This window comes from Novosphingobium sp. Leaf2, from assembly GCF_001421325.1.
Lineage (GTDB): Bacteria > Pseudomonadota > Alphaproteobacteria > Sphingomonadales > Sphingomonadaceae > Novosphingobium.
Map to the genome: position 1 here is coordinate 1 of NZ_LMJY01000022.1, position 112,259 is coordinate 112,259.

The 112,259-nt window shown below is 63.7% G+C and carries 111 protein-coding genes and 4 tRNA genes (1 of these 115 running past the window's edge); 50 read left to right on the forward strand and 65 right to left on the reverse strand.

Translation table 11 applies throughout. From position 1 onward, the window contains the following. Positions 1–260, reverse strand: a 260-nt coding sequence (locus tag ASE49_RS18985) for a helix-turn-helix domain-containing protein (RefSeq protein WP_156370370.1), incomplete at its 3' end; no start/stop codon positions are given. A gap of 92 nt (positions 261–352) precedes the next feature. On the opposite strand from ASE49_RS18985, the gene ASE49_RS16880 reads away from it, so the two are divergent. Together ASE49_RS16880 and ASE49_RS16885 are read left to right on the forward strand one after the other, a co-directional pair. Continuing rightward, on the forward strand, positions 353–1,225 hold the full coding sequence (locus ASE49_RS16880) for a hypothetical protein (protein ID WP_056775305.1): 873 nt from the start codon (positions 353–355) through the stop codon (positions 1,223–1,225). Positions 1,226–1,264: 39 nt separating this feature from the next. After that, positions 1,265–1,663, forward strand: coding sequence for a hypothetical protein (locus ASE49_RS16885; RefSeq protein WP_056775308.1), 399 nt, complete (start codon positions 1,265–1,267; stop codon positions 1,661–1,663). A gap of 140 nt (positions 1,664–1,803) precedes the next feature. On the opposite strand, the gene ASE49_RS16890 is transcribed toward ASE49_RS16885, so the two are convergent. The 3 genes from ASE49_RS16890 to ASE49_RS16900 all read right to left on the reverse strand — a co-directional run bounded on the left by ASE49_RS16890 (position 1,804) and on the right by ASE49_RS16900 (position 3,635). Beyond that, the gene (locus ASE49_RS16890; protein ID WP_056775311.1) at positions 1,804–2,139 is read right to left on the reverse strand and encodes a hypothetical protein; all 336 of its coding nucleotides are present in this window, start codon (positions 2,137–2,139) and stop codon (positions 1,804–1,806) included. Next, entirely contained in the window at positions 2,136–2,885 is a 750-nt protein-coding gene (locus ASE49_RS16895; RefSeq protein ID WP_156370371.1) for a hypothetical protein, read from the reverse strand. Before ASE49_RS16895 ends, ASE49_RS16890 begins: the two co-directional genes overlap by 4 nt. A gap of 288 nt (positions 2,886–3,173) precedes the next feature. Beyond that, complete coding sequence (locus ASE49_RS16900; RefSeq protein WP_056775317.1) at positions 3,174–3,635, reverse strand: hypothetical protein; 462 nt, start codon at positions 3,633–3,635, stop codon at positions 3,174–3,176. Between the two features lie 111 nt (positions 3,636–3,746). Here ASE49_RS16900 and ASE49_RS18405 point away from each other — a divergent pair, with 111 nt between their 5' ends. Together ASE49_RS18405 and ASE49_RS16910 are read left to right on the forward strand one after the other, a co-directional pair. Continuing rightward, a complete protein-coding gene (locus tag ASE49_RS18405) occupies positions 3,747–4,163 on the forward strand; it encodes a hypothetical protein (protein WP_156370372.1) in 417 nt (138 codons plus the stop codon). A 193-nt stretch (positions 4,164–4,356) separates the two neighbouring features. Continuing rightward, positions 4,357–4,887 (forward strand): hypothetical protein, encoded by a 531-nt coding sequence (locus ASE49_RS16910; RefSeq protein ID WP_056775324.1) that lies wholly within the window; start codon positions 4,357–4,359, stop codon positions 4,885–4,887. Here the strand turns inward: ASE49_RS16910 and ASE49_RS16915 are convergent. Further along, positions 4,884–5,441, reverse strand: coding sequence for a hypothetical protein (locus ASE49_RS16915; RefSeq protein ID WP_162234271.1), 558 nt, complete (start codon positions 5,439–5,441; stop codon positions 4,884–4,886). The two genes, ASE49_RS16910 and ASE49_RS16915, sit on opposite strands and share 4 nt — an antisense overlap. 96 nt (positions 5,442–5,537) lie before the next feature. Further along, positions 5,538–5,909, reverse strand: a complete 372-nt coding sequence (locus tag ASE49_RS16920; protein WP_156370373.1) for a hypothetical protein — start codon at positions 5,907–5,909, stop codon at positions 5,538–5,540. A 221-nt stretch (positions 5,910–6,130) separates the two neighbouring features. On the opposite strand from ASE49_RS16920, the gene ASE49_RS16925 reads away from it, so the two are divergent. Continuing rightward, a tRNA-Ile gene (locus ASE49_RS16925) sits at positions 6,131–6,220 on the forward strand. Positions 6,221–6,549: 329 nt separating this feature from the next. On the opposite strand, the gene ASE49_RS16930 is transcribed toward ASE49_RS16925, so the two are convergent. The 4 genes from ASE49_RS16930 to ASE49_RS16945 all read right to left on the reverse strand — a co-directional run bounded on the left by ASE49_RS16930 (position 6,550) and on the right by ASE49_RS16945 (position 10,888). Continuing rightward, complete coding sequence (locus tag ASE49_RS16930) at positions 6,550–8,946, reverse strand: bifunctional DNA primase/polymerase (protein WP_056775332.1); 2,397 nt, start codon at positions 8,944–8,946, stop codon at positions 6,550–6,552. Positions 8,947–9,020: 74 nt separating this feature from the next. Beyond that, positions 9,021–9,224: a helix-turn-helix domain-containing protein gene (locus ASE49_RS16935; protein ID WP_156370374.1), complete on the reverse strand. Its 204-nt coding sequence runs from the start codon at positions 9,222–9,224 to the stop codon at positions 9,021–9,023. A gap of 136 nt (positions 9,225–9,360) precedes the next feature. Next, entirely contained in the window at positions 9,361–9,588 is a 228-nt protein-coding gene (locus ASE49_RS16940; protein ID WP_056775337.1) for a helix-turn-helix domain-containing protein, read from the reverse strand. 106 nt (positions 9,589–9,694) lie between these two features. Then, positions 9,695–10,888, reverse strand: a complete 1,194-nt coding sequence (locus ASE49_RS16945; protein ID WP_056775339.1) for a tyrosine-type recombinase/integrase — start codon at positions 10,886–10,888, stop codon at positions 9,695–9,697. Positions 10,889–11,729: 841 nt separating this feature from the next. Between ASE49_RS16945 and ASE49_RS16950 the strand changes: the two genes are divergently transcribed. The 12 genes from ASE49_RS16950 to ASE49_RS17005 all read left to right on the forward strand — a co-directional run bounded on the left by ASE49_RS16950 (position 11,730) and on the right by ASE49_RS17005 (position 22,020). Next, a complete protein-coding gene (locus ASE49_RS16950; RefSeq protein WP_056775342.1) occupies positions 11,730–12,830 on the forward strand; it encodes a glycosyltransferase in 1,101 nt (366 codons plus the stop codon). Further along, a complete protein-coding gene (locus ASE49_RS16955; protein WP_235523041.1) occupies positions 12,823–13,779 on the forward strand; it encodes a glycosyltransferase in 957 nt (318 codons plus the stop codon). Before ASE49_RS16950 ends, ASE49_RS16955 begins: the two co-directional genes overlap by 8 nt. Then, positions 13,776–14,819: a hypothetical protein gene (locus ASE49_RS16960; protein WP_056775349.1), complete on the forward strand. Its 1,044-nt coding sequence runs from the start codon at positions 13,776–13,778 to the stop codon at positions 14,817–14,819. The genes ASE49_RS16955 and ASE49_RS16960 overlap by 4 nt, the downstream gene beginning before the upstream one ends. Beyond that, positions 14,816–15,949 (forward strand): acyl-CoA dehydrogenase family protein, encoded by a 1,134-nt coding sequence (locus ASE49_RS16965; protein WP_056775354.1) that lies wholly within the window; start codon positions 14,816–14,818, stop codon positions 15,947–15,949. The genes ASE49_RS16960 and ASE49_RS16965 overlap by 4 nt, the downstream gene beginning before the upstream one ends. After that, positions 15,943–16,614 carry a PIG-L deacetylase family protein gene (locus tag ASE49_RS16970; RefSeq protein ID WP_082456551.1) on the forward strand — a complete coding sequence of 224 codons (672 nt, stop codon included), beginning with the start codon at positions 15,943–15,945 and terminating at the stop codon, positions 16,612–16,614. Before ASE49_RS16965 ends, ASE49_RS16970 begins: the two co-directional genes overlap by 7 nt. Beyond that, entirely contained in the window at positions 16,611–17,198 is a 588-nt protein-coding gene (locus ASE49_RS16975; protein ID WP_056775356.1) for a class I SAM-dependent DNA methyltransferase, read from the forward strand. The genes ASE49_RS16970 and ASE49_RS16975 overlap by 4 nt, the downstream gene beginning before the upstream one ends. Next, entirely contained in the window at positions 17,195–18,031 is an 837-nt protein-coding gene (locus ASE49_RS16980) for a glycosyltransferase family 2 protein (RefSeq protein ID WP_200922082.1), read from the forward strand. The genes ASE49_RS16975 and ASE49_RS16980 overlap by 4 nt, the downstream gene beginning before the upstream one ends. A 72-nt stretch (positions 18,032–18,103) precedes the next feature. Continuing rightward, complete coding sequence (locus ASE49_RS16985) at positions 18,104–18,949, forward strand: oxygenase MpaB family protein (RefSeq protein WP_056775362.1); 846 nt, start codon at positions 18,104–18,106, stop codon at positions 18,947–18,949. Positions 18,950–19,076: 127 nt separating this feature from the next. Further along, positions 19,077–19,256 carry a hypothetical protein gene (locus ASE49_RS16990; RefSeq protein WP_056775365.1) on the forward strand — a complete coding sequence of 60 codons (180 nt, stop codon included), beginning with the start codon at positions 19,077–19,079 and terminating at the stop codon, positions 19,254–19,256. Positions 19,257–19,435: 179 nt separating this feature from the next. Beyond that, entirely contained in the window at positions 19,436–20,011 is a 576-nt protein-coding gene (locus ASE49_RS16995) for an SRPBCC family protein (RefSeq protein WP_056775368.1), read from the forward strand. Next, positions 20,011–21,210: a zinc-dependent alcohol dehydrogenase gene (locus ASE49_RS17000; protein ID WP_056775371.1), complete on the forward strand. Its 1,200-nt coding sequence runs from the start codon at positions 20,011–20,013 to the stop codon at positions 21,208–21,210. Before ASE49_RS16995 ends, ASE49_RS17000 begins: the two co-directional genes overlap by 1 nt. A gap of 9 nt (positions 21,211–21,219) precedes the next feature. After that, complete coding sequence (locus tag ASE49_RS17005) at positions 21,220–22,020, forward strand: SDR family NAD(P)-dependent oxidoreductase (protein ID WP_056775374.1); 801 nt, start codon at positions 21,220–21,222, stop codon at positions 22,018–22,020. Between the two features lie 385 nt (positions 22,021–22,405). On the opposite strand, the gene ASE49_RS18410 is transcribed toward ASE49_RS17005, so the two are convergent. From ASE49_RS18410 to infA, 9 genes are all read right to left on the reverse strand, one after another. Continuing rightward, a complete protein-coding gene (locus ASE49_RS18410; protein WP_156370375.1) occupies positions 22,406–22,861 on the reverse strand; it encodes a hypothetical protein in 456 nt (151 codons plus the stop codon). Positions 22,862–22,904: 43 nt separating this feature from the next. Continuing rightward, complete coding sequence (locus ASE49_RS17010) at positions 22,905–24,323, reverse strand: efflux transporter outer membrane subunit (RefSeq protein WP_056775376.1); 1,419 nt, start codon at positions 24,321–24,323, stop codon at positions 22,905–22,907. Next, entirely contained in the window at positions 24,320–27,532 is a 3,213-nt protein-coding gene (locus tag ASE49_RS17015; protein WP_056775378.1) for an efflux RND transporter permease subunit, read from the reverse strand. Before ASE49_RS17015 ends, ASE49_RS17010 begins: the two co-directional genes overlap by 4 nt. Positions 27,533–27,538: 6 nt before the next feature. Beyond that, positions 27,539–28,711, reverse strand: a complete 1,173-nt coding sequence (locus ASE49_RS17020) for an efflux RND transporter periplasmic adaptor subunit (RefSeq protein ID WP_056775380.1) — start codon at positions 28,709–28,711, stop codon at positions 27,539–27,541. A 383-nt stretch (positions 28,712–29,094) separates the two neighbouring features. Beyond that, a tRNA-Phe gene (locus ASE49_RS17025) sits at positions 29,095–29,170 on the reverse strand. Between the two features lie 99 nt (positions 29,171–29,269). Beyond that, positions 29,270–29,446, reverse strand: coding sequence for a DNA gyrase inhibitor YacG (locus tag ASE49_RS17955; RefSeq protein ID WP_082456552.1), 177 nt, complete (start codon positions 29,444–29,446; stop codon positions 29,270–29,272). Between the two features lie 11 nt (positions 29,447–29,457). Then, positions 29,458–30,381, reverse strand: a complete 924-nt coding sequence (locus tag ASE49_RS17030) for a ribonuclease E/G (protein WP_056775624.1) — start codon at positions 30,379–30,381, stop codon at positions 29,458–29,460. Between the two features lie 55 nt (positions 30,382–30,436). Next, complete coding sequence (locus ASE49_RS17035; RefSeq protein WP_200922083.1) at positions 30,437–31,021, reverse strand: Maf family protein; 585 nt, start codon at positions 31,019–31,021, stop codon at positions 30,437–30,439. Positions 31,022–31,036: 15 nt separating this feature from the next. Continuing rightward, the gene (infA, locus tag ASE49_RS17040) at positions 31,037–31,282 is read right to left on the reverse strand and encodes a translation initiation factor IF-1 (protein WP_056775382.1); all 246 of its coding nucleotides are present in this window, start codon (positions 31,280–31,282) and stop codon (positions 31,037–31,039) included. Between the two features lie 213 nt (positions 31,283–31,495). On the opposite strand from infA, the gene ASE49_RS17045 reads away from it, so the two are divergent. Further along, positions 31,496–34,633, forward strand: a complete 3,138-nt coding sequence (locus ASE49_RS17045; RefSeq protein ID WP_056775385.1) for a TonB-dependent receptor plug domain-containing protein — start codon at positions 31,496–31,498, stop codon at positions 34,631–34,633. Between the two features lie 85 nt (positions 34,634–34,718). After that, positions 34,719–36,656 (forward strand): excinuclease ABC subunit UvrC, encoded by a 1,938-nt coding sequence (uvrC, locus tag ASE49_RS17050; RefSeq protein WP_056775387.1) that lies wholly within the window; start codon positions 34,719–34,721, stop codon positions 36,654–36,656. 15 nt (positions 36,657–36,671) lie between these two features. Here the strand turns inward: uvrC and ASE49_RS17055 are convergent, their stop codons facing one another. The 8 genes from ASE49_RS17055 to ASE49_RS17090 form a co-directional block, all read right to left on the reverse strand. Next, a complete protein-coding gene (locus ASE49_RS17055; protein WP_056775389.1) occupies positions 36,672–37,538 on the reverse strand; it encodes a transcriptional regulator in 867 nt (288 codons plus the stop codon). Then, positions 37,535–38,599: a GNAT family N-acetyltransferase gene (locus ASE49_RS17060; RefSeq protein WP_082456558.1), complete on the reverse strand. Its 1,065-nt coding sequence runs from the start codon at positions 38,597–38,599 to the stop codon at positions 37,535–37,537. The genes ASE49_RS17055 and ASE49_RS17060 overlap by 4 nt, the downstream gene beginning before the upstream one ends. A 210-nt stretch (positions 38,600–38,809) precedes the next feature. Continuing rightward, the gene (locus ASE49_RS17065; protein WP_056775391.1) at positions 38,810–40,903 is read right to left on the reverse strand and encodes a sodium-translocating pyrophosphatase; all 2,094 of its coding nucleotides are present in this window, start codon (positions 40,901–40,903) and stop codon (positions 38,810–38,812) included. Positions 40,904–41,087: 184 nt separating this feature from the next. Continuing rightward, the gene (thiL, locus tag ASE49_RS17070) at positions 41,088–42,047 is read right to left on the reverse strand and encodes a thiamine-phosphate kinase (RefSeq protein WP_056775395.1); all 960 of its coding nucleotides are present in this window, start codon (positions 42,045–42,047) and stop codon (positions 41,088–41,090) included. Between the two features lie 16 nt (positions 42,048–42,063). Beyond that, a complete protein-coding gene (nusB, locus tag ASE49_RS17075; RefSeq protein WP_056775398.1) occupies positions 42,064–42,507 on the reverse strand; it encodes a transcription antitermination factor NusB in 444 nt (147 codons plus the stop codon). Then, on the reverse strand, positions 42,507–43,796 hold the full coding sequence (gene hisD, locus ASE49_RS17080; protein ID WP_056775399.1) for a histidinol dehydrogenase: 1,290 nt from the start codon (positions 43,794–43,796) through the stop codon (positions 42,507–42,509). Before hisD ends, nusB begins: the two co-directional genes overlap by 1 nt. Further along, complete coding sequence (hisG, locus tag ASE49_RS17085) at positions 43,796–44,452, reverse strand: ATP phosphoribosyltransferase (RefSeq protein WP_056775402.1); 657 nt, start codon at positions 44,450–44,452, stop codon at positions 43,796–43,798. Before hisG ends, hisD begins: the two co-directional genes overlap by 1 nt. A 98-nt stretch (positions 44,453–44,550) precedes the next feature. Further along, positions 44,551–44,823, reverse strand: a complete 273-nt coding sequence (locus ASE49_RS17090) for a BolA family protein (protein WP_200922084.1) — start codon at positions 44,821–44,823, stop codon at positions 44,551–44,553. A gap of 39 nt (positions 44,824–44,862) precedes the next feature. Between ASE49_RS17090 and ASE49_RS17095 the strand changes: the two genes are divergently transcribed. Beyond that, positions 44,863–45,453 (forward strand): DnaJ domain-containing protein, encoded by a 591-nt coding sequence (locus ASE49_RS17095; RefSeq protein WP_056775406.1) that lies wholly within the window; start codon positions 44,863–44,865, stop codon positions 45,451–45,453. A 147-nt stretch (positions 45,454–45,600) separates the two neighbouring features. Here the strand turns inward: ASE49_RS17095 and lexA are convergent, their stop codons facing one another. The 9 genes from lexA to ASE49_RS17140 form a co-directional block, all read right to left on the reverse strand. Beyond that, positions 45,601–46,290 carry a transcriptional repressor LexA gene (gene lexA / locus ASE49_RS17100; protein WP_056775410.1) on the reverse strand — a complete coding sequence of 230 codons (690 nt, stop codon included), beginning with the start codon at positions 46,288–46,290 and terminating at the stop codon, positions 45,601–45,603. Positions 46,291–46,371: 81 nt separating this feature from the next. Then, on the reverse strand, positions 46,372–47,601 hold the full coding sequence (locus tag ASE49_RS17105; protein ID WP_235523044.1) for a molybdopterin molybdotransferase MoeA: 1,230 nt from the start codon (positions 47,599–47,601) through the stop codon (positions 46,372–46,374). Continuing rightward, entirely contained in the window at positions 47,601–48,086 is a 486-nt protein-coding gene (gene moaC / locus ASE49_RS17110) for a cyclic pyranopterin monophosphate synthase MoaC (RefSeq protein ID WP_056775411.1), read from the reverse strand. The genes ASE49_RS17105 and moaC overlap by 1 nt, the downstream gene beginning before the upstream one ends. Positions 48,087–48,109: 23 nt before the next feature. Beyond that, entirely contained in the window at positions 48,110–48,901 is a 792-nt protein-coding gene (gene trpC, locus ASE49_RS17115; protein WP_056775635.1) for an indole-3-glycerol phosphate synthase TrpC, read from the reverse strand. A 10-nt stretch (positions 48,902–48,911) separates the two neighbouring features. Further along, positions 48,912–49,904, reverse strand: a complete 993-nt coding sequence (gene trpD, locus ASE49_RS17120) for an anthranilate phosphoribosyltransferase (RefSeq protein ID WP_056775413.1) — start codon at positions 49,902–49,904, stop codon at positions 48,912–48,914. Beyond that, positions 49,901–50,497: an anthranilate synthase component II gene (locus tag ASE49_RS17125; protein WP_056775415.1), complete on the reverse strand. Its 597-nt coding sequence runs from the start codon at positions 50,495–50,497 to the stop codon at positions 49,901–49,903. Before ASE49_RS17125 ends, trpD begins: the two co-directional genes overlap by 4 nt. Beyond that, positions 50,494–51,303 carry a phosphodiester glycosidase family protein gene (locus ASE49_RS17130; RefSeq protein WP_056775428.1) on the reverse strand — a complete coding sequence of 270 codons (810 nt, stop codon included), beginning with the start codon at positions 51,301–51,303 and terminating at the stop codon, positions 50,494–50,496. Before ASE49_RS17130 ends, ASE49_RS17125 begins: the two co-directional genes overlap by 4 nt. Then, complete coding sequence (locus ASE49_RS17135; RefSeq protein ID WP_056775430.1) at positions 51,300–52,811, reverse strand: anthranilate synthase component I family protein; 1,512 nt, start codon at positions 52,809–52,811, stop codon at positions 51,300–51,302. Before ASE49_RS17135 ends, ASE49_RS17130 begins: the two co-directional genes overlap by 4 nt. Positions 52,812–52,831: 20 nt before the next feature. Then, complete coding sequence (locus tag ASE49_RS17140) at positions 52,832–54,781, reverse strand: peptidylprolyl isomerase (protein ID WP_056775432.1); 1,950 nt, start codon at positions 54,779–54,781, stop codon at positions 52,832–52,834. Positions 54,782–55,105: 324 nt separating this feature from the next. Between ASE49_RS17140 and tpiA the strand changes: the two genes are divergently transcribed. The 3 genes from tpiA to ASE49_RS17155 all read left to right on the forward strand — a co-directional run bounded on the left by tpiA (position 55,106) and on the right by ASE49_RS17155 (position 58,161). After that, on the forward strand, positions 55,106–55,861 hold the full coding sequence (gene tpiA / locus ASE49_RS17145; protein ID WP_056775436.1) for a triose-phosphate isomerase: 756 nt from the start codon (positions 55,106–55,108) through the stop codon (positions 55,859–55,861). Between the two features lie 119 nt (positions 55,862–55,980). Beyond that, the gene (secG, locus tag ASE49_RS17150) at positions 55,981–56,385 is read left to right on the forward strand and encodes a preprotein translocase subunit SecG (RefSeq protein WP_056775438.1); all 405 of its coding nucleotides are present in this window, start codon (positions 55,981–55,983) and stop codon (positions 56,383–56,385) included. A gap of 141 nt (positions 56,386–56,526) precedes the next feature. Next, positions 56,527–58,161, forward strand: coding sequence for a CTP synthase (locus tag ASE49_RS17155; protein WP_056775442.1), 1,635 nt, complete (start codon positions 56,527–56,529; stop codon positions 58,159–58,161). Positions 58,162–58,251: 90 nt separating this feature from the next. On the opposite strand, the gene ASE49_RS17160 is transcribed toward ASE49_RS17155, so the two are convergent. Then, positions 58,252–58,725, reverse strand: a complete 474-nt coding sequence (locus ASE49_RS17160) for an Hsp20 family protein (protein WP_056775445.1) — start codon at positions 58,723–58,725, stop codon at positions 58,252–58,254. Between the two features lie 169 nt (positions 58,726–58,894). On the opposite strand from ASE49_RS17160, the gene grxC reads away from it, so the two are divergent. The 6 genes from grxC (at position 58,895) to ASE49_RS17185 (ending at position 63,134) form a co-directional block, all read left to right on the forward strand. Next, a complete protein-coding gene (gene grxC, locus ASE49_RS17165; protein WP_056775449.1) occupies positions 58,895–59,158 on the forward strand; it encodes a glutaredoxin 3 in 264 nt (87 codons plus the stop codon). A 13-nt stretch (positions 59,159–59,171) separates the two neighbouring features. After that, complete coding sequence (locus ASE49_RS17170) at positions 59,172–59,999, forward strand: carbon-nitrogen hydrolase family protein (RefSeq protein ID WP_056775451.1); 828 nt, start codon at positions 59,172–59,174, stop codon at positions 59,997–59,999. A gap of 7 nt (positions 60,000–60,006) precedes the next feature. Beyond that, entirely contained in the window at positions 60,007–60,516 is a 510-nt protein-coding gene (locus ASE49_RS17175) for a DUF1178 family protein (protein WP_056775455.1), read from the forward strand. Between the two features lie 54 nt (positions 60,517–60,570). Then, positions 60,571–60,647 (forward strand) — tRNA-Arg (locus ASE49_RS17180). Positions 60,648–60,887: 240 nt separating this feature from the next. Further along, complete coding sequence (locus tag ASE49_RS17960) at positions 60,888–61,103, forward strand: hypothetical protein (protein WP_082456553.1); 216 nt, start codon at positions 60,888–60,890, stop codon at positions 61,101–61,103. Between the two features lie 192 nt (positions 61,104–61,295). Next, positions 61,296–63,134 (forward strand): DEAD/DEAH box helicase, encoded by a 1,839-nt coding sequence (locus ASE49_RS17185; RefSeq protein ID WP_056775457.1) that lies wholly within the window; start codon positions 61,296–61,298, stop codon positions 63,132–63,134. 55 nt (positions 63,135–63,189) lie between these two features. Here the strand turns inward: ASE49_RS17185 and ASE49_RS17190 are convergent, their stop codons facing one another. Both ASE49_RS17190 and ASE49_RS17195 read right to left on the reverse strand, forming a co-directional pair. Continuing rightward, complete coding sequence (locus tag ASE49_RS17190) at positions 63,190–63,651, reverse strand: GreA/GreB family elongation factor (RefSeq protein WP_056775460.1); 462 nt, start codon at positions 63,649–63,651, stop codon at positions 63,190–63,192. Then, positions 63,648–65,528 (reverse strand): ABC-F family ATP-binding cassette domain-containing protein, encoded by a 1,881-nt coding sequence (locus tag ASE49_RS17195; protein WP_056775461.1) that lies wholly within the window; start codon positions 65,526–65,528, stop codon positions 63,648–63,650. Before ASE49_RS17195 ends, ASE49_RS17190 begins: the two co-directional genes overlap by 4 nt. 241 nt (positions 65,529–65,769) lie before the next feature. On the opposite strand from ASE49_RS17195, the gene ASE49_RS17200 reads away from it, so the two are divergent. The 5 genes from ASE49_RS17200 to ASE49_RS17220 all read left to right on the forward strand — a co-directional run bounded on the left by ASE49_RS17200 (position 65,770) and on the right by ASE49_RS17220 (position 70,006). Next, positions 65,770–66,054, forward strand: a complete 285-nt coding sequence (locus tag ASE49_RS17200; RefSeq protein WP_235523045.1) for an FtsB family cell division protein — start codon at positions 65,770–65,772, stop codon at positions 66,052–66,054. Positions 66,055–66,211: 157 nt separating this feature from the next. Next, positions 66,212–67,294, forward strand: coding sequence for a pyruvate dehydrogenase (acetyl-transferring) E1 component subunit alpha (pdhA, locus tag ASE49_RS17205; RefSeq protein WP_056775468.1), 1,083 nt, complete (start codon positions 66,212–66,214; stop codon positions 67,292–67,294). 1 nt (position 67,295) lies between these two features. Further along, complete coding sequence (locus ASE49_RS17210) at positions 67,296–68,696, forward strand: pyruvate dehydrogenase complex E1 component subunit beta (RefSeq protein WP_056775470.1); 1,401 nt, start codon at positions 67,296–67,298, stop codon at positions 68,694–68,696. Positions 68,697–68,789: 93 nt separating this feature from the next. Continuing rightward, positions 68,790–69,500: a hypothetical protein gene (locus tag ASE49_RS17215; protein WP_056775473.1), complete on the forward strand. Its 711-nt coding sequence runs from the start codon at positions 68,790–68,792 to the stop codon at positions 69,498–69,500. A 53-nt stretch (positions 69,501–69,553) separates the two neighbouring features. Then, complete coding sequence (locus tag ASE49_RS17220; RefSeq protein ID WP_056775475.1) at positions 69,554–70,006, forward strand: EF-hand domain-containing protein; 453 nt, start codon at positions 69,554–69,556, stop codon at positions 70,004–70,006. Positions 70,007–70,011: 5 nt separating this feature from the next. Here the strand turns inward: ASE49_RS17220 and trmFO are convergent, their stop codons facing one another. Then, positions 70,012–71,337 carry a methylenetetrahydrofolate--tRNA-(uracil(54)-C(5))-methyltransferase (FADH(2)-oxidizing) TrmFO gene (trmFO, locus tag ASE49_RS17225; RefSeq protein WP_056775478.1) on the reverse strand — a complete coding sequence of 442 codons (1,326 nt, stop codon included), beginning with the start codon at positions 71,335–71,337 and terminating at the stop codon, positions 70,012–70,014. Positions 71,338–71,419: 82 nt separating this feature from the next. On the opposite strand from trmFO, the gene ASE49_RS17230 reads away from it, so the two are divergent. Continuing rightward, on the forward strand, positions 71,420–72,070 hold the full coding sequence (locus ASE49_RS17230; RefSeq protein WP_056775481.1) for a hypothetical protein: 651 nt from the start codon (positions 71,420–71,422) through the stop codon (positions 72,068–72,070). An 18-nt stretch (positions 72,071–72,088) separates the two neighbouring features. On the opposite strand, the gene ASE49_RS17235 is transcribed toward ASE49_RS17230, so the two are convergent. Then, the gene (locus ASE49_RS17235) at positions 72,089–72,442 is read right to left on the reverse strand and encodes a DUF952 domain-containing protein (protein WP_056775483.1); all 354 of its coding nucleotides are present in this window, start codon (positions 72,440–72,442) and stop codon (positions 72,089–72,091) included. Then, positions 72,439–75,192 carry a DNA gyrase subunit A gene (gyrA, locus tag ASE49_RS17240; RefSeq protein ID WP_056775486.1) on the reverse strand — a complete coding sequence of 918 codons (2,754 nt, stop codon included), beginning with the start codon at positions 75,190–75,192 and terminating at the stop codon, positions 72,439–72,441. The genes ASE49_RS17235 and gyrA overlap by 4 nt, the downstream gene beginning before the upstream one ends. Before the next feature lie 309 nt (positions 75,193–75,501). Between gyrA and ASE49_RS17245 the strand changes: the two genes are divergently transcribed. Further along, positions 75,502–76,845, forward strand: coding sequence for a hypothetical protein (locus ASE49_RS17245; RefSeq protein WP_056775491.1), 1,344 nt, complete (start codon positions 75,502–75,504; stop codon positions 76,843–76,845). 71 nt (positions 76,846–76,916) lie between these two features. Here ASE49_RS17245 and ASE49_RS17250 read toward each other — a convergent pair whose 3' ends face one another. Next, on the reverse strand, positions 76,917–77,558 hold the full coding sequence (locus ASE49_RS17250) for a carbonic anhydrase (protein WP_056775493.1): 642 nt from the start codon (positions 77,556–77,558) through the stop codon (positions 76,917–76,919). Positions 77,559–77,649: 91 nt separating this feature from the next. Here ASE49_RS17250 and lipA point away from each other — a divergent pair, with 91 nt between their 5' ends. Both lipA and ASE49_RS17260 read left to right on the forward strand, forming a co-directional pair. After that, positions 77,650–78,597 carry a lipoyl synthase gene (gene lipA / locus ASE49_RS17255; protein ID WP_056775496.1) on the forward strand — a complete coding sequence of 316 codons (948 nt, stop codon included), beginning with the start codon at positions 77,650–77,652 and terminating at the stop codon, positions 78,595–78,597. A 1-nt stretch (position 78,598) separates the two neighbouring features. Continuing rightward, positions 78,599–79,045, forward strand: a complete 447-nt coding sequence (locus ASE49_RS17260) for a type II toxin-antitoxin system RatA family toxin (protein ID WP_056775499.1) — start codon at positions 78,599–78,601, stop codon at positions 79,043–79,045. Between the two features lie 20 nt (positions 79,046–79,065). Here ASE49_RS17260 and ASE49_RS17265 read toward each other — a convergent pair whose 3' ends face one another. Genes ASE49_RS17265 through ASE49_RS17275 form a run of 3 tightly spaced genes read right to left on the reverse strand, consistent with a single transcriptional unit; the run spans position 79,066 to position 81,283 of the window. Next, positions 79,066–79,566 (reverse strand): CinA family protein, encoded by a 501-nt coding sequence (locus ASE49_RS17265; protein ID WP_056775502.1) that lies wholly within the window; start codon positions 79,564–79,566, stop codon positions 79,066–79,068. 8 nt (positions 79,567–79,574) lie between these two features. Then, entirely contained in the window at positions 79,575–80,102 is a 528-nt protein-coding gene (locus ASE49_RS17270) for a hypothetical protein (RefSeq protein ID WP_056775504.1), read from the reverse strand. A 26-nt stretch (positions 80,103–80,128) separates the two neighbouring features. Continuing rightward, complete coding sequence (locus ASE49_RS17275) at positions 80,129–81,283, reverse strand: bifunctional 2-C-methyl-D-erythritol 4-phosphate cytidylyltransferase/2-C-methyl-D-erythritol 2,4-cyclodiphosphate synthase (RefSeq protein ID WP_056775506.1); 1,155 nt, start codon at positions 81,281–81,283, stop codon at positions 80,129–80,131. 80 nt (positions 81,284–81,363) lie between these two features. Between ASE49_RS17275 and dusB the strand changes: the two genes are divergently transcribed. From dusB to hflX, 7 genes are all read left to right on the forward strand, one after another. Continuing rightward, positions 81,364–82,395 (forward strand): tRNA dihydrouridine synthase DusB, encoded by a 1,032-nt coding sequence (gene dusB, locus ASE49_RS17280; protein WP_056775510.1) that lies wholly within the window; start codon positions 81,364–81,366, stop codon positions 82,393–82,395. Then, positions 82,392–83,513, forward strand: coding sequence for a two-component system sensor histidine kinase NtrB (locus tag ASE49_RS17285; RefSeq protein ID WP_056775513.1), 1,122 nt, complete (start codon positions 82,392–82,394; stop codon positions 83,511–83,513). Before dusB ends, ASE49_RS17285 begins: the two co-directional genes overlap by 4 nt. Beyond that, a complete protein-coding gene (locus ASE49_RS17290; protein ID WP_056775515.1) occupies positions 83,510–84,922 on the forward strand; it encodes a sigma-54-dependent transcriptional regulator in 1,413 nt (470 codons plus the stop codon). The genes ASE49_RS17285 and ASE49_RS17290 overlap by 4 nt, the downstream gene beginning before the upstream one ends. A 111-nt stretch (positions 84,923–85,033) precedes the next feature. Further along, positions 85,034–87,232, forward strand: coding sequence for a sensor histidine kinase (locus ASE49_RS17295; RefSeq protein WP_056775517.1), 2,199 nt, complete (start codon positions 85,034–85,036; stop codon positions 87,230–87,232). A gap of 49 nt (positions 87,233–87,281) precedes the next feature. Next, positions 87,282–88,682 carry a nitrogen assimilation response regulator NtrX gene (gene ntrX, locus ASE49_RS17300; protein WP_056775520.1) on the forward strand — a complete coding sequence of 467 codons (1,401 nt, stop codon included), beginning with the start codon at positions 87,282–87,284 and terminating at the stop codon, positions 88,680–88,682. 147 nt (positions 88,683–88,829) lie between these two features. Then, positions 88,830–89,408, forward strand: coding sequence for an RNA chaperone Hfq (hfq, locus tag ASE49_RS17305; RefSeq protein WP_056775523.1), 579 nt, complete (start codon positions 88,830–88,832; stop codon positions 89,406–89,408). 18 nt (positions 89,409–89,426) lie between these two features. Beyond that, a complete protein-coding gene (gene hflX, locus ASE49_RS17310; protein WP_056775525.1) occupies positions 89,427–90,773 on the forward strand; it encodes a GTPase HflX in 1,347 nt (448 codons plus the stop codon). A 22-nt stretch (positions 90,774–90,795) separates the two neighbouring features. Here hflX and mazG read toward each other — a convergent pair whose 3' ends face one another. The 10 genes from mazG to ASE49_RS17360 all read right to left on the reverse strand — a co-directional run bounded on the left by mazG (position 90,796) and on the right by ASE49_RS17360 (position 99,873). After that, positions 90,796–91,584 (reverse strand): nucleoside triphosphate pyrophosphohydrolase, encoded by a 789-nt coding sequence (gene mazG / locus ASE49_RS17315; RefSeq protein ID WP_056775528.1) that lies wholly within the window; start codon positions 91,582–91,584, stop codon positions 90,796–90,798. 61 nt (positions 91,585–91,645) lie between these two features. Further along, positions 91,646–91,816, reverse strand: a complete 171-nt coding sequence (locus tag ASE49_RS17320; RefSeq protein WP_235523046.1) for a hypothetical protein — start codon at positions 91,814–91,816, stop codon at positions 91,646–91,648. A 14-nt stretch (positions 91,817–91,830) separates the two neighbouring features. Then, on the reverse strand, positions 91,831–92,613 hold the full coding sequence (locus ASE49_RS17325; protein ID WP_056775530.1) for an MBL fold metallo-hydrolase: 783 nt from the start codon (positions 92,611–92,613) through the stop codon (positions 91,831–91,833). Further along, positions 92,610–93,389: a TatD family hydrolase gene (locus tag ASE49_RS17330; protein WP_056775531.1), complete on the reverse strand. Its 780-nt coding sequence runs from the start codon at positions 93,387–93,389 to the stop codon at positions 92,610–92,612. Before ASE49_RS17330 ends, ASE49_RS17325 begins: the two co-directional genes overlap by 4 nt. After that, positions 93,389–94,960, reverse strand: a complete 1,572-nt coding sequence (metG, locus tag ASE49_RS17335; RefSeq protein ID WP_056775535.1) for a methionine--tRNA ligase — start codon at positions 94,958–94,960, stop codon at positions 93,389–93,391. Before metG ends, ASE49_RS17330 begins: the two co-directional genes overlap by 1 nt. A 35-nt stretch (positions 94,961–94,995) precedes the next feature. Continuing rightward, a complete protein-coding gene (locus tag ASE49_RS17340; protein ID WP_056775537.1) occupies positions 94,996–95,970 on the reverse strand; it encodes a DNA polymerase III subunit delta' in 975 nt (324 codons plus the stop codon). Then, complete coding sequence (tmk, locus tag ASE49_RS17345) at positions 95,967–96,608, reverse strand: dTMP kinase (RefSeq protein WP_056775541.1); 642 nt, start codon at positions 96,606–96,608, stop codon at positions 95,967–95,969. The genes ASE49_RS17340 and tmk overlap by 4 nt, the downstream gene beginning before the upstream one ends. Continuing rightward, positions 96,605–97,780 (reverse strand): D-alanyl-D-alanine carboxypeptidase family protein, encoded by a 1,176-nt coding sequence (locus ASE49_RS17350; RefSeq protein WP_056775544.1) that lies wholly within the window; start codon positions 97,778–97,780, stop codon positions 96,605–96,607. Before ASE49_RS17350 ends, tmk begins: the two co-directional genes overlap by 4 nt. A 55-nt stretch (positions 97,781–97,835) precedes the next feature. Then, positions 97,836–98,855 (reverse strand): SPOR domain-containing protein, encoded by a 1,020-nt coding sequence (locus ASE49_RS17355; RefSeq protein WP_056775546.1) that lies wholly within the window; start codon positions 98,853–98,855, stop codon positions 97,836–97,838. Then, the gene (locus tag ASE49_RS17360) at positions 98,839–99,873 is read right to left on the reverse strand and encodes a lytic murein transglycosylase (RefSeq protein ID WP_056775550.1); all 1,035 of its coding nucleotides are present in this window, start codon (positions 99,871–99,873) and stop codon (positions 98,839–98,841) included. Before ASE49_RS17360 ends, ASE49_RS17355 begins: the two co-directional genes overlap by 17 nt. Before the next feature lie 154 nt (positions 99,874–100,027). On the opposite strand from ASE49_RS17360, the gene ASE49_RS17365 reads away from it, so the two are divergent. Next, positions 100,028–100,117: transfer RNA gene (locus ASE49_RS17365), tRNA-Ser, on the forward strand. 51 nt (positions 100,118–100,168) lie between these two features. Further along, positions 100,169–100,741, forward strand: coding sequence for a DUF805 domain-containing protein (locus tag ASE49_RS17370; protein WP_162234272.1), 573 nt, complete (start codon positions 100,169–100,171; stop codon positions 100,739–100,741). On the opposite strand, the gene ASE49_RS17375 is transcribed toward ASE49_RS17370, so the two are convergent. Next, on the reverse strand, positions 100,742–102,316 hold the full coding sequence (locus ASE49_RS17375; protein WP_235523047.1) for a DHA2 family efflux MFS transporter permease subunit: 1,575 nt from the start codon (positions 102,314–102,316) through the stop codon (positions 100,742–100,744). A 115-nt stretch (positions 102,317–102,431) separates the two neighbouring features. On the opposite strand from ASE49_RS17375, the gene ASE49_RS17380 reads away from it, so the two are divergent. Further along, entirely contained in the window at positions 102,432–103,481 is a 1,050-nt protein-coding gene (locus ASE49_RS17380; protein WP_056775552.1) for a type III polyketide synthase, read from the forward strand. Beyond that, positions 103,478–103,984, forward strand: coding sequence for an isoprenylcysteine carboxyl methyltransferase family protein (locus ASE49_RS17385; RefSeq protein ID WP_056775555.1), 507 nt, complete (start codon positions 103,478–103,480; stop codon positions 103,982–103,984). The genes ASE49_RS17380 and ASE49_RS17385 overlap by 4 nt, the downstream gene beginning before the upstream one ends. Here ASE49_RS17385 and ASE49_RS17390 read toward each other — a convergent pair. Next, positions 103,974–104,228: a hypothetical protein gene (locus tag ASE49_RS17390; protein WP_235523048.1), complete on the reverse strand. Its 255-nt coding sequence runs from the start codon at positions 104,226–104,228 to the stop codon at positions 103,974–103,976. The two genes, ASE49_RS17385 and ASE49_RS17390, sit on opposite strands and share 11 nt — an antisense overlap. A 77-nt stretch (positions 104,229–104,305) precedes the next feature. Continuing rightward, on the reverse strand, positions 104,306–104,947 hold the full coding sequence (thiE, locus tag ASE49_RS17395; protein WP_056775562.1) for a thiamine phosphate synthase: 642 nt from the start codon (positions 104,945–104,947) through the stop codon (positions 104,306–104,308). 63 nt (positions 104,948–105,010) lie between these two features. On the opposite strand from thiE, the gene ASE49_RS17400 reads away from it, so the two are divergent. Then, on the forward strand, positions 105,011–105,517 hold the full coding sequence (locus ASE49_RS17400; RefSeq protein ID WP_235523049.1) for a hypothetical protein: 507 nt from the start codon (positions 105,011–105,013) through the stop codon (positions 105,515–105,517). Between the two features lie 66 nt (positions 105,518–105,583). Here the strand turns inward: ASE49_RS17400 and ASE49_RS17405 are convergent, their stop codons facing one another. The 6 genes from ASE49_RS17405 to tkt all read right to left on the reverse strand — a co-directional run. After that, positions 105,584–106,489, reverse strand: coding sequence for a fructose bisphosphate aldolase (locus ASE49_RS17405; RefSeq protein ID WP_056775567.1), 906 nt, complete (start codon positions 106,487–106,489; stop codon positions 105,584–105,586). Positions 106,490–106,564: 75 nt separating this feature from the next. Next, a complete protein-coding gene (locus ASE49_RS17410) occupies positions 106,565–107,644 on the reverse strand; it encodes an acyltransferase family protein (protein WP_056775569.1) in 1,080 nt (359 codons plus the stop codon). A gap of 47 nt (positions 107,645–107,691) precedes the next feature. Beyond that, positions 107,692–108,891, reverse strand: coding sequence for a phosphoglycerate kinase (locus ASE49_RS17415; protein WP_056775571.1), 1,200 nt, complete (start codon positions 108,889–108,891; stop codon positions 107,692–107,694). Then, positions 108,888–109,319 carry an MOSC domain-containing protein gene (locus tag ASE49_RS17420; protein ID WP_082456563.1) on the reverse strand — a complete coding sequence of 144 codons (432 nt, stop codon included), beginning with the start codon at positions 109,317–109,319 and terminating at the stop codon, positions 108,888–108,890. The genes ASE49_RS17415 and ASE49_RS17420 overlap by 4 nt, the downstream gene beginning before the upstream one ends. A gap of 59 nt (positions 109,320–109,378) precedes the next feature. Continuing rightward, positions 109,379–110,386, reverse strand: coding sequence for a type I glyceraldehyde-3-phosphate dehydrogenase (gene gap / locus ASE49_RS17425; RefSeq protein WP_056775577.1), 1,008 nt, complete (start codon positions 110,384–110,386; stop codon positions 109,379–109,381). A 14-nt stretch (positions 110,387–110,400) separates the two neighbouring features. Then, positions 110,401–112,259, reverse strand: the 3' portion of a protein-coding gene (gene tkt / locus ASE49_RS17430; RefSeq protein ID WP_056775579.1) for a transketolase. It continues 130 nt past the right edge of the window; only the last 1,859 of its 1,989 coding nucleotides appear in the window; its start codon lies beyond the right edge, outside the window; the stop codon is at positions 110,401–110,403.

Genomic DNA, 112,259 nt, shown 5'->3' on the forward strand with positions numbered 1-112,259 from the left:
CCAGAAGAAATCCGCCATCCGCCATACCTCCTTGCTGGAGGATGGTGAATCATATCCCGGCGCTGCTGGGAATCCTGTTTATGGGTCCGGACCCTAGCCAAACGGCCAATTACTGCGACCGATGGATTTCGCCGACTGGCCTCGATCCCACGCAGGTAGGTGACATCGATATCTGAATCGTGCGCGAGCTGCTCTTGGGTGAGGTCGCACGCCACCCGCAGCCTCCGCACGTTTGCTCCGACGATCGCGTTCCAGTCCATCGACCAGGTTGGAGCCCGGCGGGACTATAATCTCTAGGGACTATAGTCCCTATTCAGATTGACACCGTGGATTGTGTGCGCAACGTCGCAGCATGTTCCATCTGTGGGCCCCTGAGCACTCGGTGCTGCGCGAGAAGGTGATCGAGCACGCGTTCCTCGCCGAGCTCTCACGCAGCCTTCTGCTCGAACTAGCCATGCCCTTCGAGGTCCTGCGGTCCGAGTTCGACGCGTTCGGCTACGACATCGTGATCGACGCGAATGGCGTCCTGCGCCATGTCCAACTCAAGGCGTCCACTACCGGTGGCGCCCGTGCTCACGTTGACGTCCAGCTTGCACTCGCGGCCAAGCCCGGAGGCTGCGTCGTGTGGGTCTTCGTAGACCCGAAGACGCTGCGGCTCGGACCGTTCCTCTGGTTCGGCGGGGCACCGGGCGAGCCGCTGCCGTCGCTCGGTGACAGGGCGGTACGCCACACTCGCGGCGATAGCGAGGGGACGAAGAAGGTACGGGCGGGGCTGCGGCGACTGCCGAAGGGATCGTTTGTCCGCTTCGAGGAGATCGGCAATCTTGCCAAGGCCATGTTCGGACCCGGCGAAAATGACCACGCGGCCCTGCTCGCCGCACATCTAGCCTCGCGCGCGGCTGAGGTGGATTGGCCTGCGCTGCGCGGCGGGCTGACCTGGGTAGCGTCCGAGCGAATGGCGTACGTCATCGACGGGTTCGAACTGGCGCGAAAGGCAGGGCTGGGCGATCCGTTCGCCTTCGCTGACCGGATGCGGGCGACGGCCATGCGGTGCGGAGAGTGGAGCGGCACGGCGTTGGAGCTTTGGGTGGCACTGTTCATGGAGCACCGTCGAGCTCGCGTCCAAAGCCAGGGCCTCATCGGGCTCGACGCCGTGGTGCCGGAACTGCCAATGCTCGACGAACTCTGCGATGCGCTGACGAGCGCGCTGACGGCGGGCTGCTAGTCCGCTCTGCCGGTTCAGCGATCGGAACAAGCAGGTTCTATGGCCCGCATGAAAGAACTTTCAGCAGCAGTTACCGGCATCAGGAAAGACCGCGATGTCATGGTCCGTTATGAGGTCCACCGGATGCGTGAGCCCGGTCAGAAAGGCGCAGCGCGTCCACCTCTGGTCGAGGAGTTCTACGGTCTCGACAGGGCGCGTCTCGCCGCTCTCGGATACGGGCTCGAAGGTCCGACGGGCATCGGCGACCGCTTCACAGGTTTGATCCAGATAGTGCAGGTCCTCTACACGTCTGGCATTCGCTGCCGGTCGAAGATAGTCGATGAGGTGGACGAGCGCGTGGCGTCGCGCCTGCTGAACGAGGTCAGGTTTCCCCGTGCGAGCGAACTGGCAGTGCGGGTAGCGAATCTGCAAGCCGAAATCGATGCATTGATCCCGTAGTCCGGTGCCTCATCCAGTGCCCGATGTGGAGCTCCGGCCACCAAGCCCTTCTTCCCGAATGGGATTGGGGCAACCGGACAACTGATCCCACATCAGAAGGCAAAGCCCCCAAGCCGCAAGTAGCGACTTGGGGGCTTCGATCATTCCGTGAGCCAGTCTTCCAGGTCTGGGTCGGGCAGCAGTGCGATGCCCGCATACGGCTTCGCCAGGTTTTCGTCCTCGGGCCAGTACTCATCCCGATACCACCAGGCCATCGTGTGGGCGTGGGAGTAGGGGCGCCTTCTGAGCCGACGGCTATAACCGAGCGCCTCCAGGTCAGCCGTGATGACGATCTGGTCTTCAATGCCCAGACCGTTCGGATCAAAGCCGAGCAAACCGTAGGCCATGGCAGGGAACACGATCTGTCGAGCCGCGAGGAGGTGCCGGAGTTCGCGGCGCCTTGCGTCGACTGACGCTGGCTCGCTGGATAGCCTCATTCTGCGACCTCCTCGTCGTCTTCAACGCCGTGGTCGGGCGCGTATGCGCCGATCTCCCGCTCGTGCTTCTTCAGCATTGCGATCTCCAGCGACCTCTGGGCGTTGCCCTTGCCGGTCGTGGCGATCTGCTCATCTTCCAGGGCCTCTAGGACGCGGCGCTCCGCCTCGACCATGGCCTGTGACAGCTCCCGGTGAAGCTCGCCGCACATCACGTCGGCCAGTTCACCCGCAGAGAAAGGGCGCTCGGCGCGAGGGAGGTCGGCCACGCGACCGCAGAGGGCGGCGCCGAGATCCTTGTCCTTCTGCGCGGCGGCGTACTCGGCGAGGCTGGCGAGCTCGGCGGGGCCAGAGCCCGCGATCTGCTGCATGATGCGGCTGCGCCGCTCCGAGCCCAGGGTCTCACGGGTGAGCATCTGGACCGGCGAGCGGTAGTGAGTGGAAGCGGATTGGACCGACTGGCGAAGCTGCTCCAGCTCTCGGGTGAGCAGCTTACGGGGCTCGGCGGTCTCCCGGATCAGGTCGGCGCGGTGGCCGCTCACCGACTTGTTGATTACCGACGTGCGATCCCTGGCGTCGAGGCCGCGGAGGGAGCGCTCCACGCTTGCCCTGTGCGACTCGACCTGCTCGCCGATCCTGGTCAGAATGCTGGCGTGCCTGGTGCGGTTCTGCTGGATGCGGGTGATCGTCGATCGGATGTCGGTGGGGCTCAGCCAGTTCGAGCCAAGCTTGGCGCGCGGTGCGGGCATGGTATTCTCCTCAAGGTTCAAAGCATCTCGCCTGAAGCTCGTGGACTCGACCATGCCCGGGCGCAGCCCAGAACGTCCGCCATCGCGGACTAAGGCCGAGGCGCACGAGCCCCGGTGGAAGACACGAGTTTTAGTTGGGCTAAGGTGGCGGCGATCTGGACCAACGTTGCGGCCCCGAGTGATCCCGGATGACCAGTGCCGGTGCGTGGCGCGGTGCTCCTAGACAAGCGACCGGGCTAAGGCGCTGGGTCGGATGGACTTCTGCCCCTCCGACCAGCCAATCTTCGGTTAGGTGAGAGCTGCCTTGCTGTTGAGTTGGCTCAGGGTGTTCTGAGCGAGCGACTTCAGTGCGTCGAGGTCGCCCACTGCAGAGAATAGTGCATCGACACCGCCCGTCGCATCGGCCCGAAGCATCCTGCGGAAGCGTCGAAGAGCAAACTCGTCGAGGTACTGGTCAAGCCCGGTCGTCTCCAGCCGCTTGAGGCGGTGGGCGTCGTCCATTGGCAGGTTGTCCTCGACCGTGCAAAGGAGCCCGCAAAGCAGCCTCAGCTCCTCCTCGCTGCGCCCCTCCTCGGTCAGCCACGCCTCAAGGTGCGGCGCGCCGTCGTCCATGATCGGCCGCAGGAGGCGGTAGGCCGAGGCGAACGCCTCGACCGGCACGGTCACCACCACGTTCACCGAGCCGCCCTCAAGAGCGGCACGCCCCAGCGCGTCAGGGTCTGCCAGTCGTGCGATTGCATCGTAGGTCATTTGGTCTTCCCTTCTCTGTCCAAGATCGGACGACCAGCTCCAATAAGGGCAAAAGCCCACTCGGCTACAACTACTTGACTACCAGCAGGCACTGATGATCAAAAGTGTCCAATGGACCAAGGAAGAGACGACTACCCGGAATGGCTGAGAAAACAGCGAGGTGTCAGATACCGGGGACAAGTCCAGATTCCATCAGGTTTCTGGAACCGCACCACGCTTATCAGAAATTACGCAAACGATCTCATTGCAGCTGGCCAGCCCGTCACACTTGAGGTGATTCGGAAAATGCTTCGATATGTCGACCGGGGATACAGCCTGAAGGCAGACCAGATCAGTCGAGCACTGCGCAATCGCTATGCCGATGAGACGGTCCCCAGATACACCAATTCCACTACCGTGGTCATCGAAGGCCAGCAGCACCGCAGCATCCGCGCCGCAGCAGAAGTTCATGACGTCTCGCCCCAGACTGTCATCAACCGGATCAAGTCCAAAGATGCGAAATGGAAAGGGTGGCGGCGAGCCGAATGAGGGGAGTTTCGGTGCCCGGACCAGTGCCCAATTGCATGCTTGGCCGCTAAGCCACTGCTTTTGAAACCTTTCGGGTGATCCTACCCATCAATCACCGATCAGAGGACCGAATCGGAAACGTCTGAATCATTTGAGTTTGACCTTGTGATCTAAATGATCCAGAAGGCGATTGCCTGATACTGGAGATTGCCCCATGACCATGCCTGCCCTGATCGACACACGCGAGGAGCTTCGAGATAACACGTTCCGGTTCGCGAAAGATGCACCCGGTCTCGCGACCAAGCAGTCGACCATACGCGACGCCATTGGGAACGGCTGCTCGCACGCCGTAGAGTGGGTCGCATTCCAGGATGACCCTGGGGACTGGAAGGTCGCGTTCTGCAAGTTCGCCGGCTACAACGGCCTTACCTTCAAGACTTACGACCAACTCCGGCAGACCAATCTCACCGGCACTGACACCAAGCGCCGCGTCGAAAAGCTCGGCGGTACTTACTACGGCGTCGGCGCTGATGCAGGCGTTCCTTCGAACCACCCGGCCGTTGGCGCGGTGAAGGCGATGTGCAGCCTCTTCGGGAAGGCGCCGAAGCGCACCGCTAAGGTCAGGGTCTTCCCGGTCGATGCGCGCCCGGCGGCGATGGATATCCTAGCCGCCGCCATCCGCGCCGCCAAGCTCAGCGACGTAGAGCTGACGCGCCTATTCGCAGAGGTGAAGGCGGTCGCCTAGCTCGGCAGGTCGCCCGGAAATAGTCGCTGCATAGCCATCCCGTCGCCAAGGTCGGTACGGGTGCGCATCTCGCGTTCTACGGGCCCCTCGGCGGGCCGCTCTCGATAGATTGACTGCTGAGCCGCCGCGGCGGCCTCCCACTGGTCGAGGGTCGTAGCGGCGGGCAGCAGCAGGACGCCGCCACCCGGGCTCTCGACCTTGAGCCTCGCGTCGTCGCGGTCACGCCAGCCGTGGCGTGCCTTCGCCAGGAAGATCGCGGCGACCGTGTCGCCCTTGCGGGCCAGCTCCATCAGGATGTCTCGGAGCTCGGTCTCCTCGAATGACCGCTGCGCCTCGACCTCGGCCTGGAGGTCAGGATCGTCCGCCATGAGCCGCTTGAGGGTCGGCACGGAAACCGACAGGGCGCGGGCGATCGCGGCCAGTGGGTAGCCGTCCAGAAGGGCGACCTGCACCAGGGCCCGGTTCTCCGCGGACAGCTTCGCCTTGTTGTGCGGCTCCATGGTCAGCGCGGGCCTCTCCGGCGCCACGGATTTGCCGAAGCCGGGTTCGTCCAAGGGGTCAAGCCCAAGGCGCTTCGCTCGTTTTTTCGGTGATCCAGCCATGGCTCACACATGCGCTGCTCGCCCGCGCGGGCAAAACCAGCGCTGTCCTCAGAGCTTGCGTAAGTGCTCCTTCAGACGGGAGTTTAATTCAAGCTTCGCTATCGGCAGCTTGGCGCGAACATCGCCGATTTGGGTATCGTCGATGGCGTATTCCACATACTTGGGGCGCTCAGGGATTGGATATCTAGGCACATGCACCCTGTAGACATTGCGCCATGCAATGGATTTCCAAGCCGCGTCGGGTCCGATATCGTCAGGATCAAACGGTCGCCATACTGCGACGGTCCCGTAGTCTACGCTCACCGTCCCGAATTGCACAAGCTGCTCTGGGATGCGACGCACTGAGTAGACAACCCGCAGCTTTGCTGATGGAGAGCCATCCAGGCAAACCGGTTGAGTGTTGTCGATGTCTCCTCGCAACCATCCCTCCATCTCATAACATCGGGTGATTGCAGACGCTCTGTCCGGTGTCCAGTGAGGTGTTTGATGCTCATTGTTCCGAAAGAGCGCCGCATTCACAAGTGCTTAGAGGACCGCCCCATCGAACATGCAATCAGTAGGCCGACAAAACGCAGGCTATTGATCTCTCGGTCGGCTGTGCCTACAATCTGGTTTCCCCACAGTAGCGATACTGCGGATATGGAGGGTTGGCTGAGTTGGTTTAAGGCACCCGATTGATACTCGGACGTGCGCCTCGCGGCGTACCGCGGGTTCGAACCCCGCACCCTATTCTAGAAGCCCGCTCCAGCTTATTTTGCTGTTGAGCGGGCTTCTTCAATTTAGGCCCTACGCGCGCGGGCGCGTTTTCGGGACGGACACAGAGGAAGTCAGCTTAGTCTGCGAGGACTGGAAGTCCCTTCGCCGAGCCGCCCTGTCTCGACCAGGGTCGGTCAAGACAGGGTCCGAAATGGCAATACGACAGGGGGGGCTCATACATTGCTCAGATTTCATGTTTTCTAATACGTTCTATTCGGCTTTCAGCAGCGTAACAGGGCTTTGGCTATAAGAAAGCATTAGGCAACGCTATATCCGATAGACGTAGTTAGAAGCCCCGTCTTGCCTAGCAGTCAGGCCCCGTCTTGTTTGCGAGATAGGCTTTCTCTCGTTCGGCAGGCTTCCGCACGGACCATTCGTCAGTGGGTGGCGAGTAGATCGTGAAGCCCGCTCCGTTCGTATTGCGGGTGCGTTTGAAACCTTCCGCCTTGAGCCACTTGCTGACGGCGTCGACGAGCTTCCCGTCCTTGGCATCGAACTGGTCGAGGCCATTCGTCCTAACGAGCGCCAGGACATCCGACGAGGTAAAGAGCGAGCCGAGATCCCCGATGACCCGCGACAGGCCACTGAAATTCACGGGGGCGCCGTGGTCGGCCTCCAATCCCTCTCGGATTATGCTCCGCTTTGCATCCGTCATCGGCGGGTCGCTGTCGTAGCTGACGTGACCTACGCCAGCCAGATCGATGCCCTCTTCCTCGTAGACCCGTCTGTCTGCGGACCATACGTTGATTAGCCACCAAGCTACTGCGGCCATGTCCTCCTTGCTGGAGTAATGCCGTTTCAGTCGCTGGAAGATAGGCCCTTTCTCGTCGATCGTAGCTGGCGTCGGACGCAGGTAGCAGATGCGCCGCTCGTCGTCGTCGTCACCGCCCGCCGGAATGTAGAACTTCATGTCAGGATTGCGATTGACGATGTAGTTCGTGCCATTAGGCACCTTGAGTTCGCTTTCGCCGTTCATGGGCCTAATTGCTATGTAGTCGTCGGTGATCGCGGTCTTCATGCTCTCGTATGCTTCCTTAGCATCGGACCACTTGTTGAAGCCAATCTCTTCCCCGAACAGGTTCGCAGCGCCGACCTTCCAGCGGTCAAACTTGTCCTTCATCTGCGTGATCCCGAAAACGCCGCAGTTGCCCCATCCAAACAGGGTTTCAAATCCGCCCTTGAGCTGGCCCTTGCCCACGCCCTGCACGCTCTCGATGACTAGGGCATGCCTGATTTTCCTGCCTGGCTCGATGACCCTCAGCGCCAGTTCGTCGAGCAGGATTTCCTGCTGACGCTCATCGTCGGGAAACCACCTGCGCACCTCCTCTCGGAACCAAGCATGGTCGCCCTCCTGAGGCGCGAGCGTCGTGTCGTACCAGGTGTTGAGCATGTCGGCGCTGTGACCGCTTCCCAGTTCCGCTTTCACGATCCGAGGCTTTCCGGGGAACGCCGCAGCCATGTAGACGTCGGGGATTTCGATGCCGCTCTTGCCCCTGGATATAGCCTGCACCAGAGAGCCGCGACCGCCAGACCGCGCCCACCCTGGCCCATGCACGACCTCCATGTTACCGGCAAAATACCGCTCGCCGGATTCCACGTTGAACCACTTGCTGTCGGCCAGGCTGTAGACGAAAGAGCCGTTCAGGAACCGTGCGTACGCGTCTGCGTCTGCTGCCTGTCTCAGCTTGCGCTGCGCCCCTTTCTCGGCCTTCGCCTGCCTGGCCTTCGCGGCATTCGCCTGACGCTTAGCCTTCACTGCGTCCACTTGCATGGGCAGGCAAACGGTCATTTCCTCGGCGCCGTCGGGAAAGTCGAGCAGAGCGCTCAGTCTAGCGGCCTCTACATCGTGCCCGTGCTTCCGCAGCTCGACGGCAAGCGTGCCCGCGGTGATACGGCCACCCTTGCTGTCGGAGCGGAAGCTACGCCACCTTGCCGCGTTCTTTTCCCGATCACCTAGGTAGCGGAAATCACCGTTCGACCAGTCGTCGAATTCAGCCTGCGCTTGGCCCCCGGTTGCATGGTGAGATGCCATGGCGACACGCAGCCAGTCCTCGTTGCTCGCGTAGTCTTCGATTGGGAGGCAATTGAGCACTACTGCAAGCTCCTCCGGCGTTAGAACGCCAAGCTCAGACCCCTCGTGGTCAACCGAGCGCGTCAGGAGCTTCAGGAGGGCGTCGGGGATCATCGGTGCCTCGCGGCCGAGAGGAACGCCGAGAGGATCCCACTCGTACGTCAGGCCGGTCTCAGGATGTATAGACCCCGGTGCCACGACGTATCCGCCGTGCTTCTTTACGTCCATGCCAGGGTAGCCGTGCACGACGCCTGTAACCTGCGCGCCTTCGGGTAACCGCATGTAGATGTGGTAACCTCCAGCGCCAGTGAGCACCGTGGGAAAATTCGCCAGGTCGATCCCAAGATCATTCTGAAGGAGTTGCAGTCTGTTCGGTCCCTCGAAGTTACGGGGGTCTACGTCTAGGACCACGTCATTCGCACCGAGCCTTACTCCGACATTGCCTGCCGCGCCCTCTAGACGCAGCTTAGCCCCATCGCCGCTCATCGGCTGCTGCTTCCGCCAATAGCCGGTGGGCAGTTTGCCATTGAGCGGGATCAGTTCGAACCCCGCATCGATTAGAGGCTCTAGCTGGAGGAATACTGGCGGCGAAGAACTCACTTCAAGCGTATTCGCTATATTGTCAGACACACTCAATTCCTAGTGCAATGGGTTGATACGCTGTCTGTCATTTCGGGCGGTCCCAATCCCATTCCCAAGCCCACTCAGGGGCGCATCCGAGTCGTGCCGGATGCGCCCCTTTCCTTTTCTTTGAGATAGGCACCGATCTCCGAACGCGCGTACAGGACGAACTTGCCCTTCTTCGCGTAAGCCGGACCCTTGCCCTTGCACCGCATCCACCGAAGGGTGCCTTCTGTCTTGTCTAGGAGTATGGCCGTCTCCGCGGCCGTCAGGAATTCATCGAGCATAGGTGCTGCGTCCCGTAGTCGTGCCGCGCTTGGCGGGACCACCAAGACGCCTGTATGGGTATGGCGTAGCATGCCCTTCTGAACGCGAAGTTGAGGACCAGCGGACAGCTAGAAAAAAGTTTGCCTGCGGGCTGAGTCAGCCGCGGACGAAGTCGTCGAGATTGTCGACGTGGTAACGGATCAGCCGATCTTGCACGACATGGTAGCGCGGGCCTTTGCCCGATGCCCGCCAGTTCTTTAGGGTTCCTGCGGTCGAGCCCAGGTACGCTGCTGCCGCATCGGAGTCCAACCAGGGACTGGCCGGGCGAGACAGCTCCTCGCGGATAACCGCACGAAGGGCTTCGAGGTCGATCGATGTGGACACTTGGAGGCTCCTGAGCGCAAAAAGAAAGGCCGGACGCGCGCGCGCACCCGACCTTCAGGTGGGACTTCAGTCCCCGATTAGCTCTGGATTGCCGCCGTCTGGCCCATCAGTCCGGCGCAGCCTTGACCAAGACAAAGCCCATCGGGTCCACTGCCTGCCCGTTTGGCAATTCGGTGAAGGTAGCTTGAGCGGCGAAGACAAGGTCCTCCAAGGACTGCGCGTGCGGGCGAAGCTGCTCGACGAGGTGCTCGGCGTGGACGTATCCACCGGAAGCGCCCGGCAGCTTCTGACCGAGGAGCAGGGCGCTCTCCGCGTATGGGACGCCCGCGGCGATGTAGAGCGTCCGCGCGTGATGGCGGTATTCATGTGGGCTCGGAAGGCCATCCTCACGAGGCTCCATGACGTGGCCGGTCTTGCTACCTGCCGACGGCCATAGCCATTCGCTGCCGAGCGGTCGATCAGCCTCCATTCGCGCTGCAAGGACCGCCGCCAGTTCCGTCCCGATAGGGACGTGCATGGCCTCGTCGCTCGTCTTCATGTGGGTCAGGGTAAGGATGCCCGCCTTGAGATCGACGTCTCGCCGCCGCACGTTGAGGATCGATGACCGGCGAGCGCCGGTCAGCAGCATGGCCAGATGCAGGTCCCGGCGCATTGGACTTATCTGGTCCACGTCCGTCCACCACGCCGCCAGGTCGAGCGGCGCTACCTTACGGCGCTTCGTCGAAGGAACGTGCAGCGCGGCAACCGGATTGCTGCCGAGAGTCTCATCGATCCTCATGGCCGTATTCACGACCGCCCGCAGTGTCCGCATCACGCTCGCCGCAGTGGTCTCCCCGTGCTTGCGCTTCAGGTCGGCATAGAGGTCCCGAACCATCTGGCGCGATATGTCCGCCACGGCCCGCTTCCGCCAGTGCTTGAGATAGTGATCCAGGTGGTACCGATAGCCCTCCTCCGTACGCGGGCGATGGGGCTTCTCTTCGAGGTGGGCGTTAAGTGCCCGCTCCAGGGTGATCCCCGTCTCGGCTGGGCCCTCCGTCGGATCGATGCCCGACTGGATCTGAGACATCAGCGACTTCGCCTTGTTGCGCGCCTCGCGCAGTCCGATCCGATCGCACCGATCGATCTTTGCCCGCACCGTCCTAATGTGGCGGCCGTTCCGGCGGACATCGCCTTGGACGGCGTAGGAGCGAGTGGTCTTGTGGCAGATCACCATCAGACCCTTCACCTGCTCGTCCCGGTGGATACCGGAACCAAGGGGTAGATCTCTGATCCTGGCTTCTGTAAGATTGAGTACGGCCAAACGACATCTCCTGTAAGCACCGCGTCGAGCACCGTACGGTCGCTATCCTCTGCAACCGCTGATTGACGCTGAATGACTAGATGTCGCGGTTTTACGTGGCCGGGAGCCGCTTGATTACCCTGATTGGCTCAGAATTACTCAATTGCGCTGAACTTTTAATCAGTAGGTCGCTGGTTCGAACCCAGCAGGGCTCACCATAATAATTATTATAAATCATGAACTTAAACACAACTAAAGGCTGAGGGAAACGCCTGAGGAAGTATCGCGTGCCGAATAGGCACCGAATTTCAGCGGCTGGGCTTTCCCTTCGGACCTTCGTAACGGAAAGATTGACCGCTAGGCATCCCTAGATGGGGTGGGCACGAATGCGATGACGCTACAATGTCAATGCGTGCACGTGCGTTGATTTGGAAAACACAATATAACATCTCGCGGGCGGTGCGTCGGTGGGATGTGGTATGTACTCCAACCAAACCGACGACCGGGCATGCGACAAACTGCCATGAATAAATCGTTCTGACGCAGGTTAACGGGTTGACGATCCGACGCAACACGAACGAGCCGGCCAAGTTCCTCGACTGATCAGTACACGAGGATGCGCATGGCAAAAACGCCAACCGGATTTACGTCGCGAACGGCCAGGCCTGCGGGTGGCGTGGCTACCGACTTCATAAAATTCGATAGTGGTGCACTAGCGCCGCTTATGGCGCGAGTCGTGCCGCGCGAAGACGATCTTCCTTTTGCGTGCCAGGCGGTTCACCGTGGCAGCGCCTTGAGCAGAAGTGTGTATCCGGGTGCCGGCACCGGATTGCCTTCGGTGCGTTCGTCAGGCTCGCACGCTTTGCGGATCGGCATCATCGCGCATCTCAAATATCCGATCGCCCAGCCGTTCGCGGGCGGTTTGGAAATGCATACGCATCTGCTGGCGCGAAGCTTGCGGGAGCGCGGCCACGAGGTAACGGTATTCGCCTCTTCGTTATCGGAAAAGACGCTTGGCGTGGAGCCGATCTGCGAGGCGACGGCATTGGCCAAGGTGGGTTTGGCCGAAGCGCATGACGCTGCCTTCTTCAAGGAGCATCACGCTTACCTGACGTTGATGAAGGGTCTGCGTAGTCGAGACTTCGACGTGATCCATAACAACTCGCTGCATTATCTACCTGTGTCCATGGCCGACACTCTGCCGATGCCGATGGTCACCACCTTGCACACGCCGCCGTTCTGCTGGCTGGAAAGCGGTGTGCGCTTATGTTCGGCCCCGAACCACAGCTTCGCCGCAGTCTCCCGCTCCGTTGCCGACCTGTGGGCTCACGTCGCATCCGTAGACCAGGTGATCCTCAACGGGATCGATCTGAACCAGTTCGCTTTTCACCCTGAGCCTGACATCGACCCCTATCTGGTCTGGTATGGCCGGATCGTACCCGAAAAAGGCCTTCACCTGGCGCTTGAGGCGGCGCGGTTGATAGGCATGCCACTGCGCATTGCCGGACCGATCCTTGACCATGACTATTTTCAGTCCTGCATCCAGCCCCATCTTGGCAGCGATGCCATCCATGTCGGCCATCTCGATCATGGCGATCTCGCGCGGCTGGTCGGTGGGGCGCGCGCCTTTTTGTGCACCCCGATGTGGGATGAGCCCTATGGCCTTGTCGTTGCAGAGGCGTTGGCCTGCGGGGTGCCGGTGGCGGCGTTTGCGCGTGGTGCGATCCCGGAAATTCTGGATGACAGTTGCGGCGTCCTTGCCATTCCTGATGACGCCGCCTCGCTGGCGGCGGGGGGGCTGGCGGCGGTGTCTTTAAACCGATGGGATTGCCGTCTCCGAGCGGAAGCCGCGTGTGATGCGCAGCGCATGATCGATGGTTACGAGGCGCTGTATCACCGCCAGATCGCGACGAATGCCGATCTGGCTGACACCGCCCTGGCGGTGACGGCGCTGCATGGCTGAGGGGCACTTCGCAGCAACGTCGCCGGTCGTCATGGATATATGCGTGTGCATTCCCGCCCGCGACGAGGCGCAGCGCCTGCCGGTGCTGCTGGCGGCACTTGCGCAACAATCTGTGCCAGGCACGATCCCGGTGGCAATCGCGCTCAACAATACCACGGACGACAGCCGTGCAGTAATCATCGAGGCGCGTTCGGCATACTCGGGTCGCCTGGATATCCGTGTCAGCGATGTCACGTTTCCGCCTGCGCTTGCGCATGCCGGATCGGCGCGACGGTTAGCCATGGACGCCGGGCTAGCCGTTCTGGGGTCAGCTGCAACCGGAGTCCTCGTCAGCACCGATGCCGATACGCGTCCGCCCACGCAGTGGCTTGAGGCTATCGGCCGCGCCTTTGCGCGGGGCGCTGATCTTGTTGGCGGGCGCATTGTGATCGATCGCAGCGAACCTGTTCCGGACACCGTCACCGCCTTGTGCAGAACCTGGGACGCCTACTGGCAAGCCGTTCGCGCTATCGAGGATGATCTCGACCCGGTGCCCTGGAACCCGCCACCGCGCCACGGCGATCATACCGGCGCATCCCTTGCGATCCGCGCCAGCCTTTACCGGCAATGCGGTGGGGTGCCGCTGCGACGGACGGGCGAGGATCGCGCGCTGGTGGCTGCTGCCGTCGCGTGCGGGGGCAGGCTGGCGCATCCTGTGGACGTATTCACGCATGTGTCGCCGCGCCGCGAAGGGCGGGCGGACGGGGGGATGGCGGCGGCCATGCAGGAGATGCACGAACTAGCCGATAAGGGCACCGCTCCTTGCGCGCCGAGCTATGAGCATTGGCGGGAGCGGGCCATCTGGCGCCGGCGGCTGCGAAGTCAGCCCGATGGACAAGCCAGAATTGCCCGCGAGGAACCTCTGCTGCCTGCGATGCCGTGTGACATGGTGCTGGAGGAGAAGCGGTGAGCGGCAGGCCCATCGGCTACTATGTCCATCATCACGGCGCGGGCCATCGCAGGCGGGCAAATGCAATTGCGGCGGCGAGCGATCGCCGTATCGTGCTGCTGGGCACCAACATCGGCGATGCCGGGATCGATCTTGCCGACGACCGACCGGCTTCCGGCGCGTTTGACGGCATAGACTGCACATCCTCCCGGCCCAACGCGCTGCATTATGCGCCGGTGGACCATGACGGTGTGCGTTCACGCGTAGCGCGCATCGCCGGTTGGATCGCGCAGGAACGCCCCGCGCTGATGGTGGTCGATGTTTCCGCCGAAGTAGCGATGCTGGCACGGCTTGCATCGGTGCCCACGGTCTATGTGCGCCTTGCCGGGGAACGGGGGGATGTGGCGCATGGCGAGGCATTTCGCGGCGCAACCGGGCTGCTGGCGCCGTTCCATCCTGCCTTCGAAACTGAGAGCACGCCTGACTGGGTGCGCGAAAAAACACTGTACGCTCAGGGCATTGCCTGCGCGCCCCCGGTGAGCAAACCGGCCGAGCGATCTGTTCTCGTCGTATTTGGGCGCGGTGGTCGTGGGGGTGACGGGGCGCGGATCGCGGAGGCGGCGCGGGCCTGTCCCGCTTGGACGTGGCGCGTGATCGGGCCCGCTACCGCGCCAGCAGATATACCGTCCAACCTTGTGTTCGCAGGATGGGTGCCGGCGCCCGAAGCAGACATTGCCGGCGCCGCCATCGTGATCGGCGCGGCAGGCGATGGTCTGGTCAATGCGGTGATGGCGGGCGACCGGCCGTTCGTGTGCATACCGGAAGAGCGCCCTTTTGGTGAGCAGCATGCTACCGCGTGTGGCCTTAAGGCGCTGAACGCTGCCATCGTGCTTCCCGAGTGGCCCGCCGGGGTGTTCTGGAACCGCATTCTCGACGACGCGCTGGCCTTGCCGCCTGCAGCCCGTCGCCCGCTGCAGGACCGCGACGCAGCAGGCAAGGTCGCGCGGTGGCTGGCGCTGCTCGTGAGCAACCCCGCACCACCACGGAAGCATTGCGCATGAGCCTGTCTCCACTTTCTCATCGCCATCATCCGCAAAGTTCGGTCGCGCGCGCGGCAGCCATTGCTGATCGTCTGACAGAGCTTGGCGCGCGCTACGACGCCGCGCCGGTATTTCCGCAGGAGAGCATGCGCTGCCTGGCCGCAGCCGGCCTCCATCGTGATTTCGCCGCACCGGCCAGTGGCGGTATGGCATTTGCCGATGCCGCGCAGCGTTGCCAAGCGCTGATGGACGTGTTGCGGATCATCGGGCGCGCGGATCTGAGCGTGGGCCGGCTGTTCGAGGGCCACGTCAACGCGTTGGCGCTGTTCGCGTGGTATGGTTCGCCGGCACAAGCGGCGCAGCTTGCCGGCGAGCTGGATGCCGGTGCCTTTTACGGCGTATGGGCCACCGAGCCGGCGCCCGGCGTTTCGATAGACGTCAAACTGGGTGGGGGCCACGCGCTGAGGGGCGCAAAGAGTTTTGCCAGTGGCGCGGGGGGGCTGGCACGCGCGATCGTCACCGCCAGGCCGGCGGCTGGTGATCGCCAGCTGGTCCTGGTGGACGCCAACGATGCCGCCCGCGCCGACCTGTCAGGCTGGCGGGTCCGGGGCATGCGGGCAAGCATCAGCGGGGTGTATGATCTGACCGGAGTGGACGTTCGCGCCGATGATCTTCTGGGACATCCCGGAGACTACGATCGCGAACCGCGCTTCACCACCGGGGCGTGGCGCTTTGCGGCTGTGCAACTGGGCGGCATCGAAGCGCTGCTTACCGAGACGCGGGCAGCCATGTCCGAGGTGGCGCGCACCGATCCGTTGCAGAGGGCCAAATTCGCCAAGTGCGTCGTCGCTGCGCGCACGGCGTACTTGTGGGTGCGCGAATGTGCGGCGCGCGCGGCGAATGATTCCATCGACGGGCCTGCGTTCGCCCGCCTGACGCGCGGCGTGGTGGAGCGAGCGGGGCTGGACGTCATGGAACTGGCCGCGCGCATGATCGGGACACGCAGTGCCATGGACGGCCAGCGTATTGACAAGATCATCCGCGATTTGTCGCTCTATCTGCGGCAGAGTGGGCCGGACTATTCGCGGGATCAGGCCGCCCTGACCTGGCTGGATCACGACGCCTGGGGCGAAGGCGATCTTTTATGGTAGCGGCTTTGCTCACCGCGCGCCCTTGGCGTTTCCTCCGCTGGCTGGTGCTGGCGCCGCACCCGGACGACGAAACGCTGGGCGCAGGTGCGCTTATCGCGCAGAGCGCAGCCAACGGGTGCCTGGCTGCGGTGGTGTACCTCACGGACGGGTCAGGCTCGCACGACAAACCGGCGGGCCACATTATCGCCGTGCGCCATCGCGAAGCTGCCTGTGCCGTGTTCCGCCTGACCGGTAGCCGCAAACATCGCCCGCTTCACCTGGGATGGAAGGACGCAGCGCCCTTCGTACCGGGCAGTTTCGATTTTGGGCGCGCCGTGGCAAAGCTGGCGGCGCTGTGTCGTCGTCTGCGCGTCGACGTGATCGCCGTCACCGCCTTGCACGAACCGCACTGCGATCATGCCGTAGCGGCCCAGCTGGCCTACGCCGTGCAGGGTTGCGCCAGGCGGCGTGTGAAGGTGGCGGAATTCTGCGTGTGGGCACACATGCCGCTCGCCCGCCGGTTTCGCGCGGTGCGATCCCGCAGCATGCCTGCTGGCAAACGCCGCCATGCCTTGCGCGCGCATCGCAGCCAGTTGACGGCGTCGCATGGTCCCGGTTTTCGCCTTTCGGCCGAACAACAGCGGATGCCGGCGCACGACACCGTGTATGTGCGGCGGTTTCCATGAGCCGTAGTCGATCCAGCCTGCCACCGGACTATTTCGAGGCCATGTTCCAAGGTACCCCGGATCCTTGGGATCTGGAAACCAGTCCTTACGAGCAAGCCAAGTATGCGCATACCGTGCAGGTGCTGAATGACCGGACATACACCGCCGGCTTCGAAGTCGGCTGTGCCAAGGGCACACTTACCGCCAGACTGGCCCCGTTGTGCGCCTCGCTTTGGGCCATCGATGTCAGCGGCACGGCCCTGCGCGCGGCGCGCCGTCGCTGCGTCCATATACCGCATGTTGCGTTTGCAAACATGCGGTTTCCGGCGAGCGCACCGGATCGCATGTTCGATCTCATCGTGCTGTCCGAAGTGGCGTATTACTGGGCGGACCTTGATATCAAAGCCGCTGCTACATGGATCAAGGGTCATTTGGTCCCTGGCGGCCGCATTGTGCTGGTGCATTGGACGGGCAAGACGGATTATCCGCAAAGCGGGGATGAGGCCGTCTCGAAGCTGCATTCGGCTTTGAGCCCTACGGTCACTGTGGACATCATGGAGCGCCGCCCGCGCTATCGCCTCGATCTGTGGCGCCGGACCGCGTGAGCGTCAGCGTTCTCACAATCGTGCGCAACCGGGCCGGGCATCTTGCGCAATTGGTCGAAGGCCTGCGACGAAGCCGTATCGCGCCGCGAGAGCTGATCGTGGTGGACATGGGCAGCGATCCGCCCATCCATATCGAGAGCCTGCCGTTTCCGTTTCAAATCGTGCAAATGGCGGCTGCGGGGTTACCTTTGGCCGCTGCCCGTAACGCTGCTGCGCGCCGGGCGACGGGCGACATGCTGCTGTTTCTGGATGTCGATTGCATTCCGATGCGCGGTCTGGTGGGCGCCATCGGGGCGGCGCTTGAGGCTGAGGATGCGTTGATCTGTGCGCAGGTTCTCTATCTCGGACCAGACGATGCGCGCGGTGACTGGCGAGAGGCTGATCTGCTGGCGCGATCCTCGGGCCATCCGGCACGGCGTTTTCCAACCGAGGGTTTGCGCCGGGAAGCCAATGCCGGCCTGTTCTGGTCGCTGGTGTTCGCCATACGCCGCCAGCGTTACCACGTCCTTGGCGGTTTCGACGAGGCGTTCACGGGGTACGGCGCCGAAGATACCGATTTCGGTTTTCGGGCGCGGGAAACGGGGCTGCCCCTGTTGTTCATGGGCGGGCCGGGGGCATTTCACCAGCACCACGAAACATTCGACCCCCCCTTGCAGCATTTTGAAGACATCTTGCGCAATGCCCGCAAGTTTCAGGAAAAGTGGGGCATTTGGCCGATGGAAGGGTGGCTCCACGGCTTTGCCGATCGCGGCTTAATCGCGTGGGACAACTTGAGCCTGAGGCGGGTGCGCGCGCCGTTCGAAAAAGAGATCCAAGCCGCGCGCATCGGATAGTTGCCGCGCTAACACCTATCCGCCAGTAACACCCGCGCAGGAGCCATCGCGATGGCGGCACGTTGAAGCCGCATGAGCGAAAGAAGCACGACAGCAAACCCGCTAAAGCGCGCGATTCGCCAGCATGTCGTAGACATGTTTAACGCGCGCGAGCGGGGCGAGGCGCCGGTCGTCAGAAGCGGCGATGCCATGTTCGCGCCAACATCGGTCGCCTGGCGGGTTCATGGCGATGTCACCGCAATGATGGCCGGCGGCATAGCCAGCCTGTTGATGCAGATGCTCCATCCAAGGGTATTGGCCGGCGTGTGGGACCATTCCAATTTCCGAGCCGACATGCATGGCCGGCTGCGGCGAACCGCGCGTTTCATCGCTACCACCACCTACGCAGACCGGGTGGAAGCTGAGGCTTTGATCGCACGCGTACGGTCGGTTCATGATCGCGTTCATGGGCGGCTGCCGGATAGCACGCCGTATGCCGCGAACGACCCGGCGCTGCTGGCGTGGGTGCACGTCACCGAAGTGCGTAGCTTCCTGGCGGCCTGGATCCGCTATGGCGAGCCTTGGATGTCGCGCGCCGACCAGGACCGGTACATCGCGGAAATGGCAGCGATAGGCGGCGCCTTGGGTGCACAGCCGCTGCCGCGCACGGTGAGGGAGGCGGATCGCCTGATCGCGACGATGCGCCCGGCGTTAAGCGTGGATGCGCGCACGCGCGAGGTTGCCGACATGATCTTGCGTCCTCCCGTATCCGATCGCTTCGCTGCCATCCCAGGCAGGCTTGCAGGGGAGGCCGGGGTGGATCTGCTGCCGCGCTGGGCGCGCGACCTGCATGGCCTTTCGTCCTCACCCATGCGCGCCTCTTTGGTGCGGGCGGGCACCCTCGGCGTCGCGGGCACGCTGCGCTGGGCATTTCGATAAGGGATACCGGGAGGGTCGGAAAGTTACCTTCGATTGCCTTCACGGAACGCACACCGTTGCCGGAAGATTCCTTGATGTGAACGCGGCGCCATGCGCGTCCCGGTTTGTCCAAATCAAGGAAACAGCCATGTCGAACAGCGATCCTGAAACCCCCCGCGGCCCGATGGGTGACGCGCGCCCGGACTCATTCGACCCGCACAAGCAAAACGAAAGCGCGCAAAAGCCGGCAAAACTGAAGGATCGCGCGTTGGGCAGCACGGTTACGCCGGAAGATTATCCTGAGGAGCAGCGCGCCAAGGGCGCGTGAGATGCCCGCCTCGGGTGGTAGCTTTGGCGGTACATGGCAAAAGGTAACCGCCAGTCTTCAGTAGAGTTAACTTGCGATATTCACCGGCGACGGCTTGATGTCTGGGGTGTTCCCCCTTCCTATAAATTGCCGTCTTGTAAATACAGACCCGGTAATTATCCAATACATGGAGAGCATTAATGGCAACCGTTAAAGACGATTCGCCAATCATTACGGATAAATCGCAAGCGACACGTGACGCCGATAATGGTACAGGGGAGCAAATAAAGGGGGAAACGCTGATCGGTAGAACTGTAACGATCAACCGCCCCCGTGCAGAGCTTTACGCCTATTGGCGTGACTTCGCACAATTACCCACCTTCATGGATAATGTTGAGCGGGTCGACGTCCTTTCGCCTACACGGTCGCATTGGGTGGTCAAGGGGCCCGCCGGCACCTCCGTCGAATGGGATGCCGACATTATCGAAGAGCGGGAGGGCGAACTCATCGCCTGGGCATCTGCGGAAAATGCGGATGTGCCCAACAGTGGCCGCATCGCGTTTCGAGACGCCGGGGACCGCGGCACGATAGTTACCGCCACGATCGTGTATGATCCGCCCGCAGGCCTGGTCGGCAAGCTGATCGCCAAAATGTTTCAGCGCGAGCCCGCCATCCAGGCCCGCCGCGACCTTCGGCGTTTCAAGCAACTGATGGAAGCGGGTGAAATCGCGACCTCGTCGCGAACCCGCAAGCAACTTGAAGAGGAAAAAGCCTGATGCGCGCTCTTACCTGGCACGGCAAGCACGACGTGCGCGTCGATACCGTCGATGATCCCGAAATCCTCAATCCACGCGACGCGATCATCAAGATCACGGCAACCGCCATCTGCGGCTCCGACTTGCACCTCTACGACGGCTATATTCCGACCATGAAAGCGGGCGACATCTTGGGCCATGAGTTCATGGGTGAAGTTGTTGAGACCGGCGCGCAATCTACGCTCGCCAAGGGGCAGAGGGTGGTCGTGCCGTTCACCATTGCGTGCGGCAGTTGCTACCATTGTGGCAAACACCAGTATTCCGCCTGTGACAACGGCAATCCGGCCGACAACCAGGACATCGGTATGGAGCTGTATGGTCAGCCGATGTCCGGGCTGTTCGGCTACAGTCATCTGACCGGCGGGTATGCCGGCGGCCAGGCGGAATACGTGCGCGTGCCGTTCTCCGACGTGGGGCCCATTGTTATTCCAGATGGGCTCGACGACGAAGAAGTTCTGTTTCTGTCTGATATTCTTCCCACTGGCTGGCAGGCTGCCGAGAATGCGGATATCGAGCCTGGGGACACGGTCGCGGTCTGGGGCTGCGGACCGGTCGGACTGTTTGCGGTACAATCGGCGTTCCTGATGGGAGCCGCACGCGTGATTGCGATCGACCATTTCCCGCACCGGTTGGAACTGGCCAAAAGGTTTGGGGCCGAGACGATCAATTTCGAAGAGACCAAAACGTATGAAGCGCTGGTGGAGATGACTGGCGGGATCGGGCCCGATGCAGTGATCGACGCAGTTGGCCTCGAAGCGCACGGCTTTTTCGTGGATAACGTGGTGGACCAGATCAAGGCGTCCCTGATGCTGGGGACGGATCGCATCCATTCGATCCGTCAGGCCATAGTCGCGTGTCGGAAGGGTGGCCGCGTATCGATGCCCGCTGTCTACGGCGGGATAGTCGACAAGTTCCCGCTAGGGGCTTTCATGGAGAAGGGTCTGACGCTCAAGACCGGACAGACCAGCGTGCAGCATTATATGCCGGCCTTGCTCAATGCGATCGTCGAAGGGAAGATCGACACGACATTCCTGATCTCGCACCGGATGGGCCTGGAAGATGCGCCCAAGGGCTACAAGATGTTCCACGATAACCAGAACGAAGTCACCAAGGTCGTACTCAAGCCTGGCTTCACCGATACCGCCATTGCAGCTGAATAGGAGGGCGGCGTGAACAACCCATTTGCGATTGTAACCGGTGCCTCCACCGGCATCGGCTTCGAACTGGCCAGCATTGCTGCGGAAAATGGCTATGACCTTCTCGTCGTTGCCGACGAAGACCTGATCGAGGCAGCGGCGCAGGACTTTCGGCGTCACGGCGTAGCGGTCGATACGTTGCAGGCCGATCTGTCGACGCTGCAGGGCGTTGATGCCCTGTTTGCCGCTGCTGGCGGGCGTTGCGTAGATGTGCTCTGCGCGAATGCCGGGCGAGGGTTGGGGCATGGCTTTCTGGAACAGGACGTGGCGGATTGGCGCCGGGTCATCGATACCAACATCACCGGTACGTTGTATCTGTTGCAGGGCGTGCTCAACGACATGGTGGCACGCAATGACGGTAAAGTACTGATCACCGGGTCTATCGCCGGCTTCATCCCCGGGAGCTTCCAGGCTGTCTACAATGGCACCAAAGCGTTCGTTGACAGCTTTGCCGATGCGCTACGCGATGAGATAAGGCAGGCCAAGGGTGTAACCATCACTACGCTTATGCCCGGCCCGGTCGAGACCGAGTTCTTCGATCGCGCGCACATGCTCGATACCAGCGTGGGGGCGGCTGACAACAAAAGCGATCCCGCCGACGTCGCCAGAAACGGTTGGAGCGCGATGATGAAAGGCGACGCTCATATTGTTTCCGGGTGGAAGAACAAGATCCAGGCGGCCCTGGCCCATGTCAGCCCCGCGGCCATTCTGGCAGAGCGACATCGTAAGATGGCCGAGCCAGGCACCGCTGAAAAAGATGGCGATAGTGCGTGATGGATTGACCGTACGCGAGCGCCCAAAGGTCTTTTCCCCGCTTCAATAGGCCATCTCGTGGTTCACGACTTTTGGCCATGTATGTCATTGACCAAGGTCGAAAGCGACAGGTCGGTCTTCGATGCGATCCCATGTCGATATTGAGCAATGCCACGCGCTGCGTTCCCAAGTCGTGCCGCTGCGTCATCGGTCCCAGCGTTGTCTTCGTGACCTGCGTCCCAACCGCGCCGGAGTCATCTTCTGGGTTCATTCGCCTAGTCCCAAGCCAGTACGACCCGGCCATTGGCTGGAATGCCGTAATCGATCCGGTCGGCGGTGCTTGCGTGAGGCTGTACGGCGTCGCAGCCCACGATGCTGAGCCGAATTTCGGGCAAAATCCTGCGCCTCAGGCGTACAAGGCTGACCCCGGCACGACATGTCTCCCGCCGTCGAGTGTCAGTGTGAGGGTTCGATCACCAGTGCGCTCACGCGCCCGGACGAAATGATCGCAATAAAGGTGGAACGGTGCGCCTTCGACGTTATGGAAAGCCCGTGTGGCGAAGACGAATGCGGCACCGGCTCCACAGACTTCCTGACAAACCTGACCGGTGAGCTGGCCATCGGGATAGATGTCCTCCCGCGGGAATGAGAGCTTGCGGTCTATATGACCGTTAGAATCTCGCTGTTCCGGCGAAAGCGCTTTAGCCGGTAGAGCATCGGGATAGTAATACCATGTCCGGTCAAGGGCGTATTTGCAATATTCGGAAATCAGCATTCGAACAGCTGGTTCCAGGGCCAGGCCTCTGTCATCCAGATAGTATTCAAACGCGGTAAAGGAATCGAAACATTCGTAGATCGCCATATATGGCGCATTCTGCAGGCAGATCACGTCTCGTCGTTCGGGCTTAGTTTGCCGGTGCTGTCGCCTGATCGCCGCCAAGCACCCGGTACAAGGTGATGCGGTTGCTCGCCTGCTGGAGACGCACGGCAACTTCGGACTGCCGGGCAGAATACAGGCTGCGCTGGGCATCAAGATTGTCCAGCGAACTGGCGATGCCGCCCCGGTATGACGCTTCGGTCAGTTGCGCGGAATCCTGCGCGGCGGCGGTATTCGCCTGCGCGGCGCGCAGCCGCTCGGCCAAGGTGCCTTGATCCGCCAGCGCGTCGGACACTTCCTGAAACGCGGTCTGGATCGCTTTTTCGTACGTTCCCAGCGCGGCATCGCGGCGGGCCTTGGACACATCGACCGCAGCGACTTTGCCGCCTGCGTTGAAGATCGACCAGCTGGCGTCCGCGCCCACGGTCGAGGTGAATGCGCCGCCCGTAAACAGGGATGACAGCGTGTTGCTCGCCAGACCGAGCAGTCCGGTGAGCGAGATGGTGGGAAAAAGCTGCGCGCGTGCAACACCGATATCGGCGTTGGCCGCGCGCAGTTGGTATTCGGCTTCCACCACGTCAGGCCGGCGCAGCAAAACCAGCGAACTCGTGCCAGCCGGCAGAACGCCAAGGCCTTGCGTGACTTGCGCGGTGCTTTGCGGCAGCAGCGCGGTGTCGAAATCTGCCCCCACCAGCAGGCGAATGGCGTTCACGTCCTGCGCCAGTGCCGTTTTCTGCCGCGCCACGTCGCCGAGCGCGATTTCCAAAATCTGCTCGGCCTGGCGCAAGTCCGTGCGCGGCGCGACCCCGCCCTTGAGCCGGGCGGAGGTGAGCCGCACGATCCCTTGCGCATTGGTCACGGTGGCTTCGGCGATGGCCATCAGATCGCGGTCAGACGCGTACGTGGCCCATGCCAGAGCAAGGTCCGCAACGAGGCCCAGCCGCACTGTGCGCGCTGCCGCCTCGGTGGCCAGCGCGGTATTGCGATCGGCTGCGGTCGCGTTTGCCAGCCTGCCGAACAAATCCAGCTCGAAGCTTGATACGCCACCTTGGGCGGAATAGCTCCACCCGCTGGTCGAGCCTGATGTGCCACTGTTCGTACTGCCGCGATCGGTGCGGGTGGCAGAGCCGCTGATCCCGATTTCAGGGAACTGGTTCGCCCGTGTCACGCGTACTTGCGCCCGGGCTGCCGCCAGATTCGCCGCCGCCACGCGCAAGTCGCGGTTGTTGATCAGGGCTTGCTCTATCAGCGCCTGCAGCCGTGCATCGCGGAAAATATCGCGGTAGGAGACCGCGGGCAGGGCGGCTTCGCTTTGCACCAGATAGGCGTCGCCGGCCGGCCACGAAGCGGCAACCGGCGGCGCGGGCCGGACATACTTCGGGGCGAGGGAGCATGCGCCCAGTGCCAGCGCCGGGAGTACCGGCAGGGCAAGCATCACGCGCTTCATGTGGTTTCTCCGCTCGTCCGTCCGGCCTTGCGGCGGCGCTGACCGATCCGTTCGTGCACCTTTGCTAGACCATCGCGCACGCCTCGGCGCACAAGCACGAAGAACAGTGGAATGTAGAAAATCGCCAGCAGCGTGGCGGTCAGCATCCCGCCGACTACCGCGGTGCCGATGGCCACGCGGCTGTTGGCGCCCGCGCCGGTCGCCAGCGCCAGCGGCAGCACGCCGAAGATGAATGCAAAGCTGGTCATCAGGATCGGGCGCAGGCGGATCTTGGCCGCTTCCAGCGCGGCATCGATTACGCGCTTGCCTTGCCGCTCGGCCTGCTCGGCAAATTCGATCATCAGGATCGCGTTCTTCGCTGCTAGTCCCATGGTGGTGAGCAGGCCAATCTGCAGATAGACGTCGTTTTCCAGCCCGCGCAGGGTCACGAAAACGATGGCGCCCAGCAGACCCAGCGGAATGATCAGGATCACCGCCACCGGGATCGACCAGCTTTCGTACAAGGCGGCAAGGCACAGGAACACCACCAGCAGGGAAAGGGCATACAGCACCGGTCCCTGACCGGAGGACAAACGCTCCTGATACGACGATCCGGCCCAGGCCACACTGACGCCGGGTATCTTGGAGGCCAGTCGTTCCATCTCGGTCATTGCCGTGCCCGAGCTGACGCCCGATGCCGCGTCGCCCGAGTATTCGAACGCGGGCAGGCCGTTGAAGCGCGAGGTTGAACTGGGAGCGGTAGACCAGCCGATGGTCGAAAACGCGGAGAAAGGCGACATCTGCCCGTTGGAGCCGCGCACGAACCATTGCGCCAGATCCTCCGGGCGAGACCGGAAAGGCGCATCGCCCTGCACATAGACCCGTTTCACGCGGCCGTTATCGATGAAGTCGTTCACGTAGTTGCCGCCCCATGCCGTCGACAGCGTTGAATTGACGTTGGCGGCGGTGAGGCCATACGCAGTCAATGCCCGGGTGTCGGTGTCGATCTTGAGGGTGGACACATCCGGCAGGTTGCTGAGGCGCACGCCGGAGAGTTGCGGGTTTGCGGCCGCGTCCGCGAGCAGCTTTTCGCGCGCGTCGGCGAACTTTTGGGTGCTGAGGCCGGTGGCGTTCTGCAATTCCATGGTGAACCCGGACGAACTGCTCAAGCCGCGCACCGCGCCGGGGATCAGCACGAAGATCTGCGCATCGCGCAAGCTGCGGAATGCCCCCGTAGCGCGCTGCACGATGGCTTGTGCACTGTTAGCTTTATCCGTGCGCACGCTCCAGTCAGACAAGGTGATGAACGCCTGGCCGCTGTTCTGACCCGAAGCACCCTGACCGCCACCGGACAAAGTGAACATTCCGGCGACGTTGTTCTTCTCGTACGTCATGAAATACTTTTCGACGGCGCGTTGTACCTCTTCCGTGCGCGATCGGGGCGTGCCGGCGGGAAGGCGCCACTGCACGATGACGTTGCCCTGGTCCTCATTGGGCAGGAAGCCGCTGGGCAGGCGCTGGAAAAGGACGAACGTGATGGCGCAGGTCACCACGAAAAGGCCGAGCCAACGCCACTTGTGGTCTACGGTGCCCTGCACCCGGCGAACGTAAGCGTCGGTCGTACGCTCGAACGTGCCATTGAACCAGACGTGGAATTTTTCCCAACCCCGCGCAAGCCACGGCAGGCGCCGCTCGATCCAACTGGGCTTTCGCTCGTCTTCGGGCACCTTGGGCTTCAGGAGGGTAGCGGTAAGCGCAGGGCTGAGGATAAGCGCCACCAGCACCGAAAGCACCATCGCGGTCACGATTGTCAGAGAGAATTGCCGGTAAATCACACCGGTAGAACCGCCAAAGAATGCCATCGGCAGGAACACCGCCGACAGTACGAGGGCGATGGCCACCAGCGCGACCTGGATTTCCTCCATCGACTTGATAGTGGCATCGCGGGCGCTCATGCCCGGATTTTCCTCAAGCAACCGCTCCACGTTTTCGACCACGACGATGGCGTCGTCGACCAGCAGACCGATGGCGAGCACCAGCCCGAACAGCGTCAGCGTGTTGATCGAAAACCCGACGACATAGAATACCGCGAACGTGCCGAGCAGCACCACCGGCACCGCGATCGCGGGGATCAAAGTGGCGCGCCAGCTTTGCAGGAACACGAACATCACGATGACGACCAGCACGATCGCCTCGAGCAGGGCCTTTTCCACTTCTTCTACCGAAAGCTTGATGAAGTCGGTGGAATCGCTTGCGTAGCTGTAGGCCAGCCCGTCCGGCAGGTCCTTCGCCAGATCCTGCATCCGCGCCTTGACTGCTTCGGCAGTGGCCAGAGCATCAGCGCCGGGCGAAAGCGACACCGAGATACCAGCGCCCGGATGACCGTTCACGCGGCTGATCGTGCTGTAGTTGTCCGCGCCGATTTCGACGCGCGCGACATCGCCGATCGTTACGGTAGAGCCGTCGGTGTTGGTTTTCACCACGATCTGCCGGAACTGGTCGGCCGTCTGCAGGCGCGATCCGGCGGTCACCACCGCGTTGATCGCCTGCTTGTCGGCAGCGGGCAGACCTCCGATTTCGCCGGCAGCCACTTCGGTGTTCTGGGACTGAATGGCAGATGTGACATCGCTCGGCATCAGCGCCACGGCTGCCAGCTTGCGCGGATCGAGCCAGATGCGCATCGCGTGCGGCGCACCGAACACGTTCACGTCACCCACGCCCTGCACGCGCGAAAGCGGATCCTGGATGTTTGAGGTCAGATAATCGGAAACGTCCTGATTGGACCGCGTGTCGGTCTGGTCATACACCCCCACCAGCAGCAGTTGGTCCGGGTTCGACTTGGTGACCGTTACGCCCTGGCTCTGCACGGCTTGCGGCAGGCGCGGGATCGCGGACTGGACCTTGTTCTGGACCTGGACTTGCGCGATGTCGGGGTCGGTGCCCTTGGCGAACACCGCGCTGATCGTGGCCTGCCCACGGTTGCTGGAGGTGGAGCTGAAGTAGATCAGTCCATCGATCCCGGTCAGCTGCTGCTCGATGATCTGGGTCACCGAATTCTCGATCGTCTGGGCGGACGCGCCCTGATACGTCGCGCGAATGTTGACCTGGGTGGGTGCAATATCGGGATATTGCTCGTTAGGCAGGAAATTGAGCGCGCCGAGGCCCGCCAGCATGACGATGATCGCCAGAACCCACGCGAAGATCGGACGATCGATGAATATACGCGACATGCGCGATCAACCGCCCTTGTTGGCAGGCGCGCCGGCGGCGCCCTGCTTGCTGTCGCCATCCCTGGGCGGCGCGATTTTCTGCGGCGCGGTGCTGGCGACAGGTTTGATCGCGGCGCCCTGACGCAGACCGTTCAGGCCCTGGGTGATGACCTTGTCGCCGTTCTTCAGGCCCGCCGTGACCACGGCGTAGATCTGGTACGTGCGATCGGCGGTAACCTTGCGCCGCATCGCCTTGTTGTCAGGGCCGACGAGCATGACATAGGCCGAGCCATCGAAATCGCGCTGGACGGCGTTCTGCGGGATCAGGAACGCGTTGGGGTCAGTCGCCTGATCGAAGCTGGCGGTGACGAACATGCCAGGCAGCAGCAGACCGTTAGGATTGGGGAACCTGGCGCGCAGGGTCACCGTGCCGGTGGTTTGATCGACGGTCACTTCGGAAAACTGGACGACGCCGGCCTGTGGATAGCGATTGCCGCCATCGAGCGTCAGATGAACTTGCGTGCTGCCCGGATCGACCCCGCCTGCGGCCAGTTGTCGGCGCAGGTTGGTCAAGTCCGCCGCTGATTGCTGCATATCGACATAGATTGGGTCAAGCCGCTGGATCACCGCGAGCGGATCGGTCTGGCTGGCGCTGGCCAGTGCGCCCACGGTGAACAGCTGACGCCCGATGCGGCCACTGATCGGGGCGGGCACCGTGGTGAAGCGCAGGTTAATCTTCGCGGTGTCCAGCGTTGCCGCATTCTGAGCGATGGCAGCTTTGGCGACCCGGGCCTGCGCCAGCGCATCGGTATAGTCCTGCTTGGCCACGGCTTCCATTTCGGCCAGCGGGCGATAGCGGTTGGCCTTCACGATCGCCGCGTCCGCCGTAGCCTTGGCGCTGGCAAGGTTCGCCTGCGCCTGGTTGACCTGGGCCCGGTACAGACGCGGATCGATTTCGAACAGCGGTTGTCCGGCCTTGACGAGACCGCCCTCGGTGAAGAAACGGCGCAGGATCACGCCGGAAACCTGGGGCCGCACCTCGGACTTCTCAAACGCGACCGTCCTGCCGTTGAGCGTCACCGCCACCGGAACGGAGGACTGGTCGGCCACGATGTAGCCCACTTGCGCGGTCTTGTTCTTTGACTGATCCGTGTCCTGTTTGCCGGAACAGGCAGCCAACGGAATCGTCGCCATCAGCATCAGAGGCAGGAGCCGTTCGCGCCGCCAGCGAATGGCCCTGGTTGAGGTCATTTCCAAAATTGCACACCTTTAGGTCGAACTGTGGCCTATCGAAGCAAAGTTGCCAGCCCGCAAGCTGTCAGCAGCTGTCTGCGACAATTTGAGACCAAAGGCTACCGCCGTTTGGCAAACCTGTTCACGCGGATTTTGTTGCGGATCCTGCGCCTATTGCTGCTGTGTTTCTGCGGTCATCATGCTGTCGCGGGAATTCGCTACGAACGGATAGTATGATTTCAATGCGCCAAAAACCGAGGATGACGCAAAGCGGGCTGCTCGCCGGAGCTTATGCGAAACCACTAAGGCTGAAGATGCGGCGACACGGCATTTAAGGAGGAACCAACGAGTGGTGCCCGGGGACGGATTCGAACCGCCGACACCGTGATTTTCAGTCACGTGCTCTACCAACTGAGCTACCCGGGCATCGTATCGGCTGCGGGTCCAGGCGGACCGGCGAGCGGTTGGTGGCGGGCCTATGGCGAAGCGGGCCAGCCTTGGCAACCCCAAAATGACCCACCCATTTCAATCGTCCTGTGGATTGTCCGGGTAGTCTGGCGGAGCGCTGGGGCCGGGCAGGGCGTAGCCATCCCCCAGCCACTGCAGCAGATCGCGGTCGCGGCACCGCTTTGAGCAGAACGGTGTATGATCAGGTGTGCTGGGTTTGCCGCAGATGGGGCACTTGCGTTCGGATCGGGTCATGGGAAATCTCGTTATGACGCTACAGCCTGCGCGCTTGCACTCATGAGCGCAAGGCGGCGATCTTCCTGCCACTGCACGTCGCGGCCGGTACGCCGGCGCAGTTCCTCAAGCCATTCGGTTTTCATGGCGGCGCGGACGGCGGGATGGGCGATGAGCAGCAGCGTGCCGGGCTGCGCCACCGCTTCGGCCTGACGCAGCAGCAGCCGGGCGGCCGCGCTGGCGGGCGCAGCGCGCACCCGCTGGATTAGCGAGGGACGATCGAGCCGGGCGACCAGCTGCACGAACCCGAAGCCGTTCATCGCGGTGCGTTGATGGGGCCAGCGCTCCACCGCCTTTGCCAGCGCCTCGTCCACCGCGCGGCGATCTGCCTTGCTCTCCAGAGAAGGGAAATCGATGCCTATAGATCCGGCAAGGTCCAGCCGGGCTACGGCTTGCGCGATTGCGGGCACCGCCGCCAGCGCCAGGGCGCGCGGAGACAACGTGCCGTCGATGTCGATCAGGGTCATGGCCGGGGTGGGCGTCACGATCAGCGTGCCGCCATCGAAATCGATCACGCCGTCCGCCGCCTCGGCCATGATCTCGGGCCACGGGTCGTCAGGAAACCGCCGCACCACCTGTACCGGAAAGCCATCATGGCGCAGGTTTTCCGCCAAAGTCGGCGCAGGCCTGACCGGCAGATCGCAGGCGCGCGTCTGGGCCTGCTTGAGCCGCCCCGTCTCGGCGATCGACGCGCGCGTGACGATCACCCGCAAGGGCGCCCCTTCACTGGCTGACGGCGGCAGCCCATCGACCAGCGCTTCCTCGCCAGACCGGAAACGCACGGTGCCGCGTGACGCGCCGGAACGTTTGGCCACCAGCACGGCGTCGGCCACTTCGCCGGCCTGCACGGCGCCCGTCCAGACCAGCCGGGCAGCCGCCACCCGACCCTTGCGCATCAGGACGGCGCGGCTCTCGCCGATGCCGTCTTCGATGAACCAGCCATTGGCGGCGTCAGCCAAGCGGGAAACCCGCCGATTGTAGCAAGGCCCGGGTTTCGAACAGAGGCAGGCCCACCACGCCCGAATGGCTGCCCGAAATCCACGCAATCAGCCCTTCGGCGCTGCCCTGGATGGCATAGCCGCCGGCTTTGCCTTCCCATTCGCCGCCCGCGATGTACGCGTCCAGTTCACGCGTGGACATTTGTTTGAAGCGCACCACCGTTTCACTCAGGCGTTCGCGCAAAGTACCATCTGGCGCGCGCAAGGCGATTGCGGACAGCACGCGGTGGCGGCGTCCGGATAGCAGGCTGAGGCACGTTCTGGCGGTTGCCTCGTCCTCTGCCTTGGGCAGTATCCGCCGGCCCACGGCGACCACGGTGTCGCCCGCCAGCACGAACGTCTCACCCGCAGGCAGCGCCAGTGCCTTTTCGCGCGCCATGCGGCGGGCATAGTCGCGCGGCGTTTCCCGCGCGGCGGGTGTCTCGTCAATATCAGCAGCGTTGACGGAAAAGTCCGACAGCCCCAGCCGGCCCAGCAGTTCATGGCGGCGCGGGCTGGCGGACGCCAGGATCAGCGGCGGTGATGGTTTTGTGATCACGCTAAAACGGCCATGTCAGCGCGGCGCAGGGCCGCTGCGCCCGGGCATGAACCGATACGTCACGCGGCCCTTGGTAAGATCGTATGGGGTAAGCTCCACTAGCACCTCGTCGCCGACCAGAACCCGAATGCGGTTCTTGCGCATTTTCCCGGCCGTATGGCCAAGGATTTCATGACCATTTTCCAGTTCGACCCGGAACATGGCGTTAGGCAGCAGTTCTACCACCCGGCCCCGCAATTCCAGGAGTTCTTCTTTCGCCATTGACGACGATGCCCGCTGCTACGCTTTTCCCGGCTGCGCCCATAACGATACCGCGCTGCGAAGGGAAGCCTTGGCGGTTCATCTGCGGGCAACTTGACTGCGACAAAATGATACCCTGCCACGGGTTGCTGCCCGCAATGTGCACCTGCAATAGCGCGGTCAGGGGAACGGCATAACTTTACACACAGATGCACCCTTGGCGGAGATTGCAGCTTGCGTTCCTTACCTTTGATCAGCCTTGTTGCCTGCCTTTCGGCACCCGGCGTCGCGTCCGCTGCCGAGGCACAGCGCGCGGACGCGGCGAACGCCGGCAAGGCGGAGACGCCGCCGATCACGGTCAAGGGCAGCGACATCATCGTGACTGCGCCGCGCATCGTGGGCGAAATCGATGCGCCGCAGCCGCCGGTCGCGGTCTTCACCGAAGAGGATATCGCATCCTACGGTGTAAGTTCGATCGAGGAATTGCTCGATGCGATTTCGCCGGAGACGGGCAGCGGTCGCGGGCGCGGCAGCGGCTCGCCGGTGATCCTGCTGAACGGCCAGCGCATTGCCAGCTTCCGCGAAATGCGCGGCATTCCGCCGGAAGCGATCCGTCGCGTCGAAGTGCTGCCCGAAGAAGTGGCGCTGCGCTTCGGGTATTCGCCGGACCAGCGCGTGGTGAACATCATCCTGAAGGACAAGTTCAACGCCGTCACCGCCGCGGGCGAATACAACCGGCCCACGCGCGGCGGCTATGACAATTACGAATTGCAGGGCGGTCTGTTCAAAATCGCCGGCCCGCGCCGCTTTAATATCAACGGCAAGCTGGACAATACCAGCATGCTCACCGAGGCGGAGCGTGACATCACGCAGGATCCGTCGCGTGTGTCGCAAGTGGCGAGCGACCTCAATCCGGGGCAATATCGCTCGCTGCTGCCTGACGATTCCGAGCTGACGCTGGAAGGCTCGATGACGCAGGGGCTGGGCGAGAAGGGTCTGGGCGGCTCCATCACCGCCACGGGCGGCTATACCCGCTCACTCACCACGGCGCTTTCGGGGCTGGATACCGTGTCGCTGGGATACGATGGCACCACGCTGCGCCGCACGCTGCCCGATCCGCTGGCCAGCCGCACGCTGACCAATACGGTGGAGGGTGGCTTTGGCTACAACACCATGTTCGGCCAGTGGCAGTTCAACGCCACCTCCAACCCGGTCTACACCGACGCGATCACCCGCACCGACCGGCGCCGGGACACCGAACAGCTGGTGGCGGCTGCGGCGGCGGGCCAACTGGACATCGCCGGCGCACTTCCCACCGTGGCCAGTGCCGGGGTTGACGTTGCCCGCAACCGCGAACTGAGCATTTCCAACCTGGCCACGTTGACCGGCAAGCCGTTCCGGATGCCGGCGGGCGATGCGAACCTTACCGTCAAGGGCGGCTACATCTACGACCAGACGTGGAACGAGAATTCGCGCAATACGCTGGGTTCGGTCTCGCTGACGCGGGGCGACGTGCAGGGCGGCGTCAATCTGGCCCTCCCGCTCACCAGCAAGGCGGACGATTTCCTGGGCGCGGTTGGCGACATCACTTTGAATCTCAGCGCCGGGCTCGACCAACTTTCCGATTTCGGCACGCTGACGAACTGGAGCGTGGGCACCACTTGGTCTCCCACCAGCACGCTGACCTTCCAGGCCAGCTACATCGTTGCGCAGGCGGCGCCCAAGCTGTCGCAGCTATCATCGCCAACGATCCTGACTTACAACGTGCCGGTCTACGACTTCAATAAGGGCGTGACCGCGCTGGTGACGACGACCAGCGGCGGCAACCCCAACCTCAAGGCAGAAACCCAGCGCGACTGGAAAATATCCGCGCAATGGAAGCTGCCATTCTTCCAGCGGTCCAACATCCTGGTCGAATATTTTCGCAATCATTCGAGCAATGTCACGCAATCGTTCCCGCTCCTTACATCCGCCATCGAATCCGCGTTTGCGGATCGCGTGACGCGCGACGATGCGGGGAACCTGCTGGCCATCGACCAGCGGGCGGTGACGTTCAGCGATGTGCGCACATCGTCGTTGCGGTGGGGCTTCAACATTTCCGGCAGCCTTGGTTCAAGTGCATCGACGGCTGCCGAAGGATCCGGGCGTGGCGGTGGCGCTTCGATCATGCGCATGGCGCGTAATGCGGACACGCCTGTTGCCCCCGTAACCGGCCCTAACGGCCCGATGCCGGGCGCCGCCACGGAAGGGCAGCCAACCGGCGTTCCGGGTGCTGGCCCGCAAGGCGAACGTCGCCATTTCGATCCTGCCCGCTTCGCCGCGCTGCGCCAGCAATTGTGCGCACCCGGTGCTGCAGACCCCGATCCTGCGACGCTGCCCGAAGGCCTGCGCCAGCGGATGATGGGCGCTGACGGCAAGCTCGACCCTGCCAAACTCGCCGCGTTCAAACAGCGTGCCTGCTCTGCCGATGGCGGTGCGCCGGGCAGCGGCGAGGCGCAGGGCCAGCGCGGTCCGATGGATCCGCAGCGCTTCGAAGCGATACGGGCGGCGCTTTGCGCCAATACCAGCGGCCCACCTGATGTAGCCAGTCTGCCTGAACGCATGCGCGAGCGGCTGTTGGGACCGGATGGCAAGATTGATCCCGACAAGCTGGCGACGATGCGCGCGCGGTTTTGCACGACGGACGGCGCGCCGGCTGGTGGCATGCCGCCGCCGCCACCAGGTGCTGACGAACCGCCGCCACCTCCACCGCCGCCTTCGTCTTCCCGGGACAGAAACGGACCGGGCGGAAGCGGCATCCACACCGCCGGGCTTGGCGGTGGACGCGGACCGGGTGGCGGCATGGGCGGCCCTGGCATGGGTGGTCCACCGGGCGGCGGGCCGGGCGGCCCTGGTGGCCGGGGCAGTCGCTGGAACTTGTCCGTCTATCACACCTGGCGTTTCACCGACACGGTCAGCATCGCACCGGGCGTCCCGGTCCTTGACCAGTTGAACGGGGATGCGATCGCCGCGGGCGGCGTGCCGCGTCATGCCATCGAGGCGGAAGGCGGTCTGTTCAAGAACGGCTATGGCCTGCGGCTGAAGGCCGAGTGGGAATCGCCCGCACGCGTCAACGGCACCAGCCAGAACCTGCGGTTCGGCAGCACGTTCGACGTATCGCTGCGCCTGTTCGCCGATCTGGGCCGCAACGAGGCGCTGGTTGCCAAGATGCCATTCCTGAAGGGTGCGCGCCTTTCACTGGTCGCCAACAACCTGCTCGATTCCCGCCAGCGGGTGACTGACCAGAACGGGCTCACCCCGCTGGCCTACCAGCCGGCCTATCGCACGCCGCAAGGCCGGGTGCTGGGCATAGACTTGCGCAAGGTGTTCTGAGGCAACGGGTTCTGATCGCGATGTTCTGCGGATAGCGGCGGTCCGGGTCTACCGATCCGCCGCGCGATGCCCTATCTGCACGAACATGGCGCGAACACCTGCCGGCACTCCCGATAATCCCCAAGGGCTCGAACGGTTCAACGAGGACCGGGCGACCACGACCATTCGCGGCTCCGACCAGCCCGACCTTCAGGCCGGCGTGACCGTGATCCGCGACACGGTGCGAACCTTGCCGCCCAAGCCCGGCGTTTACCGCATGCATGATGCGCGCGGCGAGGTGCTCTATGTGGGCAAGGCGCGCGCGCTGAAGAACCGCGTCGCCAACTATACCCAGTGGGAACGCCTGCCGGGCCGCCTGCAGCGGATGGTCAGCCAGACCCGCTCGATGACGATCGTCACCACCAATTCCGAGGCCGAGGCGCTGCTGCTCGAAGCGCAACTCATCAAGCGCTATCGCCCCGCTTACAACGTGCTGCTGCGCGACGACAAATCGTTCCCCTTCATCCTGCTGCGCGCCGATCATGCCTTTCCGCGGATCATGAAGCACCGCGGCGCGCGCAAGGCCAAGGGCGATTACTATGGCCCGTTCGCCAGCGCCGGCTCCGTCAACACCACGGTGAACGCGTTGCAAAAGCTGTTCCTGCTGCGCAGCTGCACTGACAGCTTCTTTTCCCGGCGCGACCGGCCGTGCCTGCTCTACCAGATCAAGCGCTGTTCGGCGCCGTGCGTCGGGCGGATCGAGGAAGGCGCCTATGCGGAGCTGGTGCAGGAGGCGAAGGACTTTCTGGGCGGGCGCTCCAGCGCCGTGCAGCGCAAGATCGAGGTGCAGATGGCGCAGGCCGCGCAAGACCTTGATTTCGAACGCGCCGCCATGCTGCGCGACCGGTTGCGCGCCGCCACGTTTATCCAGGGCAGCCAGGCGATAAACGCCGAGGGGCTCGATAACGCCGACATCTTCGCGATGGCCAGCAAGGGCGGGCAAGTGGGTGTGCAGGCCTTCTTCATCCGGGGCGGCCAGAACTGGGGCCACCGCGCCTTCTTCCCCACCCACACCGAAGGGCTCAGTGAGGAGGAGGTCATGCAAAGTTTCCTCGCCCAGTTCTACGAGGAAGTGCCGCCGGCCCGCTGCATACTGGTGGACCGCGAATTGCCCGAAGCGGATCTCATCTGCGAGGCGCTGCGCGAAGGCGCGGGCGGCAAGGTCGAGCTGTCCGTCCCCCAGCGTGGCAGCCGCCGCCGCCTGATCGCACAGGCCACCCGCAACGCGGTGGAAGCGCTCGATCGCCGGCTTGCCGAGCGTGGCAGCCAAGCCAAAGTGCTGCGTGAAATCGCCGAATTTCTCGAACTGCCCGACGTGCCGCAGCGCATCGAGGTTTACGACAACAGCCATATCTCCGGCACCAAGGCGCTGGGGGCGATGGTCGTGGCGGGGCCGGAAGGCTTCATCAAGAACCAGTATCGCAAGTTCAACATCAAGTCCGCGCAAACCGATGACGATTACGCGATGATGCGCGAAGTGATGACCCGCCGCTTCGGGCGGGTGCAGGAGGAAGACCCGGAACGGCAGGGGGGAACCTGGCCGGACTTGGTACTGATCGACGGCGGCAAGGGGCAGATGAACGCGGTTAAAGACGCACTGGAGGAACTGGGCATAGAAGACGTGCCGCTGATCGCCATCGCCAAGGGCCCGCATCACGGCCGCGAGGGGCGCGAGGTGTTCCACTTTCCCGATGGCCGCGAAAAGATGCTGCCGGTCAATTCGCCCGTGCTGTTCCACCTGCAGCGCCTGCGCGACGAGGTCCACCGCTTCGCGATCGGCGCGCACCGCGCCAAGCGCAGCCGGGCGATCAGCGCCAGCCCGCTAGACGAGATTCCCGGCATCGGCCCGGCTCGTAAACGCGCGCTGCTGCTGCACTTTGGCACTGCCGGAAAAGTGCGCGCCGCCAGCCTTGAGGATCTGCAACGCGCACCCGGCGTCAGCGCCACGGTGGCGCAGACGATCTACGACTTCTATCACCCATGAGCCCGGGCGGCGTCTCTAGCGCGTAAAGCCCAGCTTGCGTGCAATGCGCCAGCCCAGCGCCTTGGCGCGGTTTGTGGCGGGCCAGCGTCCGGGCGCTTTGGGATGCAGGCCCAGCTTGCGCAGCAGCCCATTGAACGCGCGCGCATCCGCTTCGGCAAAGCTCCATTCGGACCTCCAGGTGATCGAGAACGATACCGACGGCGCCGTGCCATTGCGCACGAAATGGGGGGCCATGACCGGCACGTAGACCGCCTCGCCGGGGCCCAGCGCGAACTCTTTGCCACCCGTCAGCAGATCGTCGCGCCAGCGCAGCTCGCGTCCGCCACCGGTGTGGTAGGTTTCGTGGACCTGATCGGGTGCGTAAGTGGGATCGCCGGCCGGAAACTGGGTCATTACCTTGTTGCCGCGCACTTGCATCAGGATGTTGTGCTCGGGATCGAAGTGGTAGGGCGTAACCCCGCCCGCGCTGGTGATGAACACGAACGCCTGCGTCTTCATCATGCGTCCGGTCTTACGCTCGATCACCGGGCGGATTTCCTCCAGCAACTGCGCCAGCAAAGCAGCATAAGCCGGGTCCTGCTCCACGTTCTTGAGCACGGCCCAGGACCGCGACGTCTCGATGGTGCAGATGGTCTCGCCGATCGGGATACCGGTTGCGGCAGGTTTCTTGTCGACCCCCAGCGGCTGGTCGCTGGCATTGTATTCCACCGATTGTGCGGGAAGCGATTCCGCCAGGCTTGCCAGCGCGTCCAACGTCATCAGCGGATGGTCGCCCAGCGCGTGGACAAGCTTGTGGGGAACCTCGGGATAAGCCTGTTCAAAAGCCTGCCGGGCAGCATTCGGGAATACGTTGGGCGAGGCGGGCGTGGAGTGGGCGTTCATGGCGGGGATCCGGCGGGATGGCGGTTGGTTTCGGCGCGAACGAACTGGCGGAAAGCAGCGCGACGCACCGTTCCGCCGATGGCGACGGAGAGCCGCCCGATGGCCCGGCGCTCGCGCCACAGATGATCGATCATCGGGTGGTCGGCGCTGGCGCAGCTATCGCTCCACGCGATGTCCGACCGCTCCAGCACCTTGAGGTTTTCGCGCTGAAGAAGAACGCCGGGCGAAAACCGCGCGAAATTCTCATCGAACGCGGTCTTGTACGAATAGGCGCCGGGCGGCGTCAGGAACGTTGCCAGCATGGCGATGGGGCGATCGTCCAGCGTCAGCGTCAGACGCTCCAGCCGACCGCGCGCGGCTGCGCCCGCCAGCGTTTCGCGAAACATGTCGGCAGTGCCCGGCGCGCTCGCCAGCGCAGAGCCAGCCTTGCCTTTCCAGCCCGCCGCTTCCAGCGTCAGAAAGGCCTCGCTCCACGGTGCGATGTCCGCATCGTCGGTAGAGCGGGTGAAGGCAACGGCGCCTTCTTCCGCCAGACGATTGGCCTGACGCCGCAATTCCTTGCGCTTCTTGCCGTTCAGCGAGGCTTCCAGATACGCGTCCGGCGACAGGTCGGAGGCGAGCATCGCGCGTTCTTCCGCGTGGACCAGTTCCACCTGCCGTCCCTGGTCCTTCGCAACGACGCGCAAAGCAGCGTGGACCGGACCGTCCAGCACGATGCCCCGCAGATGCAGGAACAAGCCTGTTCCTGCATGGTCGTCCCCCCAAGCCAGCGCCGCCCGCCAGAACGCCGCCTCTGCGCCCCTGGTCACCAAGGGAACCCCGCAAAAACAGTTCGCATGCAGCCAGCTGGACAATTGCGGAACCGGCCAGCGATAATACCGCCGCGCACGCACGATCGGCATCAGCCCGGCCAGCTTCCCATCCTGTTCGAAGCGCAGAATATGGATCGAGGCATCGCCAAGATGACGCAGCGAGGGCAGCAGATACCAGCTTTCGAAGAACGGGTTGGGCTCGCTCACAACCTGGGTAAGCGCATCCCATGCCGGTACTTGCGCGGCCATAGCCTGCCACGGCACGCAGGTCAGCGTTCCGGCGGCTGCCGCTGACAGCTCACCGGCATCATCATGCGCCGGGGCGCGGTAGTGGCCGTTCGCCTTGCCTGCCAAAAGAAGCGCTTTCCCGGTTCATGAATAAGTCTGCAGATCGTAGGCGATCTGTAGAACCGATCCATCAAAGAAGTGCTAACGACAGGCAAGGCAAGGCTTCGAAATCTACCCCGCCGCCAGCACTGCCAGCAGCAGCAGCGCGACGATGTTGGTGATCTTGATCATCGGATTGACCGCCGGGCCGGCAGTATCCTTGTACGGATCGCCCACGGTATCGCCGGTTACGGCCGCCTTGTGCGCTTCGGATCCCTTGCCGCCGTGATTGCCATCCTCGATGAACTTTTTGGCGTTATCCCAGGCCCCGCCGCCCGATGTCATCGACAGCGCCACAAACAGCCCGCTGACGATCACCCCCAGCAGCAGCGCACCCAGCGCCGCGAACCCGTTTTCGCGGCCCGCCACGAAAGTGATGACGAAATACACCGCGATCGGCGCCAGCACCGGCAGCAGTGAAGGCACGATCATTTCCTTGATCGCGGCCTTGGTCACCAGGTCCACCGTGCGGGCATAGTCCGGCTTCTCTTCGTACGTCATGATGCCCGGCTTCTCGCGGAACTGCTCGCGCACGTCGACGACCACGTCCCCGGCGGCGCGGCCCACAGCTGTCATGCCCATCGCCGCAAACAGGTAAGGCAGCAGGGCGCCGAGCAGCAGGCCGACGATAACGTACGGATTTTCCAGACTGAAGTTCACCTGCAGGTCCGGGAAAAACTCACGCAGATCGGTGGTGTAGGCGGCAAACAGCACCAGTGCCGCCAGGCCAGCAGAGCCAATGGCATAGCCCTTGGTCACTGCCTTGGTGGTGTTGCCCACCGCATCCAGTGCATCGGTTTTCAGCCGCACCGCCTCATCCAGCCCGGCCATTTCCGCGATGCCGCCAGCGTTGTCGGTAACCGGCCCGTAGGCATCGAGCGCGACGACCATGCCTGCCAGCGCCAGCATGGCAGTTGCCGCATAGGCGATCCCCAGCAACCCGGCGAGCTGGTAGGCGATGACGATGCCGGCAACGATGACCAGCGTGGGCAGAGCGGTCGCCTCCAGACTGATCGCCAGGCCCTGGATCACATTGGTGCCGTGCCCGGTCACGGAGGCTTTGGCGATCGAGCGGACCGGACGATAATTGGTGCCGGTGTAATACTCGGTGATCCAGATGATCAGCCCGGTGATCGCCAGCCCCACCAGCGCGCAATAGAACAACGTGCGCCCGGTAAGCCCGTCACGCCCGATTGCGCCATCCATGTCGCCCAGCGCGTAATGCACCGCAAACCAGATCGCCGGGATGGACAGGACGGCTGTCACCAGAAAGCCCTTGTACATCGCCCCCATGATGTTCGTCCCGCTACCCAGCCGCACGAAATAGGTGCCGATGATGGAGGTGACTATGCACACGCCGCCGATCAACAGCGGCAGGCCCATCATCGCGGTCAGGTTGTCGGCGCCTTTCAGCAGCAGGGCCGTGAGGATCATGGTGGCGCCTACCGTGACCACGTAAGTCTCGAACAGGTCGGCGGCCATGCCGGCGCAATCGCCGACGTTATCGCCCACATTGTCGGCGATCACCGCGGGATTGCGTGGGTCATCCTCGGGAATGCCAGCCTCCACCTTGCCCACCAGGTCCGCGCCAACGTCCGCCGCCTTGGTGAAGATGCCGCCGCCAAGCCGCGCGAAGATTGAGATGAGGGACGCGCCGAAGGCTAGCGCCGTCAGCGCCTCCACTACCGTCCGGTCAGCCCCGCCCACGGTATGCCCGCCGGGCCCTGTCAGATACCAGTAAAACACCGCGATCGCGAGGAGGGCCAGCCCCGCCACCAGCATCCCGGTGATCGCGCCGGACCGGAACGCCAGCGTCAGCCCGTCCTGCAGCCCCTTTTGCGCCGCTGCCGCCGTGCGCACGTTGGCCCGCACCGATATGTTCATGCCGATGAACCCGGCGACGCCGGACAGCACCGCGCCGGCCACGAACCCGATGGCCGAAATGGTCCCCAGCGTGAACGCCAGGATCACGGCAACGATGACGCCGACAACGGCGATGGTGGAATACTGCCGCTTCAGATAGGCCTGCGCGCCTTCCTGAATGGCGGCAGCGATTTCCTGCATCTGCGCATTGCCCGCCGGCGCACTCAATACCTGCCTGCTGGTAACCACGCCATAGACGATAGCCAGCAGCCCCAAGGCGATTGCGATCGTGATCGAGTTCACGAATACGTCCCCTTCCCATTATTATTGTTATTGCGACGGGTTTTCCCGCTCGATACCAGAAAAGCTATAGAGGGAAGGGGTGCCTGGCAAGCGTATCATTGGGGGTTGTGAACGCCCTACTTCGGATAGGCGCTTCGCAGTTGCGTCATTGACTGTATCCGACTGCGCTGCAACGCAAAATAACTTAGTGTTGGTAGCCCAGGCTTTCAGGGAGCGGGATCGTTTGTCCATCGGCTGTCAGGATCAGCCCGCCGTCATCCTGCACCGTCCCGATCATGGATACCGGATGGCCGGAGCGTGCAGCCACTTCGCGAATGTTTGCGGCGTTCGCGATGGGCGCGGTGAACAGCAATTCGTAATCATCGCCGGCAGTTACCGCAGCCAACCGCGTAGCCTGGGTATCGCCGCAAACCGAGACCAGCGCCCCAGAGAGCGGCACGCGGGCAAGTTCGATGACGATCCCCACTGCGCTAGCCTCGGCCATGCGCTGGGCATCCACCAGTAGCCCGTCGGAGACATCCATCATCGCGGTGACCAGAGCCGCCAATGCGATGCCCAACTGCGGCACCGGCATCGGCCTGCGGTAACGCGTGGCCAGTGTGGCGAGATCCGCCGCATCCCCGGCAAGTGTTCCGTGTGCTGAGGCAAGGCCCGCGCCAGCGTCGCCGATGGTGCCGCTGGCCCAAACCTGATCGCCTGCCCTGGACCCCATGCGGGACGGCACCGGGCAGTCCGGCGCGCCCTGGCCAAAAGCGGTAAGCGAAAAGCTGCGCGGCGCCCCATGCGGCATGCGCACGGTGTCCCCGCCCAGCAGGGGAATGCCGAAATGGCGGCATGCCGCGTCAAGCCCCGTCAGGAAGTCCGCGTCCCACCCATCGGGGCCAAGTGCATGTGAATACAAGCACCCCAGCGGCGCTGCGCCCTTGGCGGAAAGGTCCGATACGTTCACGGCCACCAGCTTCCACGCTACGTCTGCAGGAGCATCGTCTGGCAGGTAATGCACGCCTTCCACGATGGTATCGAGCGTGATCACCAGCCTTTCGCCGCCAATCGTCAGCACCGCCGCATCATCGTCAAGCCCGCGCGCGGCGGGGTTTGTAGCAATCGCCCTCAGGGCGTGGATGAAAGCGTGTTCGCCGCTCATCCCCCCCACCATGCCCTCAGCGGACCGTTTTCGCCACCGAATCCAGCACGCCGTTAAGGAACTTGGCCTCACGTGCGTCGAAAAAGGCGTGGCAGACGTCAAGATATTCGCTGATCGCAGCGCCGGTGGGCACGTCAGCGCGGGCCAGCAATTCGTACGTTCCCGCACGCAAGATCTGCAGCATCGTCTTGTCCAGACGGGGCAGGGACCAGCCTTCGCTCAGCTTGCTCGCCACCAGCGCATCGATCTCGTCACGCCGGGCAATGGTGCCCTTCACTACGTCGTCGAAAAACGCCACTTCAGCTTCGGCGAACTGGGCGTCGTCGATTTCCATGCCGAGGCGGTGGCGGTGGAATTCGTCAAGCAGGGAAGCCAGTGGCGTGCCTTCCATGTCGAACTGGTAGAGCGCCTGAACGGCGGCAAGACGCGCGGCTGCACGCTTCTGCTTGGAATTTGACATTACTGGCCGAGCCTTACGGAGATGGAGCGCGCATGCGCAGGAAGCCCTTCTGCATCGGCAAGGGCGATCGCGGCAGGGCCAATGGCCTCAAGCGCTGCCTGGTCGAGCTGGATGAAACTGGTGCGTTTCATGAAGTCGAGCACGGAAAGGCCGGATGAAAACCGCGCCCGCCGCCCTGTGGGCAGGACGTGGTTCGGTCCGGCCACATAATCGCCAACCGCCTCAGGCGTCATGCGGCCCAGGAATACCGAGCCTGCATGGCGGATGCGACGCATCAATGCTTCGGGATCGTCGGTGGCGATCTCGACATGCTCGGCGGCCAGCGCGTTAGCCAGGGCCGGGGCCTCCTCGAAGCTCGCAACGTCGATGATGACACCGTTGTCGTTCCAGCTGGTGCGGGCCGTTTCGGCGGTGGCCAGCGCAGCCAGTTCACATTCCACAGCCTCGGCAACCGCATCGGCAAACGCCGCGTCGTCGGTGATCAGGATGGATTGCGAAGTCGGGTCGTGCTCGGCCTGACTGAGCAGGTCAGCGGCGATGCGCCGCGGATCGTTGGCGGCATCGGCGATGACCAGAATCTCGCTGGGGCCAGCCACCATGTCGATGCCCACCACGCCGAACAGCTGCCGCTTGGCTTCCGCCACCCACGCGTTGCCGGGCCCGGTGACCACATCGACCGGCGCGATGCGCTGGGTGCCATAAGCAAGCGCGGCCACGGCATGGGCACCGCCCACGCGCCATACTTCGTCAACGCCCGCAAGGTGCGCGGCTGCCAGCACCAGCGGATTGACGTCGCCGTTCGGCGTAGGCGTGACGACGACCAGCCTTTCCACGCCGGCAACTTTGGCCGGAATGGCGTTCATCAGAAGGGAGGAGGGGTAGGCAGCACGGCCACCGGGGACATACAGGCCGGCGGCATCCACCGCTGTCCATGTCGCCCCCAACCTTACGCCCACGGCGTCGGTATAATCCCGATTTTCGGGCAGCTGCGCCGCGTGGTAGGCCCGGATACGATCCGCGGCGAGCTCCAGCGCGTTACGCAGTTCGGGAGTGAGCGCGTCGAATGCCTTGCGGCATTCACCCAGTTCGATGCTCCAGCCGGTGTTGTCCAGATCATGGCTATCGAAACGAGCGGTCAGTTCGGCCAGCACCGCATCGCCGCGGGTGCGCACCGATTGCAGGATTGCGGCGACGTCTTTCGCGACATCGACAGCGCTTTCGCGCCGATCTGCAACGACACGCGCAAAGGCCTGCATGAAGCCAGGGTCACCGCTTGACAGGCGCAGCATCAGGCGGCGGCCTTGCGTTCTGACACCAGCGCGCGAAACGCATCGACCAACCGCGCCACCCGCTCGTCAGTCTTGAGAGCGGCACGGTTCACGATCAGCCGCGCCGATACATCCAGAATGCGGCTGCTTTCCACCAGACCGTTTTCCTGCAGCGTACGACCGGTGGAAACCAGATCGACAATACGGCTGGAAAGGCCAAGTGAGGGGGCAAGCTCCATTGCCCCGTTCAGCTTCACGACTTCGGCCTGAACGCCCAGCTTTTCGAAGTGGCGCCGGGTAAGGTTGGGATATTTGCTGGCGATCCGAAGGTGGGATGGCAGAGCGCCGTCGATCTTGCCTGCAGGCTCTGCAACGGACAGCCGGCAGTGGCCGATATCCAGGTCTACCGGCGCGTAGAGGTCGGAGTAGGCGAATTCCTCTACCACGTCTGACCCCACGATGCCAACTTGCGCCGCGCCGTGCGCCACGAATGTCGCCACGTCGAACGCGCGCACCCGGATGAGGCGCATGTCCGTACCTTCGCACGCGAACGAGAGTGCCCGGCTTTTCTTGTCGTGAAACTCCGCATCCGGTACGACCCCAGCGCGCGCCATCAAGGGGAGCGCCTCGTCGAGAATGCGCCCCTTGGGCACGGCAAAGATCAGCGGTGTGAGCATGGAGCGCGCATTTAGGCTGGCACGCCCTAAAGGGCAACCACGATGGCCATAAAACATGGACGGTCGTGCAGTGATGGCGCTGGCGTCATCACTGCACGCTATTCGCCCGGCGCGCGCGCCTTGATCGCCAGCGCGTGGACGCGTTTGCCAGGAATGTCGCCAAGCGCGGCGTTGACGTGGCGCTGGCGCTGCAGCCGCGCCATGCCGGCGAAGCGATCGCTTTCGATCACGATGGTGAAATGCGATTCGCCGCTGCCGTCATCACCGCTATGACCACGGTGCGTGGCGGAGTCGTTGATGACATCCAGCGACGTGGGCGCAAAGGCAGCGGTCAGCAATTGCCGCATTTCGTGTTCGAGTGGTCCGGTCATGACTTCCATTTAGACGATCCTTCTCCCATCTTGAAGCGGGTGACACAACATAGATTTCATGGCCGCTTCGAAGCGCAAGGACGCACCTGCAACTGGCCCGGATGCGATGAGGCCGGAGAGTTTCGCGCGCCGGGTGCCCGTCCGTCCGGCTTCGATGGACCGGGCGATTACCGCTGGTTCTGCCTCGACCACATCCGCGACTTCAACGCCGGATACGATTATTTCGACGGGATGGAGGCCGAGGAAATTCTGCGCGCCCAGTCCCCCTTATACGGCTGGGAAACCCAGACCCGCGCATTCCGCCCTGATGCATCCGTGGACGCCGCACCGCGCTGGACGGAATTTGCCGACCCGCTTGAAGCGATCATGGCCCGCGCCCGCGCCCATGCCCGAGAGCGCCGCGCGCAAAACAGTTCTACGAATGTCCGGTTCACGCCCGGCGAACAGCGCGCACTTACCGTGCTGGGTCTTGACGCTGAGGTGGACCGTAAATCCCTTCGACTGCGCTATACGCGACTTTTGCGTAAGTATCACCCCGATCAAAACGGTGGTGACCATGGACATGCATCACGCCTGCAGGATGTTGTGGAGGCATATCAACTACTGAGAAAAGCAGCCGCTTTCGCATGAAGCTCGACGCAATCCACTTACCTCTGCGAGCCTGCGTAAATTAAACTAACGAAACAACCATCACCCTAGCTTCCGCATACCCGCGTCTAGGATATGCGAAGAGGCTGCAGCGGGCGTCTTACGTCGCGAGGTGCGCCTCCAGATCACCTAGTGATAGCGACGCAAGAGCCCGGCCAGCTTTCCTTGGACTTCCACGTCATCCGCCGCGTATATCTGCGGCTCATACGCCGCATTTGCCGGGTCGAGACGGATAAGGCCATTTTCGCGGCGCAGGTACTTGAGCGTCGCTTCTTCACCGCGCACGAGTGCCACAACAATCTCGCCATCGCGGGCGGTATTGGTGCGTTTGACGAGCGCGAAGTCGCCATCGAGAATGCCCGCTTCCACCATCGAGTCCCCCGACACCTCCAAAGCATAATGTTCGCCCGATCCCAGGAGGGCAGCAGGCACCGGCAGCATCGACTGTCCTTCAAGCGCTTCGATAGGCACACCGGCGGCGATACGCCCATGCAGCGGAATCTCGATTACATCGTTAGCCGGCGGTATGCTTCGCGCGACGGGGCGCGCAGCCGCCGGTGCGTCAATCACGCTGACAGTTGCGGGCACGCGCGTTGGCCCGGCATCATCTGGCTGGCGCAGCACTTCAAGCGCGCGCGCCCGATTAGGCAGTCGGCGGATGAACCCGCGTTCTTCCAGCGCTGAAATTAGGCGATGCACGCCGGACTTGGATTTCAGATCCAGCGCATCCTTCATTTCCTCGAAGCTGGGCGAAATACCGCTGTCTTCGAGACGGGCCTGGATGAACCGAAGCAATTCGTGCTGCTTGCGCGTCAACATTGTTCACTGCCTTTTCGCGTGGCTTGTGATGTTCTTTTAGTGAACATTGAGAGAACAATCAAGCAACCAATCAAGCAACATTCAAGCAATACCGCCATTTTGGAGCAGGAAGATGGATACCGTGTCACCCGGTGCGCCAGCTGGGGCATGCGCTGGACGATCAATCAGCACATTGCTTTGTGAAAGCGACAGCAGTGCCCCGCTGTCCTGTTGGGGATGGGGAACGACATCTACGCCGTTCCAATACGCGCGTATGAACTGCCGCCGGTTCCCGTTGGTTTTCACAGGGGCCGCGAGGCGCGATTGCAGGCTTGCGGGACGCGGCGTTGCCGCGCCCAGCAAAGCGCGAATGGCGGGTAGCATGAAAAAGTAGCCCGTCACAAAGCCCGATACCGGATTGCCGGGCAGACCGATCACCACCTGCCGCCGCCCCTGATGATCGCGCGTTGCGACCAGCAGGGGTTTGCCGGGCCGGATGGCAATCCGCCAGAAGTCGATTTGCGCGCCCCACACGTCCAGGGCAGGGCGCACGAGATCATGATCGCCTCCCGAGGCACCGCCGCTGGTTACGATGAGGTCGGCGTCAGCGGCTGCGTCGAATGCAGCGAGGAGGCTATCCAGCGTATCGGGCACAGGCCCAAGCCGCTGCACGTCCACATCGAGCGTGCGGGCCATCGCGCCGAGCATGATGCCGTTACTGGCGGGGATCTGATGCGGCGCACAGGCCAGCGGGTCGATCGCCAGTTCGTCGCCGCTATCGATGATGCAGATCCGCGCCCGGCGGCGCACGGCGATGTGACGATGCCCGGCAGCCAACCCCAGCCCGACCTGGGCGGCGCCGAGGTGCGTGCCTGCGGACAGCACCGTCGTACCGTGCGCGAAATCCATGCCGCGACGCCTGATGTGCTTGTCCGCAGGGTCGGGCGGCGTGCCGGTGAGCACGAGATCATTGCCGTTGCGGGCCAGGTCTTCCTGCAGGATCACCGCGTCCGCCCCTTCGGGCAGTACCGCGCCGGTTGATATGCGGATGGCCTCACCCATGCCGAAAATGCCTTCAAAGGCATGTCCCGCCGCACTTTCGCCTACCACACGCCAAGGCCCCTGAAGGTCGTCAGCGTGGACTGCATAGCCATCCATCGCCGACAAATCGGCGGCGGGTTGGGTGCGTGAAGCGATAAGCGGCTGGGCAAGATAGCGGTTGAACGCGCGGTCTATATCCACATGCTCGATCGGTAGCGGGGTTGTCAGATCAAGCAACCGCTGCTGGGCATCTTCCAGCGAAAGCAAGGGATTGCCGGACAATGTTCCCATTATCCGTCCCAGCCTGCTGCGACCCAGTGTCCCGATTTGCCACCGCGCTTTTCGACCAGCCGGATGTCTGCGATCACCATGCCCTTGTCGAGCGCCTTGGCCATATCGTAGATCGTGAGCAGGGCTACGGACGCTGCCGTGAGCGCTTCCATTTCCACTCCGGTCCGACCGGTCAGCGAGGCTGTGGCCACGACCTGAATCCAGTCATCGCCCAGCGTGAAGGCGATGTTGGAGGCGTCAATCGCAAGCGGATGACACATCGGGATGAGGTCTGCGGTACGCTTGGCGGCCATGATACCGGCAATGCGGGCGGCGCCCAGAACATCGCCCTTCGGGGCATCGCCGGCTTTGATTGCGGCCAGCGCGGCAGGCGTCATCGTGATGCGCCCGGCGGCCACCGCCACGCGCTGGGTTTGCGCCTTGTTGCCGACATCGATCATCCGGGCCGAGCCGTCACTATCGATGTGGGTGAGGGATTGGGCCATGAAAACGGCTCCTTTCTGTCAGCTCAACCGCCGGTCAGCAGCGCGCGGGTCGCCGCTGCGATATCGGGCTGGCGCATCAGGCTTTCGCCGACGAGGAAAGTCCGTACGCCGTCGGTAGACAGGCGCTGCAGATCCGCGTGCGTGTTGATGCCGCTTTCGCTGACGAGCAAGGTCCCATCGGGCGCCAGCGGGGCCAGGCGACGGGTGTTGTCAATATCGGTGACGAAGCGCTTGAGATCGCGGTTGTTGACGCCGATCAGCCGTGATTTCAGGCGGGCCGCGCGTTCCATTTCGCGTTCGTCATGAACTTCGATGAGGCAGTCCATGCCGCGTTCCACCGCCGCCGCTTCGATTTCCGCCATCGCGCCATCATCCAGCGCGGCAACGATGATCAGGATCGCGTCAGCGCCGATGCTGCGCGATTCCGCGACCTGCCAGGGATCGACGATGAAATCCTTACGGATCGCGGGCAGGGTGCAAGCTGCGCGCGCGGCGACGAAATAGTCCTCATGGCCCTGGAAATACGGCGCGTCCGTCAGGATAGATAGGCAGGCCGCGCCGCCGCTTTGGTACGCGACAGCGTGAGCAGCAGGATGAAAATCATCGCGGATCAAGCCTTTGGAGGGCGATGCTTTCTTGATTTCTGCGATCAGCGCGAAGCCTTGCTGAGCCGCAGTACGCAGCGCGGCTTCGAAGCCGCGTGGGGGCGAGCAGCCAGCGGCCAGCGCGTCCAAATCGTTGATCGTCGCATGTGCTTTGCGCGCGGTCACTTCTTCGCGCTTGGTATGGCAGATCTCGGTGAGTTTGTCGGACATCATATCTCCGTCAGGCACGCGTTGTCGCGATCCAGCAATCGAGCAGGGACTTCGCCAGGCCCTTGTCGATCGTTTCCGCCGCCTCGTCCACGCCCTCGGCCCAGGTTTGCACTTCGCCGGCAATCAGCAGCGCACCGGCAGCGTTGAACAGCACGGCGTCGCGGTAGCTGCCCGGCTCACCCATCAGCAGGTCGTACAAGGCGCGCGCGTTGTAGGCCGGATCACCGCCCCGGATGGCTTCAACCGGAGCGACGGGCAAGCCGGCATCTTGCGGTGATACGCGGCGCATCGACAGTTCGGAACCGTGAATGTCCGCCACTTCATTGCCGCCGGCCAGGCTCAGCTCGTCCAGGCCTTCATCACCGGAGACGACCATCGAATGATCGGTGCCAAGGCGCAGCAGTGCGTCGGCATAAATCGGCACATACGCGGGCCGGGCGATGCCGACCAGCTGGCGGGAGACCAACGCCGGATTGGCGAGCGGGCCCATCAGGTTGAAGATCGTGCGCCGCCCCAGCGATTTGCGCAGCGGCATCAACCGGCCCATCGTGGGATGGTGACGGGCAGCGAACAGAAATCCGATGCCGATATCCGCCAGCGTGGACTCCGCGGTTTCGACCGCCCGGTCCAGATCGAGGCCAAGCGCTTCCAGCGTGTCGGCAGCGCCGGCCTTGGAGCTTGCGGCGCGGTTGCCGTGCTTGGCCACGGGTACGCCGGCTGCCGCCACGACGAGCGAGACGGCGGTGGACACGTTCAGCGTGTGAAAGCCATCGCCGCCGGTGCCGCATACATCTATGGCGTTATCCGGCGCTTTCACGCTGATCATGCGTTCACGCATGGCGCGGGCAGCGCCGGCGATTTCGCTGGCGGTTTCGCCGCGTTCGGCGAGTGCGACAAGAAACGTCGCGATCTCGGGCTCGGGTATGTCGCCATCCAGGATCGCGCCGAACGCCGCCTGCGCGTCAGCCTCCGCGATGGGATGCAGCGGGTCGGGCAGCGTCATGCGCCAAGGCGTTCCGGCAGATGCGCGTTTACGCCGCAAACCTTCAGGAAATTCGCCAGCATGGCGTGGCCGTGCTGGGTGGCGATGCTTTCGGGGTGAAACTGCACCCCGTGGATCGGCAGGCTGGCGTGGCGAAAGCCCATGACATGGCCATCGTCCGAATGCGCGTTCACCGTAAGTACCTCGGGAATCTCGGTGACGATCAGCGAGTGATACCGCGTGGCCGTGAAAGGCGAGGGGAGGCCTGCGAACACGCCGCTGCCATCGTGGCTGACCGGGGAGGTCTTGCCGTGCATCAGGCCGCCGCGTACCACTTTGCCGCCGAAATGCTGGCCGATCGCCTGATGCCCCAGACATACGCCCAGTAGCGGGATTTTCGCGTCCGCTGCCGCCGCGACAAGATCAAGGCTGATCCCGGCCTCGTTCGGGGTGCACGGGCCTGGCGAAATCAGCAGGCCGCTGGCCCCGCTGGCGATGGCTTGCGCAGCGGTAAGCGCATCGTTGCGCACGACTTTGACTGCAGCGCCCAGTTCCATGACGTAGTGGACCAGGTTCCAGGTAAAGCTGTCGTAATTGTCGATGACGAGGATCATCCGCCTGCCTTTGCGCTTTTCTCGACCACGATCAAGGGGCCGAGCGGTGGCCCACCGTCCACACGGCCATGTTCCGGGTCCCACAAGGAGGACACACTGCCATCAAGAAACAGCGCATCGGGGCAATTCAGCACATCGCGAAAATACCGCGCGAGCTTGCCGAAGGATACCGGCTCGTCCGAAATCACGAAGTGCGCGTGCCCTTTGGCATCGACGCCAACGCCGTTGCGTAGCTTGAGCGAGGCGCCGTTAGCGTCGATCTGCGGGTGCAGTTTGCCGCCGATGACCAGCATCGGTCCGGATTGCGTGCCGAAATCGGGACGGTTCGTAACACCTTTGGCAAAGTCCTGCGTGGTGGCGACATGCCAGTTTCCAGCCGCATCGCCATAGAACACCCCGTTCGGCATCAGGTGGAAATTGCCCCAGCCGGTTTGGGTGTTAAGCGGGTGGCGCTTCTTCCCCTCCTCCACGTAGTAGCCGATGGGATATCCCGCCGGGTCGAACATGCCGCCGTTGATGGCGAAGGCCACCTTGCGGCTTCTAGCCGGGCGATCAAGCGCCAGTTGCGACATGCTGCGATAAGGTTTGCCTTTGTTAGGCCCCAACACGGTATGGATGGTATGGCGTCCGGGGATCGCGGTGCAGTGGGTAAAGCTCACGCCCTCGAACCGCGCGCCTTCGCAGGCGGGCGGCGGCGGCGCGGCGGTTTTGGGCACCGCGTCGGACGAACAGGCCGCAACCAGCAAGGCACCGACGGCGGCGACAAGACCGATCTTGAACGCCGGTGGCGCAAAACCACTCGTCATTGCCCGAATGTCGACTCCGCCGCCACCCGCAACGCTTCGCGCGCGGCGGCGAAAAGCGCGCCGCTCTTGGCTTCGCACTCGCGCTGCTCATAGGCAGGATCGCTATCCGCCACGATGCCCGCGCCCGCCTGCACATGCAGCACGCCGTCCTTGAGCAGCCCGGTGCGCAGGACGATGCAGCTGTCCACCGATCCGTCCGGCGCGAAATACCCTACGCCGCCCGCGTAAGGACCGCGCGTTTCCGGCTCCAGTTCCGCGATCACCTCGCAGGCGCGCACTTTGGGTGCGCCGGAAACGGTACCCGCCGGAAAGCCTGCCAGCACCGCGTCGATCGCATCGCCGCGTGCGGTGTCCAGCGTGCCCACCACGTTCGACACGATGTGCATGACGTGGCTGTAGCGCTCCACCGTGTAGCTGTCCGTTACCGTCACGGTGCCGGCGGCAGCCACGCGGCCCACGTCGTTGCGGCCAAGATCCAGCAGCATCAGGTGTTCGGCGCGCTCCTTGGGATCGGCCAGGAGGCTGAGCTCGTTGGCTTTGTCCTCGGCTGCGGTCTTGCCGCGCGGGCGGGTGCCGGCGATGGGGCGGATGGTGACCTCGCCATCACGCACCCGCACAAGGATTTCCGGGCTGGAGCCGATCAGCGCAAAGCCCGGCAGATCAAGGAAATACAGGAAGGGTGAGGGGTTCACGCGCCGCAACGCACGATACAGTGCGATCGGCGGCAGCGGGAAATCGCAGGTGAAGCGCTGGGCCAGCACCACCTGAAAAATGTCGCCCGCCTCGATGTAGGATTTGGCGCGCAGGACCATCGCTTCGTAGTCCTGCGGTGCAACTACCGGCGTCTGCACGGGAACGGGCAGAGCGATGGTTTGCGCCGGGGCGGGTGCAGGCGATGCAAGGCGGCGCAGGGTTTCGTCGATGCGTTCGGCGGCCAGATCGATCGCTTCGGCAGCACCGCGGCCTGCGGACCATACCGGGGCCACGCAGAACAGCTCATCAGACAAGCGATCGAATATCAGCACCACCGATGGACGGACGAACAGCATGTCCGGCAGTTCGAGAGGGCTTTGCGGCGCGCGCGGCAGTTTCTCGACCAGGCCGATCGTCTCGTACCCGAAATAGCCGACCACGCAGGCGAGCGCGCGTGGCAGTGCGGCGGGCACGTCGCAATGGCAGCTTTCCACCAGCGCGCGCAGTTCCGTCAGCCCATCGCCGTCCAGCGGGGTGAACGCATCGCAGTCATGCTGCCAGCGCCGGTTGATCTCGCTTGCGGTTCCAGAGGCGCGGAACACCAGATCGGGATCGAGGCCGATCAGGCTGTAGCGCCCGCGCGTTTCGCCGCCTTCAACCGACTCCAGCAAGAAATCGCCGCGACCGTCCTCGAACAGCTTGAGCGCGGCGCCTACCGGCGTTTGCGTGTCAGCCACAAAGGTGCGCCAGACCAGCGCGGGTTTGCCCGAAGCAAGCTGCTCAAGCGCCGATGACCGATCGAACTCGCGCTCCATGTCGTGCGTCCTGCTGCCGCTCAGTCCGCGGCGGGAACGCCGGCGAGCTGGTCGCGCACGGCGTTGATGGCAGCGCCATGGCGCTTCACGCCCACGTCCTTGCGCATCGCAGCGCCCAGTGCAGTGGCATAGGACTGGCCAAGCTGCTGACCCAGTTCACGCTGCGCGGTGCCGATCAGCTGCGCAGAATCGACCTTGCCGGGCACCACGTCCTTCAGCAGCACAACAAACCAGCCACGCTCGCCCGCTGCCGACTGCACTTTAACCGTCCCCTTTGCCATGTGGAACATCAGCGATACCGGCGGCGGCACCTGCCGCCCGGCCTGTAGGGCGGCGGACAGTGTCGGGCGGGACATGGCGACCTGCTGCGGCGCGGGTAGCGTCTTGCCCGACGCGGCCATCGCCTGTTCCACCGATTGACCCTTGCGGATCGCGGCCTGCACCTTGAGCGCGGCAGCCTTGGCCGCCGTCGCGCCGGCATCAAGCGACCACGCCAGCTTCACGTCGTCCTTGATCTGCGCGAACGGGGCAGGGGCGGAAGGCTGGATGTCGGTCACGTCATAGACCACAAACGTCTTGCCACGCTCCGCCTCGGCGACCTGCGGCTTCTCCTGCTCCATCCCAAACGCGGTGGTCAGCAGCGGGCGCAGTTCGGCAGGCGCCGCCTCGCCGGGCTTCATGTAAACCCGGCCATCAGCGGTCAGCGGCTGCGTCTGCTGGATAGTTCCACCCAGCGACTTTGCGACTTCGACGAGGCTGGCGCCATTGGAAAACTGCTCGTCGATTTTGGCCAGCGTATCAGAGAACGCCTTGCGCTTCTTGTCGGCGGCAATCTGCGTGGAAAGCTCTGCCTTCGCCTGCTCCAGCGAGCGCGCGGGCTTTTTCTGCTCCTCGTCAACGCGGATCACGTGCCAGCCCAGAACGCTCTTTTGCGGGGCGGCCAGCGTGCCGACGGGGGCTGCGAACACCGCCTGGGCGACTGCGGGGGAGAACTGGCCGGAAAGCTGGTCGCGGCTGAAGAATTCCAGCTTTGCCGCTGCAAGGCCCTTTTCCTGCGCTGCGGCTTCGAGCGACTTGCCCTTGGCCACTTCGGCGACCACGGCCTGCGCTGCGGCCTGCGTCGGCACGATCAGCTGGGTGATGCGCCGATTGTCCTGCTCGGCATAAGCCGCCTTGTTGGCCTGATAGCGCGCCGCGATTTCCGCGTCGGTCGGCGCGGCGGGGGCGGGCAGCTTGTCCGCGCTGAACACGGCATAGCGGACAGTGCGGCGTTCGGGGCGGGTGAACTGCGCGGCGTTCGCCTTGTAGAAGGCGGCCAGTTCGGCGTCAGTAGGCGCGCGCGATGGCGCAAACATGATGGACGGCAGCGCAATCACCGTTCCGCTGCGGGTTTCCTCCAGCAGCGAGGCATAGCGAGTGGCGGCAAACTTCGACATGACCGCGCCGATCTGCGCAGGCACCACCAGTTGCTGAGCCACCAGATTCTTGCGGATATCGTCGCGCAGCGATTCTTCGGAAATCCGCTGCTGCGCCAGGGCCTGGCGGAATGCGTTCTGGTCGAACTTGCCATCGACACCCTGAAACGCGGGGATCTGCGTCAATTCGCTGTCGACTAGCCGATCGCTGATGGCGACGCCGTTCTTGGTTCCGTAGACCTGAAAGGCGGCGGCATCGATCAGGCTGTTGAGAACCTGCTCCAGCCCGCCTTCGGACAGCAGTTGCTTCATCGTGGCGGTCGGTGTTTGCTGCTTCACGCGCTCCAGCGCGCGCTTGGCGCCCTGATCGAGCTGATCCGCCGTGACGCTCTGGTTGCCGACCGTGGCTACTGCCGTACTGGCATCGACGGTGCCGCCGCTATGGATGCCGGCGATATCGCCGCTGGCAAACGCGAGCGCGATCACGCCCAGCACCACAAGGCCGACGATGGCCCCGATCCGGGACTTCAGAAACGAACGAAAGAAATTGAGCATGCACCGTGCCGATCAGCGATTAGCCAGAATACCACGGGGACGACCGCAGCCGCACCCGTAAACGGAGGCGGCTTTAGGGGCGCTTGGCCTTTCCTGCAATGCCGCTTGCATCGCCGCCGGGCAATTCCGACGGCGGACGCGGCTGTAACCGGTGGGAAAGCCGCGATTAGATAAGCTCGCGTTTTGACAAGGCCTGCCCAGGTGGCCTAGCTGCGCGGCAACACAGACGACCTGATTCCCGGGGCGGGGCAATTGCCGCGGGTAATCCGTGAGGATCCGCAGGGGAGTCCTCAAAGGTTCGCCAGCATTGATCGAGGGATTGAAATGGCCGGATTACCTTACATCGTCGGGAATTGGAAAATGAACGGCACGCGCGGGATGCTGGCCGAAGCGCGGGCGATGGACCGGGCAGCCGCGCGCTTTCCCAAAGTGCAGGTGGCCGTCGCGCCGCCGGCAACGCTGCTGTACCGGGTTCGGGATGCGGTGGAACTCATCGGTGTGGGCGGCCAGGATTGCCATGCCAAGGAAAGCGGTGCGTTCACCGGCGATATTTCCGCCCCCATGCTCAAGGACGCCGGCGCCGATTTCACCATCGTGGGCCATTCCGAACGCCGCGAATATCACGGTGAGACCGACGCAGACGTAAAGGCCAAGGCCGAAGCGGCTCTGGCGGCAGGCCTTGCGGTGATCCTGTGCGTTGGCGAAACCGAAGCACAGCGCGATGCTGGCAACGCCGAAGCGGTGGTATCCGCGCAGCTTGACGGTTCGTGCCCGCATTTCGACGGTGCGCCGGAAAAGCTGTCCGTCGCGTATGAACCGGTATGGGCCATCGGTACCGGGCGGGTTCCCTCCATCGCCGACGTGGCGGCAATGCACGCGGCTATTCGCAACCGGCTCGTCGGCATCTACGGCGAAGGCGGGGCGGACGTGCGCATCCTGTATGGCGGCTCGGTCAAGGCTGACAATGCGGCAGAACTGCTCGCGGTGCCGGATGTGGGCGGCGCGCTGGTGGGCGGGGCAAGCCTGACGGCGGAGAGCTTCCTCGCCATCGTAGGCGCGGCTGCCTCGCTCAATACCTGATCCAAAGCCCCAGCGGGTTGCGGCGATGACGCTGCCGGGTTGCGCGACTGCGTTGTTGCGCTTATCTGCCCGGCGAACGATGCGGGGACGCGTGTCCCTGCCGGAAGGCTGAAACGAAGATGTTCCTTTTCCTGACCGTGGTGCAGGCGCTGGTTGCCGCTATGCTGGTGGGCGTGATCCTGGTGCAAAAGTCCGAAGGCGGCGGCCTCGGCGTCGGTGGCAGTCCCTCCGGACTGATGTCGGCGCGCGGCGCGGCCAGCTTCCTGACGCGCGCCACCTCGGTTCTGGCCACGATCTTCGTGGTGCTCAGCATCATTCTGGCGGCCATGGCCGTCCACGAAACCTCGGGCCGGGATATCGATACATCGCTGCAGCGCCAGACCGCGCCGGTTGCACCGGTTCCTGCGCAGCCGGCGGATCCCCTTGGCGGTGCCGCCGCGAATCAGGCGGCTCCGGCGCCTTCGGCTGCGCCCGGCGCCACGCCCGCACCGGCGGACCCGCTTTCGGGTGCTGCCAAGCAGTAATCCGCCGGGCGCGATTTTTCGCGTCCTATCGTAATCGGGATGCCGTCTGGCGCTGTCAGGCGGCATTTTCATGTTTGATCTGTGGAATGAGGCTCCGGGCTCTTGCCTGAGGGCCCCCATGCAATTTAAGGCTCAACTCCCATGGCGCGGCACATTTTTATCACCGGCGGCGTGGTCTCCTCGCTTGGCAAGGGACTCATGGCCGCAAGCCTGGCGGCGTTGCTCCAGGCTCGCGGCTACAAGGTCCGCATCCGCAAGTTCGATCCGTACCTCAACGTCGATCCCGGTACGATGAGCCCGTACCAGCACGGCGAGGTCTTCGTGACCGACGATGGCGCCGAAACTGACCTGGACCTGGGGCATTACGAGCGGTTTACCGGCGTGTCGGGCCGCAAGGCGGACAACATCACGTCGGGCCGCATCTACCAGGGCATCATCGCCAAGGAACGGCGCGGCGATTACCTGGGCGCGACGGTGCAGGTCATCCCCCACGTTACCGATGCAATCAAGGACTTCGCGCTGGCGGAAACCGAGGATCTGGACTTCGTGCTGTGCGAAATCGGCGGGACTGTGGGCGACATCGAGGGCCTGCCGTTCGTCGAGGCCATGCGCCAGCTGCGCAACGAACTGGGCCGTGAGCGCACCTGCTTCGTGCACGTCACGCTGGTGCCGTACATCGCCGCTGCGGGCGAATTGAAGACCAAGCCCACTCAGCACTCGGTGCGCGAACTGACCGGGCTAGGCATCCAGCCTGACATCCTGCTGTGCCGGTGCGACCGCGAATTGCCGGAAAGCGAACGGCGCAAGATCGCGCTGTTCTGCAACGTGCGCCCGCAGGCTGTCATCCAGGCGCTCGACGCCCCCAACATCTACGCCGTGCCGCTGCAGTATCACCGCGAGGGGCTGGACGCCGAGGTGCTGCATCACTTCGGCATGGCCGAAGCCGCCAAGGCGCCCGAACTCAGCCGCTGGGACGACATTACCGACCGCTACCAGAACCCCGAAGGCGAGGTTACCATCGGGGTCGTGGGCAAGTATGTCGGCCTGCAGGACGCTTACAAATCGCTGAACGAAGCGCTGGTCCACGGCGGCATGGCCAACCGCGTGAAGGTCAACGTGCGCTGGATCGATGCCGAGATCTTCGAGAAGGAACATTCCGAGATCGCCGCCGCGCTCGAACCCATGCACGGTATCCTCGTGCCCGGCGGGTTTGGTGAACGCGGGACCGAAGGCAAGATTGCCTCGGTCCGCTTTGCCCGGGAACGCAACGTGCCGTTCTTCGGTATTTGTCTGGGCATGCAGATGGCCTGCATCGAGGGTGCGCGCTCGGCCGGCATTGCCAAGGCCAGTTCCACCGAATTTGGCCCTACCGAAGAACCGGTCGTGGGCATCATCACTGAATGGATGACGCAGGATGGCCTGCAGACCCGCGCGGAAGGCGGCGATCTTGGCGGCACCATGCGCGTCGGCGCTTATCCCGCGGCCCTGTCGCCTAACAGCCACGTGGCGGCCATTTACGGCACCAGTGAAATCAGCGAGCGCCATCGCCATCGCTATGAAGTTAATGCTGCCTACCGTGATGCACTGGAAGGCAACGGGCTGATTTTCTCCGGCATGTCGCCCGACGGCCTGTTGCCCGAGATCGTTGAGCGGCCGGATCATCCGTGGTTCGTCGGGGTTCAGTTCCACCCCGAACTCAAGTCGCGCCCGTTCGAACCGCACCCCTTGTTTGCCGGCTTCATCGCCGCCGCGCTGCAGCAGGCGCGGCTGGTCTAGGCCGCTGAAGACGTCCAGCGTGGATGCCAAAAAGGGCGGCCCGGATAACCGGACCGCCCCAACTATTTCGCCAGCAGCGCTGGCATGACCTTACGCCGCAGCGCTGGTGTCTTCGTTACCAGAGCTTTCGACGACGGTCAGCTTGTTGCCGCCAACGGCGATCTTCTTGGGCTTCATCGCTTCGGGCACCTCGCGCACGAGGTCGATCACGAGAAGGCCATCGGCAAGATCGGCACCTTCGACGCGTACGTAGTCAGCCAGTTCGAAACGACGTTCGAACCCGCGCTGGGCGATGCCGACATGCAGCATTTCCCCATCGGCGGCCTCATCGGGCTTAGCGCCCCTGACGACCAGCAGGTTGGCCTGCGCGGTGATATCGATGTCGCCAGACTTGAAGCCGGCCACGGCCAGCGTGATGCGATAGGCATCCTGGCCGCGCCGTTCGATGTTGAACGGCGGGTACTTGTCGCCGGTGGTGACGCGCGCCTGATTTTCGATCATGTCGAACAGGCGATCAAAGCCGACCATCGTGCGGCGGTAGGGCGAAAAGTCGATACGGTTCATGACAAAAATCCTCCTATGAGCAATCTTCGTTTGGACGGGGCCTGCAAATCAGCACCCCGTTTTCGAGCCACCCCCTTGGCGGGCCATGGCTTGCATCCCTAGATATGAAACTGCAACAGCCTTTCAAGAGGCTGCGAAAACGTAAAAACCGCATCCCAAGGAGCCGGGCATGAGCCAGCCGAAAATCGAGATCTATACTAAGTGGGGTTGCCCGTATTGCGTGGCGGCCAAGTCGTTGCTCGACAAGAAAGGCCTGTCCTATGATGAACACGATATCACCATGGGCGGCCCCAAGCGCGCCGAAATGCTGAGCCGCGTGCCCGGCGCTGCAACCGTTCCGCAAGTGTTGATCGACGACAAGCCCTACGGCGGTTTCGACGATATCAACGCCTTGGACCGTGCCGGCAAGCTCGACCCCGTGCTCGGGCTGTGAGCGGGGTTTGACGATGCCCCGCGCGGCGCTGTTCCAGATGACAACCGGGATCGATCCACAGGCCAATGCGGATGCGATCGTGAATGCTGCGGCGCAAGCGCGGGCAGGAGGCGCAGCCATGCTGTTCACACCCGAAATGTCCGGGCTGCTGGATCGTGACCGTAAGCGGGCCAGGCGCTCGATCCGGCCCGAGGCGCAGGATCTGGTGCTGGCGGCGGTATGCGCGGCAGCGCAGCGCGAAGGCATATGGGTGCATCTGGGATCGCTGGCGATTGCGCGGGACGACGGCAAATGGGCCAACCGCGCTTTCGTAATTGACGATCACGGCGAAATCCGCGCCCGCTATGACAAGCTTCACATGTTCGACGTGGATCTGGCGAGCGGCGAAAGCTGGCGGGAATCCAATGCCTACACGCCGGGCGAGGAGGTCGTGACGGTGGATACCCCGCTGGGGCGGCTTGGGCTGGCGATCTGCTATGATATCCGGTTTCCCGCGCTTTTCGAGGCCTTGGGGGCGGGGAAATGCGACGTGATCGCCATCCCGGCGGCGTTCACGGTGCCCACCGGGCGGGCGCACTGGCATCTGCTGCAGCGCGCCCGCGCGGTGGAATCCAGTGCCTACGTGCTGAGCGCGGCGCAAGTTGGCCGGCATGACGATGGCCGCGAAACCTATGGGCACTCCCTGGCGGTGGACCCGTGGGGAGACGTGCTGCTCGACATGGGCGGCGTGGACGACGGCGGGACGTCGGATGTCGCTTTCGTTGATATCGACCCAGAGCGTACGCAGGCGGTACGGGCACAACTGCCCAGCCTTGCCAACCGTCGCCATATCGCAGCATAGCGGCGACATGATCGTCTACGACCTGCAATGCCAAGATGCTCTTCATCGATTCGAGGGCTGGTTCAAGTCTTCGGACGATTTCGTGCGTCAGCAAGAGCGCGGCCTGGTGACGTGTCCGCATTGCGGGGCCGCCGATGTGGCCAAGGCGGTGCAGGCACCCCGGCTCGCCCGCAAAGGCAACCAGCTTGGCGCACCGCAGCGATCCACGCGTGACAAGGCGACAGGCGCGGCTCCAGGAGACCCCATGCCCAGCACGCCGGTGGCCAATGCGCCGTTGCCGCCCCAGGCGGTGGAAATGATAAAGGTGCTGGCCACGCTGCAAGCCAAAGTGCTGCAATCTTCTCGCTATGTGGGCGAGCGCTTCGTAGATGATGCGCGGGCCATGCATTACGGTGAACGTGAGGCCGAAGCGATCCACGGGCAGGCCACGATCGCCGAGGCGCAGGAACTGCTGGAAGAAGGTATCGCGGTGGCGCCGCTACCGTTGCCGATCGTGCCGCCAGACCAGGCGAATTGATGCGCCGCGCTCCGATTGCCAAGCCGGAGTGCACCCGCTAACAAGCCCCGGCGTGCGCCCGTAGCTCAGCCGGATAGAGCACCAGATTCCTAATCTGGGGGCCATGGGTTCGAATCCCGTCGGGCGCACCACTTTCTCCCCTCCAAGACGCGACGCTCGCATCTGCGCCATTAGCTTTTCTGGAGCTTTTCTGGCATCAATGCGGTGGCAGGCCGTTGTCTTTTGCGAACTCTTCGGGCTCGACGACTGAAACGTTGCTCGCTTGCAAATCTTGCGACAATGTGACAACTTCCTACCCAGCTTGATCACCAGGAGCAGGGTCGTTAGCGGGCGCTTCCGCAGCCGCGCCGGCCGCTTCCAAGGGGGACATCATGCGCTTGACTGCTTCACGCAAAGGGCTTTTCCGAACCAGTCTGCCGGGGCTGGGAGAGTGCGCCCGCGTGGATATGAGTGCCGGGGACGCCGCACCCTATTTGGAGCGGGACATGTACGTCCTGCTCGGCTTCGAGCCGCGTTTCGAACTGCTTCCCGAAAAACCTGCCAGTGCGACCGCCGCGCCTCGCCAGCCCTGGGGTGGCTTGCGCTGACTTTGGTGGGCACGCGACTAGGGCCAGCGCTGCAGTCGTGCGAGCCTGTTCAACGAACATGAAATTGGTGCGCGCATATTTGTGCGCTTTGGTCTATGGGCCACGCAACTGGTGCACCCGCAGGTGCCCGCGCAGCCATTTTGTTGCTCTTTGAAAAGCCGCGTTCATGCGGCAGGACTTGTTGACCCTATCATGACTTTTCCCCAGATTCCCCAGCCTCTCGCCGAGGCGCTGACCGCCCACGGCTATGAAACGCTCACCGCGGTGCAGACCGCCGTCACCGAGTCGGAGGCCTATGGCCGCGACCTGGTTGTGTCGGCGCAGACCGGTTCGGGCAAGACAGTTGCGTTTGGCCTGGCCATCGGCAACGAACTGCTGGCCGACAATGCCTTGGCCCACTCGCAAAGCCCCATGGCGCTGGCGATCGCGCCGACGCGCGAACTGGCCCAGCAGGTCAGCCGCGAGCTTGAGTGGCTGTATGCCAACACCGGGGCGCGCATCGTGACGTGTGTTGGCGGCATGGACCCGGTCAAGGAACGCCGCCTGCTTGAGCGCGGCGCAACGATCGTCGTGGGCACGCCCGGACGATTGCGCGACCATCTGGAACGCGGCAAGCTCGACCTGTCAGCCCTGCGCGCCGTGGTGCTCGATGAGGCGGACGAAATGCTCGACATGGGCTTTCGCGAAGACCTTGAGGAAATCCTCGACGCCACGCCGGAAGGCCGGCGTACGCTGCTGTTCTCGGCCACGATGCCCCGCCCGATCGAGGCACTGGCACAGCGGTATCAGCGCAATTCGTTGCGCATCTCCACGGTCGGTGAAAATCGCGGCCACGGCGATATCGCCTACAAGGCCGTCACGGTCGCCCCGTCCGACATCGAACATGCAGCGGTGAACCTGCTGCGCTTCTACGATGCGGAAACCGCGATCCTGTTCTGCGCCACCCGCGATAACGTGAAGCACTTGCACGCAACCCTGGTGGAGCGCGGCTTTTCCGCTGTCGCGCTGTCGGGCGAGCATTCGCAGAACGAGCGCAACAATGCGCTGCAGGCGCTGCGTGATCGCCGCGCCAGGGTGTGCGTCGCAACGGACGTTGCTGCGCGCGGTATCGATCTGCCGTCGCTCAGCCTCGTCGTCCACGTCGAAATTCCGCGCGACGCCGAAACCTTGCAGCACCGTTCGGGCCGTACCGGGCGCGCGGGCAAGAAGGGCACCGCCGTGCTGCTCGTGCCCTATCCGCGTCGTCGCCGGGTGGAAATGATGCTGCGCGGCGCCCGGATCGAGGCCGAATGGGGCGAAGCACCCGGACCCGAAGAAATCCGCGCGCAAGATCGCGGACGCCTGATGGAAAAGCTGCTGGCCCCGGTCGAGGCCGACGAGGAGGATCGCGAGATCGCCCGTGTCGTGCTGGAAAAAGTCAGCCCCGAAGATATCGCTGCCGCACTCGTCCAGGCGCACCGCGCGGCGATGCCGCAGCCGGAGGAATTGCTGGGCAACACGCCGGCGGGCCGCGAAAAGCGTGAACGCCCCGGCTTCGACGATGTGGTGTGGTTCCGCATGGACGTGGGCCGCTCGCAACGCGCCGAAGCACGGTGGATCCTGCCGGTGCTGTGTCGCCGTGGCCATGTGACCCGCGATGCCGTGGGCCAGATCCGCATCAACAGCGACCAGACCTACTTCCAGATCCCCGCCGCGCAGGCAGAACAGTTCGCCAGCGCCGTGCAGCGCACCGCGCGCGAGGACGGTGAGTACGAAGCGACCATTCTGATCGAGCGTGCGCCAGACACCCCGCGCGATGTCGCCAAAGGCCGTAGCCGTGATCGCGAAGGGCCGCAGGGCAGGGGCCGTCGCCCGCATGCCAACGCCGGTTCAGGCGGGGGACAGCGCTTCGAAGGCGCACCGCGTGGCGATGGTGAAACGCGGGGCGAAACTCGGGGCGAGGCGCCCTACCGCGCCCGGCCTACTGGCCCGCGTCAAGATGGTCCTGGCGGCGGCGGCAAGCCGTTCCACAAGAAGCCCAAGAAGTACTGATCGACGCCGCTATCCTCGCCCCGGCGACCCGGGGTGAGGTCAGGCCGAGAGAACGTCAGGCCGGACGTATCGCCACGATTGCGATGGCGTCTTCACGACCATTGAAATCCACGATGTCGCCCGGTGATGCACCCATCATCGCGCGGGCAAGCGGAGCGGTGAACGCCAGCAGTCCGTTTGCCGGATCGGCTTCGTCATGTCCGACGATGGTGATCTCGCGCGCCTTGCCGTTCAGCGTGAAAGCAACCTTGCAGCCGAAGTGAACGGTCTCGCACGATGCCGGGGTCTGCACGTCTGCGGTAGAAAGCCGGGCGCGCCAGTATCGCAAGTCGCGCTTTGCTGAATTTGCAGCCGCTTCATCCACCGCATTTTCCAACGCACCTTCCAGCGCCGCGATCCGCTCGCCGATGATCTCCATACCGCGCGGCGTAACCAGGTTCGGGCCCGGCGGGATCGGCACCTCGAACTTGGGCTCCAGATGCTCCTCGTCGCTTTCCCGGCGGAAGGCGACGCTCACTTGCCCCGGCCCATCAGGGTTTCGAGCACTTCATGGACTTCGAGCCACTCGGTTTCGGCCTGTTCCAAATCGGCGGTGAGCGCTTCATGGCGACGGCCAAGCTCGCCGATGGCGACGCCCTTGAATTCACCCTTGGCGCTGGCGGGATTGGCGAGGGCCTCGCTCAGTGCGCCCAACTGCGTTTGCAGGCGCTTCATGCGGGTGTCCGCCTCGGTGACCTTCTTGCGCAAGGCTTTGAGTTCCTCGCGCGCGACTGCGCCGGATTTTTTAGGCATCGGTGCGCCGGCCTTGGCGGCGAGGTCCGGCTTGGGCTGGTTGCGGCCCAGCACGAAATCGATGTAGTCCTCAATCGATCCGTCGTAATTCTCGGCCAGTCCCCCGTCCACCAGGACAAGGCGATCCGCCACCAGTTCGACCATATGGCGATCGTGGCTGACCAGGATCACCGCGCCGTCGAACTGGTTGAGGGCCTGCACCAGCGCCTCGCGCGCATCGACGTCAAGGTGGTTGGTCGGCTCGTCGAGGATCAGCATGTGCGGGGCATCGCGCGTCACCAGCGCCAGCGCCAGCCGCGCGCGTTCGCCGCCCGACAAAGTGCCGGTGGTTGCCGTTGCGCGGTTGCCCGAGAAGCCGAAGCGGCCCAGCTGGCCCCGCACGGCAAGCGGGGTCTTGCCCTCCATCGCACGGGTCATCAGTTCCAGCGGGGTGGAATCGGCGGGCAGTTCTTCCACCTGATACTGCGTGAAATAGCCGATCCGGATCTTAGGCGAGAAGGTGAGCGAGCCTTCCATCGGCGCCAGCTGGCGGGCCAGCAATCGTGCCAGCGTGGTCTTGCCGTTGCCATTGCGTCCCAGCAGGGCGATCCGGTCTTCGGGGTCGATGCGCAAGTTCAGCCGCCGCAGGATCGGCTTTTCCGCTTCGTAACCCACCGCGGCCAAGTCCAGCGTCACCAGCGGCGGGCGCAGTTCATCGGGGCTGGGAAAATCGAAGCTGAGCGACGGGTCTTCGGCCATCGCCGCGATCGGCTGCATCTTGGCCAGCATCTTGGCGCGCGATTGCGCCTGCTTGGCGGTCGACGCGCGGGCGGAATTGCGCGCCACGTAATCGGCCAGCTTCTTGCGCTGGGCATCCTGGCTGGCGCGCGCGGCGGCGGCCTGCGCCGCGCGTTCGGCCCGCAGGCGCTCAAAACTGTCGTAGTCCCCGGGGTACAGGGTCAGCTTGCCGACCTGCAGGTGCAGGATATGATCGACCACGGTGTTAAGCAGATCACGTTCGTGGCTGATCACCAGCAGCGTCTTGGGATACCCCTTGAGGAAATTTTCCAGCCAGAGCGTGGCTTCCAGATCGAGGTGGTTCGATGGTTCGTCGAGCAGCATCACGTCGGGCTCGGAAAACAGCAGCGCGGCCAGTGCCACGCGCATTTTCCAGCCGCCCGAGTAACTGTCGAGCGGGCGGCCCTGCATCTCCTCGTCGAAACCCAAGCCCACCAGAATCCGGGCGGCGCGGGCCGGCGCGGTATACGCGTCAATCGCGATCAGCCGCTCGTGCAGGTCTCCGAGCCGGTTGGGGTCGGTGCACGTTTCGGCCTCGGCCAGCAGTTCAGTTCGCTCTGTATCGGCCTCGACGACGGCTTCGAACGGGGTGCGCGTGCCGCTGGGCGCTTCCTGCGCGATGTAGCCCAGGCGCGCGCGGCGCGGCATCTCCACCGAGCCGCCATCAGGATCGAGTTCGCCGATGATGGTCTTGACGAGGGTGGACTTGCCAGCGCCGTTGCGACCGATCAGGCCGATCTTGCCATTCTGCGGCAAAGTCGCCGAAGCGCCGTCGATAATGGTGCGGCCACCAAGGCGCACGGTGATGTCACGTAGGGTCAACATAGGGTGCAGCGCCTAGCAGGGAAGCACCTGCAGCGAAACCGCCTGTTCGCCCTCATTTGCCGGGCGCTTTTAACACACGGGCGCGCGGCGTGTTCCCTCGGCTGACCTGATAAAGGACTTAAATGCCGCTGTGCGTCTCCGACTGTCGCAAATGCCGTGATATCGTTGAGTTTTAGGCTTGAATCCGGGATTCAGGTATGGTGCATATACGCGCATGCAAACCGGGCACAGATCAGCAACAATGCCTAAGCATCACCTTGTGCAGGGGTTGGCCCTGGCCGTCCTCCTGCTGATGGGCTTGTGGTGCGTTGCCGGACCCAGCGGTCTGCTCGCCTGGGGCGAAAACCAGCGCCTGCTTGAACAGCGCCAGGCCAAGCTGGAAGATCTGAAGGTTGAGCGCGAACGGCTCAAGAACCGCGTTGCATTGCTCGATCCGCGCAAGATGGACCCGGACCTTGCCGGAGAACTGGTTCGTAGCCATCTCAACGTCGCGCGACCTGATGAAATGGTGATGCAGATCCGCTGAGCCGCAAGGCTCGGGGCAGCGATCCGTGCTCGTTTCGTTCGTTCCGTAATAATTTTTGTTTCCGGGGCGGCAATTTTCGGCGTCGGCGCTTTCGCTTTTCGCCGGGCCTTTCTATACGACCCCCTGAAACGACCGCACCAACGATGGGGAGCACCCGTTGCCTAAAGCAAAGACAGATGCCCCGGCCGGCGACAATCCCGTCGCCACCGCCGCAGATGACGATTTCGCCCTGCACAGCCTGCAAAAGGCGCTCGACGCGGACAAGCGTTATGCGCCATCGAAAGAGGAACTGCTGCGTCTTTACGAACAGATGCTGCTGATCCGCCGTTTCGAGGAAAAAGCCGGACAGTTGTATGGCCTGGGCCTTATCGGGGGGTTCTGTCACCTGTACATCGGGCAGGAAGCGGTTGCCGTGGGTCTGCAATCGGCGCTGGACGGGTCCAAGGACTCGGTCATCACCGGCTACCGCGACCACGGCCACATGCTTGCCTACGGCATCGACCCCAAGGTCATCATGGCTGAACTGACTGGCCGCGAAGCCGGCATCTCCAAGGGCAAGGGCGGCTCGATGCACATGTTCAGCGTGGAGCATCGCTTCTACGGTGGCCACGGCATCGTCGGCGCGCAGGTCTCGCTGGGCGCGGGCCTTGCCTTCGCGCACAAGTATAGGGAAGACGGCGGCGTCGCGATGGCCTACTTCGGCGATGGCGCGGCCAACCAGGGGCAGGTGTACGAAAGCTTCAACATGGCCTCGCTGTGGAAGCTGCCGATCATTTTCGTGATCGAGAACAACCAGTATGCCATGGGCACGGCGGTCAGCCGTTCTTCGGCGGAAACCCACTTCCACCGCCGGGGCACCGCGTTCCGCATTCCCGGCATGCAGGTTGACGGCATGGACCTGCTGGAAGTGCGCAAGGCCGCCGAAATCGCGCTGGAACATGTGCGCGGCGGCAACGGGCCGGTGCTGATGGAACTCAACACCTACCGCTATCGTGGCCACTCGATGTCCGATCCCGCCAAGTATCGCAGCCGTGAGGAAGTGCAGGGCGTGCGCGACAAGCGCGATCCGATCGAGCATGCCAAGGCCGAACTGATGGGTATGGGCGTGACCGAGGACTCGCTCAAGGAACTGGACAAGCGCGTGCGTGCGCACGTTGCCCAGGCCGCTGACTTCGCGGAAAATTCGCCGGAACCCTCAGCGCCCGAATTGTATACCGACGTGCTGGTGGAGACGTACTGAGATGGCGATCGAACTGAAGATGCCGGCTCTTTCGCCCACCATGGAAGAAGGCAAGCTGGCCCGCTGGCTGGTAAAGGAAGGCGACACGGTCGCATCGGGCGATATCCTCGCCGAGATCGAGACCGACAAGGCCACGATGGAATTCGAATCCATCGATGAAGGCACCGTCGGCAAGATCCTCGTCGCCGAAGGCACTGACGGCGTGAAAGTCGGCACCGTGATCGCGATCCTCGCCGGGGAGGGAGAGGACGCGTCATCGGCGCAGCAGCCCGCTGAATCGCCCAAGACCGAAACCGTAGACGAGGCTCGCAAGTCCGGCGAAAAGCCTGCCGAGGACAAGAAGCCCGCCGAAAGCGGCACCGCCAATTTGCACAGCGACATCAAGACCGCGCGCGATCCCGAAGTCCCGCACGGCACCAACATGAAGACCTCTACCGTGCGTGACGCGCTGCGCGACGCGATGGCCGAGGAAATGCGCCGCGACAGCCGCGTGTTCGTGATGGGCGAGGAAGTGGCCGAGTATCAGGGCGCATATAAGGTGACCCAGGGCCTGCTCGCGGAGTTCGGGCCCACTCGTGTCATCGACACCCCGATCACCGAATACGGCTTTGCCGGCATCGGCACGGGTGCAGCGATGGGCGGCCTTCGCCCGATCGTGGAGTTCATGACGTTCAACTTCGCCATGCAGGCGATCGATCATATCATCAACTCGGCGGCCAAGACCAATTATATGTCCGGCGGCCAGATGCGCTGCCCGGTCGTGTTCCGCGGCCCCAACGGGGCGGCTTCGCGCGTCGGCGCGCAGCACTCGCAGAACTACGGGCCTTGGTACGCCAGCGTTCCGGGTCTGGTGGTGATCGCGCCGTATGACGCATCTGATGCCAAGGGTCTGCTCAAGGCTGCGATCCGTTCCGAGGATCCGGTCGTGTTCCTGGAAAACGAGCTGATCTACGGTCGCTCGTTCGAGCTGCCGGAACTTGACGATCACGTCCTGCCGATCGGCAAGGCGCGGATCATGCGCGAAGGCAAGGACGTGACCATCGTGTCCTACTCGATCGGCGTCGGTCTGGCGCTGGAAGCCGCCGAAACGCTGGCGGGTGAGGGGATCGAGGCCGAAGTGATCGATCTTCGTACCTTGCGCCCGTTGGACAAGGAAACGGTGCTTGCCAGCCTTGCCAAGACCAACCGCGTCGTGGTGGCTGAAGAAGGCTGGCCGACCTGCTCCATCGCGTCGGAAATCGCTGCGATCTGCATGGATTACGGCTTCGACGATCTCGATGCGCCGGTCGTACGGGTCTGCAACGAAGACGTACCGCTGCCCTATGCAGCCAACCTGGAGAAAGCGGCGCTGATCGATGCCAGCCGCATCGTGGCTGCCGTGAAGAAGGTCACGTATCGCTGATCTGAAGGCTTGGGGCGGTGGCCGCGCTGCCGCCCCTCTACTGCGGTCTTCTCCCCGCTTGCATGGTGGACCGGGTGGTTTAGGGAAGCGCCGGTGACCCAGTCTCCCGCTTCGCAGCCTCCCGCGCTCCAAGGCCTCGTCTCGAACGAGGACATCCTCATCCAATCGCTGCCTACGGTGTCGCGGCTGGCCCTGGCCTACGCGCCCGCGCGCGCGCGCCGGCCTACGCTGGCCTTGCTGGCGCTCGATGCGCGGCTGGCCCACCTGTTGCGACAATCGCGTGAGCCGATGATGGCGCAATTGCGGCTGGCATGGTGGCGCGAATCGCTGGCCCAGCCCGCTGCCAGTTGGCCCGATGGCGAACCCCTGCTGGCCTTTCTGAAAAGCTGGAACGATGCGCATGCCGGGCTGGTGCCGCTTGTCGACGGCTGGGAGGCCTTGACCGGCGCCGCCCCCTTGCCCGGCTCGGCCATGGAAACCATGGCGGAGGGCAGGGCGCATGCATTTGCAACCCTGGCTGACGTTCTGGATCGCAGCGCTGAGCGCGATGTGGCGGCGCTTACCGCGCGGTCCTGGGCGTTGAGCGATCTGGCGATGCGCTTGGGCCATGCGGAGGAACGCCAGACGGCGCAGGGCTTGGCGCACGCTGCGCGCCGTGGCGGGATGCGGCTGTCAAGGCCGCTACGCCCGCTCCTCGTCCTGGAAGGCCTGGCCGCCCGCCGGCTCGCCAAGGGGCAGGACGCTGCGGCTACATCCCCCGCAGCCGTGCTCAAGGCGATGCGTTTGGGGCTGCTGGGCTTCTAGGCTTACAGCGTTGTAATTTCCGTGGAGGGCGTGGGAGTCCGTAAGGCAGCGGAATGAATCGCTTTCTGCTGGGCGGGCTCGCCGTCTTTGTTCTGTTGGGTGTCGGCCTGTTCTGGTGGCAAAGCCGGGCGGAGGTGGAATCTGCCGCGCCGCCGCCAGTCGCTACCGTGCCATCGCCCACCACCTTGCCCAGCGCAGATGTTGCCGACGCGGTGGGGCCGGCCCCGCCGGAAGCGACCGAACTCAACCGCGAACAGCGGCGCTTCGGCCGGTACGACCGCGATCGGGACGGACGCATTTCGCGCAACGAGATGCTGTCCACCCGTGCCGATGGCTTTCGCAAGCTGGACAAGGACGGCAACAATCTGCTGACGTTCGAGGAATGGGCGGTCGCCACGGTCGATAAGTTCAGCGAGGCGGACGCAGACCGCGACGGGTTCCTGACGCCCGCGGAATTCCGCAAGACTGCGCCGCCTCCTAAGCCGAAATCAAAATGCCGTTGCTGATCTGATTAGGTCGGGGCCAGTTCGCTGATCCACGGCGCGATGTCCTGCTTGGCGCGCCCGGTGTAGGCCTCTTTGCGCTGCTTTTTCTTTACGTCGTGCAGCGGCGGGAACAGGCCGAAGTTGACGTTCATCGGCTGATAGGTTTCAGCCTCCGCATCGCCGGTGATGTGTGACAGCAGCGCGCCCATCGCCGTCGTTCGCGGCGGTGCCTCGAACGTCCGACCGGAAAGTTCGGCGCCGGCCATCAGCCCGGCGAGCAGACCGATCGCCGCGCTCTCCACATAGCCTTCGCAGCCGGTGATCTGTCCGGCAAAGCGGACATGCGGCGCCGTCTTCAAGCGCAGCGTGCGATCGAGCAGCACCGGGGAATTGAGGAACGTGTTGCGATGCAGGCCGCCCAGCCGCGCAAATTCGGCATTCTCAAGCCCTGGAATCGTGCGGAACAGGCGCATCTGCTCGGCGTGCTTGAGCTTGGTCTGGAAGCCCACCATGTTCCAGATCGTGCCCAGCTTGTTGTCCTGCCGCAGTTGCACCACGGCATAGGGCCAACGCCCGGTGCGGGGATTATCGAGGCCAACCGGCTTCATCGGCCCGAATCGCAGGGTATCCACGCCGCGTTCGGCCATCACCTCGATCGGCATGCAGCCGTCGAAATAGGGCGTGTTGGCCTCCCATTCCTTGAACGCCGTCTTTTCGCCGGAGACCAGTCCGGCGTGGAAGGCCAGGTACTGGTCCTTATCCATCGGACAGTTGATGTAATCCTTGGTCTCGCCCTTGTCCCACCGCGAAGCCATCCAGCACACGTCCATGTCGATGCTGTCGCGATAGACGATGGGCGCGATCGCATCGAAGAACGCCAGACTGTCCGCACCGGTCGCCTGGCCGATGGAGCCGGCCAAAGCCTGCGCCGTCAGCGGCCCGGTGGCCACGATTACCGCGCCGCTTTGCGGCAGTGCGTCGATCCGTTCACGCACGACCTCGACATTGGGCAGGGCGGTCAGTCGCGCTTCGACTTCGGCGGAAAAAACATCCCGGTCCACCGCCAGCGCGGAGCCTGCCGGCACCTGTGCTTTCGCCGCCGCGCCCATGATGAGGGAATCGCACAGGCGCATTTCATGATGGAGCAGACCCACCGCGTTCTTTTCGTGATCGTCCGAACGGAACGAGTTGGAGCAGACCAGTTCAGCCAAGCCATCGCCCTGGTGGGCCGGGCTGCGCTCGCCCGTGCCGCGCATTTCGGACAGGCGCACGCGAAAGCCGCGGCGGCCAAGCTGCCAGGCGGCTTCGCTGCCGGCCAGGCCGCCGCCGATAATATGGATGTCATGGGTCATGGTGATGCGGCCTAGCCTGTAACTGGGGCATGGAAAAGCCCTGCCGCACCTGCCATAGCCTTGCCGATAGAACGGAGATCCGATGCCATACCCGGCGCTGCCTGAAAAACGTCCCCTGCTGCTGGTCAGCGTCGTGCTGGCGGTCGCTTGCGCTTTCGTGTGGGGCGAGGATACGCCGGAGGTCTATCGCATGGTGCTTCGCGCCGCGCCGCTGCTGATGCTGGCCGCCTACGCGCTGGTCGGCCGCAGCGATCCGGACGCACGGCCACTGGCGGGGATGCTGGTGCTGGCCGCCGTCGGGTCCGCGTTTGCCGATTACAGTCCGCTGATCGGCCTGAATGCCAGGCTGCTGGGCTATCTGATCGGGCTGGGCCTGTTCCTTCGGCATCGGCGCGTGATCATGGACAGCGCCAGCCGCGTGGCCGCAGCGGCTTTGTTTCTGGGAACGCCGGTGCTGCTATTCGTCGCGGCAGACCGGGCCGGGGTTGGCGTGCCAGTGTTCATGGGTCTGGCGCTGGGCGGCATGGCCGCGTCGGCGTGGATCAGCACCTTCCCGCGCTGGCGGGTGGGCCTGGGCGCCGGCCTGATCGCCTTAAGCGAAGTGCTGGCGATCGCGGCATCGGGCGACAGCACGCATGCGGCAGAAATCGGCACCTGGCCGCTGTTCTATATCGGCCACCTGCTGCTGACGATCGGTGTTATCGCCGAACTGGCCGCGCGCGAATACGATTAGGGTCGGCGAAGCGCGCCTTTATCCCGCGACCGGCAGTAACAGCGTAGTGTCCGCATGGTATTCCACCGGACCGTACGCGATGACGGCGGATAGCGGCAGGTCCGCATAGACGTGGGGGAACAGCGCCCCGCCGCGCGAGACTTCCCATTTCACCGCCGCACCAAGCGCCGCAAGATCGATCGCGGCAAGGTGCAGGTTGTCCTGCCCGGCGAAATGCTTGTCCAGCGTGGCTTGCACCTGATCGGCAGTGGACAAGTGGACGTAGCCGTCCGCCACGTCCACTGGCGCGCCGGCGAAAGCCCCTTCGGCGAGCAGCCGGGCCAGTTGCTCGCCGGTCAGGATCTTGTAGGCGACGAGTGGCCGGTCGGTCATTCGCCAGTATCCGGGGTGTCGGCCTCTGGCGCTTCCACCTCGACAGCCACGGCAACATCCGCAGCGTCGATTTCGGGCTCCTCGTCGAGCCGCACGGCGCTGACCACGTGTTCGTTGTTGGCAACGCTGAACAGGCGCACGCCCGCCGATCCACGCCCGATCACGCGCAGGGACGATAGCGGCAGGCGGATGAGCTTGGCCTGGTCGGTGACCAGCATGAGCTGCTGCGCGCGGGTGGCCGGGAAGCTAGCAACAACCGGCCCGTTGCGGCCGATGTTGTCGATATTGGTGATGCCCTGGCCGCCGCGCCCGGTGCGTCGGTATTCGTACGCGGACGAGAGCTTGCCATAGCCGTTGGCGCAGACCGTCAGGATGAACTGCTCGCGCTCGGCCAGCTCTGCCATGCGATCGCCGGGAAGCGAGGGATCGCCCTCCTTCTCACCCTTCCAGGGCGCAAAACGCAGGTACTGCTCGCGCTCGTCAGCGTCGGTGCCCACGCGGTGCAGAATCGAGAGCGAGATCACCTCGTCCCCGTCCTTCAAGGTCATGCCGCGCACACCGGTGGAGGTGCGGCTGGTGAACTCACGCACGTCGTCACCGGCAAAGCGGATCGCCTTGCCCTGGCGGGTGGCGAGTAGCACATCATCGCCGCCATCGAGCAGGGCGACGCCGATCAGGTGGTCATCGCTGCCATCGTCGAAGCGCATGGCGAACTTGCCGTTGCTGGGCACGTTGGCGAACGAATCCATCGCGTTGCGACGCACGTTGCCCTTGGCGGTGGCGAACACCACCGACAGGTCGCTCCACGTCGTCTCGTCTTCGGGCAGGGCGAGCACGGTCTGGATCGTCTCGTCCTTGTCCAGCGCGGGCAGGAGGTTGACGATCGGGCGACCGCGCGTGGTCGGCCCGCCCTCGGGTAGCTTGTAGACCTTTAGACGATAGACCTTGCCGGCAGTGGAGAAGAACAGCACCGGATTGTGGGTGGACGTGACGAACATCGTCGTCACCGCGTCTTCTTCCTTGGTCGCCATGCCGGCGCGGCCCTTGCCACCTCGGTTCTGCGCGCGGAAGGTGGAGAGCGGGGTGCGCTTGATGTAGCCGTCCATCGTGACGGTGACGACCATGTCCTCCCGCTCGATCAGGTCCTCGTCGTCGATGCCATCGAACGCGGCGACGATTTCGGACAGGCGCGGGGTGGCGTAGGCATCGCGTACGGCCTGCAGTTCTTCGCGCATGACCGTGAACAGCTTCACCCGATCCGCCAGGATCGACAGGTATTCCTCGATCGCGACGGCGAGTTGCTTGAGTTCGTCGCCGATCTCGTCACGGCCCAGAGCGGTCAGGCGATGCAGGCGCAGGTCGAGGATGGCCTTCACCTGCACTTCGGACAAGCGATAGATGCCGCCCGCTGCTTCCGCCTCGGGCTCGATCGCCTCGACCAGGCGAATGTACTGCGCGATGTCGCCGATCGGCCATTCCTTGGCCAGCAGCCGCGCACGCGCCTCGCCGGGGTTGGAGGCGCCGCGGATGATGCGCACCACCTCGTCCATGTTCGAGACGGCGACGACGAGGCCGAGCAGGATATGGGCCCGGTCTCGCGCCTTGTTCAGTTCAAACTTGGTGCGCCGGGTGATGACCTGTTCGCGAAACTGGATGAACGCCTGCAGAATATCGCGCAGGGCCATGATTTCCGGGCGGCCGCCCCGGATCGCCAGCATGTTGGCCGGGAAATTGGATTGCGCCGGGGTGCTGCGCCACAGTTGGTTGAGCACCACTTCAGGCGAGGCATCGCGCTTGAGGTCGATGACGACGCGCACGCCTTCGCGGCTGGATTCGTCGCGAATGTCGGAGACGCCTTCGATCCGCTTGTCCTTCGCGGCCTCGGCGATCTTTTCCACCAGGCCGTTCTTGCCGACCTGGAAGGGCATCGAAGTCAGCACGATAGAGCGATAGCCGCTGCGTGAACCGCGTCCTTCCTCCACATGCGAGCGGCAGCGCTGGATGATCGAGCCGCGCCCGGTCAGCGCGGCGCTGCGCGCGCCGCTTTGCCCCAGGATGAGCGGTGCGGTGGGAAAATCCGGACCGGGAATGATCTCGAACAATTCTTCCGACGTGATCGCGGGATTGTCCATCATGGCAAAGCAGCCGTCGATCACCTCGCCCAGGTTGTGAGGCGGGATGTTGGTGGCCATGCCAACAGCGATGCCGCCCGCGCCGTTGACGAGAATGTTGGGGAAGCGCGCGGGCAGCACGGTCGGCTCGCGGCGCGAACCATCGTAGTTGTCCGCAAAATCGACGGTATCCTTGTCGAGATCGTCGAGCAGGGAATTGGCCACGCGGGCCAGACGCGCTTCGGTGTAGCGCATGGACGCTGGCGGATCGGGGTCCATCGAGCCGAAGTTGCCCTGACCATCGATTAGGGGAACGCGCAGCGACCAGTCCTGCGTCATGCGGGCCAGCGCATCGTAGATCGCGCTGTCGCCGTGCGGGTGATAATTGCCCATCACGTCGCCGACGATCTTGGCGGACTTGCGATAGGGCCGGCCAGCCACGAAGCCGCCTTCCTGGCTGGCGTAGAGAATGCGGCGATGCACCGGCTTCAGCCCATCGCGCACGTCAGGCAGCGCGCGGCTGACGATCACGCTCATCGCGTAATCGAGATAGCTGGTCTTCATCTCGTCGACGATGTCGATCCGGGTGTATTCGCCCTCGGGGCCGATCGGCTTGATATCGCTGGTGTCGTCGCTCACGCGGTTCGTGTCGCTTTTTCTACGGAAAAGGAAGGATGGACTGCCCTAGGACATGCCGCCGCGAAAGGCCACCGGAACCGTGCCCGGGCACCTTCGCTATGCGCCCTTTTCCACATTTACGGATCACAGGTCCGGTCGGGAACCTGAATGCATGCGGTGAATTGCGTTCAATGCGCGTTAAGTGGCGCAAAGCAATCTTTAGGGCGAGGTTGCCAAGGGTTCAAATCCCCGTCAAACCGGCGTCCGTTTTTGTTTCCTGGGGTCCCGCGCAGTTGCGGGACTTTGTGTGTCTTGAGAGGAGATGCCGTAATGGCTCGCAAATTCCTTGTTTCCCGTATCGCCCTTGCCGTGGCGCTGTCCAGCGGTCTGGCGGTCGTCGCCACCCCTGCCATGGCCGCCAAGAAGGAAAAGGCTGCAGCTGGCGGCGCGTATTCCCCCGCGTTCGTGAAGGTTGCCGGACCGATCGAAAAGGCGATGACCGAAGCCACCGCAAAGCTGCCGCCCAAGGCGACCGATGCCGATCGCGCCGCCGCAAAGCAGACCTTCGATGCGGCCGTCGGCGGCGATGCCAAGGCCACGTTCACCGCTGCGGAAGCCGCGGCAAGCACGCCTGACGACAAGAGCGCCCTGGGCTCGTTCATGCGCAACTACGGCATTTTGTCTAACGATCTGGCTTTCAAGCAGCGCGGCAATCAGATGATGCTGGACAGCGGCAAGCTGACCGCCGCCAATGTTGGCGCGGTCAACTACGATGCCGGCCTTACCGCGTATCAGCTGAAGGATTTCGCCAACGCGGCGAAGTATCTCAAGGCAGCCAAGGACGCCGCCTATGTCGATTCGACGGGGCAACTCGATGCCGTGCTTGCGGATGCATACAAGCGTTCGGGTAACGCCGGCGCTGCCATGCAGATGACTAAGGACGAAATCACTGCGGCACAGGCCAGGGGCACGGCGCCTTCGGAAACGGCGCTGCGCAACGCGCTGCAGGAAGCGTACAGCGCCAAGCAGCTGGCCCCGTCGACCGAATATGCCGCGATGCTGGCGCAGTACTATCCCTCGACCTGGAACACTTCCATCGCAGTCGTACGCCAGCTGTCATCGCTGCCGCGTGACCAGAACCTCGACCTCATGCGCCTGATGTTCCTGACCGGTGCGATGAAGGACAAGCAGGACTATCTGGAATATCTCGACAACGTGGATCCGCGCGCGTTCCCGGGTGAGGCGACCAAGGTCACCAACGACGGTATTGCCAAGGGCAAGCTGAGCGCGTCCGACGTGCCGGACAAGGCCAATACCGAAAGCCGCGTCGCGAGCGACAAGGCTTCGCTGGCCTCGACCGAGCGTGATGCGAACAAGCCGGGCGCCACCGGCGCGACGGTGGTTGGCGCTGGCGACGTGTTCCTGAGCTACGACCAGCCGGCCAAGGCCGAGGCATTCTACACCAAGGCCATGTCGATGCCCGGCGTCGACGCAAACAAGGTGGCGCTGCGGCTTGGCATGGCGCAGGCGATGCAGGGCAAGTACGCCGATGCCGAGGCGAACTTCGCCAAAGTCAACGGCACCCGCCAGCCGGTGGCCAAGCTGTGGTCGGCCTATGCCAAGAGCAAGTCCGCCCCGGCTGCCGCCGCTGCGCCGGCTGCACCCGCCAACTGACCGCTTTCAGTGCGATAAGCAATGATCGGGGCGACGGGAAACCGTCGCCCCTTTTGTTTCACGCGCGTGTTTTAGGAAACAGGCGCAAACTCGCCGCTGGCGTCGTTCAGCAGATGCAGCACGCCATCGGAAATGGCGAAGAACGCCCCGCGCAAAGTGAGGTCTCCGCTGGCGACCTTGCTGCGCACGCACGGGAAGGTCATCAGGTTTTCCAGGCTGACCTTGACGGCGGCGAGTTCCATCGCCCGTTCCGCATCGCGGCCAGTGGTGCCGTGTTCATGGGCTACGGGCTTGCGAGCATCGTCCAGCATCGAAATCCAGTCAGCGATAAAACCGCCCTGGCCCGGTTCCGTGCCTTTCAGGTCCTGCGTCAAGGCAGCCTTGCAGCCGCCGCACAGACCGTGGCCCATAACCACGATTTCCTTCACCTTGAGAACCTGCACCGCAAACTCCAGCGCCGCGGAAACACCGTGAAGGCCGGGCGTGGTTTCGAAAGGCGGCACCAGCGCGGCCACGTTGCGCACCACGAAGATCGTGCCCGGATCGACGTCGAAGATCTGGGTTGGGTCGACGCGGCTGTCCGAGCAGGCGATGACCATCACTTGCGGTTCCTGGCCTTGGCCCAACTGCGCCCAGCGTTCGCGATGCGGGGTCCACCCGGTGTTGCGAAACCGGCGGTAGCCATCAAGCAGGGTATCAAGCACGTCTGTCATGGTCAGGTCCTTCTACGCGGGAAGATGCGTCATTCCCTTAATCGGGATATTCGTGCTGGCAAGGTGGCGTTGGTGTGACTATCTGGGCGTCATGAACGATCTGTCTTCCGTGCCCGCACCAGAGGGCACGCCAGCCCGCCAGCGCAAGCCCGACTGGATTCGCGTCAAGGCGCCTACCAGCAAGGGCTATGGCGAGACGCGCCAGTTGATGCGCGATCTCAAGCTCAACACTGTGTGTGAGGAAGCCGCATGTCCCAACATCGGCGAGTGCTGGACCAAGAAGCACGCCACGGTGATGATCTTGGGCGATACCTGCACGCGGGCCTGTGCGTTCTGCAACGTCAAGACCGGCATGCCCGGGCGGGTCGACCCGGCAGAGCCTGCCAACGTTGCCGAACTGGCGCTGAAGACCGGGCTGGAACACATCGTCATCACCTCGGTGGACCGGGACGACCTGCCGGACGGCGGCGCCTCGCAATTCGTCAAGGTGATCGAGGAATTGCGCAAGGCGACGCCTGCCACCACGATCGAGATCCTGACGCCGGACTTTCGCAACAAGATGCAGCGCGCGGTCGAAGCGATCGTTGCGGCCCGGCCTGACGTTTACAACCACAACCTCGAAACCGTGCCCCGCCTGTATCCCACCATTCGTCCCGGTGCGCGCTATTACGCATCGCTGCGGCTGCTTGAGGAAGTGAAGCGCCACGATCCGTCGATCTTCACCAAGTCCGGCATCATGCTGGGGCTGGGGGAGGAACGCCTGGAAGTGCACCAGGTCATGGACGACATGCGCTGCGCGGATATCGATTTCCTGACGATGGGCCAGTATCTGCGTCCCACCCCCAAGCATGCCGAGGTGAAGGAATTCGTCACCCCGCAGGCCTTCAAGGCCTATGGTGCCATCGCGCGCGCCAAGGGGTTCCTGCAGGTTGCCTCTTCGCCGCTGACCCGTTCCAGCTACCATGCCGGAGACGATTTTGCGCAGATGCGCGCGGCGCGTGAAGCGTTGCTCGCCCGAAAGCAGCACGCCAAGGTCTGACATGCCGGGTATCCACGAAACGCGCCGCCTGCCATACAGCGCGGAACAGATGTTCGACCTCGTCGCCGATGTCGGCCGGTATCAGGAGTTTCTGCCCTGGGTTGTCGCTACCCGGGTAAAGTCCGATGACGGCCACGAAATGATCGCCGACATGCTCGTGGGCTTCAAGGCGCTGCGCGAAAAGTTCACCTCGCGCGTCGAAAAGACCCGGCCTTCGGAAATCCGGGTGGCCTACGTCGATGGACCGATGCGCGACCTCGACAATCGCTGGACCTTCCATCCGGTAGACGCGCATAGCTGCGATATCGAATTCGACGTGAAGTTCACCTTCCGCAACGTATTGTTCGAGCGGCTTGCGGGCCAGTATTTTGACAAGGCTTTCCGCAAGATGGTGGCCGCGTTTGAAACGCGCGCGTCGGAATTATATGGGACCGCGCCGGCTGGCTAAGCGGCGTGGACCGGCGAACGTCAGGGCAGCAGCAGTTCCAGGGCGATGATCGCCGCCTGATGGCGGATTTCGGAGCGCGTACGACCGTCCAGCAATTTCTGCTCGGCCTGGACCACGTCTTGCCCGCGCAGGGCGCACGCGAATACCACCGTCCCTACCGGCTTCAGTTCCGTGCCGCCATCGGGCCCGGCGATACCGCTGATCGCGACCGCAATATCGGCGCGGCTGTGCTTGATCGCGCCTTGCGCCATGCCCCAAGCCGTGGCGGCGGACACTGCACCGAACGAATCGATCAGGTCCGGGTGAACGCCCAGCATTTCCTGCTTGGCTTCGTTTGAGTAGGTCACGAAACCGCGATCCAGCACCGCCGAGGAGCCGGGAATTTCTGTGAGCGCAGCACACACCAGCCCGCCGGTACAGCTTTCCGCCAGCGCCACGGTGCGCCCGATAGCCTTGTTTTCGGCGATGACTCGCCCGGCGAGCGCCGCCAGGTCTTCGGGAAACGACATGTCGGTGGCCATGGTGATCCTCAATCCTGGCAAAGGGTGATCTTGCCGAACCGGGGGTCGGCGGAGCCCGCCACATCCAGTGTGAGCGCGATAAGGCCGGCGGTGTTTTCTGGGGGAAGGGGGGACAGAAGGTCGATCGCAAGGTCCAGTGACTTGCACGAGCGCACGGCGATCCGCTGCGAGACGAAACCTTCCACGAAAACGTCCGCGATCTGGCGCAGCGATTCGTCGGGCAGGGACGCCATCGTGCGGGCCGATCCGGCATCCTGCGCTGCCAGGGTGCGCAACAGAGCGGGCTTGGCGCGCGGCCAGTAGCGATCCTTTTGCCCCGCATAGCGCGCAGCCAGCGCGGGTCCGCGCGTGCGCAGGAATGCGGTCGCTGGCAAAGATGCGGCACAGCGCTTGGCGGTGCCGTTGATCGCTTGGGGCAGCGCGTAAGCCACCAGCGACGTGGCTTCCGCCTTGGTCAGGCAGACGGGCTCGGCAGCCATCGCCGCTGTGGGCAAAAGCGCGAAGACGAAAGCGGTGGCTTGTGAAAATGCACGCATAGATAAAGCTCCTTGCCGCACGCTTGTCAGGTGAGAACGAGGCTTACGGCGGCCTGCGCCGCGATCCCCTCGGCGCGGCCGGTGAAGCCCAGCCTCTCGGTAGTCGTTGCCTTGACGCTGATGCTGGCGATGTCAACGCCCAGGATCTGGGCCAGGCGCGCGCGCATGGCTTCGCGGTGCGGGCCGATCTTCGGCGCCTCGCAGATGATCGTAACGTCCGCGTTCGCCAGCGCATAGCCGGCCTGCGCCACCAGCATGGCTGCATGCGCCAGAAAACGGTCGGACGCGGCGCCTTTCCATTGGGGATCACTGGGCGGGAAATGCTGGCCGATGTCGCCGGCACCGATCGCGCCGAGCAGCGCATCCACCAGCGCATGAATCGCCACATCAGCGTCGCTATGGCCGGACAGGCCGTGCGTGTGGGCGATGCGAACCCCGCACAGCCACAACACCTCGCCTGCTTCGAGCCGATGGACGTCATAACCAGTGCCGATCCGGATGGGCGGCCGGGCAGGGGCGAAATCGGCGGCATAGGTCAGCTTGTGCAAGGTTTCGTCCCCTTCGACGAGCGCGACGTCCATGCCCGCAGCCTGCGCGACCTGCGCGTCGTCCCCGGCATTGCTGGCACTTTGCCACGCGCGATGCGCGGCAAGGATGGGCGCGAACCGAAAAGCTTGCGGGGTCTGCACCCGCCGCAGGTCTTCGCGCCGGGCGGGCTGGCCCATTAAGGCGCCCGACGCATGTGCAAGACTGTCGACGACCGCCAGCACCGGTATGGCCGCTGCGTAATCGTCCAGCGCGCGATGCAACCTTGCGATGACGGCGGCGGGTATTAAGGGCCGCGCGGCGTCATGGATCAACACGCGCTCCGGCGCATCGGCGGCGAGCGCCTCCAGCCCGAGCCGCACGGACTCCTGACGGCTTGCGCCCCCTACCGTCAATCGCACGGCGATGCCGGCTAGCGCCTCTCGGGCCAGTCCTTCCGAACCTTCGGGAATGACCACCAGGATCGGATCGCAGCCAGCCGCCGCCAGCGCCTCTGCGGAATGGCGGACCACCGGCTTGCCGCGCCACAGTGCAAACTGTTTGGGCACCGCCTGCCCGGCGCGCAGGCCTTGCCCAGCAGCGACGATAAGCGCGGCGGTCGCCGGATTTGTGGGCTTTGACACGATTTGCGACATGCGACAGGCCGGTAATCGCTTGCCGAGCCAAGGGCAATCCACTATGCGCTGCCTGTTTTTTAGGCAGTATTGACGCAACCATGGCATCACTACCCACCCCGCCGGCCTTGAAGCCCATCCATGTCGGTCCCGTTACGATCGATTGTCCGGTCATCCTGGCGCCGATGACGGGCGTGTCGGACCTGCCGTTCCGGCGGATGGTGCGCGGCTTCGGTTCGGGCCTGAACGTCACCGAGATGATCGCCAGCCCCGCTGCCATCCGCGAAACGCGCGTATCGCTGCAGAAGGCGATGTGGGATCAGATGGAAGATCCCGTCTCGATGCAACTGGTGGGCTGCGAGCCTGACCAGATGGCCGAAGCGGCCAAGTTGGTGGAAGATCGGGGCGCTGCGATCATTGACATCAACATGGGCTGTCCGGTGCGCAAGGTCGTCAACGGCGATGCAGGCTCGGCGTTGATGCGGCAGATCCCGCTCGCCACCCGGCTGATCGAGGCGACGGTAAAGGCGGTAAAGGTGCCCGTCACCGTCAAGATGCGCATGGGCTGGTGCCACGATAGCCTGAACGCGCCGGAACTTGCTCGCATCGCGCAGGATCTGGGCGCGCAGATGATTACCGTCCACGGCCGCACCCGCAACCAGATGTACAAGGGCGAGGCGGACTGGGCGTTCGTGCGCAGCGTCAAGGATGCGGTATCGATCCCGGTCATCGTCAACGGCGACATCTGCACGGTGGACGATGCCGCCCAGGCGCTTGAACAATCGGGCGCGGACGGGGTGATGATCGGGCGCGGATCGTACGGCCGACCCTGGTTTCTGGCGCAGGTCATGCAGTGGTGGCGCGGCCAACCGGTGGCCGCCGATCCCACCATTGCCGAGCAGTACGCCATCATTCGCCGTCACTATGAGGATATGCTGGCGCATTACGGCGCGGATACGGGGGTGCGCATGGCGCGCAAGCACTTGGGCTGGTACATCAAGGGCGTTCGCGGGTCGGCGGAATTCCGCAACAAGGTGAACTTCATTTCCGATCCTGACGAGGTGCTGCGCCAGCTTGCGGAATTCTATGCCCCCTATTGCGACACCCGCGGCGGGCAGCTGCAGGCGGCATGAACTCCCCGGTCGCGGCTGACATTCCGGATGCGTCGCGGCTGCTGGCCAGCCTGCCCAATGCGGTGATATTGCTGGAATCGGGCCGCACCATCGCGGCGCTCAACCAGGCCGCCGAGCAGTTCTTCGGACAATCCGCCCGGCGCATGACCGGCAAGCGCCTGCGCGACATTCTGGCGATTTCCGATCCGCGCCTGCTGGAGCGCCTGTCGCACTCCGACACCCCGGTGTCCGCGCGCGAAGTCGTCGTTCAGATCAAGGGCATGGGCGTGCGGCGGATCGACATCAACGTCGCGCCGGTGGCCGACGCGCCGGGCTGGCAAGTGGTGACCATCCATGACAACAGCGCCACCGACGCGCTTGGCGACGACGCGGGAGGGCCGGACAACGCCGTGCTGCGCGGCCCCGAGATCATGGCCCACGAGATCAAGAATCCGCTGGCCGGCATTCGCGGCGCGGCGCAGCTGCTGGGCCGTAAGGTGGACGCGCGAGACCGCGCGCTGACCGACCTTATCACTGGCGAGGTGGACCGCATCGCTGCGCTGATCGAGCGCATGCAAAAGCTGAGCGGACGCACTACGCCCCCGGTCGAGCCGTGCAACCTGCACCAGGCTGCGCGGCGGGCGATCGACGTGCTGGATGCCGCCAATGGCGGAAATGGCCGCCGCTTCAAGCTGATCGAGGAATTCGACCCCTCGCTGCCGCCAGTGCTGGGCAGCCCGGACGGGCTGGTGCAGGTGATGATCAACCTGTTGTCCAACGCAGTGGAAGCGTCGCAAGAGGCGCGCGATCCGCGCGTGGTGATCCGCACCCGCTTTGCCAGCGGTCTCCAGTTGCAGACCGGCGACGACGGCGCGCCGCTGCGCCTGCCGATCGAAGTGCGCGTCAGCGACAATGGGCCGGGGATCGATCCGGGGATGCGCGACCATATTTTCGAGCCCTTCGTGACCAGTAAGAAGGCCGGTCAGGGCCTTGGGTTGCCGCTGGTACGCAAGCTGGTGCGCGACATGAAGGGGCGGATCACACATGAGCGCAACGACGATACGGGCATGACGCACTTTCGCATTCACCTGCCGCTGGCCCCGCAGCCGCGCCCACGCGCGAAGAAAGTGTCGATATGACAGGTGTACTGCTGGTCGAGGACGATATGTCCATCGCCATCGTCATCACCGCGGCGCTGGAGCATGAAGGTTTTGCGGTAACCCACTGCACGTCGATCGCGCAGCGCGACCGGGAGCTGGAAAGCCGCAGTTTTTCGGCGCTGGTCACCGATGTGATGCTGCCCGACGGCGACGGGATCGAGACGATCGGGCGGGTGCGTACGCGTCATCCCGCTATGCCGATCGTGATCCTGTCAGCGCAAAACACCCTAGATACAGCGGTGCGGGCGACGGACACCGGGGCGTTCGAATACTTCCCAAAACCTTTCGACATCGACGAACTGGCCCGCACCGTGCGGCAAGCAGCCGGCGCTACGCAGGACGCGGGCGCAGACGGCGGCGAACCGCTGGGGCAGGGGCTGCCGCTGGTCGGGCGCAGCGCGGCGATGCAGTCGGTCTTCCGCATGATCACCCGTGTGCTGCGCAACGACCTTACAGTGCTGATCCTGGGCGAATCCGGCACCGGCAAGGAACTGGTGGCAGAAGCGATCCATCAGCTAGGGCATCGCCAGGCAGGGGCGTTCATCGCCGTAAACACGGCCGCAATTCCTGCCGAGCTGATCGAAAGCGAGCTGTTCGGTCACGAAAAGGGCGCCTTTACCGGTGCGGTCGCGCGCCATGTCGGCAAGTTCGAGCAGGCGGCAGGTGGCACCCTGTTCCTTGACGAGATCGGCGACATGCCGATGCAGGCGCAGACCCGGCTGCTGCGCGCGCTGCAATCGGGTACGGTGCGCCGGGTGGGTGGACGCGACGAGATCCGGCTCGATACCCGCATCATCGCGGCCACCAACAAGGATCTGGAGCCCGAAATCGCTGCGGGCCGGTTCCGCGAAGATCTATATTATCGGCTCAACGTGGTGCCCATCCACATGCCACCGCTGCGTGACCGACCCGATGATATCGACGCGTTGGCCCGCCATTTCCTGCAGCACGCGGCTAACGAAGGGCTTCCAAGGCGCCGCTTGACCCGCGAAGGCTCCGATCTTCTGGCGGCGCAACCGTGGCGGGGGAACGTGCGCGAACTCAAGAATTTCATTTACCGGCTGGCGCTGCTGGCGCGCGAGGACGTGATAGACGTCGATACCATCACCCCGCTCCTGACAACCGACACCCAGGCAAATGCCGACGGCGCACCCGGCGACATTGCGGGCGCGGTAGCGCACTGGCTTGCCACGCACAGACCGGCCAACGGCACCATCTACGACAGCGCGATGGCTGCGTTCGAGCGCCCGCTGTTTGCCGAAGTTTTGCGCGATACCGCCGGCAATCAACTGCGCGCCGCGCAGGCGCTGGGGATAAATCGCAACACCTTGCGCAAGCGCTTGGGCGAACTTGCGCTCGATCCCGAAGACTTCGCTCGTCGTTCATAGACGTGCGCTCGTGGATTTCCTCTTGCAGCATAGCCACAGTGCTGTGGTAGAGACGCAACGATGATGGATGGCGTGGTTCGAAAGCGGGTATGGCCACGCTGGTGGCGGCGGATGCAGCTTGCTGCGCGCCGTGCGAACTTTTTCGCGGTCATGGCGGTCGTTTCGGTGGCGGCTTTCGTCATCATGTCAGCGATCACGGTGGTGGCGCTGACCTCCAGCGGTAATCGTGGCGAGCTGTTGCCCTCCAACGTCACCGCAAGCCTGCTGGTTGGCACGCTGGTTCCGGCGATGTCGATCCTGGTGTTGCTGGGTCGCCACATCGCGTTGCGACGCGCGGCCGAAACGATCGGCGGAACCGGCCAGATGCACGTGCGGCTGGTGTTCTTCTTCTCCGTGATTTCGGCGATTCCCACGCTGCTGGTGGTGGTATTCGCATCCTGGCTGTTCCAGTCCGGTGTGGAGTTCTGGTTCTCCGACAGTTCGCGCGGCCTTCTGGAAAACGCCAACAAGCTGGCGCGCGGATACTACGAGCAGACCTTGCGCGACGTCGGCTACGAATCCGTAGCGATGGCCCAGAATTCGGCAGAATATCTCGCCGCTTATCCAGTCGCCAGCCGCGAATTTCAGGCGTTCCTGTCGTATCAGGTGGTGCGCCGCAACCTCAGCGTCGCGGCGATCATCCAGGTCGACGGCAAGGGCAATCAGCGCACGCCGATTATCGTCGACCCGGACGGCAAATCCGAAAACAACCGCATCAGTCGCGAAGTGTTGACTCGGCTTGGTGAGGGCGAGCCCTATGTCGCCACCGCCAAGGACAATCGCATCGTATCAGCCGCGCCGATCGATCGATCGTCCGGTGTCTACCTGCTGGTCATCCGAAGTTCCGACCTGCTGTCGCTGGGGCAGGGGCAGCGTGCGGAAAACATCGTCCAGGCCTATGAAGTTCTGACCAGCCGGGCGCGGGTGCTGCAGTTGCGCTTCAATGTGGCGCTGTTCGTGGCATCTCTGGCGCTGGTCGGCCTGGCGGTGTGGTTCGCGCTGCGGTTTGCCGACCGACAGGTGGCGCCGCTTTATGAGCTGGTCGACGCTGCACGCAGTGTGGGCGCAGGCAATTACGCCCTGCGCATCGAAGGGCGCACCGGTTCCGACGAGATCGGCCTGCTCAACCGCGCGTTCAACCGCATGACAGCGCAGATCGACAAGCAGACGCAGGCGCTGTTGGGCGCCAACGCACAGCTGCACGAACGCAGCGCCTTCATCGAAGCGGTGCTGGGTTCGGTGACTTCCGGCATCATCTCGCTCGACGCGCAGGGGCGCATCCTGCTGATGAACAGCACAGCACAAAAGCTGCTCACCGACCGGCGCGAAAGCCCGCCCGAAGGTCTGCCGATCGCAGACCTCGCACCGGCCATCGCCGTCATGCTGGAACAAGGCTCGGCCGGGGGGATCGTCCAGTACAATCGCGGCAACGATCTGCTCACGCTTGCGGTCAAGACCAGTCGCGACGCCACCGGCCACGTCATCACGTTTGAGGACATCACGCGCCAGTTGCTCGATCAGCGCACCGCTGCCTGGTCCGACGTCGCCCGGCGCATCGCCCATGAAATCAAGAACCCGCTCACTCCGATCCAGCTCGCGACCGAGCGCCTCAGCCGTCGCTATCTCAAGCAGATCACCGACAATCCGGAGTTGTTCCAGGACCTCACCCGCACGATCATTCGGCAGGTGGGTGAACTTCGCAAGATGGTGGATGAATTCTCTTCGTTCGCGCGTCTGCCCAAGCCGGTGTTTCGCGCCGAAGACCCGGTTTCACTCACCCGCCAGGCGCTGTTTCTGCAGGAAGTGGCGCGCCCTGACATCGCCTTCAGCTTTGCCAGCGACACGGATGTGGAGATGATCGACTGCGATCGCCATCAGTTCGGCCAGGCCATGACCAACGTCCTCAAGAACGCGGTCGAGGCCATCGAAGCCAAGGCCAAGGAGGCTGAATCGCGCGGCGAGAGCGCCCCTGAATATCGCGGGGCAATCCACGTCGAGGTGCGTGAGGACGACCGCGCGATCCTGGTGTCGGTGAGGGACAACGGCATCGGCCTGTCGCAGGACAAGGAGCGGTTGATCGAACCATATGTCACCACGCGCGAAAAAGGCACCGGCCTTGGCCTGGCGATAGTCAACAAGATCATCGAGGAACACGGCGGCGAGATGACGTTCACGCCCGCGCAAGGTGGCGGCACCACAGTGACGATGCGCTTCGCTCACAATCCCATGAGCAACGAGGCACAAACGCGCAAACCCGAAGCGGCACAATGATCGCCGCTGCTTTCCAAACCCATTCCCACCAGACGAAGAAGACAGGTCCATGGCTCTCGACATTCTGATCGTCGATGACGAACGCGACATTCGCGAACTGGTCGCTGGCGTGCTGAGCGACGAAGGGTACGATTGCCGTACCGCTGGCGACAGCGGCGCCGCGATCGCAGCCGTCGACGCGCGGCGCCCCTCGCTTGTGCTGCTTGACGTGTGGCTCCACGGCAGTCCGATGGACGGGCTTGAGGTGCTCGACGCCATCAAGGCGCGCGAACCGGAATTGCCGGTCATAATCTTTTCCGGGCATGGCAATATCGACACCGCCGTCGCCGCGATCAGCCGCGGCGCGGTGGATTTCATCGAAAAGCCGTTCGAGGCCGAAAAGCTGCTGCATCTCGTTGCGCGGGCGACCGAGACGGAACGGTTGCGGCGCGAGAACCAGCAGCTCAAGCAAGGCCAGGCACTCGGCATCAGCGAGGAGTTCACCGGCTCGAGCGGCGCGATCAACCAGGTGCGCGGCACCTTGAAGCGCGTGGCTAACACCGGCAGCCGTCTGCTGATCACGGGCCCTGCGGGTTCGGGCAAGGAGGTGGCGGCCCGTCTACTTCACGCGTGGAGCCCGCGCGCCAACAACGCCTTCGTCAGCGTCAACTCGGCGCGGATCACGCCCGAACGCTTCGAACAGGAACTGTTCGGCGAGGAAGCCGATGGTGCTCTGATCCGCGCCGGTCTGCTGGAAACGGCGGACAGCGGCACGCTGTATTTCGATGAAGTGGCGGACATGCCGCTATCAACGCAGGCGCGCATCCTGCGGGTGCTGACCGACCAGGCCTTCGTCCGCGTAGGTGGCACGCGGCAGATCCGGGTAGACGTGCGGGTGGTGTCGTCCACCTCTCGCGATCTGGAGAAGGAGATTGCCGAGCGGCGTTTCCGCGAAGACTTGTTCTATCGGCTCAACGTGGTGCCCGTCACCATCCCGGCGCTACGGGAACGGCGCGAGGACATTCCCGCGCTCGTCGACCACTTTTTCGCGCGCTATGCGAACGAGCAAGGGGTCGCGCCGCCCCAGGTCAGTATCGATGCGATGACAGCGCTTCAGGCTTACGAATGGCCCGGAAACGTGCGCCAGTTGCGTAATGTTGTCGAGCGCACCGTCATCATGGCGCCGCGCGAAAAGCTGGCCCGGATCGAGGCCGACATGCTGCCTCCGGAAATTTTCAACAGCCGTGGCGGCGGTGAAGGCGGGGCGACCGTGATGATGAGCGCGCCGCTGCGCGAAGCGCGCGAAAGCTTCGAGCGGGAGTACCTGCGCGTCCAGATCCGCCGGTTTTCCGGCAACATTTCCAAGACCGCCGCTTTCATCGGCATGGAGCGCTCAGCGCTGCATCGTAAACTGAAACTGCTCGGCATGTCCGAACGCCGCGAGGGTGAAGACCTGGATGAACCTCTCTAAGTTTCGGTATATGCAACACGGTCGCTACAAAATGTCCGTTTACTGCATTGCAGCAAAGAGGTAGATTTCGAATCGACAACGGCTTCGGGTTTACCGCGGCCAGAATGCGGACCGCATAAGTGGCCGCCAAAAAGAAGGAGCATCGATATGGCCGGTCGTACCCTCACTGCGCGTCCAAAGCCCACGCCGCCACCCGCGCCGGAACCGGTTGTTCATGCCGCCCCGGCAACGCCAGCGCCGTCGGGTAAGGGTGGGGTCCAGAACCTGCAGGATCAGTTCCTCAATCTGCTGCGCAAGAACAAGACTCCGGTGACCATGTTCCTGGTCAAGGGCGTCAAGCTGCAGGGCATCGTCACCTGGTTCGATAACTTCTCGATCCTGTTGCGCCGGGATGGCCAATCGCAGCTCGTGTACAAGCATGCGATTTCCACGATCATGCCCTCGACCCCGGTCGATGCGCGCCAGTTCACCAACGGCCCCGAAAATCCCAAGAAAACCCGTGTCTTGCAGGACGTTTTCCTGTCCAGCATCCGCAGCGCCGCCGTTCAGGTCACGATGTTCCTGATCAACGGCGTAATGCTCCAGGGCCGGGTCGCCGCGTATGACCTGTTCTGTATGCTGCTGGAGCGGGAAGGCTATGTGCAACTGGCCTACAAGCACGCCGTCTCGACGATTCAGCCCGTGACTCCGGTCGACCTTCAGGCGCATGAAGACGCCGACGATTAAAGAGAGAAGCTGAACGACTTGAACGATGAAACAACAGGCGAGGTCACGCGCGGCGCGCGGGCCCTCGTCGCTTATCCGCAAATGCGTGGCCGCCGCGACCTTGATACCGAGGCGCGGCTAGAAGAAGCGCGCGGTCTGGCGCTGGCGATCGGCCTCGAAGTGGTCGACGCGCTCGCCATTGTCATCCGTGAACCGCGCGCCGGCACGCTGTTCGGTGAAGGCCAGATCCAGAACATTGCAACCGCGTGTGAGCAGAACGAGGCAGAACTGGTCATCGTCGATGGCTCGCTGACCGCGATCCAGCAGCGCAATCTCGAAGACAAGCTGAAGCGCAAGGTCATCGACCGCACCGGACTGATCCTGGAAATCTTCGGTGAACGCGCGGCCACGGCGGAAGGGCGCCTGCAGGTTGAGCTGGCGCACCTTGATTACCAGGCCGGTCGGCTCGTGCGCAGCTGGACGCACCTTGAACGCCAGCGCGGCGGCTTCGGGTTCCTGGGCGGTCCGGGCGAAACACAGATTGAGGCGGACCGTCGCCTCATTCGCGATCGCATGGCCAAGATCCGCCGGGAACTGGAACAGGTGCGCCGCACGCGCGGTCTTCATCGGGATCGGCGCGAAAAGGCGCCGTGGCCGGTCATCGCGCTCGTGGGGTATACCAACGCGGGCAAGTCCACACTGTTCAATCGCCTGACCGGCGCGAACGTGATGGCGGAAAACCTGCTGTTCGCCACGCTGGATCCGACCATGCGGGCAATACGGTTGCCGGGGCTGGAAAAGGCGATCCTGTCGGACACCGTGGGTTTCATTTCCGACCTGCCGACGCAGCTGGTCGCCGCATTTCGCGCCACGCTGGAGGAAGTTACCGCCGCCGATGTGATCGTGCATGTCCGAGACATCGCCAATCCGGATACGGATTCGCAAAAACGGCAGGTTCTGGCCGTGCTGGCCGATCTTGGCGTTGCCAGCGCAGATGGCGAAACCTTGGAAGAGGGGGAGGGCAGCGATACCAAGCCCATCCCGATCATCGAGGTGTGGAACAAATGGGACATCCTGCCACCCGATCAGGCGCAGTTGCTGAAAGACGCGATGGCGCATCGCCACGATGAAACGATCGCGGCGGTTTCCGCGTTGACAGGTGAGGGTTGCGAGGCGCTGTTGGACCTGGCGAGCCGCACGCTGACGCAGGATGCCAAAGTGCACACGTTCGTCATCCCGGCAGCGGACGGACAGCGCCTTGCATTCCTTCACGCACGCGGCGAAGTGATTTCCGAAAAGGACGCAGGGACCGGCCAAAATGGCCCCGAGTTGAGGCTGGACGTCCGCTTGTCACAGCGTGAATTCGGACGGTTCGGGTCACTGTGATGTGACGATCGGGCGGTTGAAATCAGCCGTCCGAGGTTTTTTCCGCTCGTTTGACCGCCTGCCAATGTGCTTCCTGCTCGTCCAATGACAGCGCCGCGAATTGACTGCCTTGCCCGGCGGCAATCGCCTCCATAGCGCGGAAGCGACGCTCGAACTTTGCGTTGGCGGCGCGCAGGGCATCTTCCGGGGCCAGGCCGTTCAGGCGCACCAGATTGACGGCGGCAAACAGTAGATCGCCCGCTTCTTCAAGTTTGTCGTCCGGGCCGGCCTGAGCGAGCTCTTCGATCTCTTCGAGAACCTTTGCCGCAGCGCCGCTGGGTTCGGGCCAATCAAACCCGACGCGGGCGGCGCGCTTCTGCAACTTTTCCGCCCGCATCAACGCAGGCAATGACATTGCCACGCCGTCCATCGCGCTTGTTGCGCCGTTCGCCGCGCGCTCCTTGGCCTTCAAAGCTTCCCATCGCTCGGCTTGGGGGTCACCAGAGGTATCGTCTCCGAAGATGTGCGGATGGCGACGCTCCAGCTTGCTGGAAATGGCATCGGCAACATCGTCGAAGGTAAAGTGGCCAGATTCCTGCGCGATACGGGCGTGAAACACCACTTGGAGGAGCAGATCGCCAAGCTCGTCACGCAACGCCGCCATGTCATCATGGGCTATCGCGTCCGCGACCTCGTAGGCCTCCTCGATCGTATAGGGCGCAATCGACGAAAACGTCTGCGCGCGATCCCATTCGCAGCCGGTCTGGGGATCACGCAGCCGCGCCATGATGGACAGGAGACGGGCGATTGGGGTTACCGATACTTCAGTCATGTACGATCGATAATGAAGATTATGTAAAGTGGCGTCAGGCCAGTGTGATGCGAGACTGCGTTCACCCGGCGATGGTCTTGATCAGCAGATGTACGATCACAGCCGTAGCGATGATGATCGCGGCCCAGATCGCCATCAGTTTGATCGCCTTGGTCGTTCCCATTTGCCGGATGTTTCGATTGCGCAGAACCAAGATCAGCCATCCTACGATGGCTATGATCGAAACGATCATCGTGCCTTGCGTCATCATGCCGCGATCACCAGCCCATCATAGCCAACGCTTACGTGCGGCGGCACTTGCGCGCTAAGCGTTGCATAATCCATGCTCTTGTCCAGATGCGTCAGCACTGCATTTCGTACACCGCACGTTTCCACAAGCTCCAGCGCCATCGCCAGATGCGCATGCGTTGGATGCGGTTCGCGGCGCAGACAATCCACTATCATCACATCGCAGCCATAGAACAGATCGATCATGGCCGTCGTTATCTGACTAAAGTCCGTGGCGTAACCAACTGATTTTCCGTCGTTATCGAACCTAAATCCAGTCGATTCCACCGGTCCGTGCGGCATCTGCACATGGCCGATCCGAAACCCTTCGCACAGCCGCAAGGTATCGAGGTTTTCGAGCGAAATCAGCGTCGGATAGCCATACTGACCCGCGAACACATACCCAAAACGCTGCCGCAGTCGGCGAACGGTTTCTGCTTCCGCGAAGCCGGGTATCGGACCGGCGCGGCCATAGCGCAGCGGTCGCAGATCATCGATACCGTGGCAGTGATCGGCATGATCATGGGTCCAGAACACGGCGTCGATGCGGTGAATGTCATTTGCCAGGAATTGGGCGCGCAAATCCGTTGGCGTGTCTACGAGAATGCGCGCACCAGCGTCGCTTTCCACGAGGATGGACACCCGGCTACGGCGATTGCGGGGGTTCCCCGGGTCGCAAAAACCCCAGTCCGCACCCCCATCCTCGCCGCCGAGACGAGGCACGCCGGTGGATGTTCCGCTGCCAAGGATGGTGACCTTCACGCCGGCTTCGCCTTTGAAAACAGCGTGAAGAAATTGCGCGTGGTGCCCTGCGCAAGTTGCTCGATGCTTACCCCGCGCAGGTTGGCCACAAAGCGGGCTGTGTCTGCCGTGAACGCCGGCTCGCAGGTCCGGCCGCGATGCGGGACTGGCGCAAGGAACGGCGAGTCTGTTTCGACCAAGAGGCGATTGGCAGGAATCGTTGCAACAATGCCTTGCAAGTCCTTGGCATTCTTGAATGTCACAATGCCCGAGATGCTGATAGTCAGTCCCAGATCAAGGACCGTCCGGGCGAACTGCGCGCTGGCGGTGAAGCAGTGGATCAGCGCAGGAAAGTGCCCCTTCGCCAACTCGTCTGCCAGAATACGTGCGGTGTCATCTTCGGCGTTGCGCGTGTGGATGATGATGGGCAGGCCGGTGCGCCGCGACGCTGCGATGTGCGTGCGGAACAAGGCCTGCTGCACGTCACGGTCGGACTTGTCGTAGTAATAGTCCAGGCCGGTTTCGCCGATCGCGATTACGCGTGGGTGGGCGGCGGCATCCAGCAATGCGCCCTCGCCCAGGTCGGCATGCTGGTCGGCTTCATGCGGGTGGATGCCGACCGAGGCCCAGACATCGTGTTCCCGCTCTGCGGTGGCGATCACGTTCGCCCATTCGCGTTGCCGGGTCGATATGTTCAGAAAGCCTTTGACGCCTGCTGCGCGCGCCCGATCAAGCACGGCGGCCTGATCGTCCACCAGGCCTTCGTATTCCAGATGGCAATGCGAATCGATCAGCATCAGGCCATCGCGCCTTCCGGCATTTCCAGGCGCGGAAATACGCCCACCGGCTGCTCGACTCTAAATCCGGATGAGACGAGCGCTTCATACCACGCACGATCTGAAAGCGCTGAAAAATCGCGTTTATCTGCCGGCTGCCCCATCTGGTCGAGCAACTTGTCCATCGCGGTCGGCACCACCGGGCGCACGGCAAGCGCAAGATCGCGAACGGCGCGGAAGAGCGTGATCAGCACGGTCTCCATCCGCGCCGGGTCTGTCTTGCGCAGGGCCCATGGCGCTTGTTCATCGACATACTGGTTGCAGGCGAAGACCGCCCTCATCCATGCTTCCAAGCCATTGCTGAAATCGAAGTTGGCAAACGCCGTGCGAAGATCCGCAATGCCTTGCGCTACCACGGACAACAGCGCGGCGTCCGCAGTGGCGATCTGGGAAATCACCTTGAGTTCGCCGCCTATATTTTTGAAAATCATGGACAAACTGCGTTGCGCCAGATTGCCGAAGCTGTTTGCCAGCTCGGCGTTTGTGCGCACCACGATCGCGTCTGCAGACCATGACCCGTCCTGCCCGAACGCAACTTCGCGCATCAGGAAATAGCGCAGGGCATCTACGCCGAAGGTTTCGGACAATCCGATCGGATCGGTCACGTTGCCCAGCGATTTCGACTCCTTCTGCCCCCGGTTGAGCAGAAATCCATGCCCGAACACCTGCTTGGGCACGGCCAGCCCGGCGCTCATCAGGAAGGCCGGCCAGTAGACCGCGTGAAAGCGCACGATGTCCTTGCCGATCAGATGAACGTCAGCGGGCCAGAACTTCGCGAAGGCATCGTCCTTATCGGGAAAACCAAGTCCCGTCAGGTAATTGGTCAAGGCATCGACCCACACGTACATGACGTGGCGATCATCCGCGCCTTGGGTCGTGGGCACTTTGACGCCCCAATCAAAGCTGGTGCGAGAAATGGAGAGGTCGCGCAAACCACCTTCGACGAACCGCTGAATCTCGTTGCGTCGGCTTTCAGGGCGGATGAAATCGTGGGAACTGTAGAGATCGAGCAACTTGTCCTGGTACCTGGAAAGCCGGAAGAACCAGGATTCCTCGACGGTCCATTCCACAGGTGTGCCTTGGGGCGAGCGCTTGGTCCCGTCCTCCCCCGTGGTCAGTTCGCTTTCGTCGTAATAGGCCTCGTCGCGAACCGAGTACCATCCTTCGTACCGGTCAAGGTACAAGTCGCCCGCAGCCTCCATTCGCCGCCACAAATCCTGCGTGGCGGCATGGTGGCGCGGCTCGGTGGTGCGAATGAACACGTCATAATCGATGTTCAATGCGTCGCACATATCTTTGAAATACGCAGACATCTCGTCAGCCAAGGCCGCAGGCGTGGTGCCGAGTTCGCGGGCCTTTTGGGCCATCTTCAGACCATGCTCGTCCGTGCCGGTCTGGAAGCGAACGTCGTAGCCTTCGGCCTTTTTGAAGCGAGCGATGACGTCGGCGGCGATCGCTTCGTAGGCGTGCCCGATATGGGGTCGTCCATTGGGGTAACTGATGGCGGTAGTGATATAATAGGGCTCGCCCATGTGGCGTCGCGCTTTCCGATAGTTGGCTGGCAGGTCTAGCGTCTGGTTTCTCTAGGGGCGGCAGCGGATGCCAGCAAGCCGCCAATTTCCATAATGAGCAGCCCTGCATCGAAATTGAAGGTTGCGGCTTGCCCGGACAATTCGGCCAGCTTGCCATGCGCGTCGATGATGCGTCCCTGTTGATCGCGCGGGGCGGTGGGCAGGGCATGGACCAGCACGGCCCTTGCCAGTTCCAGCACGGCGGTTTGCCGATCACGAGAAGGGCGCGCGCCGATGGCGTCTGCAAGGGCCCCGCGTAAATAAAACTGCGCATCGCCCTGAGCGAGTATGCGCTGCATCAGATCATGCATGGCGCGCAGATCGTGCTCGACGAAATCGAGAGCGATACCAGGCGCCCCATGCGCAGCAGCGATGGCTGCTGTGCGGGTCGCGACGTCCGCGGCGGGAATGTCGCGCCGGATTACCGCATCAAGCGTCTCGGCATCCAGCGGTGCAAGACGCAGGATGCGACAGCGCGAACGGACAGTGGGCAACAGGCGGCCGGGCTGATCCGCTATCAGCAGGAAATACGTGCCCGCCGGCGGCTCTTCCAGAACCTTGAGCAGGGCGTTTACGGCACCCTTTTCCAGATGGTCCGCAGGATCGACGATGATCGCCCGCCGATCGCCCAGCGTGGGCTTGGTGGCCAAGCGCCGTATTATGCCGCGAATCTGATCGACACTGATGTTGCGCTTGGTCTGGTAAGGTCGGCCTTCCGCCTTCTTCTTCGCCTCGTCGTCGTTGGCGGGTTGCGCGTCCAGGATATGGATATCCGGGTGCGACAACACGTCCGGTGCTGGGGCTCCCGTGGCGCGCACCAGTTCCGCCGCAGCTGCCCGCGCGAAGGCCCGCTTGCCAAGCCCCTTGGCGCCGGCAAGCAGCCAGGCATGGTGCATCCGTTCGGAGCCGACAGCGGCGCACCATTCCGCCCACGCGGCATCCTGGCCAATGAAGGCGGTGGATGCGTTCACGTCAGTAAAGGCGCAACAGCGGTAAGCACGAGGGCATGCGTGGCTTGCGCATCGCCATCGCCATCAACGCGGCTGAAGCGGGCTGGCTCGGCCTGCGCAAAGCGTAAAAACCCCTCGGCCACGCGGGCATGATACGCGGCGCTGCGCCCGCCGATACGGTCTGCGCCGCCGCTATCACGCCTTGCCAGTCGCTCCATCGCAACATCCGGTGAAACATCCAGCAGCAGCGTCAGGTCGGGCAGCAGATCCTCGCTGCCGATGCGATGCAGTTCAAGCAGGTCAGCGTCGGACAAGCCGCTGCCGCCGCCTTGATACGCGCGGCTTGAATCGAGATACCGGTCGCAGATCACCCAGGCGCCGCGCGCCAGTGCGGGTCGGATCAGCCGGTGCACATGGTCTGACCGGGCAGCGGCGAACAGCAGCGCTTCGGCACGCGGGTTCCAGCTTTCGCCGCCATCGCCCGCTACGCCGTCCAACAAAAGGCTGCGGATCGCTTCCGCCCCCGCGGTTCCGCCCGGTTCGCGGGTCGTCACGACTTCGATCTCACGATTGCGCAAGGCATCCGCAAGCAAGCGGGCCTGCGTCGATTTGCCCGCCCCCTCCCCGCCTTCGAGCGCGATGAAGTGCCCCCTGCTCATGAGAACAGGTTGATAAGGCCGTTGCGAAGCCTGTCCAGCTTTCCGGCTTTCCCCACGTCGCGCCCGGCATAAAGCGGCACCCGGCCGGGTGCGAGGCCGGCAACCTGGATTTCAAGCTCGCCCACCTGATCACCCTTGCGGATCGGCGCCGCGATAGGGCCGCGATAATGCACCGCCAAGGTGATGCCGGGATGGCTGCCGCGCGGGATCGTGGCATGCACTTCGCGGTTGGCGACGAGCGGCAGGGTGCGCGCGTCCCCGCCCTGTACCCGCGCCTGCAAGACAGTTTGCCCCTGGTCGAACAAGTGGCGCGTGTCCCACGCCGCAAAGCCCCATTCCAACAGCGCCTTTGCCGCTTCATCGCGCACCTTGGGCAGCGGCGAGCCGGCGAGCACCATCACCAGGCGACGCCCCCCGCGCTCCGCGGTTCCCAGGAAGTTGTAGCCCGCTTCGCGCGTATAGCCGGTCTTAATACCGTCAGCGCCAGGCACCACGCCCACCGTCGGGTCATGGCTGCGCATCGCGACGTCGCGCCAGAACCAGTGCTTGTGGCCGGAAAACTCACGATAGAGGTCGGGATAGCGCGTGATCATCGCGTCTGCCAGACGCACCAGATCGCTGGCCGTGACGTAGGTGTGGCCTTCGTCCATCCAGCCGTTGGGCGTGTTGTAGTGGCTGCGCGTCATCCCAAGACGGCGCGCCGCATCGTTCATCTTCGCGGCCCACCCCTGGACGCTGCCAGCATAGCCCTCGCCCAGCACGATCGCGGCGTCGTTGGCGGACGCGGTCATGATCCCGTGCAGAAGATCGCGCGTGGTCGGGCGATCCTTGACGGTGATGTACATGTTGGTGCCTTTGGCGAACCATTCCTTCTGCGTTTCGGGACGCTCGGAAAACTGGCGGTCGAGGCTCAGGCGGCCTGCACCGATTTCCTCGAATGCGACATAGGCGGTCATCACCTTCGTCACCGAGGCCGGCAGGAACGGCGTGTCGGGGTGACGCTGCTCCAGCACCTGCCCCGACCCGAGATCGACGAGCAGGCTGACCGGGATCGTGGCAAGCTGGGCCGGCGGTGCCGGTATGCGGATCGCTGGCGACGGCGCGCCGCTTGCCATTGCAGCTGGCAGCGCGATCAGCACGGCCAGCGACAGGACTTTGGAAAACAACTTCAACTCAGTACTCTCCCGCGCGTTTGCGCCTGGCACCGCGCGGGAACGACCGTGAAGCTCAGTCCGCGCGGAGGATTCGCGCGTCGCTATACCCTGCGCGCCTGGCCTTCTCCAGCGCTGCGGAAGCTTGTGCACGGTTTGTGAACGCACCCAGCCGCACCCGCCAGAACTTGCCGGATTGCGATACGCTGCCACCCAACGCCTTGGCGACCTTACGCGCCGAGGCGTCGGACGAGAACGCCGCGACCTGGACGGTAAAGTTGCCTTTCGCGGGATCCGCTGCAGGCGCTGGGGCGGGCTTGGGGGCCGCTGGCTTGGGTGCCTTGGCAACCGGCGCCGGTGCCGGCTTGGCGGCGGGCGAAGGCGGCGCGGGTTCGCTATGGCGCACAGGTGTGGGCGCAGGCCTGGCAGGCTTGGTCGTAACGGGAGCGGGGGGGATCGGCCTTGTCACGCTGGCCGTTTGAGACGGCGGCGAAGGCATGGCGGGCCGTGGCGCCGCTTGATTGTTAGCCGGCGCAGGGAGCAGTGGCGACTGATCGGCAGCCTTGCGACGCAGCACCTTGAGGAGCCCTTCCGGTGTCGCCATGCGTTCGGGCGCGCGACCGCCGGCGCGCAGCAGCGCCCGCTCCTGCTCGGGCGGATTGACGCGGCGCACGCGAACTTGCGTGTTTTTGGCGCCGGGTGCGATCCCCAGTTGCAGCGCGGCATCTGGCGACAGTTCGACCAGCGCATCGTTGGTCATCGGCCCGCGTCGCTCCACGCGAACGAGGATCGTGTGGCCGGTATCGAGCGAGGTAACCTCGATGTAGCTAGGCAAGGGCAGCGTCTTGTGTGCGGCGGTCACGCCCGTGCCCTGCCCGACGATGGCGTTACCCACCGCATCATAATTGAGCTGGTCTGCCGGGGTCCAAACGGTACTGCCGATGGTGAAGGGCTCACCCACCACCATCGGATAATCCGCAGCAGGACCAGTCGGGGGCGGGGATGGCGCAGGCACACGCTCTGCGGCAAACACCGCGCCAGAGCTCAGGATACACAGCGCTGCGAAGGGCGCGATACGGTTAACGGGCAATCTCATCTGCAAGCAACCCCACGGACATGGCGTAGTAGTTCGAGCAATTGTATTGCAGGATGACCCGATAATTACCGGTTAACAGATAAGCCGGTGTTCCCGGCCCATCCGGTTGGAACAGGGACGTCAGCACATCTCCGCCGACGGCGCCCAGCGGCGTCACGCCGAGCGCGCGCCATTGCGATATGGTCTTCCATTGAGAATGGCGGGCATGCACCTGCGGGCATGTGGGCGAAGACAGTTTGCTGGCATACGCCGGCACGTTGAAGCCGGCGGGCACCGCCGCGCGTACGCCCCAGGGCTGGCCGGGACGCCACCCGGCATCGCGAAAGTAATTGGCGATGGATGCCACGGTATCTGCCGGGCTGGAAAAGATGTTCGCGCGCCCGTCCCCGTCACCATCTACGGCAAGGCGCAGATAGACGCTGGGGAGGAACTGCGGATACCCGAACGCACCCGCCCAGCTGCCCTTCAACTGCGAACGCGGGACGCCGCGATCCACCATCTTCATCAAGGCGATCAGCTCGCCCTCGAACAGATCCCGGCGCCGGCCTTCCCACGCCAGCGTCGCCAGCGAGCGCGCCAGGTCGAAATCGCCGACGTAGCTGCCGTAGTTGGTCTCATGTCCCCAGATCGCCAGCAGGATCGGCCCGGGAACGCCATAGCGCCGCTCGATCTGGGGCAATAGCGACCCCAGGCCAGTATACTGCGCCCGCCCGCGCGCCACGATCGACGGGGCGACATGCTGGGCGATGTAGGGGGCCAGCGCCGGCGGTCCGCCACGACTGCCGGGCTGCGTGTTGTCCAGGTCGATCACCCGCTGGTTGGGGGTCAGACCCGCCAGAACGCTGGTGATCGCATTTTCGCTGACCCGCGCCGCCCGGGCGTGCGCGGCCACTTCCTGCAGGTAATCGGGAAAGCTTTCGGCCTGGGCGGACACCTGCATGGCGGGCATCGGCACCGCCACGAGGGCAGCGGCAAGAACGGGAAATCGCAAGGTGCGCAGCGCGGAACGAATGGTCATCACGGGTGAACTTCGCACAATCCCAACCGGTTGCATATGCCCGCCGGCACCCGCCGGGGGACAATCGCCGCATGCGAGGCCCCCTTCACCCGACACTTTCCCGCGCGGCCCCCTCTTGCGTCCCCGCCACATTTGGCTATGCGCGTCATCGCGCGGACAGGTGGCCGAGTGGTTTAAGGCAGCGGTCTTGAAAACCGCCGTGGGTGGAAGCTCACCGTGGGTTCGAATCCCACCCTGTCCGCCACGATCCGTTTCGATTATCCAAGATCCTGTTCATCGATTCCGGGGATCAACGGTGATTTTTCACGCTGTGCGGCAAAATCTGGGGCGGCTGACGCAATATTCCGGGCGGGAAAAGCGCGACCAGTTTTGGCTGTTTGCAGGCTGCGTAATAGCGCTTTCGATGATAGCATTAATCGGCGCGATGCTTCCCGAAATTTTGGAAAGCCTCACTAAAATGCAGCAATTTGCGTCCGAACACCCCGAGATGGCGCACGTTGAGCGTAGTCCGACGAGTTACGCGATAACCATAAGGGGGCGTCATCCGGAATTGATGCCCAATATGGTGGTTTTGGTTGGCGTCATGGCGGTCATATTTTCCAAGGTAACAGTGCTGCTCGCCGCAGCGGTCACCCGCCGGCTTCATGACTGTGACAAGGCTGGATGGTGGGGCATAATGCCGCTTCCGTTTGTCGCATTTGGCCTTGTGGCGATGCCGAAACTGTTTGCTCAACCCACGCCTGACACGCGGCTGTTCTTTGTCCTGTTGCTGAACAACATGCTCTATATCGCCGCACTCGCGTGGCTCGTTGCATTGCTGTCGGGCGAGGGAACCAAAGGCGCAAATCGCTACGGTCAGCGACCGTAATCAGCTCTCCGACTGCTCCAACGCCCGGCGCTTCACAAACACCAGTATCACAACCGCTAGCGCCGTCAGCACGCCGCATAGCAGCCACGCGGCGTTGATGGCAGGCACCAGGGCGGCTTTCTGGACCAGGGGGCGGATCATCTCGACGGTGAAGTCGTCTATCGGCTGGCCGCGTTGTTCGAGGAACGCATCCCTGGGGATGCCGATGCTGACGGCTGTCGTTACGTCTCCTGCGCGCAGTTTTGCGGCGATCGCTGTGCTCTGCGTAGCCGCGCGGGCGAAGATGGTGGTGTTGATCAGCGCCAGCCCGATCGCGCCCCCCAGGTTACGCATCAGGTTGAACAGGCCGCTGCCGTCCGCCACCAGCGGTTCAGGCAACCGGCCCAGCGCCATGCGGGTGGGCGGGAGCAGGCAGAACATGATCGCCACCCCGCGCATGATCTGGGGCACCATCATTTCGGCAAAGTCGGTCTGCAGCGTCTGGCGAGTGCTGAGCAGGAGGCCGGCCGCGAACAGGACGAAACCGAATGCAGTGAGCAGACGCGCATCGAAACGGCGCTCGGCATAAACGGCCAGCGGCGCTGTCAGCAGTTGCGCAACGCCGGTGACGAGCATGATCTCGCCAATGCGCAGCGGGCCATGGTCACGGACCAGGCCGAGAAACACAGGCATGAGATAGGTCGACCCGAACAAGCCGAAGCCCAGCACGAAGCTGAGCGCGCAGCCGATCGCGAAGTTGCGGTCGGCAAAGCAGCGCAGTTCCACCAGCGGCGCGCGGGACACCAGCGTGCGCCAGACGAACGCGGCCAGGCACACGGCGAACAGGAGCAGCAGCCCTGCGACCCACGACGAGCCCCATCCCTTCGACGGTGCGTCCTGCAGCCCGACCTGCAACGCGGTCAGCCCTACAGCCAGAAGGGTGAGCGCCAGCACGTCGATCGCCCTGCCCTCGTGCCGCTCTGCCTTGGTGCCGCGCAGACAGATCGCGACGCCTATTGCCGCCAGCACGCCGGGGGCGATGTTGATGCGAAAAAGCCAGTGCCATGAGTACGATTGCGTGATCCAGCCGCCCACGATCGGGCCCACCGTGGGCGCCATCACTGCCGCAACCCCCGCAATGGTCGTCGCCAGCGCTTGCGAGCGGGGTGGAAACAGCAGGAACACAGCGGCGAAAACGGCGGGGATCAACGTACCGCCGGCAAACCCCTGGACGATCCGCCAACCGACCAACTCATGGAAATTGCCGCTCATCGCGCAGCCGAGCGAGGCCAGGGTGAACACGCTCACCGCGATCACGAATAGCCAGCGCATGCCAAGGCGGGCGGTGAAGTACCCGGTCAGCGGGATGGCGATGATTTCGGCGGTGAGATAGGCCGTTTGCACCCACACCATCTGGTCCGGCGCGATCCGCAACGCGCCCTGGATCGCCGGCAAGGAGGTGGCCACGATCTGGATATCGAGAATCGCCATGAACATGCCCAGGCACATCAGCACGAAGCCGGTCCATTCGCCCAGGCTGGCGTCTTGCGTTCGGCCCGGGTTCAGGCGGTCGCTGCCATCAACGCGTGTCGTCACCGAGTTTCCCGTTACCTTCGCGCTGTCGTACTGGCGCAAGGAACCCGCTATTGCGCAGATCGTTGCGTAGCAGAACTTTTTTCACCGGTCCGCCGGTCACGTCAGGCGGTACCTCATGAATCCGGTGTCTATTCTCTCCCTGGCGACTGAAACGCCCCCGCACGTAATCTCGCAGGAAGAAGCACTCACTACCGCGCGCGACCTGATCGGCAGTAATTTTGCCGATTTCGAACGGCTCTCCACCGTTTTTGCCAATGCCGGGATACGCCATCGCCAGCTGGCAATGCCAGTAGAGTGGTATCGCAGCCCGCGCAGTTTTCCCGAACGTGCGGCCGCATACCTCGATGTCGCGCTCGACTTGTTCGTGGCAGCGGCCGAGCGCGCCTTGACCGAGGCGCAAGTGCGACCGGAGGATGTGGACACGATCGTGACGATCTCGTCCACCGGCATCGCCACCCCCAGCCTGGAAGCGCGGGCGATGGCGCGGCTGCCGTTCCGCACCGACGTGGTGCGCGTCCCGGTGTTCGGCTTGGGCTGCGCAGGGGGGGCATCGGGGTTGGGCCTTGCCACCAAACTGGCCCGGGCGACGCCGGGGTCCACGGTGCTGCTGGTGGCAGTGGAACTGTGCAGTCTCGCGTTGCGGACTGACAACGCGGACAAGGCGGATATCATTTCCACCGCCTTGTTCGGTGACGGCGCAGCGGCGTGTGTCCTGCGCAGCGGCGACGAAGGCTTCGTCCAGATCCACGGTACCGCCGAGAAGACCTGGAATGACACGCTGGACATCATGGGCTGGCAGGCGGAGCCGACCGGGCTTGGTGTCGTGCTGAACCGTGCGATCCCGGTCTTCGCACGGCGAGAAATGCGCCAGGCGATGACCGAGATGCTGGCCCCGCAAGATATCGAGATCGAGGACGTGAACCGGTTCATCTGCCATCCGGGCGGCGCGCGCGTCGTCGATGCGATCGAGGGCGCGCTCTCGCTCGAACAAGGGGCACTGTCTGTCGAGCGGGAGGTGCTTCGCGATCATGGCAACATGTCCGCCCCCACCGTGCTGTTCGTGCTGGACCGGTATCGCAAGGCCGGTCTGCCAACCTTGTCCATCCTTAGCGCGCTGGGGCCGGGTTTCACCGCATCCTCTTTGACGCTACGGTGCGCGGCATGAACTGGCCTTATGTCATCATGGCGTTCGTTACCGCCCAGCGCCTGGCGGAACTGGTGATAGACCGGCGCAATACGGCGCGTCTGCTGGCCGACGGGGCGTGGGAAGCGGGCGCGCGACACTACCCGGTGATGGTCGCCATGCATGCGACCTGGCTGGCGGCGCTGTGGTTCACCGTGGGTGACAGGCCCGTCAATCTTCCACTGTTGGCCGTCTTCGCCGTCCTGCAGCTATTGCGCGTGTGGGTTCTGGCAACGCTCGGCCCACGCTGGACGACCCGCATCATCGTCACCCGGAGCCTGCCGTTGGTGAAGAAGGGGCCCTTCAAGTTTCTGCGCCATCCCAACTACACGGTGGTGACCGCAGAGATCGCCGTGCTGCCGCTGGTGTTTGGGCTGGTGTGGATCGCGGTGCTGTTCACCGTGTTGAACGCGGCGATGCTATACGTGCGCATCGGCACTGAAAACCGCGCGCTATATGGAAGCCGCGAAGACCTTAGCGTTTGACCGCAGCCTCGCGCTGCGCCTTGATCCGCAGCATCGCGGCATGACATTGGGGAGAAGTCTGCTCGATCTTGACGATCATGCAGGCTTCCACTTTTTTGCGGCTCATCGATTTCATTTCGGATGGACAAAGCCGGCGCGCTTCCTGCACGCACGCTTTCTTGCCCGGATCGGATTCCGCATGCACTGCAGGAGCCATGATCGTGCCGGCGATTACGAGGCCGACAAAAGTGCTGATGGCGCGCATAGTCATGGCGAGGTCGTCCTTGATCTGGGGAATACCGCTCCGAACCTAACGTGCCGACGTGAGCGGCGGATTAACGCTCAGTCAGCGGCGAGAGCTTCATGAAACGCGCGTATCGCCGCCGCTTCGTCGCCGTTCCACACCGCGCCCGACACGGCGAGAAAATCCGCGCCTGCAATGGCCAGGTCCCGGCAGTTGGCGGGGGTGACCCCGCCGATCGCCACGCAGGGGATCTCGAATATGGATTGCCACCATTCCAGCAGATCCAGGCCTGCCACATGCTTGGTATCCTTGGTGGTGCTGGGAAAGAACGCGCCGAACGCCACATAGTCCGCCCCGGCGTCGCCTGCTTCCATCGCCAGATGCCGGCTGGCGTGGCAGGTTATCCCCACTTGCGTGTCGCGGCCCAGCGCCTGGCGGGCCTCTTCCACGGTGCCATCGCCCTGCCCCAGATGCACGCCATCTGCGCCCAGCCGCTTGGCCAGGCTGATGGAATCGTTGACGATGAAGGCAACGTCACGCTCGGCGCAGATGCGCTGCAACGGCTCCGCCAGCCGCGCGGCTTCGTGCTGGTCGATATCCTTGACGCGAAACTGGAACGCCGCAACCTCGCCGGCATCAAGCGCGCGGGCGAGACGGTCGGGAAAAGCGCCGCCCACGTCCAGCGGCGAGATCAGATACAGACGGGTCGGTTCGCGCGGAATGTCGTTTTGGTCGGTCATGGCGCTTCCTCTAGCCGGGCGGCGCGCGCAGGCCAAGCGTTCCGCGCGCATTCAGGTGCGAGCGTGTCTGTGACTTCCATGAAGATCATTGCCACGCTTGTCGCCGTGTCCGCCCTGGCCGGCTGCACGATCATCCCGGCCGCCGATCCGCCGCGGGGCGTTTCAGAGCCGTCTTATCCGCAGCCGACGGTCGGTGAAGCGCCGCTGCCCCCGTCTGACTCGACTGTGCGCAACGACGCCCCGCAAGGCGAGGCACCGCTCTTCTATGCCGCGCTGGGGCAGTCGGTGACGGTAGGCGGCCCGCGCATCACCCCGCTGGCGGTACTGGAAGACAGCCGCTGCCCGATGAACGCCCGCTGCGTATGGGCAGGGCAAGTGCGGCTGCGCGTTCGGCAGGATAGCGGGAGAGGCGGTGTGCTTGAACTGACCTCAGGCAAACCCGCGCATATCGCCGATGGCACGCTCGAACTGGTCGATATTCGCCCCGACAAGATGGCCGGTGCCAGCAATCAGGGCGCAATCGATCCGACCCGCTATCGGTTCGGCTTCCGCTTCACTGGCGGCTATTGAAGCACCCCAAACACGAAAGGCGGCACCCAGAGGGATGCCGCCTTCGCATTCACGGCGATACTGCGCTCAAACCGCGGCGGCGGTTTTCTGCGTCGAGCCCTTGTAGATCGCGTCGATCGCTTCGCCCAGTGCGGCGTCGAACTCCTCATCGCTCATCTGCGCGCGCAGGTCGGACAGAAGCGCGCGGCTGAAGCTGGCGATGATACCCTTGTTCTTCGCCAGCTCGGCGCAGGCTTCGGCCCGCGAATAGCCGCCTGAAAGCGCGACCACGCGCAGCACCTTGGGATGCTCCACCAGCGGATCAAACGTGCCCGGCACCACCGGCAGCGACAGCTTGAGCATGACCTGCTGGCCATCGGGCAGCGCGTCTAGATGCTTCAGGATCGATGCCAGCAGCAACGTGTCGCACGCAGCGCGCGTCTCGCTCTTGATGTTCACTTCGGGCTCGATAATCGGCATCATGCCGTGCGAGATGACCTGCGCGCCGATCTCGAACTGCTGCTTGACCACTGCCTCGATCCCCTCGGCATTGGCCGAATTGATCACCGAGCGTTCCTTGGTGCCGAACACGCCCAGATCCTTGGAACGCGACAGCAATTCGTCAAGCGTCGGCATCGGCTTCATCAGCTGCACGCCGTTGGCTTCGTCTTCGAGACCCTTGTCGATCTTGATGAACGGCACCACACCCTTGGCGATCAGCGCCTGCGGGGTTGGCACGCCGTTGACTTCGCCGTCCATCGTGCGCTCGAACAGGATCGCGCCCAGCACCTTCTTGCCGGTGAACACCGGCGACGAGATGATGCGCGCGCGCATCTCGTGGATCAGGCCGAACATTTCCTCGTCGTTCGACCAGGCGCCTTCCTGGATGCCGTAGCCCATCAACGCCTTGGGCGTCGATCCGCCGCTCTGGTCGAGCGCTGCGATAAATCCGTCTCCATCCGCCACTTTGGCGGTCATTTCCGAATGCTGCATGGTTTCTCCTCCTCAGTATTTCGGTAGCCGTTCGTGCCTACGCCGCGCCCCGATGGTTCGCAACGGCGGCGCGCTTCAACTTGGCAATCCTCGTGGCGGCACCGGCCTCGCGCCCGCGTGAAGCAGGACATTGAGACGGCGGCGCATCGGAATGTCCACCAGCCGCACGCACAGCCATCCCAGCAGCACGCAGCAGCCAAGATATACCGCCGCCATCACGACCGGGTTAAAATGCAAGTCGTCCTTGAAGTATCGCATCGGCTCCATCAGCGCCCAGTGCACGGCATAAACCGCGTACGATACTTCGCCCAGAAACCAGGCGAATGGCGCCAGGAGCCGCGAAGGCTCGCACCGCGCACCCAGCCACACAAGTCCCGGCGCGATCAGGAAACTGCACAGCAGGTCGTACCATGTAGCAGGAACAAACGCCGGATCAGCAAGCAGCACGGCGCCGATCGCACCCAGGCAGAACACCCCCAGCAGTCCCGCGTGGCGCACCTCCTTCACCGGCAGCCGCGCCAGCAGTACGCCTGCTGTGAACGACATGACGGTGCGGACCAGCGAGATCCAGGCCTGATCCCACACCGCACCCAGATTGCCGTCATCATGCGCGATGACAGCTGGCGCAAAGATGCAGGCTGCACCGATAGAAAGCGCCAGCAATCCTGCCCGTGGCAAGCGAAACAACACCAGCACCAGGAGCAGATTGGCGACGATCTCAAAAAACAACGACCACGCTGGCACGTTCATCGGAAACAGCGTGCGGGTGAGCGGCGATGGCAGCATCAGAAGATTGAACGGCAATGAACCGACGATCTTGCCGAAAGCATAGATGTCGCCCTTGCCCGTCCAGCGGTTGGATATGGCCGAAAGCGTGGTAACGACGATGCCGCAGAGGAACAGCGGATACAGCCGCACGATCCGCAGCTTCATGAACCGGCCGACGGTCAACCCGGCCTGCCATCGCGGCAGATACGTGCGGCACAGCACGAAGCCTGAGAGGGCAAAGAAAAAGTCCACCGCAACATAGCCGTGCGGGGCCTGGGTGATGTTGTAGTGAAACAGCGCGACAGCTAGCGCAGCGATGCCGCGCATGCCGTCCAGCGTCACGTAGCGGCCCTGCCAGGGCGGCGGCGCATGGTCAGTGTCAGTCATGCGCCCCTTCCCTTCAAGCCTGCCGGATATCTGCAGCGTGGTTCCGATCAGGCCGAGAGCGCTGCGACGCCTGGCAGTTCACGGCCTTCCATCCATTCCAGGAATGCCCCGCCAGCGGTTGAAATGTAAGTGAAATCTTGTGCCGCCCCGGCATGATTGAGCGCGGCGACCGTATCGCCTCCACCCGCTACCGATACCAGCGAACCTTCAACCGTCAGCGCTGCAGCCGTTCTGGCCAGCGCCACTGTGGCGGCATCAAACGGCTCCATCTCAAACGCGCCCAATGGACCGTTCCACACCAGCGTGCGGCAGGTCTTCAGCACGTCGCCCAGCGTTTCCGCAGCGCTCGGGCCGGCGTCCAGGATCATCTCGTCAGCGGCCACTTCGTGCACGTTGCAGGTGCGCAGGGACGGCGGGTTGGCCGCGAATTCCTTGGAGACGACGACGTCGTACGGCAAATGCACGGTGCAGCCGCACGCCTCGGCGGTCGCCAGAATGGCGTTTGCGGTCTCGGTCAGGTCATGTTCGCACAGTGATTTGCCCACATCCACGCCCTTGGCCGCCAGAAACGTGTTGGCCATGCCGCCGCCGATGATCAGATGATCAACCTGCTTCACCAGATGCGTAAGCACGTCCAGCTTGGAGGACACCTTCGCCCCGCCAACGACGGCGGCAACCGGCTTTTCCGGCGTGCCAAGCGCCTTTTCCAGCGCTTCCAGTTCCGCCTGCATCGAGCGCCCGGCATAAGCCGGAAGCACCCGCGCCAGGCCCTCGGTGGTGGCATGGGCGCGATGGGCGGCGGAAAATGCGTCGTTCACGTAAAAGTCCGCGTTGGCGGCCATCGCCTGTGCCAGTTCGGGGTCGTTCTTTTCCTCGCCCTTCCAGAACCGGGTATTCTCCAGGATCGCTATGTCGCCGGCGCGCAGGATGCCGATCGACTGGGCGACCACGGGCCCTGCGATTTCGGGCACGAACATCACTTCTTTGCCCAGCGTCTTCTCCACCGCGCCGACGACCATCGACAAGGACTGGGTGGATACCCGTTCGCCTTTGGGACGGCCGAAGTGCGCCAGCAGCAGCACTTTCGCGCCCTTTTCCGACAGTTCGAGGATGGTGGGCGCCGCCGCCCGGATGCGGGTATCGTCGGTGACGGCACCATCCTGCATCGGCAGGTTGAGATCGACGCGGACCAGGGCCACTTTGCCGGTCACATCGCCAAGATCGTCCAGGGTCTTGAAAGCGCTCATCTTTCGATCCTTATCTCATCACCCAGGGCGATATGCCCATCCTCCAGCACAGTCCCCAGCAAACCGCCCCGCCAGTCCGGCAACAGCGCGCCTTTGAGGCCTTGTGCCACGTCTTCCATGCGGCTGCACGGGTCGCATTCCATCGTGACGACGATGCGCAGCGAATGCCCGATCGCAATCACGTATCCCGTCTCTCGCGGGAATCGCAGACCTTCGACCAGCAGGTTAGCGCGCCGTGCGTGCCAAGCCGGCGTTTCGAACCCGAACAGCCCCCCGCAAATCTCGATTCCGGCAAGCGCTGCTTGCCAGCTTTCGATTTCCAGCAGCGAAATCTGTCGCCGACCTTTGCCGCCGGGTCGCACCACGCCGCGAAAATCCCCCTGGACTCCCGCAGCAGTGGTGACGGCGACGGACCGCAGTTCTTCCATCGGCGCACGCGACCGTTGCCGCCGCGCGATGCCGATCAGGCGGCCCGTCGCCATGCCCGTTAGAGCAGACCGCCCATGACGCCTGCGGTATCGATCATGCGGTTGGAGAAGCCCCACTCGTTGTCGTACCACGACAGCACGCGCACCAGCTTGCCTTCCAGCACCGAGGTTTCGAGGCTGTCGATGGTGGACGAGTGCGCATCGTGGTTGAAGTCGATCGAAACCAGCGGTTCGTCGGTATAGCCCAACACGCCCTTCAGTTCGCCTTCGGCAGCGGCCTTCAGCAGCGCATTGACTTCTTCGGTGGTGGTGTCGCGCTTGGGCACGAACGTCAGGTCAACGACCGACACGTTCGGCGTGGGCACGCGGATCGACGAACCGTCCAGCTTGCCCTTCAAGTCCGGCAGAACCAGGCCCACGGCCACGGCGGCGCCGGTGCTGGTAGGGATCATGTTCATCGCAGCGGCCCGGGCGCGGCGCGGATCGGAATGGATCTGGTCGAGGATCTTCTGGTCGTTGGTGTACGAGTGGATCGTCGTCATCAGACCGCGCTCGATGCCGATCTTTTCATGGAGCACCTTGGCGAACGGCGCCAGGCAGTTGGTGGTGCACGATGCGTTCGACACGACCAGATGCTCAGCTGAAAGCTTGTCATGGTTGACGCCGTAAACCACTGTGAGGTCCACGCCCTTGGCCGGAGCCGAGATCAGCACGCGCTTGGCGCCTGCCTCGATGTGCTTGGACGCGCTGGCCTTGTCGGTGAAGAAGCCGGTGCATTCCAGAACGATGTCGATGCCCTGCGCGGCGTGCGGCAGGTTGGCCGGATCGCGCTCTGCCGTCACCTTGATGCGCTTGCCGTCGACGACGAGATCGTCGCCATCGACTGCAACCGATCCGGCGTAAGGGCCATGAACGCTGTCACGCTGAAACAGGAGGGCGTTGGCCTTGGCGCTGGCAAGGTCGTTGATCGAAACGAGTTCGAGGTCGTGGTCCGTCCGCTCAAGAATGGCGCGGGCCACATTGCGCCCGATACGTCCGAAACCGTTGATCGCAACCTTGGTCGCCATATTCATCTCCTCCGTTAGGTGTTCAGCTTTTCCAGAATTTTCGGCACGATCGCCTCGACGGTAAAGCCGAATTTTTCAAACAGCGCCGGCGCCGGCGCCGATGCGCCGAACCGGTCCAGGCCGACATTCAGCCCGCCGCCTAGGCTGCCCGCGGTGTAGCGTTCCCAGCCATGCGTCACACCAGCCTCGATCGACACGCGCAGGATCGCGGGATCGTTGGGCAGAACGTCGCGCTGGTAAGCCTCGTCCTGCTGGGCGAACAGTTCCATGCACGGCATCGATACCACATCGGCGCCGATCCCCTGCGCCTGCAGCGCGTCACGCACCTTGACGGCCAGTTCGACTTCCGAGCCGGTTGCGATCAGGATCACCGTGCGCGTGCCTTCCGCGGCGCGCAGCGTGTAGGCCCCGCGCGCCGAAAGCATCTCGCCCGCGTTGCGCAGCTGCGGCAGGTTCTGGCGGGTCAGCGCCAGCACCGAAGGCGTTTCCCGCGCATTCAGCGCGATCTGCCAGCACTCCGCCGTCTCGATAACATCCGCGGGGCGGAACACGTTGAGATTGGGGATCAGCCGCAAGGACATGACATGCTCGACCGGCTGGTGGGTCGGGCCATCTTCGCCAAGGCCGATGCTGTCATGCGTCAGCACGTACACGACGCGGGCATGCTGCAAGGCAGACAGGCGGATCGCATTGCGGCAATAATCGGAAAAGATCAGGAACGTGCCGCCATACGGGATTACGCCGCCGTGCAGGGCCAGACCGTTCATTGCCGCCGCCATGCCGAACTCGCGAATGCCGTAATGGACGTAGCTGCCGGCATAGTTGTCAGGCGTGAAAGACTGCTGGCACTTCGCCTTGGTGTTATTCGAGCCTGTAAGGTCCGCCGATCCGCCGATCAGTTCGGGCACCAGCGGCGCCAGCACATTGAGCGCATTTTCCGAGGCTTTACGGGTAGCAAGCGTAGCGCTTTCGGCCAGCCACTTTTCGAAGGCCTGGGCGACGTCATCACCAGCGGGAAGCTGGCCGGCCATACGGCGCTCGAACTCGGCGCTGTGACTGCTGGCTGCAAGCCGTGCTTCCCATTCGCGGCGCTCTGCCGTGGCGCGCTTGCCGATCAGGTGCCAGTCGTCTGCGATGTCTTCAGGAATTTCGAAGGGCGCGGCGGTCCAGCCCAGGTTCTTGCGCGCAGCGGCGATCTCATCGGCGCCCAGCGGCGAGCCATGCACATCGTGGCTGCCCGCCTTGTTGGGCGCGCCCTGCCCGATCACGGTGCGGCAGGCGACCAGCGACGGCCTGTCCGACGCCGCCGCTTCGCCCAGCGCGCGCTCGATATCGGCAAAGTCGTGCCCATCGCACGCGAACACATCCCAGCCAGAGGCCCGATAGCGTGCGGCAATGTCTTCGGAGGTGGACAGCGCGGTATCACCGTCGATGGTGATGTGATTGTCGTCCCACAGCACCTTGAGACGGCCCAGCTTGAGCGTGCCGGCCAGCCCGATCGCTTCGTGGTTGACGCCTTCCATCAGGCATCCGTCACCAGCGATTACCCAGGTATGGTGATCGACCAGTTCGTCACCGAACGTGGCGTTGAGATGACGTTCGGCCATCGCCATGCCGACAGCCATCGCCAGGCCCTGACCCAGCGGGCCGGTGGTGCATTCCACCCCCTCGATCAGGAAATTCTCAGGATGCCCCGCGCACACCGAACCCAGCTGGCGGAAGGCGCGGATATCGTCCAGCGTCGGGCTGGCATAGCCGGTCAGGTGCAGCACCGAATACAGCAGCATCGAACCGTGCCCGGCGGACAGCACGAAACGGTCGCGGTCCGGCCATTGCGGCGCAGCCGGATCGAACTTGAGAAACTTCGAGAACA

Excerpts from the sequence above, each read along its gene's own strand:
- grxC (WP_056775449.1), top strand. The coding sequence starts at position 58,895 with ATGAGCCAGCCGAAAATCGAGATCTATACTAAGTGGGGTTGCCCGTAT.
- ASE49_RS17415 (WP_056775571.1), bottom strand. The coding sequence starts at position 108,891 with ATGAGCGCTTTCAAGACCCTGGACGATCTTGGCGATGTGACCGGCAAA.
- ASE49_RS17090 (WP_200922084.1), bottom strand. The coding sequence starts at position 44,823 with ATGACCGGACCACTCGAACACGAAATGCGGCAATTGCTGACCGCTGCC.
- metG (WP_056775535.1), bottom strand. The coding sequence starts at position 94,960 with ATGGGCGAGCCCTATTATATCACTACCGCCATCAGTTACCCCAATGGA.
- ASE49_RS17055 (WP_056775389.1), bottom strand. The coding sequence starts at position 37,538 with ATGAACGCCCACTCCACGCCCGCCTCGCCCAACGTATTCCCGAATGCT.
- ASE49_RS17200 (WP_235523045.1), top strand. The coding sequence starts at position 65,770 with ATGCCTAAGCATCACCTTGTGCAGGGGTTGGCCCTGGCCGTCCTCCTG.
- ASE49_RS17955 (WP_082456552.1), bottom strand. The coding sequence starts at position 29,446 with ATGACCCGATCCGAACGCAAGTGCCCCATCTGCGGCAAACCCAGCACA.
- ASE49_RS18410 (WP_156370375.1), bottom strand. The coding sequence starts at position 22,861 with ATGGCGATCTACGAATGTTTCGATTCCTTTACCGCGTTTGAATACTAT.
- tmk (WP_056775541.1), bottom strand. The coding sequence starts at position 96,608 with ATGAGCAGGGGGCACTTCATCGCGCTCGAAGGCGGGGAGGGGGCGGGC.
- ASE49_RS17275 (WP_056775506.1), bottom strand. The coding sequence starts at position 81,283 with ATGTCGCAAATCGTGTCAAAGCCCACAAATCCGGCGACCGCCGCGCTT.
- trpC (WP_056775635.1), bottom strand. The coding sequence starts at position 48,901 with ATGTCCGACAAACTCACCGAGATCTGCCATACCAAGCGCGAAGAAGTG.
- ASE49_RS17185 (WP_056775457.1), top strand. The coding sequence starts at position 61,296 with ATGACTTTTCCCCAGATTCCCCAGCCTCTCGCCGAGGCGCTGACCGCC.
- ASE49_RS16985 (WP_056775362.1), top strand. The coding sequence starts at position 18,104 with ATGAGCGAAAGAAGCACGACAGCAAACCCGCTAAAGCGCGCGATTCGC.
- ASE49_RS17000 (WP_056775371.1), top strand. The coding sequence starts at position 20,011 with ATGCGCGCTCTTACCTGGCACGGCAAGCACGACGTGCGCGTCGATACC.
- mazG (WP_056775528.1), bottom strand. The coding sequence starts at position 91,584 with ATGACTGAAGTATCGGTAACCCCAATCGCCCGTCTCCTGTCCATCATG.
- lipA (WP_056775496.1), top strand. The coding sequence starts at position 77,650 with ATGAACGATCTGTCTTCCGTGCCCGCACCAGAGGGCACGCCAGCCCGC.
- ASE49_RS17360 (WP_056775550.1), bottom strand. The coding sequence starts at position 99,873 with ATGACCATTCGTTCCGCGCTGCGCACCTTGCGATTTCCCGTTCTTGCC.
- thiE (WP_056775562.1), bottom strand. The coding sequence starts at position 104,947 with ATGACCGACCAAAACGACATTCCGCGCGAACCGACCCGTCTGTATCTG.
- ASE49_RS16935 (WP_156370374.1), bottom strand. The coding sequence starts at position 9,224 with ATGCTCGATGAATTCCTGACGGCCGCGGAGACGGCCATACTCCTAGAC.
- ASE49_RS17125 (WP_056775415.1), bottom strand. The coding sequence starts at position 50,497 with ATGATCCTCGTCATCGACAATTACGACAGCTTTACCTGGAACCTGGTC.
- ASE49_RS17060 (WP_082456558.1), bottom strand. The coding sequence starts at position 38,599 with ATGGCCGCGCAAGTACCGGCATGGGATGCGCTTACCCAGGTTGTGAGC.
- ASE49_RS17265 (WP_056775502.1), bottom strand. The coding sequence starts at position 79,566 with ATGGCCACCGACATGTCGTTTCCCGAAGACCTGGCGGCGCTCGCCGGG.
- ASE49_RS17130 (WP_056775428.1), bottom strand. The coding sequence starts at position 51,303 with ATGACGAGTGGTTTTGCGCCACCGGCGTTCAAGATCGGTCTTGTCGCC.
- ASE49_RS17250 (WP_056775493.1), bottom strand. The coding sequence starts at position 77,558 with ATGACAGACGTGCTTGATACCCTGCTTGATGGCTACCGCCGGTTTCGC.
- ASE49_RS18405 (WP_156370372.1), top strand. The coding sequence starts at position 3,747 with ATGGACCAAGGAAGAGACGACTACCCGGAATGGCTGAGAAAACAGCGA.
- ASE49_RS17960 (WP_082456553.1), top strand. The coding sequence starts at position 60,888 with ATGCGCTTGACTGCTTCACGCAAAGGGCTTTTCCGAACCAGTCTGCCG.
- ASE49_RS16880 (WP_056775305.1), top strand. The coding sequence starts at position 353 with ATGTTCCATCTGTGGGCCCCTGAGCACTCGGTGCTGCGCGAGAAGGTG.
- infA (WP_056775382.1), bottom strand. The coding sequence starts at position 31,282 with ATGGCGAAAGAAGAACTCCTGGAATTGCGGGGCCGGGTGGTAGAACTG.
- ASE49_RS17380 (WP_056775552.1), top strand. The coding sequence starts at position 102,432 with ATGAATCCGGTGTCTATTCTCTCCCTGGCGACTGAAACGCCCCCGCAC.
- ASE49_RS17155 (WP_056775442.1), top strand. The coding sequence starts at position 56,527 with ATGGCGCGGCACATTTTTATCACCGGCGGCGTGGTCTCCTCGCTTGGC.
- ASE49_RS17355 (WP_056775546.1), bottom strand. The coding sequence starts at position 98,855 with ATGAGATTGCCCGTTAACCGTATCGCGCCCTTCGCAGCGCTGTGTATC.
- ASE49_RS17230 (WP_056775481.1), top strand. The coding sequence starts at position 71,420 with ATGCCATACCCGGCGCTGCCTGAAAAACGTCCCCTGCTGCTGGTCAGC.
- hisG (WP_056775402.1), bottom strand. The coding sequence starts at position 44,452 with ATGCTCACACCGCTGATCTTTGCCGTGCCCAAGGGGCGCATTCTCGAC.
- ASE49_RS17220 (WP_056775475.1), top strand. The coding sequence starts at position 69,554 with ATGAATCGCTTTCTGCTGGGCGGGCTCGCCGTCTTTGTTCTGTTGGGT.
- trmFO (WP_056775478.1), bottom strand. The coding sequence starts at position 71,337 with ATGACCCATGACATCCATATTATCGGCGGCGGCCTGGCCGGCAGCGAA.
- ASE49_RS17295 (WP_056775517.1), top strand. The coding sequence starts at position 85,034 with ATGCAGCTTGCTGCGCGCCGTGCGAACTTTTTCGCGGTCATGGCGGTC.
- moaC (WP_056775411.1), bottom strand. The coding sequence starts at position 48,086 with ATGGCCCAATCCCTCACCCACATCGATAGTGACGGCTCGGCCCGGATG.
- ASE49_RS16895 (WP_156370371.1), bottom strand. The coding sequence starts at position 2,885 with ATGCCCGCACCGCGCGCCAAGCTTGGCTCGAACTGGCTGAGCCCCACC.
- lexA (WP_056775410.1), bottom strand. The coding sequence starts at position 46,290 with ATGTTGACGCGCAAGCAGCACGAATTGCTTCGGTTCATCCAGGCCCGT.
- hfq (WP_056775523.1), top strand. The coding sequence starts at position 88,830 with ATGGCCGGTCGTACCCTCACTGCGCGTCCAAAGCCCACGCCGCCACCC.
- ntrX (WP_056775520.1), top strand. The coding sequence starts at position 87,282 with ATGGCTCTCGACATTCTGATCGTCGATGACGAACGCGACATTCGCGAA.
- ASE49_RS17270 (WP_056775504.1), bottom strand. The coding sequence starts at position 80,102 with ATGCGTGCATTTTCACAAGCCACCGCTTTCGTCTTCGCGCTTTTGCCC.
- ASE49_RS16995 (WP_056775368.1), top strand. The coding sequence starts at position 19,436 with ATGGCAACCGTTAAAGACGATTCGCCAATCATTACGGATAAATCGCAA.
- ASE49_RS17260 (WP_056775499.1), top strand. The coding sequence starts at position 78,599 with ATGCCGGGTATCCACGAAACGCGCCGCCTGCCATACAGCGCGGAACAG.
- ASE49_RS17235 (WP_056775483.1), bottom strand. The coding sequence starts at position 72,442 with ATGACCGACCGGCCACTCGTCGCCTACAAGATCCTGACCGGCGAGCAA.
- thiL (WP_056775395.1), bottom strand. The coding sequence starts at position 42,047 with ATGAGCGGCGAACACGCTTTCATCCACGCCCTGAGGGCGATTGCTACA.
- ASE49_RS17390 (WP_235523048.1), bottom strand. The coding sequence starts at position 104,228 with ATGCGCGCCATCAGCACTTTTGTCGGCCTCGTAATCGCCGGCACGATC.
- secG (WP_056775438.1), top strand. The coding sequence starts at position 55,981 with ATGTTCCTTTTCCTGACCGTGGTGCAGGCGCTGGTTGCCGCTATGCTG.
- hisD (WP_056775399.1), bottom strand. The coding sequence starts at position 43,796 with ATGCTGCGCCTGTCAAGCGGTGACCCTGGCTTCATGCAGGCCTTTGCG.
- ASE49_RS16970 (WP_082456551.1), top strand. The coding sequence starts at position 15,943 with ATGGTAGCGGCTTTGCTCACCGCGCGCCCTTGGCGTTTCCTCCGCTGG.
- ASE49_RS16885 (WP_056775308.1), top strand. The coding sequence starts at position 1,265 with ATGGCCCGCATGAAAGAACTTTCAGCAGCAGTTACCGGCATCAGGAAA.
- ASE49_RS17030 (WP_056775624.1), bottom strand. The coding sequence starts at position 30,381 with ATGCGCAAGGGTCGGGTGGCGGCTGCCCGGCTGGTCTGGACGGGCGCC.
- ASE49_RS17410 (WP_056775569.1), bottom strand. The coding sequence starts at position 107,644 with ATGACTGACACTGACCATGCGCCGCCGCCCTGGCAGGGCCGCTACGTG.
- ASE49_RS16990 (WP_056775365.1), top strand. The coding sequence starts at position 19,077 with ATGTCGAACAGCGATCCTGAAACCCCCCGCGGCCCGATGGGTGACGCG.
- ASE49_RS16890 (WP_056775311.1), bottom strand. The coding sequence starts at position 2,139 with ATGAGGCTATCCAGCGAGCCAGCGTCAGTCGACGCAAGGCGCCGCGAA.
- ASE49_RS17210 (WP_056775470.1), top strand. The coding sequence starts at position 67,296 with ATGGCGATCGAACTGAAGATGCCGGCTCTTTCGCCCACCATGGAAGAA.
- ASE49_RS17170 (WP_056775451.1), top strand. The coding sequence starts at position 59,172 with ATGCCCCGCGCGGCGCTGTTCCAGATGACAACCGGGATCGATCCACAG.
- ASE49_RS17175 (WP_056775455.1), top strand. The coding sequence starts at position 60,007 with ATGATCGTCTACGACCTGCAATGCCAAGATGCTCTTCATCGATTCGAG.
- ASE49_RS16910 (WP_056775324.1), top strand. The coding sequence starts at position 4,357 with ATGACCATGCCTGCCCTGATCGACACACGCGAGGAGCTTCGAGATAAC.
- dusB (WP_056775510.1), top strand. The coding sequence starts at position 81,364 with ATGGCATCACTACCCACCCCGCCGGCCTTGAAGCCCATCCATGTCGGT.
- gap (WP_056775577.1), bottom strand. The coding sequence starts at position 110,386 with ATGGCGACCAAGGTTGCGATCAACGGTTTCGGACGTATCGGGCGCAAT.
- ASE49_RS17420 (WP_082456563.1), bottom strand. The coding sequence starts at position 109,319 with ATGGAAGAACTGCGGTCCGTCGCCGTCACCACTGCTGCGGGAGTCCAG.
- ASE49_RS17245 (WP_056775491.1), top strand. The coding sequence starts at position 75,502 with ATGGCTCGCAAATTCCTTGTTTCCCGTATCGCCCTTGCCGTGGCGCTG.
- ASE49_RS16975 (WP_056775356.1), top strand. The coding sequence starts at position 16,611 with ATGAGCCGTAGTCGATCCAGCCTGCCACCGGACTATTTCGAGGCCATG.
- ASE49_RS17010 (WP_056775376.1), bottom strand. The coding sequence starts at position 24,323 with ATGAAGCGCGTGATGCTTGCCCTGCCGGTACTCCCGGCGCTGGCACTG.
- ASE49_RS17405 (WP_056775567.1), bottom strand. The coding sequence starts at position 106,489 with ATGCAGCATTCGGAAATGACCGCCAAAGTGGCGGATGGAGACGGATTT.
- ASE49_RS16965 (WP_056775354.1), top strand. The coding sequence starts at position 14,816 with ATGAGCCTGTCTCCACTTTCTCATCGCCATCATCCGCAAAGTTCGGTC.
- ASE49_RS17160 (WP_056775445.1), bottom strand. The coding sequence starts at position 58,725 with ATGAACCGTATCGACTTTTCGCCCTACCGCCGCACGATGGTCGGCTTT.
- trpD (WP_056775413.1), bottom strand. The coding sequence starts at position 49,904 with ATGACGCTGCCCGACCCGCTGCATCCCATCGCGGAGGCTGACGCGCAG.
- tpiA (WP_056775436.1), top strand. The coding sequence starts at position 55,106 with ATGGCCGGATTACCTTACATCGTCGGGAATTGGAAAATGAACGGCACG.
- ASE49_RS16900 (WP_056775317.1), bottom strand. The coding sequence starts at position 3,635 with ATGACCTACGATGCAATCGCACGACTGGCAGACCCTGACGCGCTGGGG.
- ASE49_RS17020 (WP_056775380.1), bottom strand. The coding sequence starts at position 28,711 with ATGCTGATGGCGACGATTCCGTTGGCTGCCTGTTCCGGCAAACAGGAC.
- ASE49_RS17290 (WP_056775515.1), top strand. The coding sequence starts at position 83,510 with ATGACAGGTGTACTGCTGGTCGAGGACGATATGTCCATCGCCATCGTC.
- ASE49_RS17385 (WP_056775555.1), top strand. The coding sequence starts at position 103,478 with ATGAACTGGCCTTATGTCATCATGGCGTTCGTTACCGCCCAGCGCCTG.
- ASE49_RS17140 (WP_056775432.1), bottom strand. The coding sequence starts at position 54,781 with ATGCTCAATTTCTTTCGTTCGTTTCTGAAGTCCCGGATCGGGGCCATC.
- ASE49_RS17135 (WP_056775430.1), bottom strand. The coding sequence starts at position 52,811 with ATGGAGCGCGAGTTCGATCGGTCATCGGCGCTTGAGCAGCTTGCTTCG.
- ASE49_RS17320 (WP_235523046.1), bottom strand. The coding sequence starts at position 91,816 with ATGATCGTTTCGATCATAGCCATCGTAGGATGGCTGATCTTGGTTCTG.
- ASE49_RS16955 (WP_235523041.1), top strand. The coding sequence starts at position 12,823 with ATGGCTGAGGGGCACTTCGCAGCAACGTCGCCGGTCGTCATGGATATA.
- ASE49_RS17015 (WP_056775378.1), bottom strand. The coding sequence starts at position 27,532 with ATGTCGCGTATATTCATCGATCGTCCGATCTTCGCGTGGGTTCTGGCG.
- ASE49_RS17105 (WP_235523044.1), bottom strand. The coding sequence starts at position 47,601 with ATGGGAACATTGTCCGGCAATCCCTTGCTTTCGCTGGAAGATGCCCAG.
- ASE49_RS17285 (WP_056775513.1), top strand. The coding sequence starts at position 82,392 with ATGAACTCCCCGGTCGCGGCTGACATTCCGGATGCGTCGCGGCTGCTG.
- nusB (WP_056775398.1), bottom strand. The coding sequence starts at position 42,507 with ATGTCAAATTCCAAGCAGAAGCGTGCAGCCGCGCGTCTTGCCGCCGTT.
- ASE49_RS17330 (WP_056775531.1), bottom strand. The coding sequence starts at position 93,389 with ATGCTGATCGATTCGCATTGCCATCTGGAATACGAAGGCCTGGTGGAC.
- uvrC (WP_056775387.1), top strand. The coding sequence starts at position 34,719 with ATGGCGCGAACACCTGCCGGCACTCCCGATAATCCCCAAGGGCTCGAA.
- ASE49_RS17195 (WP_056775461.1), bottom strand. The coding sequence starts at position 65,528 with ATGTTGACCCTACGTGACATCACCGTGCGCCTTGGTGGCCGCACCATT.